Here is a 113120-nt window from a genome sequence, read left to right as displayed (position 1 = left end):
CCGGAACGGTCGCGCAGCTCAGGCTGCGTGGCCGCCGGGCGTTTCCCGTCGGCGTTTTTCGCAAGGGTGTGCTGTAGCAGGATGGTAACCGCGGATCGCGCAGCAACCGGTTCCCTCCGGGACACCTTGCCGCGCAGGACGCGCCAAGGTGTCGCAGCACCTATCCTTGAGAAGCCCGGCCAGGCGCGCGCAAGCTAGCCGGCCGCGCGGGAGCCGGATTCCCGCCTCGCCTTTTCGCTCCGTTTTCAGGTGCACTCCATGCAAGACAAGCAACAACAACTTTCCGCCGAGGAACTGATCGCCCTCGACGTCGGTGCCCGGGTTCCAGGCGGTGTCGCGGCGCACGTGATCGCCGCGATTGCCCTGGCCTGGTCGATGTTCCAGCTGTGGATCGCCTCGCCGCTGCCGTTCCTGCTGCGCTTCGGCGTGCTCAACGACACCGAGACGCGGGCGATTCACCTCGCCTTCGCGCTGCTGCTGGCGTTCCTCACCTTCCCGGCGTTGCGCCGTTCCCCGCGCGATCGCATTCCCCTGAGCGACATCTTCCTGGCGCTGGTTGCCGCGGCGAGCGCTGCCTATCTGTTCGTCTGTTACGAGCAGCTGGCGCAACGGCCGGGCAGCCTGACGACCATGGATCTGCTGGTCGCCTGCATCGGCATTCCGCTGCTGCTCGAGGCGACCCGGCGCGCCCTCGGTCCGCCGCTGGCGATCATCGCGCTGCTGTTTCTCGTCTACAGCCTCGCCGGGCCCTGGATGCCGGGCATGCTGGCGCACCGCGGGGTCAGCTTCACGGCGATGGCCAACCACCAGTGGATCACCACCGAGGGTGTGTTTGGCATCGCCCTCGGCGTTTCCACCAGCTTCGTCTTTCTCTTCGTACTGTTCGGCGCGCTGCTCGAACGGGCCGGCGCCGGGCACTATTTCATCCAGCTGGCCTTCAGCATGCTCGGGCACTTCCGCGGTGGCCCGGCTAAGGCTGCGGTGGTGGCGTCGGGGATGACCGGGCTGATCTCCGGTTCGTCGATCGCCAACGTAGTGACCACCGGCACCTTCACCATTCCGATGATGAAGCGCACCGGCTTTTCTGCCGAGAAGGCCGGCGCGGTTGAAGTCGCCTCCTCGGTAAATGGCCAGATCATGCCTCCGGTGATGGGGGCCGCGGCCTTCCTGATGGTCGAGTACGTAGGTCTGCCCTATGTCGAAATCATCAAGCACGCGTTCCTGCCGGCGGCGATTTCCTACATCGCATTGCTTTACATCGTTCATCTGGAATCGCTCAAGCTTGGCCTCAAGCCCATCGGCCGGCGCAAGCCGCACCCGTGGCTGCTGCGCCTGGCCGGTTTCTGCTTCGGCGCGGCGCTGATCAGTGGGCTGTCGCTGGCGGTCTATTACGGTCTCGGCTGGCTCAAGCCGGCCCTCGGCGAGTTCGCTCTGCCAGGCATCGCCGCGCTGCTGGCCGCCGTCTACCTGGGGTTGCTGAAGATTGCCGCGAGCAATCCGCCGTTGCCTGCGGAAGATCCCGATGCGCCGCTCACCGAGCTGCCGCATACCCGCAGCGTGCTGCTCTCGGGTCTGCATTTCCTGCTGCCGGTGGTGGTGCTGGTCTGGTGTCTGATGATCGAGCGCCTGTCGCCGGGGCTATCGGCCTTCTGGGGCTCGGTGATGCTGGTGCTGATCCTGGTGAGCCAGCGGCCGCTGCTTGGCTGGATGCGGGGTGATGGCGGAGCGACCCACGGCCGCTTCGTCGACGGTCTGATCGATCTGCGCGAGGGGCTTATCGCCGGCGCACGCAACATGATCGGCATCGGCATCGCCACGGCGGCGGCCGGAGTGATCGTCGGTGCGGTGTCGCAGACCGGGGTTGGCCTGGTGCTGGCCGACCTGGTCGAGTTCCTGTCGATGGGCAACCTGCTGCTGATGTTGCTGCTCACCGCGTTCTTCAGCCTGATTCTCGGCATGGGCCTGCCCACCACCGCCAACTACATCGTGGTCTCCAGCCTGCTGGCGCCGGTGATAGTGGCGCTGGGGCAGCAGAACGGCCTGATCGTGCCGCTGATCGCGGTGCATCTGTTCGTCTTCTACTTCGGCATCATGGCCGACGTCACGCCGCCGGTGGGCCTGGCGTCGTTCGCGGCGGCCGCGGTGTCCAAGGGCGATCCGATCAAGACCGGTGTAGCGGCGTTCTACTACAGCCTGCGCACGGCGGCGCTGCCGTTCCTGTTCATCTTCAACACCGACCTGCTGCTGATCGATGTCGATTTCTGGCACGGCCTGCTGATCTTCGTGGTGGCGACCCTGGCGATGCTGATCTTCGCCGCCGGTACCCAGGGTTACATGCTGGTGCGCAGCCGCTGGTACGAGAGCGTGCTGCTGTTGCTGATCGCCTTCAGCCTGTTCCGTCCGGGCTTCTGGATGGACCTGCTGCACGATCCCTATCAGGACGTTCCGCCGGCGCAGATGGCCCAGGCGCTGGAGACGGTGGAGGAAGACAGCCCGCTGCGCCTGCGTATTCGCGGTGAGGATGCCGTGGGCGACGCCCGCGAGTTCAGCGTGCTGTTGCCGGTGCCGGCGGCCGAAAGCGGCGCGGCGAAGCTGCAGGCACTCGGCCTGGAACTCTACGAGGAGGATGGCAAGGTGCTGATCGATAGCGTGGCGTTCGGCAGCCCGGCCGCGTCGGCAGGGCTGGAGTTCGACCAGGAGGTCCTGCTGGTACGCGCTCCTACCGACCGCTGGCCCAAGGAATGGATGTGGTTGCCGGCACTGGCGCTGTTCGCGCTGGTCTGGATGCTGCAACGTCGCCGACGCCACGCAACGCACTGACAGGCGCGAACCCCACGCCGCGCTGTCGCCCCACAGCGGTCCTTCTCCCTCCGGGAGAAGGTGCCGCGCAGCGGCGGATGAGGGATGGCAAGGCGTGCAGGGAGCCTGCATGGAGTCATACAGGGCGCTGCAAAAACCTCAGAAAAACCCGTCGCCGGACTTGGACGTGCTGTCGTCCTCGTCGAAGCTGTGCTCCAGGCGGATCTTCAGGCTCAGGTCGGTGCGCGAGTCGGCGAACTTGAGCGCCTGTTCCTGGGTGATGCGGCCGGCGACGAAGTGCTGGTAGAGGTGTTCGTCGAAGGTCTGTACGCCCTGTTCGATGGCGCGCCCCATGGATTCCTTGATCTCGTGCAGTTCGTCGCGTTTGATCAGGTCGCGCAGGTGCGGCGTGCCGAGCATCAGTTCGGCGGCCAGCACGCGGCGCTGGCTCTTGCCCGGTACCAGGCGCTGGGCAACGATCGCCACCAGGTTCAGTGACAGGTCATTGAGCACCTGCTTGCGCGCGTTCTCCGGGAAGAAGTGCACGATCCGCTCGATCGCCTGCACGCTGCTGGTGGCGTGCAGGGTGGCGATGCACAGGTGGCCGGTTTCGGAGTAGTGCATCGCGTGTTCCATGCCGTTCTTGTCGCGCACCTCGCCGAGCATGATCACGTCCGGCGCCTCGCGCAGCACGTTGCGCAGCGCGGCCTCGAAGCTGTGGGTATCCAGGCCGACCTCGCGCTGGTCGACCAGCGAGCGCTTGTGCTTGTGGATGAACTCGATCGGGTCTTCGATGCAGACGATATGGCCGCTGATGCTGCTGTTGCGGTGGTCGATCATCGCCGCCATGGTGCTCGACTTGCCCGAGCCCGCCGCGCCGACCACCAGGATCAGCCCGCGGTCGCGCAGGGAGAGCTTTTCCAGTGCCTTGGGCAGGCCCAGCTCGGCCAGGGTCGGCACCGTGCTGCGCACGTGGCGGGCGACCAGGGTCACCTCGCCGCGCTGCAGGTAGACATTCAGGCGAAAACGCCCGACGCCCTCCAGGCCGACGGCGAAATCCAGCTCCAGCTCGCGCTCGAACTGCTGGATCTGCTCCTCGCTCATCATCGGGTAGACCAGCAGCTTGACCGCCCCCGGCATCAGCTTGGGCGCCGGGAGCGGCTGGGTCAGGCCCTCCAGCTTGATGTGCGGTACCGCGCCGACGGTGAGGAACATGTCCGAGCCGCCCTTCTCGGCGAGCATGCTCAGCAGGTCGCGCAGATCGGGGGAGGCGGGGGTGGACTCTTCGGACATGGAACTGGACTCCTGGTAGAAACGATCGGGTCGCGCGCCGGTCCTGCAGCGGACCGGGGCCTGGCGCCATGCCCGACGACGGACGGCAGAGCGGACAGGGGCGTAAGCATCACCGCAAAATTCTCTGCCGTCCACGACCCGCAGCGCGCCAAGCTTGGGCACAATGCCGGTTCTGTACCACGCGAAGCCTGCGCATGCTCAGCCTCTATCACGCCAACGATCTGGAAAGCCTCGGCGAACTCGCCGCGCAGCTGCTCGCGCAGCCGCAGGGCGACCCGCTGGCGCCGGTGCAGGTGGTGGTGCCCAGCCAGGGCATGGGCCGCTGGTTGACCCTGGAGCTGGCGCGGCGCCAGGGCATCGTCATGCAGCTCGACGTGCAGCTGCCGGCCAGCTTCATCTGGCAACTGACGCGGCAGGTGCTTGGCGAGCTGCCGGAGCAGAGCGCGTTCAAGCCGCAGACCCTCGCCTGGCGCCTGTATGACTGGCTCTGCGAGCCCGACAACCTGGCCCGCGCGCCGCGCCTGGCGCATTACCTGGAGGGCAGTGACGAACGTCGGCGGCTGTCGCTGGCCGGACGCATCGCCGACGTCTTCGACCAGTACCTGCTGTTTCGCGACGACTGGCTGGAGGCCTGGGAGCGCGGTCAGCTGCTCGATCTGGGGCCGGACGAAGCCTGGCAGGCGCTGCTCTGGCAGATGCTCACCGTCGACGGCCACCCACACCGCGCGCGGCTGTTCGGCGATCTGCTGGCACGGCTGCAGAGCGGCGCCGCGCCCGCCGGGCTGCCGGAGCGCCTGGTGGTGTTCGGCATCAGCAGCCTGCCGCCGCATCATCTGCGCGTGCTGCAGGCGCTGGCGCGGCACTGCGAGGTGGTGCTGTTCGCACTCAATCCCTGCCGCGAAGCCTGGGGCGAGATTCGCGACCTGCGCGAGCTGGCGCGCGACAGCCGCGTGATGCCGGACGACTGGTACCTGGACGTCGGCCATCCGCTGCTGGCCAGCCTCGGCAAGCAGGGCCGCGACTTCTTCGACAGCCTGTTCGCCCTGGCCAGCGAGGAGGGCGCGCAGGAAATCGGGGTTTACGCCGCGGATGCCGACCTGCATGACGACAGCCTGCTGCACGCCATGCAGAACGACATCCTGCGGCTGCGCAGTCGCAGTGCCGAGGAGCGCCTGCGGTTGCGCGTGGACGATCGCTCGCTGGAGCTGCACGTCTGCCACTCGCCGCTGCGCGAGGTCGAGGTGCTACACGACCAGCTACTGGCGCGCTTTGCCGCCGACCCGAGCCTGACGCCGGATCAGGTGGTGGTGCTGACCCCCGACATCGAGCGTTACGCACCCTTCATCGAGGCGGTTTTCGGCGGGCGCGGCGGCGCCACGCGGGCGACGCGCATCCCCTACAGCCTGGCGGACCGCAGCCTGCGCACCGAGCTGCCGCTGATCGAGGCGTTCCTCGAGCTGCTGGCGCTGCCGGAAAGCCGCTTTGCCGCCGAGGAACTGCTCGGCCTGCTGGAGCGGCCGGCGCTGGCCCGGCGCGCCGGCATCGAGCAGGAAGACCTGCCGCTGCTGCGCGACTGGTTGCGCAGTGCCGGGGTGCGCTGGGGCCGTGATGACAACCATCGAGCGCGCCTGGGTTTGCCGCCGGAAGCCGCCTTCAGCTGGCGCCAGGGTCTCGACCGGCTGCTGCTCGGCTTTGCCGCCCCGCAGCAGCTGGCGGGCGACGCGCCGCCGCTGCTCGGTGACTGCTGGCCGCTGGATGCGCTGGAGGGTGCCCGCGCCCAGCTGCTAGGGCGCCTGGCCGGGTTCGTCGCCGCGCTCGGCCGCTGGGCTGATGAGCTGGACCGGCCGCGCCCGCTGGCGGACTGGGCCGACTGTCTGCAGCGGCTGATCGACGAGCTGTTCGACGAGGCCGAGGCCGGCGAGACCCTGTTGCTGCTGTCGCGCGCCTGCGCCGCCCTGCGCGAGCAGGCCGAGGCGGCGGACATCCGCCGGCCGTTGCCGATGCAGCTGGTGCGCCAGCAACTGGTCGCCGCACTGGAGCAGGGCAGCGGCGCCTCCGGCTTCCTCACCGGCGCGGTGACCTTCTGCACCATGGTGCCGATGCGCAGCCTGCCGTTTCGCTGGGTCTGCCTGCTCGGCCTGGACGACGGCGCGCTGCCGCGACGTACCCCGGCCGCCGGCTTCGACCTGATCGCCCGCCATCCACGACGGGGCGACCGCGCGCGACGCCTGGATGACCGCTACCTGCTGCTGGAAATCCTGCAGAGCGCGCGCGATGGCCTCTACCTCAGTCATGTCGGCCGAGACCCGCGTGACAACGCGGCGCTGCCGCCCTCGGTGCTGGTCAGTGAGATCCTCGACTGCATCGACCTGTGCGCAGAGGCCGAGCCTGCCGCGGACAATCCACAGGGGCTGGCGAGTCGCGCACGGACCTTCCTGCATCCGCTACAGCCCTTCGCCCCGGGCAACTTCGATCCGGCGCTGGGCGGCGGCTTCGCGGCCGGGTGGCAGCGCGCCGCGCAGACCCTCGCGCGGCCGCCGCTGGCGCCGCCGGCGCCCTTCGCCGATGCGCTGGAAGCGCTCGCGGACGACTGGCTGCAGATCGAGCCGAACCGCCTGCTGCAATGCTTCCGCCATCCGGCGCGGTTCCTCCTGGAGCAGCGCCTGGGCCTGCGCCTGCCGGCCAGCGAGCAGAGCCTGGCGGGCGACGAACCCTTCGCCCTGGAGCGCGAGGTGCAACAGCGCCTGCGCCAGCTGGCCCTGCAGGCGGTGGAGCGCGGCTGGAGCGAGGCCGAGGAACGCCGGGTGGCGGCATCCGCCGCGCTGCTGCCGGTCGGAGAGCTGGGCCAGGCCTACTGGGGCAGCCTGCGCGGACCGATCCGCGCCTTCGCCCCGCGGCTGTTCGCCGAGCGCCCGCAGCAGGCGCCGCAGCCGCTGCTGGTGGATGTACAACTGGCCGGCGTGCACCTGCATGGCTGGCTCGATGGCGTCACCGAGGCCGGCCTGTTCGGCTACCGCCTGCGTGATCTGGGCCCCTGGGAGCTGGCCGGTTTCTGGTTGCGTCATCTGTTACTGAACATCGCCGCGGGCGACGGCATTGCCCGCGACAGCCGGCTGCTGTCGCCGCGCAGCGAGTGGCGTCTGGGCCCGCTGGCCGATCCGCAGGCGCTCCTGGCGCCCTGGCTTGCGGCCTACCGCGAGGCGCTGCTGGCGCCGCTGCCGCTGTTCGCCCGCGCCAGTCACGGGTTTGCCTACAAATCACGTCACCCCGGGCGCAAGGAGCCGCTCGACGCGGCGCGCAGCGAGGCGCGAACCCACTGGCTGGGCAACGACTACCTCGCCGCGGAGGCACTCGATCCGTGGAACGCCCTGGCCTTCCGCGGCGTCGATCCGCTGGGCGAGCGCTTCGAGCAGCTGGCCGAGGCGCTCTATGGCCCGGCGCTGGATGCCCTGCAGGGTGACGCGGAGGACGACGCATGAGCCAGGCACCGCTGGATCTGCTCAACGATCCCTTCGCCGGGCGCACGCTGATCGAGGCCAGCGCCGGCACCGGCAAGACCTGGACGCTGACCGCGCTCTACGCCCGTCTGCTGCTCGAGCGCGGCCTGTCGGTGGGCCAGATTCTGGTGGTCACCTACACCACCGCCGCCACCGCCGAGCTGCGCGAGCGCATCCGCGCGCGCCTGGCCCAGCTGCTCGCGGTCTACGAGCACGGGCCGGGTGAGGACGCGCTGCTCAACGCACTGCAGACGCGCTATCCGCAGGCCGAGCATCGCCGCCGGCTGCTGCTGGCGGTGCATGGCTTCGACGAGGCGGCGATCTTCACCATCCACGGCTTCTGCCAGCGCGCCCTGCAGGATGCCGCCTTCGAGGCCGGCGGCGATTTCGATGCCGAGCTGACCCAGGACGACCGCGAGCTGCTCGACGCACTGCTCGCCGACCTCTGGCGCCAGCACCTGGCCGACGCCGATGCGGACTGGGCGGCCTTCCTGGTGCAGCACAAGATCACCCCGCAGAGCCTGCGCCAGCGGCTGCGCGGCCACCTCGGCAAACCCTACCTGCGCATCGAGCCTACGCCAGGGGCGGGGGTCGAACTGGCTCCGCTGCGGCACGCCTGGAACCACGCGCAGGCGCTCTGGCACAGCCGCGCCGAGGACTGGCTGGCGCAGCTGCGCAAGTGCGACGGGTTCAAGAGCAACATGTTCGATGCGACCAAGCTGGCGGCCTGGCAGGCCAGCCTGGATGCCTACTTCAGCGATCCGGCGGCGCTCTTCGCCGGCGGCGATGCGCTGACCCGGCTGTCACGCGAGGGCCTGGCGAAAGCCTGCAAGAAGGATCGCCAGGCGCCGCCCAGTCCGCTCGGCGATGCCCTGCAGGCGCTCTGCGAGGCGCTGGCAACGGCGCGCCCGCAGGCCGAGCGCAGGCTGATCGACCTGCAGGTCGAGCTGATCGCCCAGCTCAACCGCCAGTTGCCGCAGCGCAAGGCGGCGCAGCGTCTGCTGGCCTTCGACGATCTGCTCAACCGCTTGCGCGAGGGGCTCTACGGCGAAGGCGGCGACAGCCTGGCGGCGACCCTGCGTGCGCAATACCCAGTGGCGCTGATCGACGAGTTCCAGGACACCGACCCGATCCAGTACGACATCTTCCGGCGCATCTATCCGGCCGACGTGGCCGGCGCCGACCTGTGCTTCGTCGGCGACCCCAAGCAGGCCATCTACGCCTTCCGCGGCGCCGACCTGGCGACCTACCTGCGCGCCCGCGACGACAGCGCGCGGCAGTACAGCCTGGACACCAACCACCGCTCCACCGACGCGCTGATCGCCGCGCTCAACCAACTGTTCGACCGCCCGCGACCCTTCGCCGAGCCGGGGCTGGACTATCCGCCGGTGCTGCCCAGCCAGCGTCAGCGGGCGCCGCTGGTGTTGCCCGGTGAGGTCGCGCCGCTGGCGCTGGTGTGGCTGGACGACGAGGCGCTCGGCAAGGGCGAGGCGGGTGCCCTGGCCGCCACCGACAGCGCCCGGCGTATCGCCGCGCTGCTCGCCGCCAGCGCCCGTGGGGAGGCCTACTTCGACGAGCCGGCTGGCCGTGTCGCGCTGCGTGGCGGCGACATCGCGGTGCTGGTCGCCAGCCATCGCCAGGCCGCCGAGGTGGCTGCCGAGCTGAGTGCGCGCGGGGTGCCCAGCGTGCGCCGCGGCAAGGAAAGCGTCTGGCACAGCGAGGAGGCCGGCGAGCTGGAGGCGGTGCTGGCGGCCTACGCCGAACCAGGCCGCGAAGGCGTGTTGCGCTACGCGCTGATGACCCGGTTGCTTGGGCGCAGCGCCGCCGACCTGGCGCGCTGCCAGACCGATGCACTGGCCTGGGATGCCGAGCGCGAGGCGGCTGAGCGCTACCACCAGCTCTGGCAACAGCAGGGCTTCATGCGCGCCTTCCGCGCCTGGCTGGACGAGCAGCAGGTGGCCGAGCGCCTGCTGGCGCTGGAGGACGGCGAACGCCGCCTGACCAACCTGCTGCACCTGGCCGAGCTGCTGCAGGAAGAAAGCCAGCAGCGTCAGGGCCTGGAGGCGCTGCTCGCCTGGCTGGCGGCGCAGCGCGCCATCGACAACCACGGCGAGGGTGCGCTGCTGCGCCTGGAAAGCGATGCCGAACGGGTACAGATCGTCACCATCCATACCGCCAAGGGCCTGGAATACCCGCTGGTGTTCTGCCCCTACCTGTGGGACGGCCGCCTGCTGGGACGCAACGATGACAGCGCGACCTGCCACGACGAGGACGGCACGCCGCTGCTCGATCTCGGCGGCGACCGGCTCGCCGAGCATGTCGAGGCCGCCCGCCGCGAGAGCTTCGCCGAGAAGCTGCGGCTCACCTACGTGGCCCTCACCCGCGCGCGTGCCGGGCTCTGGCTGCACTGGGGACCGGTGGCCCTGTGCAAGCCGAAGAAGGATGGCAGCCTGGCCGACGAGGGCCTGCACAGCAGTGCCCTGGCCTGGCTGCTGCACGGTCGTGAGCTGCCCGGCGGCGATGCGCTCGGCGAGCTGGCCAGCCACCTGGCCGGCCTGGAACCGGCCGGGCTGCGCCAGGAACTGCAGCAACTGGTGAACGCCAGCGCCGGGCGCATCGCCCTGCTGCCCCTGACCGGCGAGGAGGCGGCCGCCAGCGGCGAGTCGCGCGCCGCCATGCCGGCGCCGTTGCGCAGCCTGGAGCGCGCGCTGAACAGCGCCTGGCGCATGGGCAGCTTTTCCGGCCTGGCCGCCGGCATGCACAAGGAGGCACCCGATCGCGACGAGCAGTTGCCGCTGGCCAGCGTCGACCCCGGCAGCGGCTTCTTCGCCTTCCCGCGCGGCGCCCGCGCCGGCACCTGCCTGCACGCCATCCTCGAGGACTGGGCGCGCGGCAAGGGCGCGCTGGCCGAGCTGGTGGCGCCGGCGCTGAGTGCCCACGGCATCGATGCTGAGACCTGGGCCGAGACCGCCCTGGCCCAGCTCGAACAGGTCATCCACGCCGACCTCGACGGCCAGGGCCTGAGCCTGGCCGCGCTTGCGCCCGGGCGGCGGCTGCCCGAACTGGGCTTCACCTTTCCGGTCGCCGGACTGGACGTGGAGCGGCTGCGCACGCTGCTGCTCGACCCGACGCATTGCCTGCCGCCGACGATGCGCAGCGCGGCCGAGCGACTGGAGTTCGACAGCCTCAAGGGCTTCATGAAGGGCTTCATCGACCTGACCTTCGAGCATGCCGGACGCTGGTACATCCTCGACTACAAGTCCAACTGGCTCGGACCGGACGCCAGCCACTACGGTGGCGAGCGGCTAGAGCAGGCCATCGCCGGCGAGCACTACTACCTGCAGTACCTGATCTACCTGGTGGCACTGCGGCGCTTCCTGCGTCTGCGTCTGCCAGGCTTCGTCGACAGTGCCCTGGGCGGCGCCTACTACCTGTTCCTGCGCGGCATGCCGAGCGCCGGGGTGTACTTCCAGCGACCGGCGGACAGCCTGCTCGATGCGCTTGATCAGCTGTTCGCGGAGGGCGGCCGATGAGTCTTGCCGATATCCCCCTCGGGTCGCTGGAGCGCGCGCTGCTCGACAGCCTGCAGCGCCTCGACCCGCAGGCATCACCAGCGGTGCTGGCCGGCGCCGCGCTGTGCAGCGAGGCACTGGCGCGCGGCGATGTCTGCCTGCCGCTGCGCGCCTGGGCCGGTAGTCAGCCCTGGTCGGGCAGTGCGCTGCGCCTGCCAGAGCTGGCGCAGTGGCGTACGCAACTGAACGAAAGTGCGCTGGTTGGCGCGCCCGGAGCCTTCGCCCCGCTGATCCTGGATGGCGAACGTCTCTATCTGGCGCGTTATCACGCCTACGAGGTGCGCCTGGCACAGCGTCTGCTGGCCCTGGCCGGGCAGCGTCCGGCGGTGGACGAGCAGCGCCTGGCAGACAGCCTGCAGCGGCTGTTCGCCTTCAACCAGCAGAGCCCGGACTGGCAGCGCCTGGCGGCGGCCCAGGCGGTACGCCGCCAGCTGGCGGTGATCTCCGGCGGCCCCGGCACCGGCAAGACCACCACCGTGGTGCGCCTGCTCGCCGCGCTGCTGGAGCAGGGCCGGCCGCTGGCCATCGGCCTGGCCGCGCCGACCGGCAAGGCCGCGGCGCGGATGGCCGAGGCGATCAGAAATGCCAAGGCGGCGCTGCCGGTGAGCGAGGAGATCAAGGCGGCGCTGCCGGAGACCGCGCGCACCCTGCATCGCCTGCTCGGGGCCAGCGGCGACAGCCCGCAGGTACGCCATGACGCGGCCCAGCCATTGCCGCTGGATGTGCTGGTGGTCGATGAAGCCTCGATGATTGACCTGGCACTGATGGCCAAGCTGGTCGAGGCACTGCCGCCTGGCGCGCGGCTGATCCTGCTCGGCGACAAGGATCAGCTCAGCGCCGTGGAAGCCGGCGCGGTGTTCGCCGAACTGTGCGAGGGCCGCGGCTTTGACGCAGGCTCCGTGGCCGAGCTGCAGCGCATCACCGGACAGCGCGTGCCGGTGCAGGCGCCGAGCTCGCGCCTCGGCGATGCCGTGGTGCTGCTCAGCCACAGCCATCGCTTCGCCGGCGACAGCGGTATCGGCGAACTGGCCCGGCGGATCAACGCCGGCGAGGCGCGCGGCACCCTGGCGCTGCTCGCCGAGGATCGCCCGGACCTGGCCTGGAATGCCCATCCGGCTCAGAACGGCCTGCTTGAACGGCTGGACAGCGGCTACGCCGGCTTTCTCGCGGCGGCGCGTGGCGGCGAACCGGCGCAGGCCTTCGCCGCCTTCAACAGCTTTCGCGTGCTTACCGCGCAGCGTGAAGGGGGCTGGGGCGTGGCCGGCATCAACGAGGCCTTCGAGGCGCGCATCCGCCGGCGCTTCAGCCTGGGCAACGCACGCTGGTATCCGGGGCGCGCGGTGATGGTGCGACAGAACGACTACGCCCTCGGCCTGTTCAACGGTGACATCGGCATCTGCCTGAACAGCGAGCACGGCCTGCGGGTGTTCTTCGAGAGCGAGGACGGCTACCGGCCCTTCGTGCCGGCGCGCCTGCCCAGCCACGACAGCGCCTTTGCCATGACCGTGCACAAGAGCCAGGGCTCTGAGTTCGAAGAGGTGCTGCTGGTACTGCCCGAGCAACCCAGCCCGCTGCTGACCCGCAGCCTGCTCTACACCGGCGTTACCCGAGCCAAGCGGCGCGTCGAGCTGTGGAGCCTGGCGCCGCGCCTGCAGGAGGCAGTCAGCACCCGTGCCGAGCGTGCCGCCGGGCTGGCCGAGCGGCTGGCGATCGCTGCGCCGGACCAGGGCGATCCACCGGGGCCGGCCGAGGCCAATGCCGCGGGTCAGTTCCAGTTGTTCTGAATCACTCATTTCTAAGGAGAGGGGAATCCATGTTGTGTGCCATCCGCCGGGCATTGTTGCCACTGGTGCTGCTATCCAGTCCTCTGCTGCACGCGGCAGGCAATATCCAGGTTCTCGAGGGTGTGCTGGGCAAGATGCCGATAGTGGTCGAGCTGCACCTGGAGAGCGAACGCGTCGAAGGTCGCTATTTCTACCGCAAGCACCTGCTGGACCTGCCGCTGGAGGGGACTGTTACAGCAGGCGGTATGCAGCTGCAGGAAGGCTACGAGCGCTTTGGCGAGCCGTTGCCGCAGCTGGCGCTGACGCCGACCGAGGAGGGCGGCTGGAAAGGGCAATGGCGCAGCCCGCAGGGGCGGGTGTTCGCCGTGCAGTTGGCACCCGTGCGCCTGGAGGCACTTCCGGCCGGGGCCGACGCGTTCTGGGTGGACCTGTACCAGCGCCAGCCCTACGAGTTCATCCGCCTGCTCGCCAGCGGCGAAAGGCAGACCCTGCGCGAAAGCGAGTTCATGGGTCGACGGCTGCAGTGGCGTCGCGACGAGGTCAGTGGCATCGAGCTGTTCGAACTGCTCGACGGCTACTCCCCGGCGCAGCTGGAACGAATCAACCTGCAGCTGCGCGAGCGCTTCTGGCAGGAGGTGATGGCCTTTCACCAGTGCCAGCTGGGTGGCAGCGGCATGGGCAGCGAGTTCGACCAGCACGCCACCCCGCACCTGTTTTCCGCCAAGGCGGTCAGCCTGAGCCTCTTCACCAGCTACTTCTGCGGCGGCGCGCACCCGGACTTCGGCGATGTGCCGCTGACCATCGAGGTCGACAGCGGCAACGAACTGACCCTGGAGGAAGTGCTCTGGATCGGCGACGGCAAGCCGTTCCGCTACGACTATCGCGACGACTCCGCGGCCCCCGAGCGCAACGACACCGACTTCTCGAACTACTCGCGTTATCGCCGCGAGCAGCTGGCGCCCTGGCTGGTCGAGCAGCTCACCCGGCTCTACCCGGAGCAGATGCAGCCGGTCGCGACGGATGACGACTGTGACTACAGCGACACCGAGATCTGGAAATATCCTTCCTGGTATCTGAGCGATCAGGGCCTCCATCTTGGCCCCAGCTTTGCCCGCGTGGCCCGCGCCTGCGAGTACCCGGAGTGGTCGGTGCTGCCCTACGAGGTCATCCGCCAGCAACCGGGGCGGGTAAAGCTGTAGGTTGGGCCACCAGGCCCAACGGGCGGTGTTTCGGAGACCTTCGCGGCTTGCGTATGGGCAGCCACGTTGGGCCTCGCGTCGCTCGGCGTAGGACTCAACGCATGAACGATCTGCGAATGGATTCATCTGGCTGAAAAGGACGCAACGAATGCGCTGGATACCCCTGCTGGCCCTCTCGGCACTGCCTGCCATGCCACTGCATGCAGCACCCACCTGCGACGTGTTCAGCGACCCGGAAGCCTGCCTGGGGCAACCGCTGAGCGCGCTGGACGACCGCTATTTCTCACCCTATTCGCATCCGACCGCGACTTCGATACACAGCACGGATCGCGACAACCCTGCACGTCAGTACGTCGAGGTGCGAGCCAAAGAGGAGTGCATCTACATGCTGTATTTCGCGCATACCACCTCGCAGTCAGCCCGTCCTTACGCTGAGTTCGAAGCCTTTCGCGAATCGGTGCGTGCCCGCTATCCGGCGCAAGAATGGTTGCAGAGAGAGCGTTACGACAACCTGAGCATCTACGACGCCCCCGATCGGCAGATCAGGCTGTCCAATCGCCATGTGGTGTTCTATTCCCGAGCCTGCCCCGGCATCGAGATTCCCGTCCCGCGCAAGTAGGTTGGGCCGCCGGGCCCAACGGGCGGTGTCTCGGATACCTGCGGGGCCAGGACATGGGCTTCGCGGTTGAGCCGCGCTTCGCTCGGCGCCCGAAGGCTGCCGAGCGGACTACCCAGGTCGTCCCCTCGGCTTGAGCCGGCTGTCACAGTTCGCCATCCAGCGCTCTCACCCGCAGCCGTTCACGTTCGTCGAAGCGGCGTGTCTGCAGTGCGTCGATGGCTTGTTGCAGGTCGCGCTCGGCGAGGCCGGCACTGCGCAAGCGGTTGCGCTCGGCGGTGTAGTCGCTCAGGCGTGCCTGCCACTGCGCCTGTTGCTGGTCCAGCTGCGCCAGCGCATCGGCCGCCTGGGCGCCAAGACTTTCCTCGCGCACTCGGCGGAGATCCTCGGCGCTGGCGCCCTCGGACTGCAGCTGCCGGGTGGTGGCGTATAGCTCGGCGTGGCTGGTGCTTTGCTGGCGTGCCTCGCGCAGCGCATCCGGCAATTGTCGATCGAGTGCGTCGAGGGCCTGCTGGCGTTGCTGCGGGTCCAGGTCGCTGCGGGTGATCTCCAGTCGCTGGATGGTGTAGCTGTCTTCGGCATACTGGCTGGCGAAGAACATTTCGACTTCCTCGGTACTGAAGTGGCTGCGGCGCATGGCGTCGAGCGCCGCGAGGCGCTGGCGCAACTGTACGGGTTCGAGCGTGCGCGGCATGCGCGGCAGGTCTTTCAGGGCAATGCGGTAGTCGATGTAGCGGCGCAGCAGGTCGCGCGCCTGGTCCAGGGCGACGCCATTGAGCTGCGCCGCCAGATCGCGATGGATACGTTGCAGCAGCCGCGCCAGGTCATCCTCTTCGCCGCCGGCAAGGTAGAAGTCGAACAGGTGCAGCAGGTCTTCCTGGAGGATGAGCTGGCCATCCTCGCTCATGCGTAGCAGCACCCCATGCTGGGCACCCTGTAGCGAAGCGGGCAGCGGGCCGGGATCGGGCAATGCCTTGATCGATGTGTCGCGCAGTTGGCGATTGAGTGCGCGTGACTGCTCGACCGAGCTGTCCACCGCGACGGGCGGCGCCACCGGCGCTGCGGGCGGCTCAGGCATGTCGAGTTGCTGATAGGTGAAGTAGGTGCTGGCGCCGATCAGGCAGAGGCCGCCGAGCAGCGCGACACCGAGGATTCGTTGCGACATCGAAGCTTCCTCGAAGGCGGGCACGCCCGCAGGCGTGCCCGGCGGGGGTCAGAGACCGGCGTTCTTGAGGCGATTGACGTGGTTGAGCATGACCGTCTTCGGGTTGGTCTCGAACAGCGATACCAGACCGAACAGGTGGTTGTTCACGTCGATATGGTTCATCCGGTAGTTGTCCTTGAGCACCTTGCCGAAGTGGCTGGAGCAGCGCCCGGTGACGCCGTCGTTGGGCTCGCTGAAGGACAGCGAGGTGGTGACGAACAGGGGGTCGGACAGGTCGAACAGGTTGGTCATCGGCGAGGTACCGCTCATCGAGTAGAGGCGGATCGGGTGACCGCCCAGCGTCACGCTTTGCGGGCCTTCGCCACAGGCGCTGGTGGGCAGGCCGGCAGGGAAGGTGGCGTTGTTGGCGGCCGCGCCCTGTTGATTGAACTCGGCGAGCATGGCCCTGACGTCGGAGCGGCTTTTGCGGTTGTCCGAGAGCAGGTTGACCATGTCGCCGGTGGCGTTGAGCAGCACATCCAGGGTGACCCCCTGGAGGCTGCCTTCCGGTGCGGTTTCGGTCACCTGATCAGCCAGTGGCGAACCCTTGTGTGGCGAGTGCAGGGTGGTTACCGAGGCGACCAGGTCCGGGCGGGTGTTCATTACGTAGCGTGCGGTCACGCCACCCTGGCTGTGGCCGATCAGGTTGAACTTGCTGACCTTGCCGCCGGAGGCGGCGCGGATCTGCTCGAGTTGGGCGATCAGGTCTTCGCCGCGCCGGGCGGAGCTGTCGAAGGCATTGATCTTGGGCACGTGGACGGTGGCGCCCTGCTTCTGCAGGGTGCTGGGCAGCTGGTACCAGTAGTCCACGGTGGCGATGCTGTCGAAGGCGAAGATGCCGGGGACCAGGACCACCGGATTGCGGGTCTGGGCCTGGGTGCCGGCGTGCGCGGAGAGCGCGCCGAAGGCGAGGGAGGCAGCAAGCGGGAGGAGTAGCTTTTTCATGAGGTATTCCTGTGTTCGTTGTTGTTGTGGCTTTCCGCACACAGCAGCGGAAGCGGCGGCCATGGAATCACCCGTGCGTCCGCCCAGCTTGTAAGAACTGCTGAAATCTCCGGGTGGTGGGGCGATTTTCGCGACCTGTGTCGCGTTCGCTCTTCTCGCCTGTGCATGCTTGTGCTAACCCTGCGAGCACAACAACAACGAGGCTCAATGCCCATGCACGACCAGGGTCTGCTGCTGCTCTACTTGTGGGACAAGCGCACCTTCTACCTCAGCCATTTCGACCAGCCGCTACAGCTCAGCCAGGCCGCCTGCATGCTGGTGATCGGGCTCGACGGACCCTTGAGGCTGCGCAATGGCGCGGGTGAAGCGCTCTGTCGATCCGCCCTCGCACCGGCTGGCGCGGCATTCGACGCCGACAGTTGCGGCTCGCGCATCGCCATGTGCTTTCTCGATGTGTTCGGTGCGGACTGGCGCCGGCTGCAGCCGCGCTTTGCTCGCCAGCTGGGCGAGCTGGCACTCGATCTGGACGACGAGGCGCAGTGGATCGAGCGTTTTTCCAGCCTGCGCGGCGAGGCGGCCGAGCCGGCACAGGTCTGGCAGTGGCTGGAGCTGCTGATCAATCCGCAGGGCCTGCCCTGGGAGGCGCCGCCCTGTGATCCACGGGTCATGCATGCGGTGGAGCTGATCAAGCGCGACGTGGCGCGCAATCCCTCCATCGAAAGCCTGGCCCGCCAGGTTGCGCTGTCGGTGCCGCGGCTGACGCAGCTGTTTCGCCAGCATGTCGGCATACCCATCCGCCGCTATCGGCAGTGGCACCGGCTGTTCGTCACCTCGGTTGGTGTTGCCCAGGGCCTGAGCCTGACCGATGCGGCGATCGCGGCAGGCTTCACCGACTCGGCCCATTTCAATCACACCTTCCGCACGATTCTCGGCATGACGCCGTCCAGCGTGCTGGCCCGCTCGCGGGGAGTGCGGCTGTTTGTCGAGCGGGCCTGAACGGGCGCCGACCCGCGCCGGCTACCAGCGATCGATCTGGTGGCGTACGCCCGAGGCCTCGATCACCGGCTCGTGGCCGTGCCAGTCGAGGCGGTGATCCATACCGCCAAGTTCGACCCGCGCCGGCCCGTTGAAGTGCAGGTCGAGCAGATGTTCGGCGCCGGCCACGCTGGCCACACTCGGTGGCTCGCCACCGCTCAGGGTGGCGCGGATCTGGTTGCTGCTACCGTCCACGCTCAGGCTGTCGGTACGTTCGACCCGGACCTGAATGTTGACGCCGTTGACCCGTAGCGAGTGCGCCTTGTCCAGGGTCACCTGCAGGTCCCAGCCCTGCACCAGAACGGCGCCGCACTGGCCGCTGAGGCGGATCTGGTTGTCGTTGCCGCCGATGCTGACGTCCTGGCCGGTGCAGGACAGGTTCTGCACCAGGCCCGAGCCATTCACCTCCAGCGAGGCGGCCTGAACGTTGACGACGGCCAGCGCGGCGAGCAGGCCGCTGTAGAGAAAGCTCTTGTGCATGGGGGATTTCCGATAGGTAGGTTCAGTTTTGGTCGCGCGTATGGTTCGCCGCGAGCAGCGCACGCACCTGCTCCAGTACCTGCGTCTGGTGCTGTTCGCTGAGCACGATACCGTCGCGGCTCTGTTTCAGCTCGCCTGCGGCAAAGCGTGCCTTGAACCAGTCCTTGATGAAATCAGGGGCATAGCCGCCGGTGCCGAAGCCCTCTCCAAAGGCGATCAGCGCCGGGTACGCATCCAGATAGTCTTCGCGCCGCTCGACGCGATGGTGACGCTGGTAGAGCCAGAACTGCAGGTCGTACAGCAGCCAGGACAGCGGGTCGGCGTGCAGGGCGAAGTAGCGTTTTTCTTCGAGAATCCGCAGGGCAATGGTGCGCAGCGCCTCGCCGATCTGCGGCAGCGGCGCGACGTTCTCCAGCAGCGGGGCCAGCGCCGCGGAGAAGCTGCCGCGGGTCACCCGCAGCAGGTCGTCCTGGTAGTCGTCCTCGGCGCTGTCGTAGACCTCGGGGTCGACCAGGCCGCGCACGAAGCTCTCGAAGTCCGCGGCGAGAAAGGTGATTCGGTAATCGCTTTCCTGGTCGACGTGGACCACCTGCGGCTCGCCCGACGGGCCACAGGCGCGGTAGTCCAGGGCGACCATGTCGTGGCCGGCCGACGGGCAGTCGCAGATGTACACGCCCAGGTCCGGGTAGCCCCATTCCTCGATCATGAAGCGGCTGCCCAGCTCGCCACCGAGCGAGTAGGTCTTGGCGCGGCCGATGCTGAGGAAGCTGGTGATGGCGGCGTGGTCCTCGGCCCAGGAAGTCGTTTCCGTGGTGGGGAAGCAGCTCAGGCGCGGGGTGCCGCCGTTGTGCCGGCGCATGAAGGCCAGATAGCTGGCGGGCAGGCGGTAGCCGAGCTCGGCTTCGAGTTCGGCGACCAGCTCATCGGTTGGCGGCAGGTCGGTGATGTTCTGGCGCGCGTACAGATCGTCGTCCCAGAAGGCCTGCAGATCGATGTCATCGGGAAAGCCGGGCATTGGGGGCGTCCTTGTCGTTGAAACGGTCAGGGGGATTGCAGTTGCTCACGCAGCCACTGCGCCAGGCGTTCGGCGCGGCGGTCGGTCTGCCGACCGGGTACCCAGAGGCTCAGGCGGGCGCGGGTTTCGACGAAGCCCCAGGGAGCCAGCAGACGGCCGCTGGCCAGATCATCGGCTACCAGTTGCTGCGGCGCGATGGCGATACCGAGGCCGGCCAGCGCGCCTTCGAGCAGGTAGTAGAGGTGTTCGAAGCTCTGGCCCAGCACCAGGGCGCCGGGGTCCAGGTCCTGGCTGCGCGCCCAGGCGGGCCAGGCTTGCGGACGTGATGCGGTGTGCAGCAGGGGCTCGGCGAGCAGCGCGCTGGCAGGTGCGTCGCGCAGGCTGGCGCAGCGGGGGTGATGCGGCGAGAGCACCGGACCGATGCGCTCGGCGGCCAGCTCGAAGACCTGCATGTCGGCGGGCCAGGGCGGTTCGGCGAACCATAGCGTGGCGTCCAGGCCGGGCTTGTGCGGGTCCGGCTCGCCCTCGCTGGCGGAGAGCTGCAGGCGCAGCTCGGGCAGCTCGCGGTTGAGGCGGTCCAGCCGCGGGATGAACCAGCGCGCCAGCAGGCTGCCCGGACAACCGAGCACGAAGGGCGCATCGTCGGCCTGGCGGCGCACCTCGGTGCAGGCCTGGCGCAGCCGTGCGAAGGCATCGGCACAGCCGTCACGCAGGCGCAGGCCGGCTTCGCTCAGACGCAGGCCGCGACCCTCCTTGATGAACAGGACCACGCCGAGCTGCTCTTCGAGGCTGCGGATCTGCCGACTCACCGCGCCATGGGTGACGTGCAGCTCGTCGGCCGCACGGCTCACGCTTTGCAGTCGCGCGGCGGCCTCGAAGGCATGCAGCGCGTTGAGCGACGGCAGCTCCTGGCGCATGACTCAGTCCGCCACTTCCGGCAGGAAGCTGACATCCATGCTGTAGCGCTTGGGCTTCTGCGGGTCGATCAGCACGCGGATCTGCTTCTGCTCGGCGACGAAGCGACTGGGGTCGAACCACAGGTTGTCGCTGCGGAACAGATGGACCTTGCCGGTCGCCGGGTTCTGCCACTGGGCGATGATCCGCCAGGGGTGCTGGCCATTGACGCTGTAGGAGGTGTTGCGCTGCACATCCACCGGGACGGCGAAGACCGCCTCGCCAGTCACCGCCAGATCCCGCGCACGGAAACCCGAGAGCAGCGGCGGCAGCACGAAGACCAGGCCGATCAGCAGGAACACCGACCCGATCCCGCCCAGCACCAGGCTGACGAACCAGTTCTCGGTGAAGCTGTCGAGACGGGCGCTGGCGGGCGAGGCGGCGGGGTAGAGGACGCGAACACGCTCGCCGACGTCGTAGGCGGGCGGGCTGCTGCAGACGCCGCCGCGGAACTGGACGGACTGGCCGTCCACCGTGGAAAACTCAATGGTCGGGCAGCCCTGCACGACATGTGCGACCCAGCCCTCAGCGGCCGTCAGGCTGTCCTGATGGCTCAGTCGATTGACTTGAACTGCAACGGCACCAGCCAGCAGCAATGCGCCTATACCGGGGAAAATCCATAGCCATCCCTGTTTCATAGCAATCTCCGCAATCAGGTAATCTGTTAGAAAAACTCACATGAATGGGCGCAATTATCGGTATTTGCCGGCGCCTGTCCAGTCGTAGACTGCGCGCATTGTCTGACCAACCCACGGATGCCTGCCATGCCTGGTTCACAGAACTCCTATCGCAACGGTCCCGACGCCAAGGGCCTGTTCGGTCACTTCGGCGGTCAGTACGTCGCCGAAACCCTGATGCCGCTGATCCACGATCTGGCCGCCGAGTACGAGAAGGCCAAGGCCGACCCGGAATTCATCAAGGAACTGGCCTATTTCCAGCGCGACTACGTCGGCCGGCCGAGCCCGCTGTATTTCGCCGAGCGCCTGACCGAGCATTGCGGCGGGGCGAAGATCTACCTCAAGCGCGAAGAGCTCAATCACACCGGCGCGCACAAGATCAACAACTGCATCGGCCAGATCCTGCTGGCCCGGCGCATGGGCAAGAAGCGCATCATCGCCGAGACCGGCGCCGGCATGCACGGCGTGGCCACCGCCACCGTGGCCGCGCGCTTCGGCATGGAGTGCGTGATCTTCATGGGCACCACCGACATCGATCGGCAGCAGGCCAACGTTTTCCGCATGAAGCTGCTCGGCGCCACCGTGATCCCGGTGGTCGCCGGCACCGGCACGCTCAAGGACGCGATGAACGAGGCGCTGCGCGACTGGGTCACCAACGTCCACAACACCTTCTATATGATCGGCACCGTGGCCGGCCCGCACCCGTATCCGGCGATGGTCCGCGACTTCCAGGCGGTGATCGGCAAGGAAACCCGCGAACAGATCCTTGAGAAGGAAGGCCGTCTGCCCGACAGCCTGGTGGCCTGCATCGGCGGCGGCTCCAACGCCATCGGCCTGTTCCATCCCTTCCTCGACGATGCCGGCGTGCAGATCGTCGGCGTCGAAGCCGCCGGCTACGGCATTGCTACCGGCAAGCACGCCGCCAGCCTGAATGGCGGCGAGCCGGGCGTGCTGCACGGCAACCGCACCTTCCTGCTGCAGGACGACGATGGCCAGATCATCGACGCCCATTCCATCTCCGCCGGCCTCGACTACCCCGGCATCGGCCCCGAGCACGCCTGGCTGCATGACGTCGGCCGCGTCGAATACACCTCGGTGACCGACGACGAGGCGCTGGCCGCCTTCCACCAGTGCTGCCGCCTGGAAGGCATCATCCCGGCGCTGGAAAGTGCCCATGCGCTGGCCGAAGTGTTCAAGCGCGCCCCGACCCTGCCCAAGGATCACCTGATGGTGGTCAACCTGTCCGGCCGTGGCGACAAGGACATGCAGACCGTGATGCACCACCTGGGCGATGCCCTGGCCCCTCAGGAGAACAAGGCATGAGCCGCCTGCAGACCCGTTTTGCCGAACTGAAGCAGCACAATCGTGCCGCCCTGGTGACCTTCATCACAGGCGGCGACCCGGACTACGCCACCAGCCTTGCGATCCTCAAGGGCCTGCCCGCCGCCGGCGCCGACGTGATCGAGCTGGGCATGCCCTTCACCGACCCGATGGCCGACGGCCCGGCGATCCAGCTGGCCAACATCCGCGCCCTGGCCGGCAAGCAGAACCTGGCCAAGACGCTGCAGATGGTGCGTGAGTTTCGCGAAGGTGACAGCGACACCCCGCTGGTGCTGATGGGCTACTTCAACCCCATCCACCACTACGGCGTGGCGCGCTTCATCGAGGACGCCAAGGCCGCCGGGGTCGACGGCCTGATCGTGGTCGACCTGCCGCCGGAGCACAACGAGGACCTTTGCACGCCGGCCCAGGCCGTCGGGCTCGACTTCATTCGCCTGACCACCCCGACCACCGATGACGCACGCCTGCCCACGGTACTTAACGGCAGCTCCGGCTTCGTCTACTACGTTTCCGTGGCCGGCGTGACCGGGGCGGGCTCGGCGACCCTGGAGCACGTCGAGGAAGCGGTAGCGCGCCTGCGTCGGCACACCGAGCTGCCGGTCTGCATCGGCTTCGGCATCCGCACCCCGGAACATGCCGCGACCATCGCCCGCCTGGCCGAAGGCGTGGTGGTGGGCTCGGCGCTGATCGATCAGATCGCCGATGCTCGCTCGCCCGAGCAGGCCGTCGAAGGCGTGCTCGGCCTCTGCCAGCGGCTGGCCGAAGGCGTGCGCAACGCCCGCGGCTGAAGCCAGCCCCGGCGGGTGCGGCGAGTCGTCTGGAGCTTGCCTCACCCGCCTTCGGCACCCTCTCCCGGCGGGAGAGGGAAAAGCGTGCGCGCTCGAAGCTCTGCTAGCCCACACCTCACCGTCGCCCCACAGCTGTCCTTCTCCCTGCGGGAGAAGGTGGTGCAAGGAGCAACCCGCAGCATCGTCCCACGGCTGTCCTTCTCCCTCCGGGAGAAGGTGGCGCGCAGCGCCGGATGAGGGATGGCTGGCGCTGCAGGGATCGGGCTGGCGAGTTTTGCAGGGAGCCCGGTGCGGCATGAATCAGACGTCGGGGGCGGCGAGTTGCCTGAGCCATCCCTCACCCGCCTTCGGCACGCTCTCCCGGCGGGAGAAGGAAAAGTGTGCACGCTCGAAGCTCTGCTCCCTCTCCCGGAAGGAGAGGGAAAAGCCGTTCAGCGGCTGCGTTCGTGCTCCAGGGCCCAGACCGCGGCTTCGACCCGCGAGCGCAGGCCGAGCTTGTGCAGCAGGTTCTTCACGTGGACCTTCACCGTGCCTTCGGTGATGCCGAGCTTGCGGCCGATCATCTTGTTGCTGTTGCCGCCGGCGATCATCTTCAGCACCTGGCGTTCGCGCTCGGTCAGCTCGACCTCCGGTGCTGCCGGCGCCACGCGCAGGGCTCGGGCGAGGACGCGGGCGAGGGTCGGGCTGATCACCAGGTCGCCTTCCAGCGCTTCGCGGATCTGCTGGATCAGCCGCTCCGGCTCCATGTCCTTGAGCAGGTAGCCGTCGGCACCCAGGCGCATGGCGTCGCGTACGTCCTCCTCGGCATCGGAAACGGTGAACAGCAGGATCTTCCCCTCATAGCCCTGCTGGCGCAGGCGCTTGAGGGTTTCCACGCCATTCAGGCTGGGCATGTTGTTGTCCAGCATGACCAGATCCGGCTGCAGCTCGGGCACCCGCAGCAGTGCCTCGGCACCATCGCCGGCCTCGCCGATGATGTCGAAGTCGCTTTCCAGCTCCAGCAGTTGGCGCAGGCCGCGGCGCATCATCGGGTGGTCGTCGACCAGGAAGATGCGGTGACAGGTGGTTTGGTTCATGACGCAAGTACCTCCGGGCGCCGGCCGAGGAAGCCCGGCTGGAATGTCAGGTGCACACGGGTGCCGTGGGGAATGCGGTTTTCCAGCAGCAGCTCGCCGTGCAGGCTGCGCGCGCGCTCCTGCATGATGGTCAGGCCGTGGTGCTGGCGCTGGTCGTAGTCGCCGGACAGGCCGCAACCGTCATCCTCGATCAGCAGTTCCAGCGCCTCGCCCTGCTGGCGCAGCTCGACCCGGACCTGGCTCGGTGCGGCATGCCGGGCGCAGTTGGAGAGCGCTTCGCGGGCGATCTGCAGCAGGTGGATCTGTTCGTTGGCGCTGAGGGTGAAGGCCAGCGGGCGCAATTGCAGCTGGATGTCGAACTGGCCGCGCTGGGCGAATTCGCGGGTGGTTTCCTGCAACGCCTGCTCCAGCCCGCCGTCCTGGATCTGCAGGCGGAAGGTGGTAAGCAGCTCGCGCAGCTGGCGATAGGCGCTGTTGAGCCCGTCGCGCAATTCCTCGGTGACCTGTTCCAGGCTGGCGACCGACTCGCCGCGACTGACCAGGGTCTGCAGCCGGCTGACCTGCAGCTTCATGTAGGAGAGTGCCTGTGCCAGCGAGTCGTGCAGTTCGCGAGCGATGATCGCGCGCTCCTCGAACAGCAGCAGGCGGTGCTCCTGCTCGCGCCGGCGCTCCAGCGACAGGGCAGTGCCGATCAGGTTGGCCAGCGCCTGGATCAGCTCGCTCTCCCAGGCCTGCGGCGGACGGCCGTCGGCGAAGCCGGCGCGCAGCTCGCCCAGCTCGCAGCCCTGGTTGACCACCGGGCAGGCCAGCAGATTCCTGCCTGTGTGCATCTCGCAGGTGGCGCAGTCCTTCGGCGAACAGATCTCGCGCAGGTCGCTACCGTGCAGGGCGATCAGCTGCTCGGCCGGCTCGCCGGGATTGCCATGCAGGCAGAGGCTCAGGCTCAGGCCCGGCAGGCGCTGCTGAAAGCTGTGCAGCAGCCGGTCGAGGGTATTGGCATCGGCAGCATCGGTGGCGACGCTGGAGCTGCTCTGGTAGAGCAGCTCCAGCGCTGCGTTGGCCTGTTCCAGATGGGCAGTCTTCTGCGCTACCCGGGTCTCCAGGGTGCGATGCGACTCCTCGATGGCCTCGGCCATGGCGTTGAAGCTCAGCGCCACCTGGCCCAGCTCGTCGTCGGAGCGAAAGCCGACCCGCGCGGCGAGATCGCCGGCGCGAAAGCGCTCGGTGGCCCCGACCAGCTCCTGCAGCGGGCTGAGCACGCTGCCCTGCAACTCGTACATGCCGATCAGCAGCACGATCACGGTGATGAACAGCGCCAGGCCCTGGATGGTCTGCTGCCAGCTCTGCTTGCTTTCGCTCTGCTTCTGCAGCAGCAGGACGAACTGGTCGAGCTGCTCGACGAAGTCATCGGCGTTGTTCTGGAACAGGCTCGCCTCGCCACTGGCCAGCGCCGGCTGCAACTCGGTGAACCAGCGCTGGTGCAGGTGCCGATAAGCCTGGTTGAGCGGCGAGTCGGGGTCTTTGTCCAGCACACGGGTCAGGTCGGTGCTCTGCAGGCGTTGCTGCAGGTTGTCGCCGAGCTGGCGAATGCTTTCGGCAGGCGCACCGGCTTCGAGCTTCCAGCTCAACCGATAGGTGGCCATGCGCAGGGAGCCGGCGGTATTGATCGCCGCCGCATCGTCCTCGCTGAGCCAGGCGATCAGTCCGGCGCTGACCGCGCTGCCCAGCGCCAGGGTGGCGATCAGGATCACCGCAAGGCCTGCCCGAGCCGGCAGGGAACCGCGCAACCACTGCCACATGCAGGCGCTACCTCGAAAGAGTTGGCGGGCTCGGCGTGCCGCACGGATCAGCCGAGAACTTATTCCAACTTACTGTTTATAAAGTGATTTTTTTTTGAATTCGGGGCTACCTCGAAGGGGGTAGCGGGGCAAATCATAGTCTTTTGCTCGGGTAAGCCGTCTTGACGCTGGTCAAGCGAAGCGGCGGTTGCGCTGCCTAGGGTGCGAGCCATGGACAACGGATCAGGAGTCCGCCATGGCTAGTCACAAACTGCAGCAAGGCCTGGTGCTCGGCATGAGCACCTTCGCATTCACCATGTGCTTCATGGTCTGGATGATGTTCGCCGTGCTCGGCGTACCGGTGAAGGAGTTGCTCGGCCTCAACGAGACCCAGTTCGGCCTGCTGGCCGCCACTCCGGTGCTGACCGGTTCGCTGATCCGCCTGCCGCTGGGCATGCTCACCGACAAGTTCGGCGGGCGCCTGGTGTTCTTCGTGCTGATGCTGGTCTGCGTATTGCCGATCTACCTGATCAGCGAAGCCACGGCCTACTGGCACTTCCTCGTGCTGGGCCTGTTCGTCGGCCTGGCCGGCGGCTCGTTCTCGGTCGGCATCGCCTATGTCGCCAAGTGGTTCGACAAGAGCAACCAGGGTTTCGCCATGGGCATCTTCGGCGCCGGCAACGCCGGTGCCGCGGTAACCAAGTTCGTCGCCCCGGCGATCATCGCTGCGGCCAGTTGGCAGATGGTGCCCAAGGTCTACTCGGCGATCATGTTCATCACCGCGTTGCTGTTCTGGTTCCTCACCAGCGAGAACCGGGCGCATCGGGTAGCCGCCAGCGTGACCTTCAGCGAGCAGCTCCAGGCGCTGAAGGACCCGGCGGTGTGGCGCTACTGCCAGTACTACTCGATCGTCTTCGGCGGCTACGTGGCGCTGTCGCTGTGGATGACCAAGTACTACGTGCAGGAGTACGGCTTCAACCTGCAGACCGCGGCGCTGCTGGCTGCGGCCTTCTCGCTGCCGGGCGGCGTGCTGCGCGCCATCGGTGGCTGGATGTCGGACAAGTGGGGCGCGCAGAGCGTGACCTGGTGGGTGATGTGGGTCAGCTGGGTGTGCCTGTTCCTGCTTTCCTATCCGCAGACCGACCTGACCATCCAGACCGTCGACGGGCCGAAGAGCTTCCAGATCGGCCTCAACGAATACGTCTTCACCGCGCTGATGTTCACCATCGGCATCGCCTGGGCCTTCGGCAAGGCCTCGGTGTTCAAGTACATCTCCGATGACTACCCGCAGAACATGGGCGTCATCTCCGGCATCGTCGGCCTGGCCGGCGGCCTCGGCGGCTTCGTCCTGCCGATCATGTTCGGCGCCCTGGTGGACCTCACCGGCGTGCGCTCCTCCTGTTTCATGCTGCTGTACGGCGTGGTCTGGGTCTCCCTGATCTGGATGTACTTCAGCGAAGTGCGCAAAACCCCGCTCATGGGCAGACAGGCCGCTTCCGGCCAGGCGTCTGCCGCATCCTCCGGAGAAAGATCATGACCGTGATATCGAAAGGTGCGGGCGGCTCGCCTGCGCGCAAGGGCCCGGTGATCCACGATTGGCACCCCGAGGACGCGCAGTTCTGGGCCACCGGCGGCCGCGCCATTGCCAACCGCAACCTGTGGATCTCGATCCCCGCACTGCTGCTGGCCTTCGCCGTGTGGATGGTCTGGAGCACGGTGATCGTGCGCCTGAACGCCATCGGCTTCGCCTTCAGCACCGACCAGCTGTTTTGGCTGGCGGCGCTGCCGGGGCTGTCCGGTGCCACCCTGCGGATCTTCTATTCGTTCATGGTGCCGGTGTTCGGTGGCCGCCGCTGGACCGCGATCAGCACCGCCTCGCTGCTGCTTCCGGCGCTGTGGATGGGTTTTGCCGTGCAGGACGCCAGCACGCCCTACAGCGTGTTCGTGATCATCGCCCTGCTCTGCGGCTTTGGCGGCGGCAACTTCGCCTCCTCGATGTCCAACATCAGCTTCTTCTATCCCAAGGCGCAGCAGGGCACCGCCCTGGGGCTGAACGCCGGCCTGGGTAACCTCGGCGTGTCGGTGATGCAGTTCAGCGTGCCGCTGGTGATCGGTCTGAGCCTGTTCGGCGCGGCCGGCGGCCAGCCACAGGAACTGGCCGGCGGTGGCCAACTGTGGCTGCAGAACGCCGGCTTCGTCTGGGTGCCGTTCATCGTCGTGGTGACCCTCGCGGCCTGGTTCGGCATGAATGACCTGTCCAGTGCGCGCGCCTCGTTCGCCGATCAGGCGGTGATCTTCAAGCGCAAGCACAACTGGCTGATGTGCTGGCTGTACCTGGCCACCTTCGGCTCCTTCATCGGCTTCGCCGCGGCCTTCCCGCTGCTGATCAAGACCGCCTTCCCCGAGGTCAACGCGCTCAGCTTCGCCTTCCTCGGCCCATTGGTCGGTGCGCTGATCCGCCCGGTCGGGGGCTGGATCAGCGACAAGCTCGGCGGTGCCCGCGTCACCCTGTGGAACTTCGTGCTGATGATCGCCGCGGTGTTCGGCGTGCTGCACTTCCTCCCGGCCGCAGGCGAGGCCGGCAACTTCTACGGCTTCCTGGCGATGTTCATGCTGCTGTTCGTCACCACCGGCATCGGCAACGGCTCCACCTTCCGCATGATCCCGGTGATCTTCCGCACCTTCCACGAGCGAGCCAGCGCCGGCCGCGGGGCCCAGGCGCAGGAGCAGGCGCTGCGTGCCGCCGGCAAGGAATCCGCCGCGGTGCTGGGCTTCAGCTCGGCCATCGGTGCCTTCGGGGCCTTCTTCATTCCCAAGTCCTTCGGCAGCTCCATCGCCCTCACCGGCGGCCCGGAGATGGCCCTGTACCTGTTCGTCGCCTACTACGCCAGCTGCATTGCGGTGACCTGGTGGTGGTACTCGCGCCAGGGTGCCGAGAGCCCCTGCTAGCACTGCCGCCAACCCATTAGAAAAGAGCGCCGGACCGCCATCCGGCGCTTGCCTGAGAGGAAAACCAAGATGAGCCATCTACTCGACCAGCTGCGCTTCTTCAACAGAAAGCAAGGCGAGTTCGCCGACGGTCACGGCGAGACCCGCAAGGAGTCCCGCGACTGGGAGAACGTCTACCGTTCGCGCTGGCAGTACGACAAGATCGTGCGCTCCACCCATGGGGTGAACTGCACCGGATCCTGCTCCTGGAAGATCTACGTGAAGAACGGTTTGATCACCTGGGAAACCCAGCAGACCGACTACCCGCGCACCCGCAACGACCTGCCCAACCACGAGCCGCGCGGCTGCCCGCGCGGCGCCAGCTACAGCTGGTACATCTACAGCGCCAACCGCCTCAAGTACCCCAAGGTACGCAAGCCGCTGCTCAAGCTGTGGCGTGATGCGCGCGCACGGATGAACCCGGTCGAGGCCTGGGCCAGCATCGTCGAGGATCCGGCCAAGGCCGAGTCCTACAAGAGCAAGCGCGGCATGGGCGGCTTCATCCGCTCCAGCTGGGACGAGGTCAACGAGATCATCGCCGCGGCCAACGTCTACACCGTCAAGCAGTACGGCCCGGACCGGGTGGTCGGCTTCTCGCCGATCCCGGCCATGTCGATGGTTTCCTACGCTGCCGGCAGCCGCTACCTGTCACTGATCGGCGGGGTCTGCCTGAGCTTCTACGACTGGTACTGCGACCTGCCGCCGGCTTCGCCGATGGTCTGGGGCGAGCAGACCGACGTGCCGGAATCGGCCGACTGGTACAACTCCAACTACATCATCGCCTGGGGCTCCAACGTCCCGCAGACCCGTACCCCGGATGCGCACTTCTTCACCGAGGTCCGCTACAAGGGCACCAAGACCGTCGCCATCACCCCGGACTACTCCGAGGTGGCCAAGCTCACCGACCTCTGGCTCAACCCCAAGCAGGGCACCGACGCGGCGCTGGCGCAGGCCTTCGCCCACGTCATCTTCAAGGAATTCCACCTCGAGCAGCCCAGCGAGTATTTCCGTGACTACGCCAAGCGCTACACCGACCTGCCGGTGCTGGTACGCCTCAACGAGAAGGACGGCAGCTACATCGCCGACCGCTTCCTGCGCGCCTCGGACCTCGCCGGCAACCTCGGCCAGGAGAACAACCCGGAGTGGAAGACCATCGCCCTGGACGGCACCACCGACCAGCTGGTCTCGCCGCAGGGCTCGATCGGCTATCGCTGGGGCGAGAAGGGCAAGTGGAACATCGAGGCCCGCGAAGGCCGCAACGGCGTCGACATCGATCTGCGCCTGTCGCTGATCGACGGCGGCGAAGTGGCCGAGGTGGCCTTCCCCTACTTCGGCGGCATTCTCCACGAGCACTTCACCCACGCCGAGGGTGACGACATCCAGCTGCGTCGCGTACCGGTGCGCAGCATCGCGCTGGCCGACGGCAGCGAGGTGAAGGTCGCCACCGTGTTCGACCTGATGGCCGCCAACCTCGGTATCGACCGTGGCCTGGGCGGCGGCAATGTCGCCAACAGCTACGACGACGCCAGCGTCCCCGGTACCCCGGCCTGGCAGGAAGTCATCACCGGCGTGGCGCGCGAGAAGGCGATCCAGATCGCCCGCGAATTCGCCGACAACGCCGACAAGACCCATGGCCGTTCCATGATCATCGTCGGTGCGGCGATGAACCACTGGTACCACATGGACATGAACTACCGTGGCCTGATCAACATGCTGATGTTGTGCGGCTGCGTCGGTCAGACCGGTGGCGGCTGGGCGCACTACGTCGGCCAGGAGAAGCTGCGGCCGCAGTGCGGCTGGCTGCCGCTGGCCTTCGGCCTGGACTGGCACCGTCCGCCACGCCAGATGAACGGCACCAGCTTCTTCTACAACCACAGCTCGCAGTGGCGCCACGAGAAGATGAGCATCCACGAAGTGCTCTCGCCGCTGGCCGACAAGTCGCAGTTCCCCGAGCACATGCTCGACTACAACATCCGCGCCGAGCGCGCCGGCTGGCTGCCGAGCGCACCGCAGCTGAACCGCAACCCGCTGCAGATCTGCCGCGACGCCGAAGCCGCCGGGATGTCGCCGGTCGACTACGTCACCCAGTCCCTGCAGGACGGCTCGCTGCGCTTTGCCTGCGAGCAGCCGGACAGCCCGGTGAACTTCCCGCGCAACATGTTCATCTGGCGTTCCAACCTGCTGGGCAGCTCGGGCAAGGGCCACGAGTACATGCTCAAGTACCTGCTGGGTACCCGTAACGGCGTGATGAACGAAGACCTCGGCAAGCGCGACGGCTTCAAGCCGGGCGAGGCCGAGTGGGTCGACGAGGGCGCCATCGGCAAGCTCGATCTGGTCACCACCCTGGACTTCCGCATGTCCAGTACCTGCGTGTATTCCGACATCGTCCTGCCGACCGCGACCTGGTACGAGAAGGACGACATGAACACCTCGGACATGCACCCCTTCATCCACCCGCTGTCGGCCGCCATCGACCCGGCCTGGGAAGCGCGTTCCGACTGGGAGATCTACAAGGGCATCGCCAAGGCTTTCTCGCAGATGAGTGAAGGCCACCTGGGTGTGGAGAAGGATCTGGTCACGGTGCCGCTGCTGCATGACAGCCCCGGCGAGCTGGCCCAGCCGTTCGGCGGTACCGACTGGAAGAGCGCCGGCGTCGCCCCGCAGCCGGGCAAGAACTGCCCGACCCTGTCGGTGGTCGAGCGCGACTACCCGAGCACCTACAAGAAGTTCACCTCGCTCGGTCCGCTGCTGGACAAGCTCGGCAACGGCGGCAAGGGCATCAACTGGAACACCCAGGATGAAGTCGATTTCCTCGGCGAGCTGAACTACACCGTGCGCGAGGAGGGCGTCAGCCAGGGCCGGCCGAAGATCGAGTCGGCCATCGATGCCGCCGAGGTGATCCTCTCGCTGGCCCCGGAAACCAACGGCCACGTCGCGGTGAAGGCCTGGGCGGCGCTGTCGGAGTTCACCGGCCTGGACCACAGCCACCTGGCACTGCCCAAGGAGCACGAGGCGATCCGCTTCCGTGACATCCAGGCGCAGCCGCGCAAGATCATCTCCAGCCCGACCTGGTCGGGCCTGGAAGACGAGCACGTGTCGTACAACGCCGGCTACACCAACGTCCACGAGTGCATCCCGTGGCGGACCATTACCGGTCGCCAGCAGTTCTTCCAGGACCACCCGTGGATGCAGGCCTTCGGCGAGCAGCTGATGAGCTACCGGCCGCCGATCAACACCCGCACCATCGACTACGTGAAAGGCAAGAAGAGCAACGGCAACCCCGAGATCGTCCTCAACTGGATCACCCCGCACCAGAAGTGGGGCATCCACAGCACCTACTCGGACAACCTGATCATGCTCACCCTGAGCCGCGGCGGGCCCATCGTCTGGATGTCGGAAATCGACGCCAAGCGGGCCGGCATCGAGGACAACGACTGGGTCGAGTGCTTCAACGCCAACGGCGCCCTGACCGCCCGCGCGGTGGTCAGCCAGCGGGTGATGGAAGGGATGATCATGATGTACCACGCCCAGGAACGCATCGTGAACGTGCCGGGCAGCGAAACCACCAAGACCCGCGGCGGCCACCACAACTCGGTGACCCGCGTGGTGCTCAAGCCCACCCACATGATCGGTGGCTACGCCCAGCAGGCCTACGGCTTCAACTACTACGGCACCGTCGGCTGTAACCGCGACGAGTTCGTCGTGGTGCGCAAGATGGACAAGGTCGACTGGCTCGATGGCACCGATGTCGGTGGCCTCGGCGGTGACGCCCTGCCGCAACCCCTGCCGCAAGATCTCTGAGGAGCATTGCCATGAAAATTCGTTCGCAAGTGGGCATGGTCCTCAACCTGGACAAGTGCATCGGTTGCCATACCTGCTCGATTACCTGCAAGAACGTCTGGACCAGCCGCGAAGGCATGGAATACGCCTGGTTCAACAACGTCGAGACCAAGCCCGGCATCGGCTATCCCAAGGAGTGGGAGAACCAGGACAAGTGGAAGGGCGGCTGGGTGCGCAACAAGGACGGCTCGATCAACCCGCGCATCGGCGGCAAGTTCCGGGTGTTGGCGAACATCTTCGCCAACCCGGACCTGCCGACCATCGACGACTACTACGAGCCGTTCGACTTCGACTACCAGAACCTGCACACCGCGCCGCTCGGCCAGCACCAGCCGGTGGCCCGGCCGCGCTCGCTGATCTCCGGCAAGCGCATGCAGAAGATCGAGTGGGGTCCGAACTGGGAAGAGATCCTCGGTACCGAGTTCGCCAAGCGGCGCAAGGACAAGAACTTCGACGCCGTGCAGGCCGACATCTACGGCGAGTACGAGAACACCTTCATGATGTACCTGCCGCGGCTGTGCGAGCATTGCCTCAATCCGGCGTGCGCGGCCTCCTGCCCGAGCGGTGCGATCTACAAGCGCGAGGAGGATGGCATCGTCCTGATCGACCAGGAGAAGTGCCGCGGCTGGCGCATGTGCATCAGCGGCTGTCCGTACAAGAAGATCTATTACAACTGGAAGAGCGGCAAATCCGAGAAGTGCATCTTCTGCTACCCGCGCATCGAGGCCGGCATGCCGACCGTCTGTGCCGAGACCTGCGTCGGGCGCATCCGCTACCTCGGCGTGCTGCTGTATGACGCCGACCGTATCCACGAGGTCGCCACCACCCCGGACGAGAAGGACCTCTACCAGAAGCAACTGGAGCTGTTCCTCGACCCGCACGATCCGGCGGTCATCAAGCAGGCGCTGAAGGACGGCGTGCCCATGTCGGTGATCGAGGCCGCGCAGAAGTCGCCGGTGTACAAGATGGCGGTGGACTGGCAGCTGGCGCTGCCGCTGCACCCGGAATACCGCACCCTGCCGATGGTCTGGTACGTGCCGCCGCTGTCGCCGATCCAGAACGCCGCGGCTGCCGGCAAGATCGGCATGGACGGCGTGCTGCCCGACGTCGACAGCTTGCGCATCCCCATGCGCTACCTGGCCAACCTGCTCACCGCCGGCGACGAGAAGCCGGTGCGCCATGCGCTCAAGCGCCTGCTGGCCATGCGTGCCTACAAGCGTGCCGAGCAGGTCGAGGGCAAGCAGGACCTGGCCGTGCTCGAGGAGGTCGGCCTGTCGGTTGCCCAGGTCGAGGACATGTACCGCTACCTGGCCATCGCCAACTACGAAGACCGCTACGTGATCCCCTCGGCGCACCGCGAAGAGGCCATGAGCGATGCCTTCGGCGAGCGTTCCGGTTGTGGCTTCAGTTTCGGCAGCGGCTGCGGTGGTTCTTCCGACGCCAACCTGTTCGGCGCGAAGAAGGCCAACCGCCGCGACATCATCCAGACCGTACAGATCTGGGAGGACTGAACATGCAGATTCTCAAGGTGATATCCCTGCTGCTCGACTACCCGAGCGCGGAGCTGCGCGAGGCCCACGCCGAGCTGGCCGCGGCCATCGCCGCCTCCCGCGAGATCAGCCCGCAGCAGCGCGGCGGCCTGCAGGCGCTGCTCGACGAGCTCTGCGCAGGCGAGCTGATGGACGCCCAGGAGCGCTACAGCGAGCTGTTCGACAAGGGTCGCTCGCTGTCGCTGCTGCTGTTCGAGCACGTCCACGGCGAGTCGCGTGACCGCGGCCAGGCGATGGTCGATCTGATGGCCCAGTACGAGGACGCCGGTTTTGCCATCGGCGTGCGCGAGCTGCCCGACTACATACCTCTGTACCTGGAGTACCTCGCCAGCCGCGAGGACCTCGAGGCGCGCGAAGGCCTGGCCGACGTGGCGCATCTGCTGGCGTTGCTGGCCGCGCGCCTGCAGGAGCGCGAGGCCCCGCAGGCGGCCTGCTTCGTCGCCCTGCTGCAGATCGCCGGGCAGCCGCTGGAGCAGATCGATGCGCTGCGCGCACAGGTCGCCGGCGAGCAGCGTGACGACTCGCTGGAGGCACTGGACAAGGTCTGGGAGGAGGAGCAGGTGAACTTCCTCCAGGCCGAGCAGCAGGACCGTTGTCCGTCGCTGCCCGGCGGCCCGGGCAAGGCCCGCGAGGAAAGCGCGGTACCGCTGCACTGGACCGATTTCAAGCATGCGGGAACGGCCGAGGCGCCGTTCCGGGAGGTGGGTAATGTCTAAGCTGAACTTCTTCCTGTTCGGGGTCTACCCGTACATCGCCCTGGCCATCTGCCTGATCGGCGCCTGGGCGCGCTTCGACCTGGCCCAGTACACGTGGAAGACCGGCTCCAGCCAGATGCTCTCGAACAAGGGCATGCGCCTGGCCAGCAACCTGTTCCACGTCGGCATCCTGTTCGTCCTCGCCGGCCACTTCGTCGGCCTGCTGACCCCGCACGCGGTCTACCACCACGTCATCAGCACCGAGAACAAGCAGCTGCTGGCGATGGTCTCCGGCGGCTTCTTCGGCCTGCTCTGCCTGATCGGGCTGCTGATGCTGATCCATCGCCGGCTGACCAATGCGCGCGTGCGCGCCAGCTCCAGCACCTCCGACATCCTGCTGCTGTTCGTGCTGCTGGCGCAGTTGCTGCTGGGGCTGGGCACCATCTTCGCCTCCACGGCGCACATGGACGGCTCGGTGATGGTGATGCTGGGCCACTGGGCGCAGCAGATCGTCACCCTGCAGCCGCAGGCCGCGGCCGAGTCGATCGCCCCGGTCGGCTTCATCTACAAGGCCCACGTGGCACTGGGCGTGACCCTGTTCGTGCTGTTCCCGTTCACCCGCCTGGTGCACGTGGTCAGCGCCCCGGTCTGGTACCTGGGCCGGCGCTACCAGATCGTCCGGCAGAAGGGCTGAGCCGGCTTGATCGCCGACAAGGGCAGGGCGTGGCGGCTGGGGTGCAATGACCCGGTCGCCGTGGCTGCCGGCAGCCTGGGTCGAAGACCCGGCGAACGGCCTTGCGCATTCCGCGCCGGCCAACCCGGCCCCTGACGGGGCGCGAACACGCAAAGCGGTGCCAAGGCGCCGCGAGGAGTACCCAGATGGCCTGTGGATGCGGTGGTAGCAATGGCGGCCATGGCGGCTGTGGTGGTGGCGAGCCGGCAGCGGCCAGCCTGGCCCAGGACGATGTGGCGGTGGTTGCCGCGGCGCTGGCCGAGGAAGTGCGCAGCGAACCGCTGCTGATTGCCAGCAGCGAGCAGGAATGGCCGCGGGTCAGGGTCAACGGCGTGGAAATTCCCGCCGAGGAGATCGGCCAGGAGCTGCAGTATCATCCGGCCGAAAGTCGCGAACAGGCGGTGTTCCTCGCTGCCCGTGCCCTGGTGATCCGCGAGCTGCTGCGCCAGCGCGTGGCCGAACTGCGCCTGCCGCTGCAGGTGCAGCCGGGCGAGAGCGAAGAGGAAGCCTCGATCCGCGTGCTGATCGAACACGAGGTCGACATGCCCGAGGCCGACGAGGAGGCCTGCCAGCGCTTCTACCAGCAGAATCGCGCACGCTTCGTCAGTGCGCCGCTGGTGGCGGCCAGGCACATCCTGCTGGAGTGTGCGCCGGATGACCTCGACGCCCGCCACAGCCAGCGCGAGCTGGCCGAACAGCTGCTCGCGCAGCTCGGCAGCGAGCCGTCGCGCTTCGCCGAGCTGGCGGCGCAGCACTCGGCCTGCCCGTCGAAGACCCAGGGCGGTGCCCTGGGTCAGATCAGCAAGGGGCAGACGGTGCCGGAGTTCGAGCGCCAGCTGCTGCGTCTGCCCGAAGGTCTGGCGGAAAAGCCCCTGGAGAGTCGCTATGGCTATCATCTGGTCTGGATCGACCAGCATATCGACGGCCGCGAGCTACCCTTCGAGTTCGTCCGCGACGACATTCGCGGCATGCTGCAGCAGGGTGTCTGGCAGAAGGGCGTGGCGCAGTACCTGCAGACGCTGATCGGTGCCGGCGTCATCGAGGGCATTCATCTGCAGGGTGCGGATTCGCCCCTGCTGCAATGAACCGCTGGATGACGGCCGCGTTGCCTGCCCCATAAGCAATGCGTATCAAAGTTGGGTCGAGGCCGGCATCGGAGTAGCCTGGCGGCGGCCAGGCAGAAACCGACAGAAGGTCGGTGGCGCAGAGCTTGGGCACGCGCAGCGAAGCCCGACAGCCGCCTGCCGCCCCCACGGCCAGCCTGGAAAGAACACGAGCACCACCGCACTACCCGTACCCTGGGCCGAAGACCACGCAGTATCGGCTCGGCTCGCCACCTGGAGGACCCATGAGCGACGTACTGCTCGACGGCTGCGGCCGCAGAATCGACTACCTCCGGCTGTCGGTCACCGACCGCTGCGACTTTCGCTGCGTCTACTGCATGGCCGAGAACATGACCTTCCTGCCGCGCGCCCAGGTACTCGGTCTGGAAGAGCTGTATCGCGTGGCGTCGATCTTCGTCGCCCAGGGTGCGAGGAAGATCCGCCTGACCGGCGGCGAGCCGCTGGTGCGCAAGGGCATCGTCGGGCTGTGCGAGAAGATCGCCGCGCTGCCGGGGCTGCGCGAACTGGTGATGACCACCAACGGTTCGCAACTGAACAAGCTGGCCGCACCGCTGGCGCGTGCCGGCGTGCGCCGTCTCAACATCAGCCTCGACAGTCTCGATCCGGCCCGTTTCCGCGCCATCACCCGCACCGGCCACCTGCATCAGGTGCTCGCCGGTATCGAGGCTGCGCGTGAGGCCGGCTTCGAGCGCATCAAGCTCAATGTCGTGGTGATGAAGGGCCGCAACGCCGACGAGGTCCCCGATCTGGTCGACTTCGCCATCGCCCGCGGCCTGGACATCAGCTTCATCGAGGAAATGCCGCTGGGCGAGGTCGGCCGCGAGCGTGGTGAGAGCTTCTGCTCCAGCGACGAGGTGCGCGCGCTGATCGCCGAGCGCCATGCGCTGATCGACAGCGCCGAACACAGCGGCGGCCCGGCGCGTTACGTGCGCCTGAAGGATCATCCGCAGACCCGCATCGGCTTCATCTCGCCGCACAGCCACAACTTCTGCGCCACCTGCAACCGCGTACGCCTGACGGTGGAAGGCCGCCTGCTGCTGTGTCTGGGCCACGAGAACTCCCTCGACCTGCGCGCTCTGCTGCGCCGCCACCCGACCAGCGACGCCCCGATCCTCGACGCCATCCACAATGCCCTGCAGCGCAAGCCGGCACGCCACGAGTTCTCCAGCAGCGGCGAGGTCCAGGTGCTGCGCTTCATGAACGCCAGCGGCGGCTGATCCACTCACTTCCCGGGCGTGCCTTCGGGTACGTTTCTTCGGCGTCGGCGGCTGGACGAGCTCTTCCGATGCTGCCGCCAGCCTAAGGGGTCAGCAGCATCTGTTCTGTGGTGCTGGCAATCTGCTCCGCCAGTTCCGGACTTTCCAGCGCGCGCGCCAGAGTTACTGCTCCGGCCAGGGTGGCCAGCGCGGCCAGCGCGGCGCTCTGGCTCCGGGGTGCGCCGGGGGACACGGGGCCTGCGGTGATGATCGCGGCGACTTCTTGCAAGTCGGCTTCGAAAGCCTCCCGCGTCGTTACATCGGCGCGCGCCACCTCAGGGGCGAGGCTTTGCAACGCGCAGCTCTCTTCCAGGCAGCAACAACGTTTGCTACCAAGATAGAAGCGCACGAACTCTGCCCACCAGCGCGGGCCGTGCTCGGCCTGGAACTGACTCACCCCTGCCTTGAGCTCTGCCATGCCAGCGGCCATCGCCTCTCGAAATGCCTCGGCCTTGGAGCCGAAGTGACTGTAGAACGCGCCGGAAGTAACGCCGGCTTCTTTTGCCAGGCCATCCACGCCTGCACCGCCGAAGCCACCCTTGCGAAAGCCGCGGCCGGCGGAGGCGAGAATGCGTTGGCGGGTCTGTTGCTTCTGCTCGGATCGTGACATCGCATGTCCCCACACTGTCGTTCGAACAAATACTACTTGATTGGATAACGATCGCTATGCCAATTTAAATAACGATCGTTATCTTAGCGGTCGTGCGGGAGCTGTTGCCTCGGCGCCAGCGCCAGCCCTGTGCACCCAACTGGAAGGAAAACTCCGATGCAGACCAAAGCGTTCGTCTACACCGAGCTGCAAAACTCCGTGCTCTTTGCTGATGTGCCCTGGGAGGCCTTGAACCGGACGTTGCTGCGACAACCCGGCCTTATCGACAAAACCTGGCTGTCCGGGACAGGAAGCCAGTCACTGGGCGGTTTTTACGCATTCGACAGCCTGGTCAATGCGCAACGCTTCGTTACTGGCTACTTTCCCAGCGAAGCGCGCGGTTTCAACCTCGCCCAGAGCAGCCGCATCTTCGACGCGGAAGTGGTGGCACAGGCAAGCAGAGACATGAACTCGGTGCATTTCGGTGGTCAGCTCGACATGCCACCCGGTGCCTTCGTCTACACCGAAGTGCAGCTGCATCTGCCTTTCGATCAGGTGCCCTGGCGAGAGATGAATCCGCTCCTCAAGCAGCAACCGGGCATCCTCGGCAAGACCTGGCTGAGTGGCATCAATACCCATACGCCGGGCGGGTTCTACGCCTTCGACACGGTGGAAAACGCAACGGCATTCGCGGTCGATTACTTTCCTACGGAGGCGGCCAATCTGAATGCTGCCTTCACCGCACGCGTTTTCGACGCGGGGCCGGTGGAACAAGCCAGCCGGCAGCTGCGCTCGCCGTTCTTCGCCTAGGTTCTCGTTGCGGCGGCTGATCCGGCCTGTCGCTGAGCCGCCAGCGGGTGGCTTCTTGTCCGATGGTTCCCCTGCTTCAGCGGGGGGGCCATCAACCTGCAGGGCCGCACACCCGATGCGCCGATGACCGGCAACTCGGGTAACGAGCCCGCACTTTCAACACCTCTGCCCGCTCGGGCATCCGTGAACAGCCCCGCCTGCTGCGATGGGCGCAATGGACGCTGGCGTCGCCGCATCGCGCTGGGCACAATCGCTGGCTCGAACAGCGCCACCAGGGACGGCCCATGCGCAGCAGATCGATTTGCCTGATTCTCCTTGTCTGTCTGGGAGCGTCCGCCCAAGCCGGTACGATCCACCGCTGGGTCGATGAAAACGGCCGGGTACACTTTGGCCAGACGCCGCCAGCAACTGCCGGCCTCGATGTGCAGACCACCGCGCCGCGTCAGCGACCGACCGTCGATCCGGTGTGTTGTACAGACGTCGGCCGGCTTGGCGGTGAAGTCGCCAATGCCTTCACCCGTGGCTACAAGCTGGTGGACGTACATCAGATGTTCCCGCCCAGCCGCCACCCGCAGATCGTCGAGATCGCCAACTTCGTTTCCGACAAATCGCGCCTCGGCTACCCGCCGCAGCGGATTGCCGGCATGACCGAAACGGCCTGCCTGAACGGCTCCCTGCTGGCCTGTCGTGGCGAGGCGGGGATCGACAGCGGTGCCCCCAACGGTCCGGCGACGGGCAAGGCGTCCTACGGCACCGGCTTTCATGTCAACGCGCGGCTGATAGTGACCAACAACCACGTGGTGGTTGGCTGCAGCCGGATCAGCATCGGTGAAGACGACATCCCGGTCGAGCTGCTGGCTCGCGACACCGGCCGCGACCTTGCCCTGCTGCGGGCCAGTCAGCCGGGTGCCGGGGTCGTCTCGCTACGGGGCGACGACCAGCTCGAACTGGGCGAGTCGCTGCTGGTGGCCGGCTATCCACTGCGGCACATTCTTGGCTCGCTGAACATCACTACCGGTAATGTCAGCGCGCTCAGCGGGGCGGCCGGCAATCAGGGCCTGTTTCAGATCAGCGCACCTATCCAGCCCGGCAGCAGCGGTGGACCGGTGCTGGATCGCTACGGTCAGCTGATCGGTGTGGTGGTCAGCAAGCTCAACGACAACTACGGTCTCGCCGCCAGTGGCTCGGTACCGCAGAACGTCAATTTCGCCATCCAGTTGCGCGAGCTGAAAGCCTTTCTTGGCCAACAGGGGGTCGATTACCAGCAAAGCAGGTTGAGCGATATCAGCGAGCACGCCGCCACCTCACGCGCGGCACAGGACTACACCGTGGCGATTCGCTGCCAGGGTTGACCGCCGCGGGGCGTTGTTCCCGTGCGGAGCATCGGAACGATCAAGGATCTAGCAGCCAGCTGCAGCGACAAGGAGGCGAGATGCACCCGGAGATGAAAGGCGCACTCGGAGCATTTCTCTACGCCGGCACCTATGTGCTGGCGCCCTTTCTGTTCATCGGCGGTGCCCTGATCGGAGCCGCCGGTGGTTACCTGATCTGTTTCTCGACGCTGCTGGCCATGAGCGCCGGCCACGTACTGGCCACGCAGAGCAGCGCACCCGTGACTCTCGTCGAGGGCGTTCTGGAGACGCTGTTCTGGTGCATGACCAGCACCGGCACCGTTCTGCTGGTTTTCTTCGCCGTAGTCCGGTCCTGGCTCGCGCTGGGGATCGCTGGCGCGGCGGCGGGGTTGGCCGTCTGGCTGTGGTTCGCAAGCTCTGCCCGAACCAGAGCGAGGATCCGGACGCTGACGTTCGTACGGTTCTAGAGTGACAGCAGCGAGGGCGTTCGCTGGCTTGCCGGGCCGTTGCTGCCAGCCAGGAATCAATTACTTGGAACAGAAGCTCGGAGTGCAGATGAGCGAAGAAGGTCTGGTCAAGGTGTGCGTGGAACTGCCCAATCACTGGGCAATCAACTCGGAGACTTTCTGGGCTTCGCCGTTGGGTGTCGATCTATACCGTCTGGAAAACGTCCCATTCTTTGCCTATGGCCTGAGCTATCTCGACATTGTCCGCGCCACGCGCGGAGCTGATGGGATTCTGCAGATTCAGGAAGTCGTTGAGCCCAGCGGACATCGAACTTATCGGGTCCGATTCGAAATTACCGAGCGTGAGCGGCAGGAAGATCTGCTGATGTTGTTGCGTCCCTTCGGAGCCTCCTTGGAGCGGGCTGACAGCCGCATTGTCGCTGTCGACCTTCCCCCGACAAGCGACCATCTTGGGGTATTCGATCAACTGGATGAGCTTGAGGCGGCAGGCTATCTGATCTTCGAAACCTGTCAGCCGCGCGTTGATGGCAGCTTCGATGATGCTCCAGACGAAGAAGAATCGCGGCCGCCAACTTCTGCTGATGGAGCAGGTGAATGATCACCCCTCTCGAGTTGGCACTACTGCTGGCTTGGCTGGTCGCTGTGCCATTGCTGAGCGTTTGGAGCGGATGGTTCGTTCTAGGCTTCCGTTGGCCTGCTTTGCGAGGTTTCTTCCGCGTCTGGAGGCTGTTGATGCATGCGGCTGTTTCAGCGGTCTTGGCGCTTTTGAGTGTCATCAAAGGGCCTGACCGCTGGGGCTCGCTGCTGGGGTTCCAGGACTGGCCATTTCCCTGGGCACCCTTTGCGATCCTGGCAGTGCTCGTGGCATTGGTACCCGTGTATTTCTTGCCCTATCTGGTCCGAGTCTGGCGCTCAAGAATGGGTTGAAAAGCCGTTCTCCGGGCATGGGGCAACCCGCTTGCCGCGCTTTCCCTTTGCTAAACACAAGGATGTTGCTGATGAAAAAGATGTTGCCGTTGCTGGCGCTGCTGTTGTGCGGTCCGGCCCTGGCTTTGTCGGACGGTGAGGTGGAGGCCCATTACCAGTCCTGCGTGGCACGGATGGACGCCGCGCCTGCCGAGGCGATCAGCTGTTTCGAGTCGCTCCACCAGCTCGACCAGCCATCGGTCAACAGCCTCTACTACCTGGGCAAGCTGTACCTGCGCACCCAGCAGCCTGGCCCGGCGGTGGTGGCGTTCGAACAGGCGCTGGCGCTGGACCCGACTGACCGCTGGGCGTTGCAGGCATTGCTGGATGCGCTGGATGCCGATGGTCAGCAGGAGCGCTCTCTGAAAGCTGCGCAGCGAGCGCAGCAGGCGTTTGCGGAGCATGCGGGCTTTGCCGCCTATCTGGTGCAGCGCTACCAGGGTCTGGACCAGCTGCAACAGGCGCACTCGATGCGTGAGCATCTGCTGGCACTGGTGGCCGCCGGCAAGACCGATGGGTTGGTCAGCGAGAACCTCTACCTGCGCCAGCGTGTGGCGGTCGGCGAGGTGGACGTGCATGGCCTGGAGTACTTCAAGCCGGCCGCCGGCAAGCCGCGCTACGTATTCATTGCGCAGTTCCCGGATGGCTCGGAACGTCGTTACCAGACCACCTACCGAGCGGGAATGGAGGACGCCGTGCGCAAGGCTCATGGCGCCGATGCACTGCCGTACTTCTTCGATGCTTTCGACAAGCGCCGCCAGTATCTGGTGAGTTTTCTGGCCCGTGAGCCGGTGTTCGAAGAGCTGCGTGACCTTGTGCTCAGTGATCTGCGTGGCGGCAAGGTTGGCGCTGGTTTTTCCTACTAGTGGACGGTGATCAGGGAATGATGGCGCTCGCACTGTTGGCCGGGCTCTGGCTCCCGCTCATCTGCAGCTATGGATACGGACGCTGGCGCAGGTTGGCGAGCCCGCTGAGCTTTGCTCTGTTTGCAGGTACTGCCAGCGTCGGGCTGCATCTGTTGCTGACGACCTCGACATTTCTTCTGGCCGAGGCTTTTCTGAATCCCGGAATGCTTCAGCTGTGTCTCCAGCCGCATGGGGCCTGCTTGGTATACGAAGCCCTGCATGAGTGGGCCGCGCTGGTGCTGTGGGTGCTGTTCGCCCTTGCTGGCCCGGTCGTGGTCGCGCGATACGTCTGGCGCAAGTAGGGCGCCTTAGTGGCGCATGAAGCCGCTTGAGCGTTTGCCTGCCGTTGAAGGAGTTCGAAATGTTCAAGCCGGTTCTGTTTCTGCTCGCCGCTGCGGGCGGCACTCTGGTAGCGATCTGGTTGGGCGTGATTGTGTTCTTCATCGCGAACATGCTGATCGGTTCCTTTTGCCGGGATGCCTGGTATTGCGCGCTGCAGCAGCCACTGTCGATGTTGGCGATTTTCCTCTGCATGTGTTCACCGCTCCTGGGGGCCGGCCTGGCAGGCGTGCTGATGGTGGCGAGTTCGCGCCCACCAAAGGCGCCGGCGCGACCGCATGACCCCGACCACCGCGACAGCTGAGCCACTGTTTCCGCTGCTTCCCCCCTTGAAGCCTGGGGACGATCAGGGCTTTGAGCGCGGCTTCTGCCCGGAAGGACCCGGTCGACGGCGGTCAGTCCCCGATCAAACCCTGCGGAGCCGTGGCCGTCCAAGTGCAGTCGATGAGGCGGAGATGGCTAGATGAATGAGTCCTTGCAGATGCTCTGGCGCCGTCTGGACGACGTCGGCCACGACGCCTGCCGGCTTTGGCTGAGCAAGGGGCGTGTGCGGCTGGAGGGCATGGCGGTGTTCATCGCTGACGGACAGGTCTGCCAGTTGCGCTATCGAGTCGACGCAGACGCCGCTTTTTGCGCACGACGAGCGAGCGTCGATGGCTGGCTGGGCGCGAAAGCGATCAAGCTGCGGGTGCATGTCGAGGATGGCTGCTGGACGCTGAACGGCGGCGCTCAACCGGCGCTGGATGGCTGCCTGGATCTGGACCTTGGTTTCACTCCCGCGACCAATCTGCTGCCGTTGCGCCGGCTGGCCCTGGCTGTGGGCGAGACGGCGCCAGCGCCGGCGGCCTATCTGGCTTTTCCCGCGCTGCGCCTGGAGTTGCTGCCACAACAGTATCGACGGGTCGCGCAGCGCGAATACGACTATGCGGCGCCGAGCGTCGGCTACCAGGGCATCCTGAAGGTCTCCGGGCAGGGCGTGGTGATCGACTATCCGGGTCTGTTCCGACTGGAGTCATGCGTTGGTCCGGTCGGACGCTGACCTTTCTGGGCGGCACGACGACTGTCCACTGCAGGGAACGCCAGCCCCGCTATGCTCTTTCCGAGCGCGTGCCGATAGGCAAATGCAATTTGCCGCTCCCTGCCCGAATAATGGCTAATCGCCATCTTGAAATTCGCTCTTCCGGAGAGCTGCATGGCGGATGAAGCCAGAGCCGATCGCATCAGGGTCGATATCGCCCAGTTGGCCATCGGCATGTATGTCGTCGAGTTGGACAGGCCGTGGACCGAAACCCCGTTTCTGTTCCAGGGCTTTCGCATCCGCATGCAGGAGGAGATCCGACTGCTCGGCGAGGTCTGCAGTTATGTCTGGGTGGATGCGCGCCGCTCGCTCGGTGTGCGCGAGCAACTGGCAGAGAACAGCGCGCGGGCCGAGCAGCTACAGCCACTGATCGCCAAGGTCGACTTCAATCGTGAGGCGGAGCAGGCCTCACCCGTCTGGCATGCCGCCCGGGACGAATCACTACGCATCCTGCAGGCGGTCAGGCTGGGTCAGGAGCTGGATGTCGGTGCGGTCAAGCGGGTGATCAAGGAGTGCGTCGAGAGCATCCTGCGCAACCCGGCAGCGATGCTCTGGCTGGCGCGGATCAAGAACAGCGACGACTACACCGCCGAGCACTCTCTGCGGGTGTCGATCCTGTCGATTGCGTTGGGGCGGGAGCTGGGGTTGCCCAGTTACCAACTCGAGCAGATCGGCGTCTGCGGCATGCTGCACGACGTCGGCAAGATCAAGGTGCCCAACGAGATCCTGAACAAGCCCGGCGCCCTGACGGCAGACGAGTTGCGGGTGATGCAGAGCCACGCCAGCGAAGGCCGCAAGCTGCTGATGAGCAACCAGCAGGTGACCGCCGCCACGGTGGACGTTGCCTACTCGCACCATGAGCGTCTGGACGGACGTGGCTATCCGCGGGGACTGGATGCCGGGCGAATACCTTACTTCGCCAAGCTGATCGCGGTAGCCGACGCCTACGACGCGATCAACAGCGACCGCATCTACAGCAAGGGTCGCTCCAGCCTGGAATCGCTGCGCATCCTGCTGGACTCGGTCAACAGCCACTTCGACGAGGACATCGTCGGCCACTTCATCCGCATGGTCGGCATCTATCCGCCCGGCGAGATCGCCGAGCTGAACAGCGGCGAGGTCGGCATCATCATCGGCTGCTCGCCGCAGAGCAAACTCAAGCCTCGCCTGCTCTGCGTGCTGGATGCGCAGAAGCAGCCCTGCAAGGAGTTCATCCTCGACCTGGCAGCGCTGCCACGCGACGCCGCCGGGCGTGCCTATCGCGTCCGCGAGGTGCATGGCAGCGGGGCCTTTGGTGTCGATATCGAGGCATACCGGCGCAAGGGACTGGTGATTCCGGCGCACCTGTAGCGCTGGTTGAAGATGGCCGGCCGGGTAGCGCTGCGGCCCTTCGTGGGTCCTCGCAGAGCTTTCTGACGACTACGCTGGCGCGCCCATGACCTCCGACTATGCTGCGTGACGCGCTTGCGTTCAGCCTCCGGCCGGGCTCGTCGCAGGCCCGCTGATCATGAACCTGCAAGCAAGGAAGACTGCCATGCCCCACCCCTTCGCCCTGAAAAACACGCATAGCGCCCCGGAACTGGCGATCGCCTTCGATCAGGGGTTCGATCCCGGCAACCCGCTCCTTCATATTCATGGCGCCTTGCTGGCGCTGTGCAATCCAGGGTTCGACAAGCCTCGCACGCGCGCCGCGATTCAAAAGCCGGTCCTCGATCTTTCCCTTCTGCAAGCCCGCTTCAGCAACATCGAACTGTTCTTTCGCAATGCCCTGGCCGAGGGGGCCATCAGCTTCCGACCGGATACGCCCATCCACGGCAATGACGAAGGACGCTATGAGGGTGGAAGCCAGCGTGACCGCATCGATCAGCGCGCCCGGCACTTCGAATTTGGCGCGGTCGGCGGTGGTATGCGGGTGGTCTTCGACGCCGATCTGGAAGAGATCTATATCAGTGCTCACTACAGCTACCCGGCGCGCCTGACTGCAGCGCCGGGCTCTGCGCAGGAGGATTGGCTGCTCACGACCAAAGCGCGTTTCTGTCGTGAATGCTGGGTGATGGCTGATCACTCGGCCGGCGTGACCCGGCAGCAGAGCGATGAGGCCGGGCGCTTGCGCGAGCTAAGCAGCGAGGCGAAGCAGAAGGGCCTGGGGCAGACGGCGGTCGATGGTGAGCGGCGGGCGAACCAGCTGGCCGACTCGTTGCACCTGCGGGCGGTGCGCAACCGGGCCTTCAATGCCTGGCTGTACGATCCGAAGTCGAACATGACGCCCGAATTGCGCAAGCAGATCTATGGACTTGGCAGCTGAGGCTCTCCGCGCCTGAGGGACTCCGGCATTCTGCCGGCGCTCCCAGGCAGGTTCGAGCCCGCGCGCTCTGCCGCCGGTTCTGCTTTAATCGCCTGCCTGATCTCCAGCAAGAGAACTCTCATGCGTTCATCTCTTTCAGGCGCTGCCCTTGTGCTGCTCGCACTGGTCGGCTGCGACCAGGCCGCAACCCCTCCCGCGGCCACGCCGAGCACCTCGCCGGCGGTCGTGCAGACGCAATCGCTCGACCTCGGCTCCTACACCAAGAACCAGACGGTGCTCGAACTCCAGCACTATCTGGTCCTGCCCAGCGACGATCCGCTGAAGTTGCGCGTGCTGTTCACCCCCGATGCTCTGTCCGATACCGAGCGCCAGCAGGTGCTGGAAAATCGCTCGTTCCCCGGCATGGCTCTGTTCCAGAAGGCCTCGCCTGAACCGGCGCGCTGGCAGTGGTATCCCTATGTGCTGGTCGAGGCGCACCTGGACAGGCCCGAAGTGAGCACCGAGAACGTCACCAGCTTCTACGTGATGGCCTACGGCATCGAGGAGCAGAATTTCACCGACAACATCAGTGCGCCGTCGCAGCCCGGCAACGGCTTCGAGCAGCTGGAGTATCGCGACGGTTTGTTGCGGATGCGCTTTGCCGGCAAGGCGGATTTCTCCGACAGCCGCGCGCACTGGGATATCCGGGTGAGCGAATAGCGCATTCCCCCGCACGTCCGTCCAACAACAAGAGCGCTCCTTGCGCCAGCACCGGAAGACTTTCATGCATCAGTTCTACGCCGCTCCGCATTCGCTCTACAGCGCCAAGGCGCGCTGCTACCTGCGCAAGCAGGGCATTGCCTATCGCGAGGTGATGCCGACCGACGCGCGTTTCGAGCAGCACATCGTGCCGCGCATCGGCCGCGGCATCATTCCGGTGCTGGAGACGGTCGACGGTCAGATCATCCAGGACACCGTCGACATCATCGATCACTTCGAGGCCCGGGGCGTGCGCTACCCGGCCTACCCGAGCGGGCCGCGTCAGCGCGTGCTGGCACTGCTGATCGAGTACTACGCCAGCCTGCCGATGCTGCGTCCGGCGATGCACTACCGCTGGAGCTTCTTCGCCCAGCAGGAGCGTTTCATCCGCGATGCCTTCGTCGCCGGTTCCGGCGCCCAGGCGGCGGAAAAGATCATGGGGCGGATGGCTTCCTACCTGCCGGCGCTGGGTGTCAGCGAGGCGACCATTCCGCTGATCGAAGCATCCCACGAGCGTCTGCTGGACATCCTCGAAGCGCACTTCGCCGAGCATCCCTACCTGTTCGGTGGACGGCCGTCGATCGGCGACTACGGCCTGATCGGCCCGCTGTTCGCTCACCTGGGTCGTGATCCGGTGCCCGAGCAGATCATGAAGCAGCGCGCGCCCAAGGTATTCCGCTGGGTCGAGCGGATGAACGCCGGTGATCTGGACAGTCCGGAGTTCCCCGCCGCGGGCGACGACTTCCTCGCCGACGACGCCATCCCTGCCACGCTTGAGCCGTTGCTGCGGCTCATTGCCGAGGAGGTCTTCCCCGAGCTGGACGACTGCCTGGCCTTCCTCGATCAGTGGGTCGAGCGCGAGCAGCCGCAGGATGGCGATCCGGTTGCGCGTGAAGCGCACCAGCGGCGTCTCGGCGGGGTGCAGACCCGTTTTCGCGGTGCGCCGGTGCAGGCTGGCGTGCAGCCCTACATGATCTATCTGCTGCGCCGCGTCGACCATTTCATCGCGGGACTGGATGCGCCGGGCCGCCAGGCCGTCGAGGACTACCTGCAGGCTTTCGGACTGGCGCGTCTGCGCGTGGGGTCGCGCGGCTACAGTGTCGGCCGGCGCAACAACATCGAGGTCTGGGAGATCAGCGGGCGTTAGACCGCGACCGTCGTGCCCGACGCCGATGGGCATCGCGCAGGCTCGAATGCCCCCGGCAACGACAACGGGACTCAGGGAGGAACCATGCGCAATCTGCTGATCATCCTGCTGGGGCTGGCGGTGTGCGGGCGCTACATGGATCTCGCTGCGCCCAGCCGGCTGCAGTCCGTGCTGCTGCCGCTGCTGTTCTGGCTTTTGGTGCTCGCCCTGGTGCTCTGGCTAGGTCGGCGACTGCGTGGTGGCGACGGTTCCGGTGGAAGCAGCTCCGATCATTTTGATGGCGACTGCGGAGACGGCGGCGGCTCGGACTGAATCCGCAGGGAAAAGGGTGGATGGCTTCGTCCATCCACCCTACGAAGGTCCGGCGCCGTAGGGTGGACAACGGCGCAGCCTTGTCCATCAAAGCGAGTTGCCAGAGTCAGCCGCGGTGCGACAGTCGTGCGCGGACAGAGACTTTTTCTCGTACTTGCGAGAGCTTCCAGCACGACGCGCTGTCCCGCCTGCCCACCAGAGAAATGCTGGACGCTTGCATCCTACGAAGACTGCAGCCGTAGGGTGGACAAGGGCACAGTCTTGTCCACCACAGCGTCCTTGCTGTCTGCGATCAAGCTCGGCATAGGCTTTTCCTTCCTTGCGCAGCAACTGCCACGTGCGCCATGCCCACCGCTCACCCGGCGCCGACGAACTGAATCACCGCGCCGCACGTCTACCGGACCTCACAACAAGAATCGATGGAGGCGTCCGAGATGACGGTAACCCGTGGGGTAAAGATATTGGCGCGCAGCGGCTACGCTGCGCGCGGCATGGTCTATCTGATCATCGGCTTCTTCGCCTTTGCCGCTGCGTTGGGTAGCGGCGACACGGTGGACAGCAAGGGCGCGCTGCAGAAGGTGCTGGAACACCCGTTCGGTGCCGTGCTGCTCTGGCTGCTGGCGATCGGCCTTTTTGCCCATGTGGCCTGGCGCTTCACCCAGGGCATCGGCGACACCGACCGGCATGGCACCGACGCCAAGGCACTGCTGATCCGCGCCGGGTTGATCGGCAGTGCGTTGGTCAACCTGGCGCTGGCGCTGTTCACCCTCAGCCTGCTCGGCGCCGGCCTGGAGAGCTTTTCCGGCGGTGGTGGCGGGGGCGACAAGCCGGACGTGCTGGCGCGCCTGCTCGGCCATGAAGCTTCTCGCTGGCTGATCTACGTGGTGGCGCTTATTCCGCTCGGTGCCGGCATCGCTCACCTGATCAAGGCCTGGCATGTGCGCTATGAGCGCTACTTCGAATGCGACGAGCATGTGATGCAGGTGGTCCGGCCGATTTCGCGCATCGGACTGGTCGCGCGCGGGATCGTTTTCCTGATCATTGCTACGTTGCTGCTGATTGGCGGCAATCGCTATGAAGTCAGTGATCCACCCGGTCTCAAGGAAGCGTTGGAAGCCCTGCAGGGCTGGCCGTTGGGCAGTTGGCTGTTGATGGCGATCGGCCTTGGGCTGCTGGCGTTCGCGCTGTACAGCTTCGCCCAGGCGCTATGGCGGCGTATCGACCTGCAGGAGGTCCTGGACTGATGGGCTGCCGGCGTATTGCGGAACCGTCGCCGCGCTTGCGGCCTCTGACACTGGCAGGCCCGGTGCATTCGCGCCGCTAGCCACCTACGGGAGGAACGATCATGGAACTTACCAACAAGGATCTCGGCACTCTGTTCGAACAGCTCGGACTGCCGGGCGACCCGGCCAGCATCGATGCCTTCATCGCCAGCCATCATCCGTTGCCCGACGGCGTCAAGGTCTCGGAAGCGCCGTTCTGGAACGAGGCGCAGGGGCGCTTTCTCAAGGAAGAACTGCTGGAGGATGCCGACTGGGCGCCGATCGTCGATGAGCTCAATGTGCGCCTGCACGCCAACAAGGACGATTGAGCCAGGACGGCTGTCGGGCACGCCAGCGCCGTCTCGACTAGCCGCAGCCGTCAGGCGCGGCGGCGCCGCTCAGAGGATTCGTTGCGGCCTGCTGCGCTGCGCTGGCCAGCAAACGCTCGCGTTCGTCACGCAGAAAGTCGCGCAGCCTGGTCAGTTCCAGTAGACGCTGTTCCACGTCAGCCAGCTTGTCACCCAGCATTGCAGCGCCGCGCGCGCAGTCGAGAAGCCGGCTGCGCCGCGCCTGCAGCAACGCACGGATCTCGGTCAGGGTGAAGCTCATCGCCTGCGCCTGGCGGATGAACCCCAGCTCCTCGAGTGTTTGGTTGTCGTATTCGCGGTAGTTGTTGCCGGGCTGCCGTCGTGCGGTGATCAGGCCGATGCGCTCGTAGTAGCGCAGTGTGTCGCGGCTGGTTCCGCTGCGGGCTTGCAGTTCGCCAATGCGCATGCGCATGCCTCTTGACCCTGGAGTAGGCTCCACAGTTTAGCCTTCGCGCTCCCCGATGCATCAGGAGCGTGCGCATGAAACAGACCTGCCTGGTTACTGGCGCTACCGGCTTCATTGGCCGTCATCTGCTGGCCAGCCTGACCCGAGAGGGTCATCCGGTCCTCGCCCTGCTGCGCCAGCCGCAGCAACTGCCAACCCTGCAGACACAGGTGACAGCCCTCGGTGGGGCGGGTGAGCGGGTCTCGGCGCTGGTTGGCGATCTCGGGGTTGCCGGGCTCGGCCTGAGCGCCGTCGACCGCGCCCGGGCGCAGGCGGTGGCGGCGGTGTTCCACCTGGGCGCGCACTTCGCCTGGCGTCTGCCGCTGCAGCAGGCGCGTACCGTCAACGTGGAGGGTGCTTTGCAGGTAGCGGACCTCGCGGCAGCGGCCGATGCGCGACTGCTGATGGTCGGCGGCTTCATGCTGCACAACCCTGCGCACTTGCAGCGTCTGGGGGTGAACCTGCCGCAGCCGGCCAGCAGCGACTGGCCCCGGGTCTACCGGCGCAGTGGCGGCTACGAGGGCAGCAAGATCGAAGCACACTTCACCGTACAGCGACGCATGCGCGAGCTACAGGGGCGGTTGACCTGCGTGCACCCGGCAACGCTCTGCGGGCACAGCCACAGCGGCCATCTGCTACCGGGCCAGCCGCTGGCCGGGCTGATCGACAACCTGGCCCATGGCCGCCTCAGCGCCATCCCCGGTAGTCCGCAGCATTGGCTGCCCCTGGTGTGCGTGGACTTCCTCGCCGAGTTGCTGCGCCTGGCGGCCTTCGATCCGGCGCTGGAGGGCGGCGAGCTGTTGGCACTGGACGATCGCACGCCGAATCTGGCCGGGCTGGTCGCATGGCTGGCGCAGGCACTGCAGACCAGCGCGCCGCGCCGACATCTGCCGATCGGCCTGCTGCACACGCTGCTGAAGCTGCCTGGCTTGCCGACGTTGCTGCACACCGAGCCCGAGTCGCTGGACTTCATCCAGACCCAGCGCTTCGACACCCAGGACACCCAGGCCTTTGCCGCCCGACACGGGCTGGCCTGGCCGGACCTGGAGAGCGCGGTCCGGGCCAGCGCACGCTATCTGTTTCCCCACCGTGCCCTAGGCATGTGACAGACAGGTGCCAGCAACCCTATCGACCAATCCATCCCTCATCCGGCGTGGCGCGCTACCTTCTCCGAGAGGGAAAAGGAAAGCTTGCGGGGCTTTGGGCATGCACGCTTTTCCCTCTCCCGCAGGGAGAAGGACAGCTGTGTGACGATACCGCGGCGAGGGGTTCAGCAGCGCGGGCTGAAGTACAGCTGGTCTCCCCGTGACAGATCGGCGAGCAGCTGGTCGCGGACCACTTCGGCTTCGACCAGCTCGTCCTGGCCTTCCACTTCCAGAGTGATGCGCACCAGTGCGCCGAGCGGGCGGATGTCGCGCACCCGGCCGCTGTGTCGGCCGCCGCCGGCTTCACGGCTGAGGGCGATCTCGTGCGGACGGAACAGCACCTCGCCTTCATCCACGCGCAGCCGGTTGGCGTCGCCGAGGAAGTGATAGACGAAGTCGCTGGCCGGGTTCTCGTAGACCTCGCTGGGTGAGCCGATCTGCTCGATCACGCCCTTGTTCATCACCACGATGCGGTCGGCGACCTCCATCGCCTCTTCCTGGTCGTGGGTAACGAACACGCTGGTCAGGTGCACCTCGTCATGCAATCGCGCCAGCCAGCGGCGCAGCTCCTTGCGCACCTTGGCATCCAGCGCACCGAAGGGTTCGTCGAGCAGCAGGACCTTGGGCTGCACCGCCAGCGCGCGGGCCAGGGCAATGCGCTGGCGCTGGCCGCCGGAGAGCTGCTCCGGGTAGCGGTCGGCGAGCCAGTCGAGCTGGACCATGCCGAGCAGCTCGTGCACGCGCCGGTCGATTTCCGCCTCGCTCGGGCGCTGGCCCTGGGGCTTCATGCGCAGGCCGAAGGCGACGTTGTCGAACACCGTCATGTGGCGGAACAGCGCGTAGTGCTGGAACACGAAACCGACGTTGCGATCACGCACGTCGCGCCGCGAGACGTCTTCGCCATGGAAGACGATGTTGCCGCTGTCCGGGGTCTCCAGCCCGGCGATGATCCGCAGCAGGGTGGTCTTGCCGCAGCCGGACGGGCCGAGCAGCGCCACCAGCTCGCCGCTGTTGATGTGCAGGTTGATCTGATCGAGCGCCTTGAACGCGTTGAAGCGCTTGCTGACGTTGGAAATTTCGATGCTCATTCATTCTTCCTCGGCCGTGTGGCGCAGGCGGTTGATGCGTGACTCGCTCCACTGCTTGAGCAGCAGGATGATCAGCGCCAGGCCCAGCAGCAGGCTGGCGACGCTGAAGGCGGCGACGTGGTTGTATTCGTTGTAGAGAATCTCGACGTGCAGCGGCAGGGTGTTGGTGTAGCCACGGATATGCCCGGAGACCACCGACACCGCGCCGAACTCGCCCATCGCCCGCGCGGTACAGAGCACCACGCCATAGATCAGCCCCCATTTGATGTTCGGCAAGGTGACGTGCCAGAACATCTGCCAGCCGCTGGCGCCGAGCAGGCGCGCGGCCTCCTCTTCCTGGCTGCCCTGTTCCTGCATCAGCGGGATCAGCTCGCGGGCGACGAAGGGCACGGTGACGAAAATGGTCGCCAGCACGATCCCCGGCAGGGCGAAGATGATCTGGATGTCGTACTTCTCCAGCACCTCGCCGAAGAAGCCCTGGGCGCCGAACAGCAGCACATAGATCAGGCCGGCGATCACCGGCGAGACCGAGAACGGCAGGTCGATCAGGGTCACCAGGATGCTCTTGCCGCGGAATTCGTACTTGCTCACGCACCAGGCGGCGGCCACGCCGAACACCAGGTTGAGCGGCACCGAAATGCCCACCGCGAGCAGGGTCAGCTTGAGCGCGGAAATCGCATCGGCCTCGAGCAGGGCGCTGAAGAAGGTGCCCAGACCCAGCTTGAGCGCCTCGCTCAGCACCACCAGCAGCGGCAGCAGCAGGAACAGCGCAAAGGCCAGGTAGGCGCCAAGGATCAGCAGGATCCGGCCGGCCGGGCTGCCCCGGCGGGCAGCACTGATGTCACCGGCAGTCAATGTGGTACTGGTCATGCCCGGCTCCTCATGGCGTCTGGATGCGGCGCTGCAGCAGGTTGATCAGCAGCAGCAGGATGAAGGACACCACCAGCATCAGCACGCCGATGGCGGTGGCGCCGTGATAGTCGTACTGGTCGAGCTTGACCATGATCAGCAGCGGCAGGATCTCGGTTTTCATCGGCATGTTGCCGGCGATGAAGATCACCGAGCCGTACTCGCCGACGCCGCGGGCGAAAGCCAGGGCAAAGCCGGTCAGCCAGGCGGGCAGCAGGGCCGGCAGCAGGACGTGGCGGACCACCTGAAAGGGCTTGGCGCCCAGGCAGGCCGCCGCCTCCTCGACTTCACGCGGGATGTCCGCCAGCACCGGCTGGATGGTCCGCACGACGAAGGGCAGGGTGACGAAGGTCAGCGCCAGGGTGATCCCCAACGGCGTGTAGGCGATCTTGAAACCGAGCCAGGCGGCGATCTGGCCGACCATGCCGTTGGGCGCGTAGAGCGCGGTCAGGGCGATGCCGGCCACTGCGGTGGGTAGGGCGAAGGGCAAATCGATCATGGCATCGATCACCTTGCGGCCTGGGAAGCTGTAGCGCACCAGCGCCCAGGCCAGCAGGGTGCCGATCAGGCCGTTGATGAGGGCGGCGACGAAGGCGGTGCCGAAGCTGAGCTTCAGCGCGGCAACCACGCGCGGCGCGGAAATGATCGTCCAGAACTCGGCCCAGGTGAGCTGAGCGGCGTGGACGAACATGGCACCCAGGGGAATCAGCACCAACAGGCTGAGGTACACCAGGGTGTAGCCCAGCGTCAGCCCGAAGCCGGGTATGACGGGGGAAGTACGGCGAGACATGCAAGCTCCTTGGGTAGGGCGGGTGGCCCCCGCCACGTGCAGCGGCGATTCGAATGCAGGGGGCTGAGTGGCGCCGTTTGGTGGGCGTCGCTTTCCACGTCCACCACGCGAACCCCGGTGGGGCCGGTGGTGGATCGATGGAGCGTGATCCACCCTACGGGCGCGGGCTCATTCGCCCAGGTAGATCTGGTCGAAGATCCCCCCATCGTTGAAGAACTTCGGCTGGGCGGTTTTCCAGCCGGCGAAGTCCTTGTCGATGGTCACCAGCTTCAGCTGCGGGAACTGTTTGGCGAACTCGGCGGCGACTTCCTGGTTGCGCGGGCGATAGAAATGCTTGGCGGCGATGCGCTGGCCTTCATCGCTGTACAGGTAGTTCAGGTAGGCGTTGGCCAGTTCGCGGGTGCCCTTGCGCTCGACATTCTTGTCGACCACCGCCACCGGCGGCTCGGCGAGGATCGACAGGCTCGGCGCTACGATTTCAAAGTTGTCGCCACCTTCTTCCTTGAGCGCCAGGAAGGCTTCGTTCTCCCAGGCCAGCAGGACGTCGCCGATGCCGTTGTTGACGAAGGTGATGGTCGAGCCGCGTGCGCCGGTATCCAGTACCGGGACGTTCTTGTAGAGCTTCTCGACGAATTCCTGCGCTTTCTCTTCGCTGCCGTATTTCTGCTGCGCATAGGCCCAGGCGGCGAGGAAGTTCCAGCGTGCGCCGCCGCTGGTTTTCGGGTTGGGGGTGATGACTTCCACGCCCGGCTTGACCAGGTCGTCCCAGTCCTTGATGCCCTCGGGGTTGCCCTTGCGTACCAGGAACACGATGGTCGAGGTATAGGGGGTGCTCGATTCCGGCAGGCGGCTCTGCCAGTCCTCGGGGATCAGTTTGCCGAGCTTGTGCAGCTCGTCGATATCGCCGGCCAGGGCCAGGGTCACCACATCGGCGCGCAGACCGTCGATCACCGCACGGGCCTGCTTGCCCGAACCGCCATGGGATTGCTGGATGGTCACAGGCTGGTTGCCGGCCGCCTGCCAGTGCTTGTTGAAGGCCGCGTTGAACTCGCTGTAGAGCTCGCGCGTCGGGTCGTAGGAAACGTTGAGCAGGGTCTGGGCAGCGGCGCTGCCGACGTAGAGGGTCGACGCCAGAGCGGCGGCGAGGAAACGCGAAAGGGACATCGGAATACTCCTGAATAGTGTGAAAGACGGCTGTTGCCGCGCTTGCCCGGCGCACTCCCGGAAAGGGGTCGGCGCTGGTCGATGCTGTTCACACCCTCTGGAGGTCCAGTCGGGGTCTCGAATTACTGGGTCTTGCCGGTGCTGCCGTGGAGGCGGAATTTTTCCTTGCGCTCGATCTGCACCACCTGGCCGTTGTGCACGGTGATCTCCACCGCGCCAAAGCGCAGGCCGGCCAGGGCGTTCTGCACCTCGCGCAGGATGCTGGCGTCATCCTCGGCTGACACGGGTTTCAAAGGGATGGACATGGGTTGCTCCTCGCAATGTCAGCGGTTCGCTGGGTGACGTGGAGCGGATCCTAGGCGTGCCGAATTATTCTGAAAAATAATGTTTAGCTCTTTTGAAAGATCAAAAAGAAATAACAAAACGAAAGACGATGCCTTCGTCGATCTCTTTCTAAAGAGCATAAGCAAATTCGTTTTTATTCTTTTTTGTTTGTAACATTTCGCCCCTAGACTGCGCCGTCTTCCTTGGTCAAATCGGGAGCGCGTCGCCATGACCCAGACCGCCATTCATTACCTGATCGTCCCCGGCTGGCAGAACTCGCCCGCCGATCATTGGCAGAGCCACTGGCAGCAGTGCCTGCCGAATGCCCGGCGGGTAGAGCAGGACGACTGGTTCATGCCGCAACCGCAGGCCTGGGTGCAGCGCCTGGACGAAGCGGTGCGCGCTGCGCCCGGTACTCTGGTGCTGATCGCCCACAGCCTGGGTTGCGTGACGCTGGCCCGCTGGGCAGCGCAGGCCGATGCGCAGACGCTGGCGCGGATCGGCGGTGCACTGCTGGTGGCCCCGGCCGATGTCGAGCGGTCGAACTGCCCGCCGCCATTGCGCGGCTTTGCTCCCATCGCCAGCGAAGCCCTGCCGTTCCCGAGCCTGCTGGTCGGTTCGGACAATGACCCCGCGGCCTCCGCGCAGCGCGCATTGCAGTTGGCGCGGGACTGGGGCAGCGAGGCGGTGCTGCTGACCGGTGCCGGGCATATCAATCGGCAGTCCGGGTTCGATCGCTGGGAGCAGGGCTTCGCCTACCTCTATCGCTTGCAGCGGCGGATCGAGCAGGCGGGACGATTGCGCGCATGATTACGCATGAGCAGCGACCCTACTGACCTCAATTTGTCAGGCGAGCGGCGGCAGGGTGGAAGTCCACCCTGCGACCCCCCTCGTGGGGCCGGTGGTGGATCGGTGAAGCGTGATCCACCCTACGGCGGCAGTCGCCAGCGCCCCGGCCGCGATTGGTTTGGCGAGCGGCGGTAGGGTGGACGTCGCGTTCCACGTCCACCCTGCGATCCCTAGTGTCGAGGGCGGATCGACGCTTCCGACCGAGAGTTACCGATTGCGCGCGGTGCGGAGAGGGCGATGAAGTTTTTTGTTTTCATATTCAAAAAAGAACTAAAAGAATAACTATTAATTCCTTTAACGATTAAGCGGGGTTTCGTAGATTTGCCCCGCAAGCCGATAGCGGACCGCCGCACCGGGCCTTGAACAATGGCCTCGTGCGCGTGAGCGTTGCCTGAATCAGGCAGGTTCCCGACGCGGCCGTCACTGCTGTCCGCATCGGAGCACATCCATGAAAGCACTTTCCGTCAGCCTCGCGGTTGCAGCCGCGCTGGTTACCCAGCAGGCTTTTTCCGCCGGCTTTATCGAAGACAGCAACGCCACCCTGGGCCTGCGCAACTTCGTCTACCACAACGACATCGCCAACCGGGACGATGCGCCTTCCGCCCGCGAGTGGGGCCAGGGATTCCTGTTCAACTACAGCTCCGGTTATACCCGCGGCCCGGTGGGCTTCGGGCTTGATGCGGTCGCGCTGATCGGCGTCAAGCTGGACAGCGGCGGCGATGGCGGCAGCCCCACTGACAGCCGCACGCCGGGTGCGCTGTTCCCCCGCGAAAGCAACGGCGAGGCGGTGGACAACTACAGCAAGGGCGGCCTGACCGCCAAGCTGCGGTTTTCCAAGACCGAAGCGCGGCTGGGGATCCTGCAGCCCAAGCTGCCGGTGGTGACTTTCAATGACGGGCGGCTGCTACCGCAGACCTTCGACGGTGGTCAGATCACCTCCAACGAAATCGAAAACCTGACCCTTACCGCTGGCCAGCTGGAGAGCACCACCACCCGCAGCTCCACTGACAGCATCGGCCTGCGCATCGCTGGCGCAGCAGCGGCCAATGGCATCCAGGCGGACTCCAACACCTTCTACTTCGCCGGTGGCGACTACAAGATCGGCAAGGATCTGCTGGCCCAGTACTACTACGGCAACCTGGAGGACTTCTATCAACAGCACTTCCTCGGTCTGACCCATACCCTGGCCCTCGGCGACGGCTCGCTGAAATCCGACCTGCGTTACTTCGACAGCCGCTCCGATGGCAAGAATGCCAGCGCCGCCGGACGCGCCCAGGGCTATCGCAGCAGCGGCTACTGGAATGGTGCAGCGGCCAATCCGGATCGCTTCGAGGTCGACAACCAGACCTGGAGCGCGCTGTTCACCTACAGCCAGGCAGGCCACAGCCTGGGTGTCGGCTACCAGCAGCTCAGTGGCAGCAGCGCGTTCCCCTTCCTCAGTCAGGGTGACGGCGCCACCGCCTACCTGATCACCGACCGCCAGATCGGCAAATTCCTCAGCGCCGGCGAGCGTACCTGGCTGGCGGAGTATGGCTATGACTTCGCCAAGCTCGGCGTGCCGGGCCTGAAGGCCAGTGTTGCCTACCTCAAGGGCGACAACGTGAATCGCGCCGGCTCCGACGCTGAAGAGTGGGAACGTGACCTGCGCGTCGACTACACGGTGCAGAACGGCGCGCTCAAGGGGCTCGGACTGTCCTGGCGCAACGCCATCCTGCGCGGCGACGTTGCCGATGACGCCAAGGAGAACCGCCTGATCGCCAGCTACAGCATTGCGCTGCTTTGACGCCCAGCTTCCATCCCAGCACGCCGCACTGTCCCTCATCCGACGCTGCGCGCCACCTTTTCCCGGAGGGAGAAGGACTGCTGTGAGGCTGTCACACCCCTGTCCCCATCAGCGGCTATAGTGCGCCGCTGATCTACCACCGCGGAGCCTTCCTGCATGTCCGAGACCCCTGCACAGCCGCCATCGGCGGTCAGCCTGCGCCAGGCACTGGGCTTCTGGCTCAAGCTCGGGCTTATCAGCTTCGGTGGCCCCGCCGGGCAGATCGCGATCATGCACCAGGAGCTGGTGGAGAAACGCCGCTGGCTGTCCGAGCGGCGTTTTCTGCATGCGCTCAACTACTGCATGCTGCTGCCCGGCCCGGAGGCCCAGCAGCTGGCCACCTACCTGGGCTGGCTGTTGCATCGGACCTGGGGTGGAATCATCGCCGGCGCGCTCTTCGTGCTGCCGTCGCTGGCGTTGCTGATCGGTCTTTCCTGGGTTTACCTGGTCTACGGTGACGTGCCGCTGGTGGCGGGGATCTTCTACGGCATCAAGCCGGCGGTCACCGCGATCGTCGCCCAGGCGGCCTGGCGCATCGGCTCGCGGGCGCTGAAGAATGGCTGGCTGTGGAGCATCGCGCTGGCCTCGTTCGTCGCGCTGTTTGCCTTCAACCTGCCGTTCCCGCTGATCGTCCTGGGCGCGGCGCTGCTCGGTTACCTCGGCGGGCGCCTGCTACCGGAGCGCTTTGCCATCGGTGGTGGCCATGGCGGCGCACAGAAGTCCTACGGCCCTGCACTGATCGATGACCAAACCCCGCCGCCAGCACATGCGCGCTTCAGTAGCCTGCACCTGCTGAAGATCGTGCTGATCGGCGCATTGCTCTGGTGCCTGCCGATGGGCCTGCTGACCCTGCTTTTCGGCTGGGAAGGCCCGCTGACGCAGATGGCCTGGTTCTTCACCAAGGCTGCGCTGCTGACCTTTGGCGGCGCCTATGCGGTGCTGCCCTACGTTTATCAGGGCGCCATCGGCCACTACAGCTGGCTCACGCCGACGCAGATGATCGACGGCCTGGCGTTGGGCGAGACCACGCCGGGGCCGCTGATCATGGTGGTCGCCTTCGTCGCCTTCGTCGGCGCCTATCCGCTATCCATTCCCGGTATCGGTGACGGCTTCGTCGCCGGTGCGGTGGCGGCGAGCCTGGTCACCTGGTTCACCTTCCTGCCATCGTTCCTGTTCATCCTCGCCGGCGGCCCGCTGGTGGAGTCGAGCCACGGGCAGTTGAAGTTCACCGCACCGCTGACCGGCATCACTGCGGCGGTGGTCGGCGTGATCCTCAACCTGGCGCTGTTCTTCGGCTATCACGTGCTCTGGCCGGACGGCTTCGCCGGTCGCTTCGACTGGCCCTCGGCGCTGATCGCGCTGGCGGCCGCCGTGGCGCTGTTCGCGTTCAAGCGCGGGGTGATCGAGGTGATCGGCGCCTGCGCGCTGGTCGGGCTCGGGATCACCGTGCTGTTCTGATGGCCTTCGAGGCTTGACGCGGATCAATTTCATTCCTGGCGCATATAGCTACCTTGCACAATATCTTGTGTCGTTTGTATTGAGCGACACTACTTGTTGTGTCTGGAGGCGACATGGATGGGGTGATGAGGGCGCGCGGGCCGCGCCTGGTGCGCAAGCGCGACGGCAGCCAGGCGGCGTTCGAGCTGGACAAGATCCGCGAGGCGATTGCGGCCGCCGCGCGGGCCAGCGCAGAGTTCGACGAAGCCCATGCGCCGGCGTTGGCCGAAGCGGTGTTGGCGCGCCTTGTGGGCGAGGCCGAGCTAGGCATCGAGCAGATACAGGATGTGGTCGAGCGGGTGCTGATGGAGATCGGCTACTACGCCACCGCCCGCGCCTACATCGTCTACCGCGAACGCCGTGCGCGCCTGCGCCGTGAGCGGCAGAGCGTGGTCGAGGTCGCCGCCTCGATGAACGAGTACCTCAGCCAGGAAGACTGGCGGGTGCGCGCCAACGCCAACCAGGGCTACTCGCTTGGCGGGCTGATTCTCAATGTCGCCGGCAAGGTCACCGCCAACTACTGGCTGGACCAGGTCTACAGCCCGCAGATTGGTGAGGCCCATCGCGAAGGCGATCTGCACATCCATGACCTCGACATGCTCGCCGGCTACTGCGCCGGCTGGTCGTTGCGCACGCTGCTGACCGAGGGCTTCAACGGCATCCCCGGACGCGTCGAGGCCGGTCCGCCAAAGCACCTGTCGAGCGCCCTGGGGCAGATGGTCAACTTCCTCGGCACCCTGCAGAACGAGTGGGCCGGTGCCCAGGCGTTCAGTTCCTTCGATACCTACCTCGCGCCCTTTGTGCGCAAGGATGCGCTGAGCTTCGCCGAGGTGCGCCAGGCGATTCAGGAGTTCATCTACAACCTCAACGTGCCGTCACGCTGGGGCACCCAGACGCCCTTCACCAACCTGACCTTCGACTGGGTCTGCCCGGAAGACCTGCGCGAGCAGATCCCCTACATCGGTGGCGTCGAGATGCCCTTCGCCTACGGCGAGCTGCAGGCCGAGATGGCGCTGATCAACCGCGCCTACATCGAGGTGATGATGGCCGGCGACGGTCTCGGCCGGGTGTTCACCTTCCCGATCCCGACCTACAACATCACTCACGATTTTCCCTGGGACAGCGACAACGCCACCCGCCTGTTCGAGATGACCGCGCGCTACGGCCTGCCGTACTTCCAGAACTTCCTCAACTCGGACATGCAGCCCAACCAGGTGCGCTCGATGTGCTGCCGCCTGCAGCTCGACGTGCGCGAGCTGCTCAAGCGCGGCGGCGGACTGTTCGGTTCGGCGGAGCAGACAGGCTCGCTGGGTGTGGTGACCCTCAATTGCGCGCGTCTCGGGCATCTGTTCCGGGGCGACGAGGCCGGGCTGTACCGGCGCCTGGACCAGTTGCTGGAGCTGGCCTTCGAAAGCCTGGAGGTGAAGCGCAAGGTCATCCAGCAGCACATGGATGCCGGTCTCTACCCGTACACCAGGAGATACCTGGGCACCCTGCGCAACCACTTCTCCACCATCGGCGTGAACGGTCTGCACGAGATGCTGCGCAACTTCACCAGCGACTGCGAAGGCACGCACAGCGACGCTGGCCGCGGCATGGCGCTGCGCCTGCTCGATCACGTGCGAGCGCGGCTGGTCGAGTTCCAGGAGCACAGCGGCCATCTCTACAACCTCGAAGCCACCCCGGCAGAAGGCACCACCTACCGCTTCGCCCGGGAAGACCGCAAGCGTTTTCCCGACATCCTCCAGGCCGGCACGCCCGAGGCGCCGTACTACACCAATTCCTCGCAACTGCCGGTGGGCTTCACCGACGACCCGTTCGAGGCGCTGGAGCTGCAAGATGCGCTGCAGACCCGCTACACCGGCGGCACCGTGCTGCACCTGTACATGAGCGAGCGGATTTCCTCGGCCCAGGCCTGCAAGACCCTGGTGCGCAACGCCCTGAGCCGCTTCCGCCTGCCGTACCTGACGATCACGCCGACCTTCTCGATCTGCCCGGTCCACGGCTATCTGGATGGCGAGCACGAGTTCTGCCCGAAGTGCGACGAGGCGTTGCTGCACAAGCAGCGTGCCTGCTGCGCCTGAGCTTTTTTCCCGCAAGCCAAAGGAGCGACACCATGCAAGACAGCAAGACTCTTCCGCAGGAGCAGCGTCAGCGCTGCGAAGTCTGGACCCGGGTGATGGGTTATCACCGTCCGGTCAGCGCCTTCAACGTCGGCAAACAGTCCGAGCACCGCGAGCGTCTGCACTTCCGCGAGCGGAGCTGAGGGCGATGGCAGCGGCGCTGCGGGTCGGCGGCATGGTGCCGCTGACCACCCTCGACTATCCGGGGCGGCTGGCCTGCGTGCTGTTCTGTCAGGGTTGTGCCTGGCGTTGCCGCTACTGCCACAACCCGCAACTGATCAGCTCGCGTGGCGAGCAGGCGCTTGGCTGGCGCGAGCTGCGTGCCTTTCTCGAACGCCGTCGTGGCTTGCTCGAGGCGGTGGTTTTCAGCGGTGGCGAGCCGACCCTGCAGCCGGCGCTGGCGGACGCCATGCGCGAGGTGCGCGAACTGGGTTTTGCCGTCGGCCTGCACAGCGCCGGGATCAAGCCCGCTGCACTGGCCCGGGTACTGCCGCTGGCCGACTGGGTCGGCTTCGACGTCAAGGCGCTGGCCGAGGATGCGCCGGCGCTGACCGGCGTGGCCAACAGCGGTCGGGCCAACTGGCGCAGTCTGCAGCACCTGCTGGACAGCGGCGTCGAGCACGAGGTGCGCACCACGGTGCATTGGCAGCTGCTCGATCCGCCGCGGCTGCTGCATCTGGGCGAGCGCCTGGCGACAGCCGGCGTGAAGCGCTTCGCGGTGCAGCTGGTGCGGCCCCAGCGGATGCTCGATGCGCAGTTGCAGATCCCGGTCCAGCCGGCCGGGCTGAACGCGTTGTGGCAGGCACTGGATCAGCGCTTCGACAGCTTCGTGCTGCGCGGCTGAAGGGTCAGGGCGCCGGGCAGGCGGGTGGTTCGCTGCAACTGCCCGCGAGGGGCGCGGTTGATTTTGGCGCCTGCAGGCGGCTGTCTTGCGGCGCCAGCTTGCGTGCGCAGGCAAAGGCAGCGCCGGCCTCTGGCCCGCAGCCGCGCTCGGCGAGCAGGTGAGCAAAGTTGTTCCAGGCCGCAGGCAGCGGCGGCTGCCCCTGGGTCGCACGGCGCAGCGAGGTTTCGGCAGCGTCGATTCGGCCGGCGGCGTACTGGCTGTTGCCGAGGGCGAACCAGGCCAGCGGATCGTTCGGCCAGCGTTCGCTGGCGCTGCGATAGGCGCGGGCCGCTGTCTCCGTCTGACCGGTCTGCTCCAGGTCGCTGGCCGCCTGCAGCCAGCGACTAACCTCGACTTCGGCCGGCATTCGCTCCGGCGGCAGGGTGAGGATCGCCCAGCGCCCGCCGCGGGCCCAGGTGGCATCGAAATTGGTCAGGCTCAGGCGCTGGCGCCTCTCGGTGCCGGAGCGCAGCAGCACGGACTTGTCGGCGCGGTCATAGCCGACCACCACCGCGTAGTGCCACTGCGGCCACCAGTCGAATCCGAGGTTCTGCAATACCAGCACCGGATTGCCGGCGGCCACCTCGCCGAGCAGGCTTTCCAGCGTTGGCTGCAGCGGGTAGGCCAGCATGCCCTGCCTGCGCGCCGCGGCCACCAGTTCGACCTGCAGGCTGCCTTCGCGACCGGGCAGGAACACTCGCGGTGTCAGTGCTTGCGGCGACACCTCCACGCCGCGCTGACCCAGCACGGTGGCCAGCGCGGCAGGGCCGCACTGATAGTCCTCCTGAGGATGAAAGGGCGTTTCGCTCAGCTCGACCTGGGCAGGGAGATGGTCGAGCTGCAGCGGCTGGATCGGCGCCCGCGCGCAGGCGCCAACCAGCAGTACCGCGAAGAGTAGGGTGAGGCTCTTCAGTTGATGCATTTGACGAAGCTGAAGATGTCCGTGGCGCAGAGCATGTCGGTGACGATGAAAATTACCAGGAACAGCACGATCACACCGGCTGCGCTGGCACCGGCAGGTGCTTCGGCCAGTTGCTGGTTGAACTGCGCAAGTTCGGCCGGGGTGAGGCTGTTGATGCGCTCCTCGACCTGACTGCGATCAACACCGAGCGCGGCGAGGCGCTCCTGCACCTCTTCTTCATCGAGCATCTTGCGCAGCTCGACCCGGTCGACCTTCTGGCGTTGCTCGGCCACCACTTCGGCGGTACCGAGCATCGCCGCCTGCGCCACCGGAACATGGGCAAAGGCGAAGAAGTGAAATGCGGCGAGCACGCTCGCCAGATAGCGGTTCAAGGCTCTCTTGGACATGGCGGTAATCTCCAGGGTGTGTCTGGATGGAGTCAGGCAACTCGCTTGAAGTTCCACCCGTCGCAACGGCTGCCACAGCGGCCCGTCCGATACTGTCGATCTCATACAAGCCACGAACAAGAAAGGAGCTGGCGATGAACAGCAGCTATTCCACAAACCCGCCAACGCGGGCGGAAGTCGACGCCCTCGACGGCCCCTTGCTGATCGAGTTCGGTGCGCCCTGGTGCGGCCACTGCCAGGCCGCGCAGCCACTGCTCGAGGAAGCCCTGGCGGGCCGCCCGCGCATACGTCACCTGAAGATCGAAGACGGCGCCGGCCGCCCGCTGGGCCGCTCGTTCCGCGTCAAACTCTGGCCGACCCTGATCTTCCTGCGCGGCGGCCACGAAGTCGCACGGCTGGTAAGGCCAGGGGATGTTCAAGCGATCAGCCTTGCGCTGGCGCAGATTGATCCGGAGTAGTTTGGGCGCAAGGCCTGGGTGATCTGCCGTTCAATCGTTGGGCCTCGCTGCGCTCGGCGCCAACCTACGAAAACGGCTACTGCTGCGCGGACAGGGATGCTGCGCGCGAAAAGTGTCGGGCGACTGTGCGCCAGCAGGCTGGACTTGTCTTCTGTCGTCCCTGGGATAATTGAAAATAAATCCGTCCCGTTTGGTCCCTGGTTTCTACTTGGAAGTGAGTTAAAAGAGGAAGGATGAAAAAGAGCAGATTCTTTTCAATGAGTTGTTTTGGTAAAGGCTTTTTTGGTGCCCTTGTTGTGTTGGCCGTCGCAGCATTTTTAGTCCCGCAGTATGCTGACTACGCCGCATCCGCTGAAACTTCGGCATGGATGGCACAAGTAGTCTCAGTTCAAGATCATGTTGCTGCAAACGCAGAGCGAAATGACTCTCTCGTCAACTCAGGACTAGACGCAAAACAGCCAAATTTTTCTACTCGTGCCCCTACCTATTTTGAGGTTACGAAAGACGGCACGATCTTTATCCAGGGCGGGCGTGAAGGTCAGTTAATCGTTTTAGTACCAGCGCTGAAGGAGGGTAAGGTCTCCTGGCGTTGTATCGGAGGCTCTCGGAACGCTACGACCAGATGCAATCGAAATAATTAAAAATGAAAGACAGGCAGATTTATCTGCGGACGGCGGTGAGGTAATGGAAAGTAAATTAGCGCTCTTTGGCGCTTCACACATTTTTGCGCAGCGGAGCCATTTTGTCTTTGCTGTTGTTTGAAGGGGTTTTAGGGTGACACCAAGGTTCTGGCATTATGTCAGTGTAAAAGTCGAGCCGTACAAGAAACGGTTGTTAGCTGGCGCTCTGGTTGGCTTTATCTTCGGTCTAATATTGTTTGTGGTTGGGCTGCTGTTGGCGGATTACAACAAATGGCACTTTCTGTTGCTGTGGTCATCCGTTAGTTTGTTATTCTGGTGTTTCGGCTTGCTATTGGTAAACTCGCTCTATCGAACGTTGCCGACCAGGTCCGGTAGGGGTTTATCTCGGATTCAGTATTACTGGGAGTTAGTCATGGGTTGGTACGGGGCCATATTCCTTACGGGATGGTTCTTGATCCTCACTCTAATTACCATGGTCGCTCCATTTGTTATCTTTCTTGCGCCGCTTTCGGCCTGTTGTGGTTAGCCAGTATGGCCTGGTTTTTTAGGGAGGGAATATCATGTCAAGGCACAGAATGTTCAAGTTTGTACGAGAGTCGGTAGATGCGGTGCCCGGCCTCGAAAAGTGGACGCTCAAACAGTTGGTTAACCCCGCGGATCCTGAGTCAACGCGAATATCTTCAATAAAAGTTGCAATGGCCTGGGAGACGTTCGGGGAATTCTGGCTGGAAAATACCGTCCTGGCGATAAGTCAGGAGCATCGATTTGGTCAGCCGCCGCGGCCCGTATGCTTCTCGTTGCCGCAGGACGGGGTATTCGGTGACTCGATCATCTACAGTATCAAGAATGGAAAGATGGCTATTTTGGCGGGGGAGATAGGTAGCCCGGAGGGTCGAATGTATCAATTGCCCTCTCCCGCCGGGGCTTCTCAGGCGGTTGCCGAGTGGATTGAGGGTTTGTCTGAAAACACCTGTTGGGACGCCTAGTTATTTGCATCTGTGCCTGTAGGACGGAAAGTCAAAAGGCGCAGAATTTTCGCAAGAAGCATTTACCGGGGCGTAGCGTCGTAGGGTGGACAACGCCTTTCTTGTCCACCGTTGTTCACGCATTGAAAGGCGGATAACCGCGGCAGATTGGCATGTCCGCAGCCTGCTCCCTCACCACCCCCAGAACTGCAACCACCATCCCGTCAGCACCAGCCCCACGCACAGTCCCAGCCCGCTCAGCGCCGGCAGGCGCTGCACGACGTTGAGCGAGCGGCAGGCGCGCCAACCCAGGTACAGGCACCAGAGTGCGGCGCCGGCGAGCAGGGCGATGCGCGCCGGGGTTACCCAGAGCAGTTGCAGGCCCTCGTAGCGCAGCAGTTTTACCGTGGTGGCGGAGAGTCCTAGGAACAGACCGGTACCGCCCAGCGGCACCAGGCACAGCGCCAACTGGCGGAAGAACGCCTGGCCCTGCCCGGCCAGGGCGCTCGCGCCGCGCAGCAGCAGGTGCAGGACGCCGCCGAGCAGCAGACAGGCGCCGAGGATGTACAGGCAGATCACCGCGCCATCGAGCCAGGTGAAGGCGTCGTTGAGCTGCGGGTAGTGGGTCAGCAGCCACCAGGGCGCGTCGGCCTCAAGGGGCCAGAAGATGTCGCGCTCCACCAGCGATTCGGCGAGGGTCTGCTTGAGGGCGATGAACCAGGGGCTGACCGTCCACTGGAAGGCGCCCATGGCCAGGCCGATCACCCCGTAGAGCAGCAGGCGAACCGGCCAGGCGTTGGTCTCCTCGCGACCGTACTCGATGATTTCTTCATTGCAGGATCGGGCGATCAGTCGCACCGCATCGCGCTGGCCGCTGCAGCGACCGCAGGCGTGGCAGTCGGACGCGCCGTGCAGGCGGCGGATGTCCAGCAGCGGGGCGCAATTGGGCGTTGGCAGATGCGGTGGCGGGTTTTCCAGCCAGCGCGCCTCGTCGGTGCGAAAGTGCACTGGCGCCAGCTTGGCGAGCAGGGCGAAGACGCCGCTGACCGGGCACAGGTAGCGGCACCAGATGCGTTTGCCGCGGCCATAGAGAAAGCCCACCAGCATGGCCGCGACCGTCGAGCCACCGAGGATCAGCAGTGCCGCCTGGGCGTAGTCGTAGACGCTGATCAGCTGGCCGTAGAGGGTAGTGAGGATGAAGGCCAGCGTCGGCCAGCCGCCCCAGCGCAGCCAGCGCGGAACGCCGCGCCCCAGCCCGCGTTCGCTGGCCCATTCGCTGAGCGCACCTTCCGGGCAGAGGGTGCCGCACCAGAGGCGGCCGAAGAACAGCATCGACAGCAGCACGAACGGCCACCAGATGCCCCAGAAGACGAACTGGGCGAACAGCGTCAGGTTGTCGAGCATGCGCGCTTCGCCATCCGGCAGCGGCAACAGCGCCGGTATCACCAGCAGCACGGCGTAGAAGATGACTACTGCCCACTGCAGGTTGCGGATCAGCCGGGCGTGACGGCGCATGCCATCGCCGAGACTGGCCAGCGTTGCGTTGATGCGCATCATGCGTGTGCCTGAGCCAGCGCGAGCCCCCTGCGCGGGCGACGCAGCAGCCGCCAGGCCAGGCTCCAGTAAAGCGCCATGCCGGTCACTGCGAAGGCAGATGGCATGGCGCGGTAGCCGGTCAGGCTGGCGATCAGCATGCCGGCGCGGGAACCATCGTCGAGTAGCGCCGAGCTGTCCCAGAGCGCATCGCCGAGCAGGCCGTAGGCGTAATCGGACAGCTCCAGGGCCATCAGCTGGCCACTGGCGCGATCCATCGCGGCCATCAGCATGGCGCTGCCGAGCAGGAGCAGCAGCACCTCGCTGACGCGGAAGAACAGCTGCCAGCCGAGGACCCGGCTGCCGCGCTGCAGCAGATGAAAGCACAGCAGGCCCAGCCCGAGACCGGACAAGGCGCCGAGGATCAGGTCGCTGGGGTCGCCGCGGGCGCCGATGCCGTAGAGAAAGATCACCGTCTCGCTGCCTTCGCGGGCGATGGCCAACGCGGCCAGCAGCATCAATCCGAGGTAGCGGCCCTCGCGCAGCGCAGCGCCGGCCTGGTCTTCCAGCTCGCCGCGCAGGCTGCGGCCGTGCCTGGCCATCCACGCCAGCATGTGCAGGATCAGCAGGGCTGCGCAGAGCGTCATGCCGGCCTGGAACCACTCGCCGGCGCTGCCGTTGAGCCAGTCACCGGCAAGCAGCATCACCGCGCCGAGCGCCGCTGCAGCCGTCAGGCCGAGTGCCACGCCCGCCCACAGATGGCGCAGCGCCAGGCGATTGTCCGGCTGCCGCTGCAGCCAGGCGTAGAGGATGCCGACCACCAGCAGCGCCTCGATGCTCTCGCGCCAGACGATGAACAGGGCTTGGCCCATGGCGATAACTCCTCGGCAGCAGTGCCGCCGACATATCAGCGAGCGATGATCTTGCCCTCGGGGAGGTCCATGCGGAACTCGTCGAAGAACGGATAGCGACCGGGTTTGAGGGGGTGGACGACGACGAAGGACTGCGCGCCGGGGGAGAGCACCTTCTCCACCCGCAGAGGGGTGCTCTCGAACTCGATCGGGCCCTGACCGACGTTCCTGACGATGATCTTGAAGCGCTGGCCGGCGGGCACCTCCAGACGCGCCGGCGTGAACACCCCGTCGCTGACGTCGATCTGGTAGGTGGGCAGGCCACCGGCCTGGGCGGTGCCGACCAGGCCCAGCACCATCAGCCAGGGTAAGGATTTGCGCATGCAACGATGCTCCTGTGGCAGCACGGTAGCGGTGGGTGGCGACGCGATGAAGGCGCCGCCGCGTGGGTGGTCAGTAACCGCCCTTCTTGCCGATGCCGGCGAAGGTGAATTCGTAATGCAGCTCGCAGCGTTCGAACCAGGGCTGCACGCCGGTCTCCTTGTCGATGTGGCGTCCGAAGGCATGCGCGCCGTGGCCGGCATGATCGGCGACACCACCCGGCGGTGTGATGACGTAGGTCAGTTGGTACTTGCCCGCCCCCATCAGCTTGATGTTGTCGCCGTAGTGCGGGCCGTCGTTGGCGACCATGGCGTGGAACACGCCTTCCTGCACCTGTTCGCTGCCGACCTTCTGCAGCCGGTAGCTGACGTTCAGGTAGGGCACGAAGCTGCCTTCCTGGAAGCCCTGCGGATTGTTCTCCAGCGCGCTTATGTCGGCTTCCATGTGCACGTCGGAATCGGCGGCGGCACGCATCAGGCCGGGTGGGTCCATCACGATCGGCTGCAGGTAGACCGCGCCAACTTCCAGGCCGCCGCATTGTTGTGGCTGGCCAATGGGATATTCCCGCGCCTGGGCAAGGTTGCTGTAGAGCAGGGGCAGGGTGAGCAGGCCGGCAAGGGTGGCAAGACGCATGGGGGGCAGACTCCGCAGGAAAATGAATGTGGAGTGAGCATGCGTCTAGCTGAATCAGATGCTAATGATTCTCGTCAATAAAAGGGAAAATAGTGCTCCAACTGGCGATGCGTCACGCTGATCGATGTTCGGCCGGGCGACGGAGCCGCAACACGCAGGTAATATGCGCCCCTTGATTGCCATGCCGAACGCGTGGTGCGGACGCGACACACTGCGTCTCTGAAAAATATTGCACTCGATCTGACGTCGTTGGAATCAAGCGTCTTTCCGCTTGTTTCGTCTTCTCAGACCTTCGCTCGCTACCTTTTTCAGAGGCTTCCAGGTCGCCGATAACGAGGAGACATGATGGTGAGGTGGTACCAGGAAGATCCGCTGACGGCCTTTCAGGCCAAGGAAGAGGCGCAGAAGCTGGCCTTCGCCCCTATCGCCTTCCAGGCCGCACTGAGCCTGCGTGACCTCGGCATTCTCGCGGTGCTCGACGCCGCCGGTGACGAGGGCCTCGAAGCCGGGCTGATCGCCGAGCGCAGCGGCGTGTCCGAGTACGGCGTCAAGGTGCTGTTGGACATGGGCCTGAGCGCGCGCATCGTCACCCAGACCGGCGCCCGCTTCTACCTCGCCCGCCTCGGCCACTTCCTGCTGCACGACGGCATGACCCAGGCCAACATGGATTTCACCAACGACGTCTGCTATCGCGGCATGATCCATCTCAGCGAAGCCATCCGCACCGGGCAGCCGTCCGGGCTGAAGGAGCTGGGCGACTGGCCGACCATCTACGAAGGCCTCTCGCGCCTGCCGCAGAAGGTTCGCGACAGCTGGTTCAAGTTCGACCACTACTACAGTGACCGCTCCTTTCCCGAGCTGCTGCGCCGGGTCTTCGCCGAGAAGCCGAAGACCCTGGTCGACATCGGCGGCAACACCGGCAAGTGGGCACTGCAGTGCATGGCCCACGACGCCGATGTGCAGGTAACCATCGTCGACCTGCCCGGCCAGCTCAACGTGGCGTTGGCCAACGCCCGCGACGCCGGCTACGCCGAGCGCATCCACGGGCACCCGCTGAACATTCTCGACGCTTCGCAGCCGCTGCCTACGGCGGGCGATGTCTGGTGGATGAGCCAGTTCCTCGACTGTTTCTCGCCGATGGAAATCCTCGGCATCCTGCGTCGGGTGCGCGCCGCCATGCCGGCCGAGGCAACCGTCTACATCCTCGAGATGTTCTGGGACGTGCAGCAGTTCGAGGCCGCGGCCTACAGCCTCAACGCCAGCTCGCTGTACTTCACCTGCCTGGCCAACGGCAACAGCCGCTTCTACCGTAGCGACGACTTCCTCGAGCTGGTCCGCGAGGCCGGTTTCGTGGTGGTGGAACAGGACAACGACATCGGCCTGGGTCACACCCTGCTCTGTCTCAAGGCCGGTTGAGTCGGCGGCGATGACCTGGGGTCATTGCCGCTCCTGCAGAAAGGCGCGCAGCGCGGTCAGCGGCATGGGCCTGGCGAAGTAGTAGCCCTGGAAGCTGTCGCAGCCGTTGTTGCGTAGAAAGGTCGACTGCGGTTCGGTCTCGACGCCTTCGGCGATCACCGACAGCTTGAGGTGGTGGGCCATGGAGATGATCCCCAGGGTGATGGCGGCATCGTTGCTGTCGCTGGTCACGTCCTGGATGAACGCGCGGTCGATCTTCACCTTGTCCAGCGGCAGGCGCTTCAGATAGCTGAGGCTGGAGAAGCCGGTGCCGAAGTCGTCGAGGGCTATCTCCACCCCCAGCTGCTTGAGCTGATGCAGAGTCTGGATCGCGCGCTCGGCATCGTGCAGCAGTACCGACTCGGTAATTTCCAGCTCCAGATAGCGGGCCGGCAGCTGGTGTTTTTCCAGCACCGCGCGGACCTGCTCGACGAAACCGGTGCGCTGGAACTGCATCGGCGAGATGTTCACCGCGATGGTGAAGCCGCCCATGCCCTGATCGGCCAGCTGGCGCGTCTGGGCGCAGGCGCGGTCGAGCACCCAGGCGCTCAGCGGGATGATCTGCCCGGTATTCTCCGCCACCGAAATGAACTCCGCCGGCGAGACGAAGCCGCGCTCGGCATGGTTCCAGCGCAGTAGCGCCTCCATGCCGATCATGCGACCGCTGTTCGCGTCGATCTGCGGCTGGTAGTAGAGCTCGAAGTCCTGGTGGTCGATGGCTTTCTGCAGATCGTTGCGCAGGCTCACCAGATCGCTGACGCGCTGGTTCAGATCCGAGGTGTACCACTGGTAGTTGTTGCGACCGACTTCCTTGGCCTTGTACATCGCCAGATCGGCCTGCTGGATCAGTTGCATGGGCTGATCCAGCACGCCGTCACTGAGGGTGATGCCGATGCTGGCGGTAACGTGCAGCTCGACCTCCTGGATGCTGAAGGGACGACTGATCGCCTCGATCAGGCGCTCCGCCACCTGCAGCACGTCTTCCTCGCGGGCGAGATCGGGCAGCAGGATGATGAATTCGTCACCGCCCATGCGCGCCACGGTGTCGCCGGGGCGCACTTCCTCCAGCATGCGCCGGGCGGTTTCGGCCAGCAGGTGGTCGCCAAAGGCGTGGCCGAAGGAGTCGTTGATCGGCTTGAAACCGTCCAGATCGATGAACAGCACCGCCAGCATGCGCTGGTAGCGGCGCGCGATCTGGCAGCCCTGGGTCAGGCGGTCTTCGAGCAGCGCGCGGTTGGGCAGGCCGGTCAGCAGATCGTGACTGGCGTTGTGGCTCAGCTCGTTCTCGTAGCGTTTCTGCTCGCTGATGTCGTTCTGGATGCCGACGAAGTGGGTCAGATCGCCGCTGTCGTCGAAGACTGGCGAGATGAACAGATCGTTCCAGAACAGACTGCCGTCCTTGCGATAGTTGCGCAGCACGGCGCGCACGTCGCGCCGGGCAGCGAGACCCTGGCGGATCTCCTCGACCTGCAGACTGTCTCGCTCATCTCCCTGGAGGAAGCGGCAGTTGCGGCCCATGGCCTCCGGGCTCGAGTAGCCGGTGATGCGTTCGAAGGCCGGATTGACGTAGATGATCGGGTGGTCCGGTTGGCGCGCATCGGCAATCACCACGCCGTTGTTGCTCGACTCCAGGCTGCGCTTGAGCAGGCGTAGCTGGGTCAGCGAGGCCTTGCGCTCGGTGATGTCGCGCAGCGACAGCAGGTTGACCGGTTCGCCTTCCCACTCGGTATGCGAGCGATGGATTTCCACATCACGCAGACGGTCCGGCAGCGTCCACTCGAACAGCTCCTGGTTATCCGCAGGCAGGCTGAAGTGCTGCGGCATCTGCCCGCTGCTCTCGAACAGCTGGCGCGCCGCCGGGTTGGCGTAGCGCAGGCCGCCGTCGTGATCGACCACCAGCAGGGGATCGCGCGTGTCATCGAGCAGCTTGCGGAACATCTCCTCGCGGTGCTGCAGCGCTGCTTCCGCCCGCTTGCGCTCGCTGATATCGCGGAAGTAGACGGCCAGACCTTCCTCGGACGGATAGGCGTGGATCTCGAACCAGCGCTGCATTGGCGGGAAGTAGGTTTCGAAGTGCTGTGGTTGCTGCTGATCCATCGCCAGCCGGTAGCGCTCGCCGATCTCGCTACTCTCCAGCTCGGCGAACAGTGACCAGATGTCCTGACCCAACAGCTCTTCGCGGGTATAGCCAAGCTGCAGCGACGCTTCGTGGTTGGCGTAATCGAAGTGCCAGTTGCGGTCCAGGGTATAGAAGGCGTCGGTGATGCTCTCCAGCGTGGTGGTCAGGCGATCCGCCAGGGCCTGCAGCTCGCTCTGCGCCTGGCGCCACTCGCCGATGTCCTGGATGGCGCCGATCACGCGCTGTATCACGCCCTGCTCGTTGCGCACCGCCTGGCCAATGGCGCGGACGTCCATGCGTCGCTTGTCGATGGTGCGAATCTGCAGATATATGTCGAAGCTCTCGCCGCTGGTGATGCAGTGGTCGATCGCGGCTACCAGCCCGCGGTCGATCAAGCTGGTGTCGAGCTGGATTTCCTGGGCAAGGCCGAAGCGCGCCGCATCCGGATAGCCCATCAGCTCTGCCAGTTCCGCCGACCACAGCAGCTTGCGCTGCGGCAGCTCCAACGACCAGCCGCCGAGCCTGGCGAGCTTGCCGGTCAGGCTCATCAACAGGCTGTTCTGTTGCACGCGCTCGTCGGCCAGGCGCTGTTCGGTGACATCGCGGGCGCCGCAGTAGATCAGCCGCTGCTCATCCATCACCGCGGTGATGTTCAGCCAGCGCTCGTTGCCGCCGGCATCCAGCGCGCGCAGTAGCAGGTCGCGCACCAGCTCGCCGGAGAGCATCAGCTCGATGGCCTCCTCGAGCTTGTGGCGGTCGTCGACGTGGATCAGCTCCCGGTAGGGTTTGCCGAGCAGCACTTCCTGCGGGTAGAGCAGCACCTGGGTGAATGCCGGGTTCACCTGCACGAAATTGCCGTGCAGATTGACCATGCAGAACAGCTCCAGCGACAGGTTGAAGAACTGGTCGCGCTCGCGCAGTGCCTGGAGCATGCGCTGGCGTTCGGTGATGTCCTTGCCGATGCCGAAGACGCCGACGATCTGCCCGTCAACCTTGATCGGGAGGGTGGTGATGTCCACCACCCTGGCCTCGCCGGAGCGATCCTGGATGCCCACCTCGTAGCGCTGTTCCTCGCCGCGCAGCGCGGCGTCGAAATATTTGGCGACCCTGTTGTGGTCGGCCTTGTCGAGCAGCTTGCGCCAGTGCTGACCGATGAAGCGTTTCTCGTCCAGCCCGGTGGTGGTGAGTACCGCCGGGTTGACGCTCTGAAAGCGCCCTTCGAGATCGATGGAAAAAACCATATCGGGGTTGTTGCTGAACAGCGAGCTGAAACGCTGGCGGCTTTCGTCCAGCTGCTGGCGGTCCAGATGGCGCTCGATGGCGATCCCGGCCAGATAGGCGGCGTCCGCCATCAGACGTAATTGTTCCTCGCTGGGTGATCCCGGCTCGCGCTCGTAGACGGCGAAGGTGCCTAGCACGCGAGCGTCATTGGATATCAGCGGTTGGGACCAACAAGCGCGAAGCTGATGTTCGAGGGCCAACTCGCGATAGCCTTCCCAAAGCGGGTCGGTTTCGATGTTCTCGGTCACCACCAGCGTCCGCCGCTGAGCGGCAGTGCCGCAGCAGCCGGCCATCGGGCCGATCTTCGTGCCAATGATCGCCGCGTTGTAGCTGGATGGCAGGCTGGGCGCCGCGCCTTCGCTGAAGTGCGTGCCATCGGCGTCCAGCAGCAGCACCGAGCAGAGCGCGCCGGGGTCGAGTTCTTCGAGCATCAGGCAGAGAAAGGTCAGGGTTTCCTGCAGTGGCGCGTCGGTCGAGATCATTTCCAGCGCCCGGCGCTGCAGTTCGTAGCGTCGCTCCTGCTGGACCAGCTCGGTAATGTCGCGCGCGACCGCGAACAGGGTGCTGTCCTGTGCCGACCAGTCTGCCGACCAGAGCACCTCGACGAGACGCCCGTCGCGCCGCTGGACGCGATTGCGGAACAGCCGGGTCGGCTGCCCGGCAACGACTGCGGCGGCTGCCAGGCGCGTCGCTTCGCGGTCATCGGGATGGACCAGCTCCTCGTGTCGGCGGCCGATGAGCTCGGCCTGGGTGTAACCGAAGACGCGCTCGCAGGCACGGTTCACCTGGGTAAAACGGCCCTCGCCATCAAACGAGCAGAGCACATCCAGCGAGTACTCCATGATTCGCTGGTTCTGCGCCTGTACCTGCTCCTGGCGGGCCAGGCTTTCCTCCAGGCTGCGGGCGCGTTGCACCGCGATCCAGCCCAGGCGCTGACTGATCACCAGGAAAAAGCTGCAGACCAGGCCGAACAGCAGAACCAGGGTCGGCAGCAGGCTGGTTAACGCGAGGTGATCGATCTGGCGCAGATGGCTGTGAAGCTGCCACTGGCTGTCGCCACCGATAAGCAGATCGCGCTGTTCGATGGGCGGCAGCGCTAGGGCGCGCTCGTCGAACGTGGATATGGGCCGGTCGTGCTCGTTCACTTCGACGGAAATGCTGTCGATGCGCGAGTCCAGAGTCGCCAGCAGGGAGGTCGGGTCGATGCTCGCCACCAGCAGCCAATCACTGGTTTCAGGCACTTGCAGCGGTAGCGCGATCACGCCGCGCGTGCCGCCCTGCGGGCCATGGCGCAGCGGCGAGAGGCTGGCCGTGCCGGCTGATCGCTGCTGCGCATGCAACCAGGTCATCCCATCGGCATCGGCGCTGAAGTCGACGAGAAAGGCCTGTTCTTCGCCGGCCAGGCTTTCCAGCCAGTGCGCCTTCAGGTTCTGATCGAGTACCGCGATGGCCTTGAGCCCTTCGATATCGTGCAGGTAGCTGCGGCTTTCCTGGTGCCATAGCGCGGGGACGGGTAGCTGCCCGATTGCCTGCCAGCGGTCGCCCATGCGCTGCAGCAGTGCCAGGCGATCCTCCAGGCCCAGGCGCAATTGCTGCTCCGCGCGGTCGAGTGCGGCTGCGCTTTCCTGCAGCCGGTCGTTGATCTGCTGCTGGCTGGCGAGGAACCAGGCGAGCATCGTCAGCAGTACCGCCACCAGGCCGATGGTCAGGCTCACACGGTCAAGCAGGCGCTTCGGTTGCGGCGGCAGCTGACCGACCAGCATGACGCCAACGCCGGTGAGTACCAGCAGCAGGCTGGCCACCGCGTTGGTATCGGGTTTGAAGCCCACGCGAAAGGCCTCTGCTGGCAGGAGCCAGGAGAGGCTTTGCGAAACCACGGCCAGCAGGATCAGCAGGCTTCCAATCAGGCGAGCAGCCACCTGGGCTGCAGTATGTTGCGAGCGAGCCAGCAGCAGCCCGACCAGCAGCAGCAGAAATGCTCCGGCCATGGTGCTGCGCACCCGCAGGAAGTTGCTGATCAGAGACACGCCCTGGTCTGCCCCGCCGGCGATCAGGTTGTGGCCGAGCGTGTAGACACACAGGGCCGCAAGCAGTGCGGCACTGCCCCATAACAGCCCCCGCGCATCGCGCGCGGCGGACAGCAAAAGCAGTCCGCTGAGCACTGCCAGCAGCGCGCCATCGGGCAGCACCAGCAAGGTGTGCACGCTGGGGTTGGCGGTGCCCAGGTAGGCCAGTACCACACTTGCACCCATCACCATCAGAGCGAAGGACAGCGTGTGCAGGTAGGCCTGGAAAATGATGTGGCGACTCTTCAATCCACTACTCCCGAGTTGCTGCGGCCCAGAGGATAGCTTCCTAATCCCTGGCTCATGCATTGGTCGGTCGGCAAGTTGCTGTTGTTGTACCCGCATCATGGCCTGTAGGCGCTGGTGGGCTTAAGGGTAGAACACGCGAACGGGCAACCGTGCGGGAGGGCGGTGAGCAGATGCATTGGAAATGGATGACGCGGTGGGGTGAGCGAGGTTGCTGACGTCGGTGGGCATCGCACGTCGCCTGCCCCGCGACCCCGTGCGCGGGAAAGCCGACAGGGGAACGTGGCGTGATCAGGCGTCCCGGTTCAAGCGTCGCTGATTCTGCAGGTGCCAGCGCCTGAGCTTGCGCTCCCGGCGAATGTCGGTCCATTGGCCCTGGGCCCAGTCTCGGGCTCGGAGATAGTTTCTGGGCGTCATGGATAATTCGAAATCGTCCCAGCAAAGCCATTGGGAGAGTTTGTAGCGACCACGGCGGGTGACAAATATCAGTTCCTCGGAAGAAATCTGGACATCCACGACGTCATCCCACGAGAAGCTCACGCTCTTGAATGGAGAGAGCAAGACGCTGTGCAGGGTTATACCTGTATCGCTGAGCTGTACTCGTCGATCTCGTGGCGAGATGGCCAGATAACTCGCGGCGACGAGGAATAAGAGAGTGGTGGTCACTTGAGTACGGAGGTTGGCCTTGAATGAGTCGTCAAAGAACCCATACGCACCGAGCATGACGACGAAGCATCCTCCAAGGACTACGACACAGAGCGAGAGCGGTATCTTGTAGCTGAAGTTCATCCGTTGCCCGCCATCATTTTGCATTCCGCCGTAGCGACCGAGCGCGCATTCTAGATCTTCGACTGAGGATCTGACTGAGCAGCATTAGACAGGCTGCAGCTGTTGCGCTGCGTATGCGCCGGAGGCTGAGGTTCTGCGCTGATTGAGCGCTGCAGAAACGACAGAGCCCGCACTGGGCGGGCTCTGTTCTGCTGCCTTCCTCTACGAGAGGGGAGGAAGCTCGATCTGGCGCATCCGGCGGGATTCGAACCCACGACCCCTGCCTTCGGAGGGCAGTACTCTATCCAGCTGAGCTACGGATGCGTTGCGGGGCGCAATCATACGCATCCGCCGCGCGGGCGTCCAATTCGGGCGCGCATGGGTTCCGAGGACGCTTCGGGGTGCCTGCGCGTAAATTTTCTTGAACGGGCTATTGCCCTTTATCGAACACGACCCTAGCATCGGCCGGGATTTCACCTCGCCGCGTTCGGGCGTCATCGACGTCCTCCTGCTGTCCATGTACAGACCCACGGCCGTCCGCGCCGCGTCTGGCCGTGTCTGCAGGCGTTTTTCGACCGGCCGGTCAGCATTCACCCCCATTTCTTCCGGCGCCCTGCTGCCGGCTCCCAGGAGACTGCCATGCAACTCAAAGACAGCCAGCTGTTCCGCCAACAGGCCTTCATCGCCGGTGAATGGTGCGATGCCGATGGTGGCAAGACGCTCGCCGTGAACAACCCGGCGACCGGCGAGACCATCGGCACTGTGCCCCGCATGGGCGCCGCCGAGACCCGTCGCGCCATCGAAGCGGCCGACAAGGCCCTGCCGGCGTGGCGCGCACTGACTGCCAAGGAGCGCTCCGCCAAGCTGCGCCGCTGGTTCGAACTGATGATGGAGAATCAGGACGACCTGGGCCGTCTGATGACCATGGAGCAGGGCAAGCCGCTGGCCGAGGCCAAGGGCGAGATTGCCTACGCCGCCTCCTTCATCGAGTGGTTTGCCGAGGAAGCCAAGCGCATCTACGGCGACACCATTCCTGGCCATCAGCCGGACAAGCGCCTGATCGTCATCAAGCAGCCGATCGGTGTCACCGCCGCCATCACGCCTTGGAACTTCCCCGCTGCGATGATTACCCGCAAGGCCGGCCCGGCACTGGCCGCCGGCTGCACCATGGTGATCAAGCCGGCGTCGCAAACGCCCTATTCGGCACTGGCGCTGATGGTTCTGGCTGAGCGCGCCGGCATTCCCAAGGGCGTGCTCAGCGTGGTCACCGGCAGCGCCGGTGAAGTCGGCGGCGAGCTGACCAGCAACCCGATCGTGCGCAAGCTGTCCTTCACCGGCTCGACCGAGATTGGCCGCCAGCTGATGGCCGAATGTGCCCACGACATCAAGAAGGTCTCCCTTGAGCTGGGTGGCAACGCACCCTTCATCGTCTTCGACGACGCCGACCTGGATGCCGCCGTCGAAGGCGCCATGGCCTCCAAGTACCGCAATGCCGGGCAGACCTGCGTCTGCGCCAACCGTCTGTACGTGCAGGACGGCGTCTACGAGGCCTTCGCCGAGAAGCTCAAGGCGGCGGTGGCCAAGCTGAAGATCGGCAACGGTCTGGAAGAGGGCATCACCACCGGTCCGCTGATCGACGAGAAGGCCGTGGCCAAGGTTCGCGAGCACATCGAGGATGCCGTTTCCAAGGGCGCTCGCGTGGTTCAGGGCGGCAACGGTCTGGGCGGCAGCTTCTTCGAGCCGACCATCCTGCTCGACGTACCGAAGAACGCTGCAGTGGCCAAGGAAGAGACCTTCGGCCCGCTGGCGCCGCTGTTCCGCTTCAAGGACGAGGCCGAGGTGATCGCCATGTCCAACGACACCGAGTTCGGTCTGGCTTCCTACTTCTATGCACGCGATCTGGGCCGGGTGTTCCGCGTCGCCGAGGCGCTGGAGTACGGCATGGTCGGCGTCAACACCGGGCTGATCTCCACCGAGGTCGCGCCCTTTGGCGGAGTCAAGGCATCCGGCCTGGGCCGCGAGGGTTCCAAGTACGGCATCGAGGACTACCTCGAGATCAAGTACCTCTGCCTTAGTGTGTGAATGACGTCGACCTCCGGGTCGTCGGCCATACGGCGTTGGCGACGGATTTCAGATGCTCACGTACTCCAGTACGCTGCGCTCTGAAATCCGTCGCCGCCTTGTCTGGCCTTAGCCCCGAAGGTCTTGCGGCGGGGGTGGCTGGAAAGTCGAAGCGCTCGGTTTACCGCAATCGTTGAGCAGACAATGAGGGTCCATGGCATGAGCAAGAGCAACGAATCGCTGATGCTGCGGCGTCAGGCCGCGGTGGCGCGGGGTGTCAGCCAGATCCATCCGATTTTCGTCGAGCGCGCGCACAACGCGACCGTGGTCGATGTCGAGGGACGCGAGTACATCGACTTCGCCGGCGGTATCGCGGTGCTCAACACCGGCCACCTGCATCCGAGGGTAATCGAGGCGGTGCAGCAGCAGCTGCAACGTTTCACCCATACCTGTTTCCAGGTGCTGGCCTACGAGCCCTACGTCGAGGTTTGCGAGCAGATCAACGCACGGGTTCCGGGCGAGTTCGCCAAGAAGACCCTGCTGGTGTCGACCGGCTCCGAGGCGGTGGAGAACGCGGTGAAGATTGCCCGCGCCGCCACCGGGCGTGCCGGCGTGATCGCCTTCACCGGCGGCTACCACGGCCGCACCATGATGACCCTGTCGCTCACCGGCAAGAAGAATCCCTATGCCGCCGGCATGGGCCTGATGCCTGCCGGCGTCTACCGCGCGCGCTTCCCCGACGCCCTGCACGGCGTCAGCGAGGACGAGGCCATCGCCAGCATCGAGCGCATCTTCAAGAACGACGCCGAACCGCGCGACATAGCTGCCATCGTCATCGAGCCGGTGCAGGGTGAGGGTGGTTTCCTGGTTGCCTCGCCGGCGTTCATGGGGCGGCTGCGCGCTCTCTGCGACCGCAATGGCATCCTGCTGATCGCCGACGAGGTGCAGACCGGCGCTGGGCGTACCGGCAGCTTCTTCGCGATGGAGCAGATGGGCGTGGCGGCTGATCTGACCACCTTCGCCAAGTCGATCGCCGGGGGTTTCCCGCTGGCCGGCGTCTGCGGCCGTGCCGAGCTGATGGACAGCATCGGGCCTGGCGGCCTGGGCGGCACCTACGCCGGCAACCCGCTGGCCTGCGCCGCGGCGCTGGCGGTGATGCAGGTGTTCGACGAGGAAGACCTGCTGGCGCGCAGTCGCGCACTGGGCGAGCGACTGATGGGCGGGCTGCGCGAGATCGCCGCGCGGCATTCGTCGGTGGCCGAGGTGCGCGGCCTGGGTGCCATGGTCGCGCTGGAGCTGTGCGAGCAGGGCGACCCGCTGCGTCCCGCCGCCGGCCTGGTGACGCGGATCGTCGAGCGCGCACGGGACAAGGGCCTGATCCTGCTGTCCTGCGGCACCTACGCCAACGTATTGCGCGTCCTGGTGCCGCTGACCGTGCCCGACGAGCAGCTCGAGCGAGGCATGGCGCTGCTTGCCGAGTGTTTCGACGAGCTGGCCTAGGCCGGCCCGCACGGAGTATCGAGTGGGCCACGGTTCTTCCCTCGCCTTCGGCAGAGGGTGCCGAAGGCGGGTGCGGGATGCTTCGGCGTGCAGGGTCTTTCCATCCGTAGGGTGGATGACGCCTTGTTCATCCACCGGCGATTGTCTGGTGGATGGGTAAAGCGCCATCCGCTCTGCGGTCGAGGCCAGCCGACGTGCAGCCGCGGCCTCCCACCGGCGCTGCGCGCCACCTTCTCGCGGCGGGAGAAGGACAGCTGTGGGGCGATGGCGCGGGGTGGTTGTCGGGCAGGGCCTAGATGGCTGCCAGCCGGCTCAGGCTGGTGCGTACCTGGTCGAGACCTTCTTCCAGCAGCTTGTCGTCAATGCAGCCGAAGCCGAACAGCAGGCCGCCGCGCGGCTGCGGCTGGCTGTAGAACGGACGCAGGTCCAGCAGACCCACGCCGCCCTGGCGCAACTCATGTGCCAGGGCGTCTTCATCGATCGCCAGCCGCAGCCGCGCGGCGAGGTGGATGCCGGCCAGCGGCACTATCGGTTCCAGCCAGGGGCTCAGGTCGCTGTGCAGGCGTTGCAGCAGACGCTCGCGCCGCCATCCATAGACCCGCTGCATGCGCCGGGTATGGCGGGCAAAGCCGCCGCTGACCAGGAAGTGCGTCAGCGCACGCTGCTGCAGGCTGCAGCTGTGGCGGTCGCTCAGGTGCTTGGCGTGGATGAGCGCCGGCTGCAGACCGGGTGGCATCAGCAGGTAGCCCAGGCGCAGCTCGGGGAACAGGGTCTTGGAAAAGGTCCCCAGGTAGGCGACCAGGCCGTGACGATCCAGGTTCTGCAGCGACTCCAACGGTCGTCCTTCGAAGCGGTATTCGCCGTCGTAATCGTCTTCGATGATCAGCGCGCTGCGGGAGCCTGCCCATTCCAGCAGGGCCAGACGCCGACCCAGGCTCATTGGCATGCCCAGCGGGAACTGATGCGATGGCGTCACGTAGACGATGCGGGCATCGTCGGGCAACTGCTCGACCAGCAGGCCTTCCTCGTCGACGGGCACCCCGACAACCCTGGCGCCGGCCGCGAGGAAGATCTGTCGCGCCGGCGGGTAGCCGGGCTCCTCCATCGCCACGCACATCCCGGGTTCCAGCATCACCCGGGCAAGCAGGTCGAGTCCCTGCTGTGCGCCCTGGGTGATCAGCAGATCTTCCCAGGCACAGCTCACCGCGCGACTTATTGCCAGGTAACGGGCGATGGCCTGGCGCAGCGGCGGGTGGCCGGCGTCCTCGTCATAGAAACCGGGCGTTCGCCCCAGCTCGCGCAGTGCCTGCTGCAGGCAGCCGCGCCATTCCGGGAAGGGGAACAGCTGCTTGTCGGTGGTGCCGCCATGGAAGTTGTAGCGACTGGCTCGTTGCCGCAGTGGCGTGTGCGCGTCGGTGAGCGCCTGGCGCAGCCGAGTTGGCTGCAGCGCGCTTGCCGACTGCATGGGCGCGCGGGCCGCCGTGCGCTGGATGCCCTGGCTGACGAAGGTGCCGCTGCCGGCACGGCCATGGAAGAAGCCTTCGGCGCAGAGTTGCTCGTAGGCTTCGCTCACCGTCTTGCGTGACACCTGCAGGCGCTGGGCGAGAAAGCGCGTCGGCGGCAGCCGATCGCCGCCGGCCAGGCGTCCGCTCAGCACCGCCTCGCGCAACTGACGGTAGAGCTGATTCGCCAATGGCAGACGCGGATCCAGATCAAGATGCAGATCCATCGGAATTGGCCTCCTCAAATTTCGGCGAATTGGCTATTTGGCCACGCCGCAGCCGGGCCTAGTCTGAACGCCTGACTCGCAAGGGGCGAGTCCCACAGGAGCTATCCCGATGCGCCTCAACTGGATCAAGACCTCGTCCGACGCCTACAAGGCCATGCTTGGCCTGGAGACGGTGCTGGAGCAATCCGGCATCGAACTGCCGCTGCTGGAGCTGGTGCGGCTGCGCGCCTCGCAGATCAACGGCTGCGCCTATTGCGTGAACATGCATGCCAGCGACGCGCGCCGCGGCGGGGAGAGCGAGAAGCGCCTGCAGACGCTCTGCGTGTGGCGTGACACCGGGCATTTCAGCCCGCGCGAACGCGCCGCGCTGGCCTGGACCGAAAGCCTCACCCGGCTTTCCAGCGGGCATCCCGACACGGCGCAATACCAGGCGCTGGGCGAGCACTTCAGCGAGGCGGAGATCGTCAGCCTGACGCTGGCGATCGCCACCATCAACGCCTGGAATCGCTTCGGCGTGGGCTTCGACCTTCAGCCGGAGTGAGGCCCTGTCAGGCCAGGGCCTCGCGCACGAAGTCCAGGCGGTCCTGGCCGAAGAACAGCTCATCACCGACGAACATGCTCGGTGCGCCGAACACGCCGCGGCGCACGGCTTCTTCGGTGGTGGCCTTGAGCGCGTCCTTGACGTCCTGCTGCGCGGTCAGGGCGAGTATCGCCTGGGGCTCGAAACCGGCCTTGGCCAGCGCCTGCCCGACCACCACCGGATTACTCAGGTCCAATCCTTCAACCCAGATTGCGTTGTAGATCGCAGTCACCAGTGCCTCGAAGCGCTCCGGCATGTACAGCTGAACGCCGGTGGCAGCGCGCATCAGCGTCAGGGTATTGATCGGAAAATTGGGGTTGAAGTTGAGCGGCACGCCATAGCGGCGGGCGAAGCGGGAAAAATCCCTGGAGGTGTAGGCGCCCTTGGCTGGAATTGTCACCGGCGAGGCATTGCCGGTGGCCTGGAAGACGCCGCCGAGCAGCATGGGCCGGTACACCAGGGTGGCGTCATGCGCCGCGCACAGCTGTGGCAGCTGGGTCCAGGCCAGGTAGCTGGCGGGGCTGCCGAAGTCGAAGAAGAACTCAACGGTCTTGCTCATAGGGATTCACTCTGCAGGTCGGGGTGTGGGTGGCTTACCAGCGTTCCATCCAAGGGCGCAGGTCGAGTTCGAAGGTCCAGGCATCGCGCGGCTGGCTGTGCAGGTACCAGTAGTTGTCGGCAATGTGCTCGGGATCGAGGATGCCGTCCTGATCCTTCTGTGCATAGCGCTCGGGGAAGTTGTCGCGGATGAATGCGGTGTCGATGGCGCCGTCGACCACGACGTGGGCGACGTGCACGTTCAGCGGCCCCAGCTCCCGCGCCATGCTCTGCGCCAGCGCGCGAATCGCATGCTTGGCGCCGGCGAAGGCGGCGAAGTGGGCGGCGCCGCGCAGGCCGGCGGTGGCGCCGGTGAAGAGGATGCTGCCGCGCTTGCGCGCAACCATGCGCCTGGCCACCGCCTGGCTGGTGAGAAAGCCGGCGAAGCAGGCCATCTCCCAGATCTTGAAGTACTTGCGCGCGGTTTCCTCGAGGATGCTGCAGGGCACGTTGGCGCCGATGTTGAAGACGAAGGCCTCGATCGGGCCGATTTCATTCTCGATCTGCTCGATGAGCGCGCTCACTTCTTCTTCCTTGCGCGCGTCCACGCCGAAGGCATGCGCCTCGCCACCTTCGGCGCGAATGCGCTCCACCAGCGGTTGCAGCTTGTCCAGGCTGCGCCGGACCACGCAGGCGACGTAACCCTCACGGGCGAAGCGGCGGGCTATCGCGCCGCCGGTGGCATCGCCTGCGCCTATCACCAGTGCCACCTTTCTGCGGTCTGTCTGCATGGTATTCGCCTTTAATTAACGATCGTTAAGTAAACGAACGTTATGCTATGGTTCGGACATCGTCAAGCAAGCAGCGTGAGTGGAGATCGAATGCGTTACTCGGCGGATCACAAGGCGCAAACCCGCGAGAAACTGCTCTGCAGCAGCGGTGCCATCGCCAAGCGCGGGGGCTTCTCCGCCACCGGTGTCGACGGCCTGATGAAGGCCATCGGCCTGAGCGGCGGCGCGTTCTACAGTCACTTTCCGTCCAAGGGCGAGCTGTTTTCCGCGATCGTCGAGCGTGAGCTCAGCCAGAGCCTGGAACGCCTGGGCGAGTCGGTCGAAGCGCAAATGTCCCGCGCCCGGTTGCAGCGCTGCCTGGACATCTACCTGAGCATGGCCCACGTCGAACACCCGGACAGCGGCTGTGCGCTGCCTACCCTGGGGGCGGAGATCGCGCGGGCCGAACTGCCGGTGCGCGAACAGGCCGAGCACTGGATCAGCCGCCTGCAGCAGGCCTGGGCTTCGGCGCTGGGCGATGAGCAGCAGGCCTGGGCAATCCTCTGCCAGTGCGTTGGCGCGCTGCTGGTAGCGCGCATGCTGGCCACGCCGCAGATACAGCAGCAGGTGCTGGAGGCGAGCAGACAACTGGTGACTGAGCTGGTGGCGGCAGAGCGCGACTAGCAGGGTGGGAGGGCGCCATAGCCGCCGTGTTGGCGCGGCGGATATGGCAGGTAGCCGATGGGCCGGGTGCTCCCGAGGGAAGCGCGCCCTGTCGGGGGAAAGCCCCCGACTCCAACATGCAGCGCCTGTCTGCCCGTCCTTGTGGGAATGGCGGAAGGCGCTGCGGGGCGATCAGGTGGCGACGGCGGGACTGTCCTTGGGCGCCCACTGTTCGAGGTCGTCCAGGCTCTTGCGATAGTGCTTGAGCCCCATGCTCAGGACGATGGCCGCACCGAGCAGCGCAATGCCGGTGACGATGCAGATCGAATAGCGCAGCATCTCGTCGGCGCGGAAGCCGTACTGGGTGACCATCGCCACCGCGGTCGGGCCGATGCCCATGCCGATCAGCGTGATCACGAACAGATAGATCGCCGATGCCTGCCCGCGCATCTGGTTGGGCATTATTTCCTGGATCGCCGCGGCGGCGACGCCGAAGGGCATGGCGACGAAGAACACCTTGACGGTCATGAGCGCGATGACGGCTGTGCTGTTATCGACCAGATAGACGCCGTTGAGAAAAAAGCCGATGACCGCGGAGAGAATGCCGACGCGCATGCCGGCGTCGCGACGGCCGCGCTTCTGCAGCCAGTCGGCAATGCGGCCGCCAAGCAGGATGCCCAGCGCGCCTGAGCCACAGACCATGCCGCCATAGATCAGGCCGATCTCCGCACGCTCCCAGCCGAACGTGCGCGCGAAATACTCTGGAATCCAGGCCGAACCGCCGTAGGAGGCGAAGGACAGCAGGGCGAAGCCGACGTTGTGGCACATCACCGACTTGCGGTTGGCCCTGATATAGCTGGCTACCTGGCCGAGCGGCACGGCCACGCCGGCGCCTTTGCCCTGGCGGGTAGGCTCCTTGATCAGCATGAGGATGGGCACGAAGATCACGCCGGCGGCGCCGAGGACCAGGAAGATCAGCTGCCAGGGGCGGGTTTCGCCGAGCAGCGGCAGGTCGACGTTGCCCTTGGACTGCGCCCAGGCGGCGACGGTGCCGCCGATCATCAGCGCCAGGCCCGAGCCGAGATAGATGCCCATCGAATAGACGCTGATGGCGGTGGCGCGCAGCCGCGGCGGAAAGCTGTCGGCCAGCAGGGAATAGGCCGACGGCGACAATGCCGCTTCACCGGCCCCCACGCCGATGCGGAAGGTGAGGAACGTCCAGAAGGTCTTGGCGGTACCGCACAGGGCGGTCATCAGACTCCAGACCAGCACGCCTGCGGCGATCAGCCCGCGCCGGCTTTTGCTATCCGCAACGCGCCCCAGCGGGATGCCACAGATGGTGTAGAAGAGCGCGAAGGACAGGCCCATCAGCAGGCTCATCTGCGTATCGGAGATCTGCAGATCGGCGCGGATCGGCCCCACGAGCAGGGTGAGGATCTGTCGGTCGACGAAGGACAGGACGTACGCGAGCATCAGAATGGCGACTGTCAGCCAGGCGCGGGTGCTCGAGGGGTAGCCGTTGTTGTTGTGCATTGACGGGCTCCAGTGACTCGTTCGAACGGCCGGCAGGGCGCGGCCAAGCGCCTTTTATACGGGAAACCGAGTTTCGTTATGCAGAATTTTTGTTGTTATTTGTTGCCTTTGATGGCCATCTGTTCCGCTCTGCGAAACGTGTTTCGGATGAAACGGCTGTCTCGCTCGTGCAGCCTAGGCGAGATGCCCAGCCGCGCCAGGGGCCTTGCGCCTCTGGCGTGCGGCTGGCAAGTGAGCGCGAAGTGAGGCGGGCCAGGCGCGGCGCGCGGGGCGCCGCTGGAGGTAGTGGCCGTGCCTGAGTGGGTGCAGCAGGGGCTTAGACGCCCAGGCTTTCGATGTCCCGGGCGAGCATTTCCAGCTGGTGCGCCAGGGAATTCTTCAGCGTGTCTTCGGACAGCTGGAAGGACGGCGCGCCGCAGGTCAGCACCATGATGCTGCCGTCCTGCAGATGCAGCGCCACGCCAGCGGCGTTGACGTTGCGATCCCAGTCGCCGAGCGACAGGCAGAAGCCATGGCTGCGGAATTCGGCGAAGGAGGCTTCCAGCGAGGTGCGCATGCTCGGCCAGTCGTCCTTGCCCATCTTGTCCGCCAGCGCCGCCAGCAGGTGCTCGCGCTCCTTCTCCGGCGTGGCGGCCAGGTAGGCGCGGCCGGCGGCGGTGGTCGCCAGCGGCAGGCGTACGCCGGCATCCATGCGCAGTGAGGTCAGGTCAGTCGGTCGGCAGTTCTCGACGTAGATCATCGACAGCCGATCGCGGCAGGTCAGGCCGACCGTGGTGTTGGTGCGACGGGCAAATTCGTCCATGTACGGCTTGGCCAGCTGGCGCACGCGCAGGTTCGACACATAGGCGTAGCCGAGGGCCAGCACACCCGAGTCCAGCTGGTACTTCTCCAGCTGCTGGGAGTAGCTGAGATAGCCGAGCTTGGTCAGGGTGTAGGTCATGCGCGAGACCGTCGGCTTGGGCAGCCCGGTGATGCGCGCGATGTCCTGATTGCCCATGACCACGGTGCCGTGGGTGAAGGCACGCAGCACATCGAGGCCGCGGGCCAGGGCTTCGACGAACTTGCGGTCTTTCTGCGGGCTGGTCTCTTCGTCGTCTTCGATCATGGGTTCTCGGTTCATCGGCTAAATATAAGTGGCTCCCTGACCAGGCGCGCCCGCGCCCAGCGCGCGATGGCCAACGGCCACTCGGCTGGCAATTGGGGGCGAACGATAGCAGATCGACCTGCTCCGGGCAGCTGCGGGCGCAGACCGATGGACGATTGCGCCACGAAAATCTATCGCATACCATCGGATTTCGACACTAAATTTCGCACAGCAGAATAATAAATCGATTTTGGAGGTTTTTGGATGTCTTCCACCGCCACTGGTTATGTCGCTGCGCAACTGGCTGCGAACCCCCTGCACAACGTCTACGACCTGTTGGCCCAGGCCGCTGCAGCCCATCCGGACTGGCGTGCCTTCACCTGTGGCGACACCTCCTTCAGTAACGCCGAGTTCCTCGCCCGGGTCGACGCCTTCGCCAGCTACCTCACCCATCACAGCGGTCTGCAGCGCGGTGACCGCATCGCCGTGATGATGCCCAACGGCCTGCAGTATCCGGTGGTGACCTACGCCATCTTCAAGGCCGGCCTGATCCAGGTGAACACCAACCCGCAGTACACCCGCGACGAGGCACTGCACCAGTTCCGCGACTCCGGCGCCAAGGCCCTGATCGTGCTGGATCGCCTGTTGCCGCTGGTGCGCAGCCTGCAGGCGGACACCGATATCGGTCTGCTGATCATCTCCAGCGCCGACGACTTCGAGAATCCGCAGTACGCCACCGAGGAGGTTGGGGCGATTCGCTTCATGCAGGCCCTGCGCCTGGGTGAGCAGAGCCCGCCGACCGAGGCGGTGCGGGGCATCGAGGACGTCTGTCTGCTGCAGTACACCGGCGGCACCACCGGCGTGGCCAAGGGGGCGATGATCTGCCACCGCAACCTGCTGGCCTGCGTGATCCAGTGCAGCGAGCTGTTTCTCCAGCCGGGGCGCATCGAGCCGGGCAAGGACACGCGCATCGCGCCGCTGCCGCTCTACCACATCATGGCGTTCGTCACGAACATGCTGCTGCCGGTGGGACTTGGCATCCACACCGTGTACATCCGCGATGCGCGCAACCTCGACGAGATGGTCGGCGCCATGCGCAAGCACGACTTCACCCTGATGAACGGCATCAACGCGCTGTTCGTCGGCCTGATGGCGCACCCGGATTTCGACAAGATCGACTTCTCTCGCGTGAAGTACGCCAACTCCGGCGGCGCACCGCTCAACAGCGCGGTCGAGCAGCGCTGGATCGAGCGCACCGGCTCGGTGATCCGCGAAGGCTTCGGCATGACCGAAACCAGCGCCGTGGTCTCCACCGGCACGCCCTGGACGCCACATGGCAAGGGCAGCGTCGGTGCGCCGACCATCGACACCGAGGTCCGCGCGGTACGCGAGGACGGCAGCGATGCCCCGACCGGCGAGCCGGGTGAGTTGTGGATACGTGGCCCGCAGGTGATGCTCGGCTACTGGGGGCGTCCTGAGGCCACCGCCGACACCCTCACGGCCGATGGCTGGCTGAAGACTGGTGACATCTGCACCATCGACGAGCAGGGGCTGATCCGCATCGTCGACCGCAAGAAGGACATGATCCTGGTCTCCGGCTTCAACGTCTTCCCCAACGAGGTGGAGGACGTGGTGGTGCGTTGCCCCGGCGTGCGTGAGTGCGTGGCGGTCGGCGTGCCGGACGAGAAAAAGGGCGAGGCGGTGAAGATCTTCGTCAGCCTGCTCGACCCCAAGGTCACCGAGGCACAACTGATCGCCCACTGCCGCGAGCACCTGACCGGGTACAAGATTCCCAGCTTCGTCGAGATTCGCGCCGAGCTGCCCAAGAGCAGCGTCGGCAAACTGCTGCGCCGCGAGCTGCGTGACGAAGCGCGCAAGGCGGCCCAGGCATGAGCCTGATCGGCGTCCATGACGCCGAGGGCTGGCGCGAACTGGTGCTCGACGACGGCAAGGTCAATGCGCTTTCGCAGGCCTTGCTGGATGAGCTCAATCAGCAGGTGCAGCGCGCTGCGCAGGATGGGCTGGGATTGCTGATCAGCGGCCGCGACGGCTGCTTCAGCGCCGGCTTCGACTTGCGCGTGATGCGCGTCGAAGGCGAGCAGAAGAAGCGCCTGCGTGCGGCGGGCGGGCTGCTCACACGGCAGTTGCTCAGCCATCCGGCGCCGGTGGTGATGGCCTGCAGCGGCCATGCCATGGCCAAGGGTGCCTTTTTGCTGCTGTGCGCCGACTGGCGTGTCGGCAGCCTGGGCGACTTCCGCATCTGCCTGAACGAGACGGCGATCGGCATGCCCATGCCCGAGCCGGCGCTGACGTTGGCCCGCGAGCGGCTGGCGCCGACCTGGCTCAGCCGCGCGGTGCTCCAGGCTGAACCCTTCGACCCGCGTCAGGCCCTGGCAGCGGGTTTCTTCGATCAGCTCAGTGCTCCTGATGCGCTGCTGGACAATGCCCGTACGGCCATGGCCCGCCTGGCTGCGCTGGATCGTCCCGCCTACGCGGAAACCCGCCGCCGGTTGAACCGCGATCTGCTCGGACGGCTGGAGTAATACCGGCATAGACCCATACCGCTCCACCGCTATCCTTCTCCCCCAGTAGAAGGTGGCGCGCAGCGCCGGATGAGGGATGCCGCGACTGCACGCCGACTGGCCTTGGCCGTAGGGTGGATGGCGCTTTACCCATCCACCAGACAATCTCCGCTGGATGAGCAAGGCGTCATCCACCCTACGGATGGAAAGGCCCTGCACGCCGAGGCATCCCTCACCCGCCTTCGGCACCCTCTGCCGAAGGAGAGGGAAAAGCGAAGCCCTGCCAGCCCCCACACCGAGCCGTCGCTCCCGCAGCTGTCCTTCTCCCTCCGGGAGAAGGTGGCGCGCAGCGCCGGATGAGGGATGGCTGGCGTTGCAGGGAATCCGTCGGGTTGGTTGCAAGCGGCGAAGGCCGCCCCTGACGCCGCTCAGCGCAATGCCGCATGCGGTCCGCTGAGGTAGTCGAGCAGGCGATACAGCGGCATCCCCGGCGAGCGGCAGTGGTCGCTGCCTTCGCGAATGCTCGCGGCGTCCTGCACCGCGCCGGCCATGCGCAGGTCCTCGCCGGCATGCACCAGCAGTGCCTCGACGCTCTCCGGGGTGCTTTCCAGATGGCACTGCAGCGCCACGGCGCGCTCCTCCCAGACAAAGCCCTGCCAGCGGCAGACGGCGCTGCCGTACAGCGCTATCGCATCCTGCGGCAGGCCGAACGCCTGGGCGTGCCAATGCAGTGCCATAAGCCGCTGCGGCAGCATCCGGCCGAGCGGCGAGTGGCGTGAGTCGGCGTATTTCTCCAGCGGCCACCAGCCGATCTCCGACTGGCCCATGGCGGCCACGCGCGCGCCGAGGGCATCGGCGAGCAGCTGGCCGCCCAGGCAGATGCCGAGCACCCGCTTGCCAGCGGCGAGGGCGTTGCGCAGCAGGCGCTTTTCCGCGCCGAGCCAGGGATGCAGGTGTTCTTCGTCGATGTTCATCGGGCCGCCGAGGAGGATCAGCAGGTCGAAGTCATCGAGTTGCGGTAGCGCATCCCCGGCATACAGGTGGTGGGTACGCGCCGGCAGGTTGCGCAGCGCCAGCCAGTCGGCGATGCGTGCCGGGCCCTCGAAGGCGACGTGCTGGAGGATGGCGATACGTTTCATATGCCGGTCTCCGGCTGAGGTCGAGGCTGGCGCGCGCGGGCGAAGGCACGGTCGAGGCGGCGCAGCATCTCGTCGACATTGGCGTGGCTTACCGTCAGCGCGGGTGAGAAGCGCAGGCAGTCGGGCTGTGGTGCGTTGATCAGCAGGCGCTCTGCCAATGCCGCCTGGACCAGGCTCGAGCCTTCCTGGCCAATCAGCGGCAGGCCGATCAGCAGGCCGTGGCCGCGTAGCGGACCGTGCCCATGGCGGCGGGCGAGACGGGCCAGGCCGTCGCGCAGATGCACGCCGATTTCGCGCACATGCTCGAGAAAGCCCGGCTCCAGTACCGTGCGCAGCACCGCAAGTCCCGCCGTGGTCATCAGCGCGTTGCCATGGTAGGTGCCGCCCTGCTCGCCGGGCTCCAGACAGCAGGCATTGCCGCGCGCCAGCACGGCCGCCAGCGGCACGCCACCACCGAGGCCCTTGCCCAGGGTGAGGATATCGGCGCGGATGCCGTAGAGGTCTTCGGCCAGCAGCGCGCCGCAGCGCCCGACGCCGGTCTGCACCTCGTCGAGGATCAGCAGCAGGCCGCGCTCGCGGCACAGGCGCGCGGCGCCCTGCAGGTACTCCAGGGTTGCCGGGATCACCCCGGCTTCACCCTGCACCGGTTCGAGCATGACCGCTACCGTCTGCTCGTCGATGCTGGCGGCGAGCGCGTCGAGGTCGTTGAACGGCACCTTGGCAAAGCCGGGCAGCTTGGGTTCGAACATGTCCTGGAAAGACGGTTTGCCGGAGACCGACATGGCTGCCAGGGTGCGCCCGTGGAAGCTGTGTGCGGCGCTGACGATACGGTGCGCGCCGCCGCGGTGGACCTGGCCCCACTTGCGCGCCAGCTTGATCGCCGCCTCGTTGGCTTCGGCCCCGGAGCTGACGAAGTAGGCCTGGTCGCTATCGGTCACCTGGCACAGCCTGGAGGCGAGCTTGAGCATGCCGCGGTTGTAGTAGGCCGGGCCGGGGTTGATCAGCGCTTCGGCCTGTCGCTTGAGCGCCTCGACCAGCACCACCGGGCTGTGGCCCAGGCTGTTCACCGCCCAGCCCTGGGTGAAGTCGAGGTAGGCCTCGCCCAGGCGGTCCCAGAGCCAGGAGCCCTGGCCGCGTACGAAGATCTGCGGCGGGCGTTGCACGGTGGGCATCAGGCGCAGATGGTCGAGTGGCTCACGCATGGCCGATCTCCCGGACTGCCGCGTCCGCTTGCAGTGGTAGGGGGGCGGGGCGCCCCTGCAGCCGACCGCTCCAGTCTTCTACCTGGTCGCTGGCCAGGCGCGCGGCGGCGGCCTGTCGCCAGCGCTCGCTGAGTGCCGCGCAGGCGACCAGCTGATGCAGGCCGGCTCGCTCCAGCGGGAAGTGAAAGAAGCTGCGGATCGCGCGGGCCACGCTGAGCCCCGGGTAGCTGCGCTGAACCAGTTCGAGCGGGTCGTCGCTGCTGACCGCGCCTTCGCGCAGGACCCGGTAGAACCAGCCGCAGCGGCCGCTGTTCTGCACTATCAGCGGCAACTCGGCGAGATCCTTGTGCTGGCCGAGGCGATAGCACGGCGAACGGGGCTGGCTGACCTGCAGCAGCGCTCCGCCCCAGCGGAAGATGTCGCCGATGCATACCTGGCTTTCCAGCAGGCCGAGGCTGCTGAGATTTTCGCCGAACCCCGGCGCCTGCCAGGCGCGCTGCGGGTAGCGCCGGCGCCAGGTCGGATAGTGCTCGCGCGGATAGTGGTGCAGCGCGCGCTCCGGGCCGCCGTGAAAGCGCGTATCGGCCTGTTCATCCTCGGCCAGGCCCTCGCGATGCAGCCAGATTCGCCCACTGACCGCCTGCTTGTTGATCGCCGAGCGCAGGCCCGGCAGGATAACTTCCGCTTTGCCTATGAATACGCCGTCCACCCTTACCGCTCTCATGACTCCCTCGTGCAGATTGGCTCAACAATGTGGCTAGCCTAGGCGGGCGGAGGGGCTGCTCTCCATTTCGATTTTCCAGCATCTCTTATAAGTAGAACTTATGGATTTTCGCCAGCTTCGCTATTTCGTCGCGGTATTCGAAGAGGGTCATGTCGGGCGCGCGGCGGAGCGTCTGAGCATTTCCCAGCCGGCCCTGTCGCAGCAGATTCGCCAGCTCGAACAGGACCTCGACGTCAGCCTGTTTCAGCGCGGTGGGCGGCGGCTGTTGCCGACGCTCGCGGCGCAGACGCTGTATGGCCACGCATTGCCGTTGCTCGACGGCCTGGAGCGTGCGCGCGAAGCGCTGCGCGGATTTCGCGGCCAGGTGCCGCGCAGCCTGGCCATCGGCGTGTTGCAGACGGTGAATGCCAGCCTGGTGCCGCTGCTGCTGGAGCGCTTGCGGGTGGCGCAGCCGCAGTTGGTGGTGCAGCTCTACGAACTGTCCGGCATCGACATCGAACGTCGCCTGCTGACCGGCACCCTGGATGTCGGCATCGGCTTCCTGCCGCCGCGCCAGCCCGGCCTGCACGCGCTGCCGCTGTATGAAGACGAACTGCAGCTGGTGATGGCGGCGGACCACCCGCTGCGCGAGTTTCGCAAGGTGTCGCTGGCGCAGGCGGCAGCCCTGCCGCTGCTGATGCTCGGCGAGGAGTTTCGCGTGCGGCAGATCTGGCAGGAACAGCTCGCGGCCATCGGTCGCCGGCCGCAGGTCCAGGCCGAGATGAACCAGATGGGGGCGATCCTCGACAGCCTGCCGAACACCGGCCTGGTGACCGTGCTGCCTGGCCGCGCACGGCAGATGACTGGCGCTCGTGAGCTGCTCTGGAAGCCGATCAGCGAGCCGCGGGTACCGCTGCAGGTAGGGCTGGTCTACCGTGACGCACAGCGCCAGCAGGCGGTGCTCGATCTGCTGCGCTCCCTGCTCGAACCACTGGTGACGGCCGTCTGAGCGCTGCTGTTCATGCCAGCAGCGGCAGCAACCCCAGCGGCAGCAGAGCGAGCAGGACAAAGCGGCCGTTCCAGCTGACGGCCACGCGCCAGGGCGACAGCTGCGCATAGCGCGCCAGCAGCAGCGCCGAGGCACCATAGGGCGACAGCAGCATCGCCAGCGAGAAGCCGCCGAGCAGTGCCACCGCCGGGCCCAGCGGGTCGACGCCCTGAGCTGCCAGCTGGGCGAGCAGGCCGGCGCACAGGCTCAGCGAGATGATCGGGGCCAGCCCTACCAGCGCCACCAGCACGATGGCCAGCATGCCCAGCAGACCAAACAGCAGCGGCAGCCAGAAGGAACCGCCGAACCCGCCGAGCAGGTGCTCCACCGGGATCAGCAGGCTGACGGCGCCGCCGAGCACGGCGGAGCAGGCGAAGATGAACACCTCGTTGCGCATCCCCAGCAGGTTGTCGCTGATCTCGTCGTGGGTCTCGCCAACCGAGCGGGTCTGCCAGCCGAGGAACAGCGCCACCGCAACGGGCACCAGGATCATCGCCGCCTGGGTCGCCGACAGCCAGCTGCCGGTGGCCAGTGCCACTATCCCGCCGATGCCGAGCAGGCTGCCGAGCAGCAGGCCGCGGAAGGAGCCGCTGGCGGAGGGTTCCACGGACAGGTCGTCGGGCTGGCGGCACAGCCGCTGCAAACGCCGGTTTTCCAGCTGCCAGCCGATCAGCAGCAGGATGCCGGCGGCGATGGCACCGAACGGCAGCAACATCGCCCAGCTCAACCCGGGCAGCTCGCGGGTGAGGATCGCCACGCCGACGCTGGTCGGTGCCAGCAGCGGTACCAGGGCATAGCCGCGCAGGGCGCTGACCATCACGCCGCGCATGCCTTCGCGGCGCCGCTCACCCTCGATGCCGCGCTGGCGCAGGTAGCTTTCCAGCGAGCCGCAGACCAGGTTGAGCATGCCGAAGGAGAGGATCGAACTGATCGCAAAGCAGCTCGACAGGTAGCCCGGGTAGAGCCAGGCACGCGGCCCGGCCAGCAGCAGGCGGTGGATCTCGCCGAGCTGCGGCAGGCGCCGGACCAGGCACTGCATCAGCCCCAGCGCGCCGATGAAGGCGCCGTAGTAGGCGGCGCCACTGGCCAGGCGTGCGGCCTGTTCGAGATCGGGTTCGCCGATCAGCAGCCAGCTGCCGACGGCCGCCAGGGTGACCAGGCCGAGGTTGCGCGGATAGGGCATCAGCGAGCGCCAGTGCCAGGCAAAGAACAGCCCGAGCAGCACGCCACTGGTCACGCTCAGCACGGTCTGCCGACTGGCCAGCGCCGCCAGTTCCAGCAGCACCGCCAGAGGCAGCAGGCCGCGCAGCAATCCTGCGCAGAGCTTCATCGCCTCAGGGCAGCTCGCGACGCAACGCGCCGCGCTTGAATACACCTTCGCCAAAGGCCAGCAGGCGGTCGTCCTGATCGAGCAGGTCGCAGGTCGCCATGAAGATCTTGTGGCCCTTCGAGCGGCAGCGGGCCACCGCGCGGACCCGGCTGCCGGCCGTGGCTGGCGCGGAGAAATTGACGTTCATCGACAGGGTGATGGCGACCTGGCGCTCCTCGGGCGCCAGGCTATAAGTACCGCACAGGCCCATGGCCGCATCCATCAGCGTGGCCATGACGCCACCATGCATCTGGCTGGCGTTGTTCATGTGCCGCGGCAGCAGCTCCAGCGCCACCACCACCTCCTCGGCGGAATAGGTCTGCAGTTGCGCGCCGAGGTCCTGGAAGAACCCGGTGACTGTGCTTTGAATCTGGTCTTTGCTCTCGGCGGACATCGGCAGCTCCTGGCTGTCTGGCTTGGCAAGGGGTGGCAATTCGAGCATAGCGGAATGGCTTGCAGGAAAGATTGCTAGCTACTAATCTCGCTGTCAATTTATTGGAATGCAGTTCCGCTATGCGGAATAACTCATGCAAAGAGAGGTGAATGCATGTTTTCCCGGATCGGAGTCATCGGCGCGGGTGCCATGGGCCGCGGTATCGCGCTGCTGTTCGCCAGTGCCGGTCAGCAGGTGCAGCTGTTCGACACCCGCGGCGAGGCCATCGAGCAGGCGCTGGCGTTCAACCGTGACCTGCTGGCGCGCAACCTGGCCAAGGGCCGCATCAGCGCCGAGGAGCTGGAAGCGACCATGGCGCGCATGCAGCCGGCGCATACGCTGGCCGAACTGGCGGGCTGCGAGCTGCTGATCGAGGCGATCGTCGAGATCCTCGAGGTCAAGCAGAAGCTGTTCGTCGAACTGGAAGGCCTGGTCGCGGCCGATGCGGTGCTGGCGAGCAACACCTCGTCGCTGTCGGTCACCGCGATCGCCAGCGCCTGCAGCCGCCCCGAGCGGGTTGCCGGCTTCCACTTCTTCAACCCGGTCACGCTGATGAAGCTGGTCGAGGTGGTGCGCGGTGAGCGCACCGACGAAAGCGTGATCCGGCGCCTGGTGGCACTGGCTGAACACGCCGGGCATTTCCCGGCGGTGACGCCGGATACCCCCGGTTTTCTGGTCAACCACCTGGGCCGTGCCTACGCCACCGAGGCGCAGCGCATCCTCGCCGAGGGCATCGCCGAGCCGGCGCAGATCGACCGCATTCTGCGTGACGGTCCGGGCTTCCCCATGGGGCCCTTCGAGCTGGTCGACCTGACCGGCCTGGACATCTCCCATGCGGTGATGGAGTCGATCTTCCAGCAGTACTACTTCGACCCGCGTTACACCCCCTCGAACCTGGCGGCACAGCGCGTCGCCGCCGGCCTGCTCGGGCGCAAGAGCGGCCAGGGCTACTACCGCTACGAGGACGGCAAGCCGCTGCGCGACCCGGAGCCGAGCTGGCCGCCGGTGAGCGTGGAGCGGCCGTTCTGGCTCGACAGCCAGGACCCCGCCCTGCGTGCCCAAGTGAACCAGGTGCTGAACGCTGCTGGCCACACGCTAGAGCAGGGCGCCGCGCCAAGCGCCACTGCCATCTGCCTGATCACGCCGCTGGGCGAGGACGCGAGCAGCGCGGTCGCCCGCCTGGGTCTGCCGGCCGAGCGGACCCTGGCGCTGGAGAGCTTCTGCAACTGGGACAAGCGCCGCGTGCTGATGAGTCAGCCGGCGCTCGATCCGTCTCTGCTGGCGCAGGCGCGCCAGGCGCTGGCCGCCGATGGCGTGCCGGTGGAGGTGATCAAGGACTCGCCCGGCTTCGTCAGCCAGCGGATCATCGCCAGCATCGTCAATCTGGGCTGCGAGCTGCTGCAGCGCGGGGTCACCGATCCGGCCACCCTGGACAAGGCCATCCCCATGGCCCTGGGCTACCCAATGGGCCCGCTGGCCTTCGGCGAGCACTACGGCGCGGCCAAGGTTTTCACCATCCTGCGCGGCATGCAGGACAGCTACGGCGGTGAGGCGCGCTATCGCCCCAGCCCCTGGCTGCGTCGCCGCGTGCAACTGAATCTGCCCCTGAACACTGTGGAGGCCCGCTGATGACTGCCTATATCTATGACGGCCTGCGCTCGCCCTTCGGCCGCCACGCCGGTGCGCTGGCCAGCGTACGCCCGGACGACCTGCTGGCGACGGTGATCCGCGCCCTGGTCGCGCGCAACCCCTTTGCCGGCGAGGACTACGAGGACGTGGTCGCCGGCTGTACCAACCAGGCCGGTGAGGACGCGCGCAACATTGCCCGCCACGCCGGCCTGCTCGCCGGTCTGCCGGTGGCGGTGCCCGGTGTCACGGTCAACCGCCTGTGCGGTTCGGGCCTGGCCGCCATCCTCGACGCCGCCCGCGCGGTCCGTGCCGGTGAAGGCGAACTGCTGATCGCCGCTGGCGCCGAGAGCATGAGTCGTGCGCCCTTCGTCATCGCCAAGAGCGAGAGCCCCTACAGCCGCGAGTTCCGCGCCTTCGACAGCACCATCGGCGCGCGCTTTCCGAATCCGCAGGTCGAGGCCGAGTTCGGCGCCGACACCATGCCGGAGACCGCCGACAACGTCGCCCGCGAGCTGGGCATCAGCCGCGAGCAGGCCGACGCCTACGCCGCGCGCAGCCAGGCGCTGTACGAGAAGGCCCGCGCCGAGGGCTTCTTCGCCGACGAGTTGCTGCCGATTGAAGTGGCCCAGGGCCGCAAGCAGCCGCCGAAGGTAGTCGCGGCCGACGAGCATCCGCGTGCCGACAGCAACCTGGAGGCCCTGACCCGGCTCAAGCCGCTGTTCGCCGACGGCGTGGTCACCGCCGGCAATGCCTCCGGGGTCAACGATGGCGCCGGTGCCCTGCTGATCGGCAGCAAGACTATCGGCGAGAAATATTCCATCAGGCCGCGCGCGCGCATCCTTGCCGGCGCGGTCGCCGGCGTCGAGCCGCGGCTGATGGGTCTGGGTCCCGTCCCGGCCAGTACCAAGGCCCTGCGCCGTGCCGGACTGACGCTCGCTGACATGGACGTCATCGAGATCAACGAAGCCTTCGCCGCCCAGGTGCTGGGCTGTGCCAAGGAGCTGGGCATCGCCTTCGACGACCCGCGACTGAACCCCAACGGCGGTGCCATCGCGGTAGGTCATCCGCTCGGCGCCTCGGGTGTGCGCCTGACACTCACCGCGTTGCGCCAGCTGGAGCGCACGGGTGGCCGCTACGCGCTGGTCAGCCTGTGCATCGGCCTCGGCCAGGGCGTTGCCTGCGTCATCGAGCGTCTCGACTGAGGCGAGCAAAAGCGCGCCCGGCCTCAAGCATCGCCGGGCGCGACCGATACAACGAGCGCATCACTGCACAAGCGCTGCGCTCGGTTCCGTTGCGCAATCGCCGCTCCAGGCGATCTGCATTTCCTGACAGTACCCGGTCGGCAAACTAGGCTAGGGACCTGTACGGTCGATTCGTCAGCGCGAGAACCCGGCCTGCGGTTTGACCAAGGTGCAATGGTCGAGCCTCGGCGCGCGGTGTCGAATCGGAAGTCCGCGGGACGCAGTCGCGCCCCTGGCACAGGAAAAGATAAGCATGCGCCCTGCCTACGCCCGTTTTCCGCTGGTCTGCCTGTTTCATGCCATCGGCCTGGCTGTGTTGATGCTGGTCTACCAGCGCGGCGGCATGCCGCTCTATCTGAGCATTCCGGCCTATCTCGTCGTCGCGCTCTGGCCGTGGTTCGGCCCCTGGCGACAGCCGGCCGAGGAACCGCAGCCAGAGCGCGAGCAGCCACTGAGTGACGGCCTCAGCCAGCAGCTCTCGCAAGCTACCTGCGACAACGCGCTGGCGGCGGCGCGGGTCGCCGGTCTGGTCGGGCAGCTGGCGCAAGGTCTGCGGGCCCAGGGTGGTGCTGCGAGTGAGGCGGGTGACGCGGCGCGGGCCATGGACCACACCGAGCAGCTCAGTGCAGAGCTGGCCCGCCAGACCCTGGAGGCCGCGGGGCAGATGCGCGAAGTCAGCCAGTCGGGACAGCAGGCTCTGCAGCAGGCGATTCAGCGCATGCATCAGCTCAGCGAACAGACCGGCGTCAGCCGCGGCATGCTCGATGAGCTGACGGCGCGTACCGAGCAGATTCAGCAGGTGGCCCAGTCGATCCAGTCGATCGCCAGTCAGACCAACCTGCTGGCGCTGAACGCCGCCATCGAGGCAGCGCGCGCGGGGGAGAGCGGTCGCGGCTTTGCGGTGGTCGCCGACGAGGTACGTACTCTGGCCTCGCGCACCAGCAGCGCCACCGAGGAGGTCGGTCAGCTGCTGGCGGATATCCGGCAGCAGAGCGGTGCGGTGGTCGCGCATATCCAGCAACAGGCGGATGAGCTGCTGCAGGCAGGCAGTCAGGTGGATGCTGCCGGCGAGCAATTGCGCGACATCACCGGCCTGGCCGAAGACGTCGCCCGCCAGGTTGGCGAGATCAACCAGGGCAGCGAAAGTGTGCATCTGCGCCTGGCCGAGCTGCTGCAGCGCTTCGCCACCCTGACCGACGACGTCGCCGACAGCGAGCAGCGCACCCGCCTGCTGGCCGAGGCCGCGGAGACCATGCTGACGCGGGCCGAGAGCGTCAGCGAACAGCTTGCCGAGGTAGGCCTGGCGGCCTATCACCAGCAGATCTACGACCTTGCCCGGCAAACGGCTGCGGCCATCCAGGCGCGCTTCGAGGCCGATATCGATGCCGGTCGTATCGGTCTCGACGAGCTGTTCGATCGAAACTATCAGCCCATCGCCGGGACTACGCCGACCAAGTATCGGACCCGTTTCGACAGCTACGCCGACCAGGTCCTGCCTGCGCTACAGGAGCCGGTGCTGCAGGCCGGCGCGCCTGTGGTGTTCGCCATCGCCTGCACCCCGGAGGGCTACGTGCCCACCCATAACAATGCCTTTGCCCACCCGCCGTGCGGTGATCCGGCGCAGGACCTGCTGCGCAGCCGCAGCAAGCGCCTGTTCAATGACCGGACCGGCGTGCGCTGCGGCAGCCATGAGAAGGCGTTGCTGCTGCAGACCTACATGCGCGACACCGGTGAGCTGATGCATGACCTCTCGGTGCCGATCCGGGTCAAGGGCCGCCACTGGGGCGGGCTGCGGATCGGTTACCGGCCGCAGGCGTAGACGGCTGTCGGTCAAGTGGCTGGCGACGGCCAACCGGGCGCCGCCGAGGCTCCAGCGGTCATTGGCGAGCATCGTTGGGGGCGTGCATGATCCACGGCGACGCATTCCTGAGGGCCCAACAATGAAGAACCTCGTAGATCACCTGGCGCAGTACGCCGCCTACCATCGCGACAAGCGCAATATCCTCAGCCACTTCATCGGCATCCCGCTGATCGTTCTCGCCGTGGCAGTGCTGCTGTCCCGCCCCGGTCTGGTACTGGGCGGCTTCTGGCTGTCACCGGCAGTGCTGGTGGCGCTGCTGGCCTGCGTCTTCTACCTGCGTCTGGACCTGCGCTTCGGCCTGTTGATGACCCTGTTGCTGGCGCTGTGCGTCTGGTGCGGGCAGTGGCTGGCGCAAGGGACGACGCTGGTGTGGCTGGCGGCCGGAATCGGGCTGTTCGTGATCGGTTGGATCATCCAGTTCGTCGGCCATTACTACGAGGGGCGCAAGCCGGCCTTCGTCGACGACATCATGGGGTTGGCGATCGGGCCGCTGTTCGTGGTTGCCGAGGCGGCCTTCCTGCTCGGTTTGCGCTCCGAGCTGCGCGCGGCGGTGGAAGAGCGCGCCGGGCCGACCCGGCGGCGGGAACTTGGCCAGGGGCGCTGAGCCCGCCGAATCGAGAAGGTCTCAGGCGTCGCGTTGCCAGAGTGCGTAGTGCACCTGGCCGGTCTTCTTCTCACGGTGCAGGCGCCAGTTCGCCGGCAGCCCCAGGCTCGACGGTGCTGTTTCGCTTTCGGTGTAGATCCACGCCCGCGGCGCCAGCCAGCCACGTTCCTCCAGCAGCGTGCAGGCGGGTGCCAGCAGGTTCTGATGGAACGGCGGGTCGAGGAACACCAGATCGAAGGGGCTCGGCTCCTGGTTCTGCAGATGGCGCAGCGCATCGGTCTGCAGTAGCTGACCGTTGCCGCAGCCGAGGGTGTCGAGATTGCGCCGCAGGCAGGCGACCGCCTCGGCATTGCTGTCGAGCGCCAGCGCCAGCGTGGCGCCGCGTGACAGCGCTTCCAGGTAGAGCGCGCCACTGCCGGTGAACGGATCCAGCACCCGTGCGCCTTCCACCTGGCCGGCCAGCCAGTTGAACAGCGTCTCGCGCACCCGGTCGGGAGTGGGCCGCAATCCAGGCCCCTCGACGAACTGCACCCGCCGCGAGCGCCATTCACCACCAATGATGCGCAGCTGGCTCAACGGCGGAACCGGCTTCTTGCCGCTTGGCCTGGCCATCAGTGCCGCGGTCCGCTGTCGACCGGTGGTGCGGGCTGGCTACCGGGCTCGGGCAGCGGCTTCTGCTCGACCGCCGGGCCGACAGTGACCACCACCAGTTGCTCGGCATCCAGATGGCGCTGCATCGCTTCGCGCACCTGCTTGGCGTCGAGTGCCTGGACCTGGGCGACGAAGTCTTCCAGCCAGTTCAACGGCAGGTCGTAGAAACCGATCGCGCCGAGCTGGCCGACGATGTCGGCGTTGCTCGCGGTGGACAGCGGGAAGCTGCCGCTCAGTTCGCGCTTGGCGTTGTCCAGTTCGGCCTGGGTCGGGCCATCGGCGAGAAAACCGCTCAGTACCGAACGCACCAGTTCCAGGGTCGCCTGGCTCTGATCGGCGCGGGTCTGCAGGCTGATCATGAACGGGCCGCGCGCCTGCATCGGACTGAAGCCGGAGTAAACGCCATAGCTCAGGCCGCGCTTCTCCCGAACTTCTTCCATCAGGCGGCTGCCGAAGCCGCCGCCACCAAGAATCTGATTGCCCAGGTAGAGCGCCGGGTAGTCCGGGTTGCGCCGCTCGACGCCGAGCTGGGCGAGCAGCAGGTGGGTCTGGTTGGAAGGAAATTCGATATGCGACGGGCCAGGCTCGGGCTGCTCGGGTGCGCCGATCTTCGCCAGCGCCGGTCCCGCGGGCAGCGCGGCGGAAACCTCGGCGGCGAGCGCTTCGGCCTGCTCGCGGCTGAGGTCGCCGACCAGCGCGATGACCAGATTGCCGGCGGCATAGGCGCGCTGATGAAACGCCCGCAATGCCGCCACATCGATCTGCCGCAGCGAGTCGGCGGTGCCGTCGCTGGGGCTGGCGTAGGGGTGGCTGCCATAGAGGCGCTGGAACAGCGCGTTGCTGCCGAGCTTGGCGGGGTTGCGCTTCTGCTGCTCGAGGCTGGCCAGCAGCTGGTTGCGGATGCGTTCGAGCGAGTCCTGCGGAAAGCTCGGCTGGCCGATCACCTGCTTGAACAGGGCGAGCGCGGGCTCGCGCTGTTCTGCCGCACTCAGGCTGCGCAGGCTGAGTACGGCCATGTCGCGGTAGGCACCATTGCCGAACTGTGCGCCGAGATCCTCGAAGCCCTCGGCAATGGCGGTCACGTCCTTGCCCGGTACGCCTTCGTTGAGCATGGCGTTGGTCAGCAACGCCAGCCCCGGCAGGTCGCCGTCCTGGCTGCTGCCGGCGGCGAAGGTCAGGCGCAGGTCGAACATCGGCAACTGCGGCGCGGCGACGAACAGCACGCGCGCGCCCTGTTCGGTCTGCCAGCTCTGGATGTCCAGGCTGCGATGCGCTGGCGGCTTGCCGTCCAGTTCGGCGAGGGTCGTCAGGCCCTTCTTGGCGGGCTGACTGGATTCGACCGGCTGCTCGTCGCCAGCGTCGGGCGGCGTCGAAAAACGCACGGTCGCCAGCAGGGCGCCGACCAGCAGCAGGACCATCAGGCCAAGCAGGCCGTAGCGGGGTGCCTTGGCTTCACTCATTGCGGGCCTCCTCGGGCAGCACATGGACGACGGTCAGGCGCTCGCGGGTGAAGAAGGTGCGTGCCGCCTGCTGGATGTCTTCAGGCGTCACCGCCTCGATGGCCGCCAGTTCCTCGTCGATCAGTCGCCAGGACAGACCGACCGATTCCAGCTTGCCGATGGCAGTGGCCTGGCCGGCGATGGAGTCGCGCTCGTAGACCAGGCCTGCGATCACCTGGGCGCGCACCCGCGCCAGCTCTGCTGCGCTCGGTGGTTGCTCCTTGAGTACCTGCAGCTCACCCCAGAGACCCGCTTCGGCCTCCTCCAGGGTGCGGCCCTTCTGCACGTTGGGAGTGGCGGAGAGGATGAACAGGCTGTCGCCGCGGGCGTGGCCCTCGTACCAGGCCGAGGCGCCGGAGACCAGTTCCTCGCCGCGCTCCAGGCGCGTCGCCAGACGGGCACTGTAGCCACCGTCGAGCAGGGCCGAGGCCAGGCGCAGAGCATGGATCTGCCGTGCCTCCCTGGCCGTGGCCAGGCTGGGAACGTTGAAACCCATCATCAGGCTCGGCAGCTGGGTCTTCAGATACAGGCGCAGGCGACGCTCGCCGGGCTCGCTCAGCTCCAGCGGCAACTTGGCACTAATCGTCTTTCCCGCTGCAATGCTGCCGAAGTGACGCTCGGCCAGCCCGCGAACCTCATCCGCGGTAACGTCGCCGACCACTACCAGCGTGGCGTTGTTCGGCGCATACCAGAGCTGATACCAGGCGCGCAGGTCCTCGATGGTCATGCGCTCCAGATCCTTCATCCAGCCGATGGTCGGGTTGCGATAGCCGCTGGCGGGATAGGCGAGCGCCTTGAAGCGTTCGTAGGCGAGCGAAGAGGGGCGGTCGTCGGTGCGCATGCGCCGCTCTTCCTTGATCACCTCGATCTCGCGGGTGAATTCGTCAGCTGGCAGGGTCAGGGCCGTCATGCGGTCGGCCTCGAGCTCGAAGGCCACCGCCAGGCGGTCGCGCGCCAGTACTTGGTAGTAGGCGGTGTAGTCGTCGCTGGTGAAGGCGTTTTCCTCCGCGCCCAGTTCCCGCAGGATGCGCGAGCCCTCGCCGGGATCGAGCTTGTCGGTGCCCTTGAACATCATGTGTTCCAAGGCGTGGGACAGGCCGGTACTGCCGGCAACCTCGTAGCTGGAACCGATGCGGTACCAGAGCTGGGATACCACCACGGGGGCGCGGTGGTCTTCGCGAACGATCACCTTCAGGCCGTTGTCGAGAGTGAACTCGTGGGTGGGTTGTGCTTCGCCGGCCAGTGCTGCGAGGGGCAGCAGCAGGGTGCCGAGCAGCATGCGGGTGGCTCGGTGGAGGATCGCTTGCATCGAATTCGGAACCTGTGTGGCAGAGCCCGCAACGGCTTAGCGCCGGCGAGCGGGGAGGTGCTAGGATACCCATCCGTTTTACTGGCGGCCACGCCTGTTGGCGCGGCGCCCCCTTGGGATAGTCGCTTGCATGTTTGGTTCCAACGACGACAAGAAGGCTCCGGCAGACCCCGGAGAAAAGAAGGGCCTGTTCGGCTGGATGCGCCGCAAGCCCCAGGAAGAAGCCGAAGCCGTCCCGGCACCATCCTCCGACACTAGCGAAGTTGCCAACTCCCTGCGCGCCGAATCAGCGCTCGTCGAGCCGGCAACGCTGGAGTCCGTCGAGGCGCCAATCGACCCGGCGCTGATCGTCGAGTCACTGCCACAGCCTGAACCAAAGCCGGAATCCGAGCCCGAGCTGGACCTCGAGCGGGATCTGGGCCTCGCGCTGGATCTTGACCTGCTACCTGAGGTGGAGCCGCAATCCCTGCCGCTGGCCAGGCCAACGCCTGCCGCGGAGCCCCTCGCCCCGGCCGTCAGCGAAGCCCCGAAGGCTGCAGCTGCGGTGCCGGTTGTCGAAGAGAAGGCCGGCTTCTTCGCTCGTCTGCGCCAGGGTCTGTCGAAAACCAGCGCCAGCCTGGGCGAGGGCATGGCCAGCCTGTTCCTCGGCCGCAAGGCCATCGATGACGAACTGCTGGAAGAAATCGAGACCCGTCTGCTGGTTGCCGATGTAGGCGTCGAAGCCACCGGCATCATCGTGCAGAACCTCACCCGGCGCGTGGCGCGCAAGGAGCTGGCGGACAGCGGTGCGCTGTATCGCGCTCTGCAGGAAGAGCTGGCTGCGCTGCTGCGCCCGGTCGAGCGACCGATGCTCATCGACGCCTCGGTCAAGCCCTACGTGATCCTGGTGGTCGGCGTGAACGGCGCCGGCAAGACCACCACCATCGGCAAACTGGCGGCGCGGCTGCAGCGCGAAGGCAAGAAGGTGATGCTCGCCGCCGGCGACACCTTCCGCGCCGCGGCGGTCGAGCAGCTGCAGGTCTGGGGCGAGCGCAACAACGTCGCGGTAATCGCCCAGCACACCGGCGCCGATTCCGCCTCGGTGATCTTCGATGCGGTGCAGGCAGCCAAGGCGCGTGGCATGGACGTGCTGATCGCCGATACCGCCGGCCGCCTGCACACCAAGGACAACCTGATGGAGGAGCTGAAGAAGGTCCGTCGGGTGATCGGCAAGCTGGACGAGAAGGCGCCGCATGAAGTGCTGCTGGTGCTGGATGCCGGCACCGGGCAGAACGCGATCAACCAGGCGCGGCAGTTCGACCAGGCGGTGCAGCTCACCGGCCTGGCGCTGACCAAGCTCGACGGTACCGCCAAGGGTGGGGTGATCTTCGCTCTGGCCAAGCAGTTCGGCCTGCCGATCCGCTATATCGGGGTCGGCGAAGGGATCGATGATCTGCGCGCATTCGAGGCCGATGCCTTCGTCAGCGCGCTGTTCGCCGAGCGGGAAGGCGCATGATTCGCTTCGATCAGGTCGGCAAGCGCTACGCCAACGGCCACGTCGGTCTGCACGAGCTGACCTTCCGCGTGCGGCAGGGCGAATTCCTCTTCGTCACCGGTCACTCCGGCGCCGGCAAGAGCACGCTGTTGCGCCTGCTGCTGGCGATGGAGCGACCGACTTCGGGTAAGCTGCTGCTCGCCGGGCAGGACCTGTCGACCATCTCCACCGCGCAGATTCCCTTCCTGCGCCGGCAGATCGGCGTGGTGTTCCAGAATCACCAGCTGCTGTTCGATCGCAGCGTGTTCGACAACGTCGCCCTGCCACTGCAGATCCTCGGTCTTGGCCGCGAGGAAATCGCCCGCCGCGTCGGCACCGCGCTGGAGCGCGTCAGCCTGCACGACAAGGCCGAACTGTTTCCGGCCGATCTGTCCACCGGGCAGCAGCAGCGCGTCGGCATCGCTCGCGCGGTGGTGCATCAACCGGCGCTGCTGCTGGCGGATGAGCCGACCGGTAACCTCGACCCGCGCCTGGCTGCGGAAATCATGGGCGTGTTCGAAGACATCAACCGCCTCGGCACCACCGTGCTGATCGCCAGCCACGACCTGGCGCTGATCGCCCGCATGCGTCATCGCATGCTCACCCTGCAACGCGGCCGTCTGATCGGCGACGGGGAGGCCGCATGAGCGCGACCCGCGTTCCGCCACCCAAACCCTCCGAGCGCGTCGGTGCCACGCGCAAGGCCGAGAACGGCCGGATCAACGACGAGCCGGATTTCCAGACGCTGCTGCGCGCCTGGCTGGAAAGCCATCGCGCCAGCCTGATCGACAGCCTGCGGCGGCTGGCGCGCCAGCCGATCGGCAGCTTCTTTACCTGCCTTGTGATGGCCATCGCGTTGAGTCTGCCGATGGGGCTGGCGCTGTTGCTGGACAGTGTCGAGCGCCTCGGCGGCTCCTGGCAGCGCGCGGCGCAGGTCTCCGTGTATCTGGATCTGAAAGCCAGCGAACAGCGTGGCGAGGCGCTGCGCGACGAGATCGCGGCGATGGAGGATGTCGCCGAGGCTCAGTGGATCAGCCGCGAGCAGGCGCTGGAGGAATTCCAGCAACTGTCCGGGCTGGGCGACGCCTTGCGCGAGCTACCGGAGAATCCGCTGCCTGGGGTGGTACTGGTCACGCCGAGGGAAATCGACAAGGCGCGCCTGGAAGCGCTGCGCCTGCGCCTGGCCGAGTTGCCCGACGTCAACCAGGCGCAGCTCGACCTGCTCTGGGTGGAGCGGCTGAGCGCGATCCTCAAACTCGGCGAGCGTTTCGTCTTCGGCCTCACCCTGCTGCTGGTGCTGGCGCTGCTGCTGGTGATCGGCAATACCATCCGCCTGCATATCGAGAACCGCCGTACCGAAATCGAGGTCATCAAGCTGGTGGGGGGCACGGATGGCTATGTACGTCGGCCCTTCCTTTATATGGGCGCGCTCTACGGACTTGGCGCCGGCCTGCTGGCCTGGGCCGTTCTGGCCTACGGTCTGAACTGGCTGGATCAGGCAGTGGTACGTCTGGCCGGTCTCTATGGCAGTGATTTCGCTCTGCTCGGCGTGCCGCTGGCCGATGGGCTGTCGCTGGTGCTGGGGGCGGTGTTGCTCGGCTACATCGGCGCCTGGCTGGCGGTCGCCCGTCACCTGCGCGAGTTGGCGCCGCGCTAGCGCGACCGGGTTGCCGGGCGCGCGCTTCTGCTGTAGTTTCAGTGCCCTGCGGCGTTCTCCCGGTAGTATCGGTGTCGCCTGAAATATGCTTTGACGGCAGGGTCTTAGGGAACTTATCCACAGGCAGGCCGTCTGAGTTCGCAGTCAAGACTGCACAAGCTACGTGAGTCGGAGGTTTGCATGACCACTTCCCTGCAACCTGTACATGCCCTGGTTCCCGGCGCCAACCTGGAAGCCTATGTGCATGCGGTAAACAGCATTCCCCTGCTGACGGCCGAGCAGGAGCGCGAGCTGGGCGAAAATCTCTTCTATCGCCAGGATCTCGAAGCTGCTCGCCAGATGGTGCTCGCGCACCTGCGTTTCGTTGTCCACATCGCCCGCAGCTATTCCGGCTACGGGCTGGCCCAGGCCGACCTGATCCAGGAAGGCAACGTCGGCCTGATGAAGGCCGTCAAGCGCTTCAACCCAGAAATGGGCGTGCGCCTGGTGTCCTTTGCCGTGCACTGGATTCGCGCCGAGATCCACGAGTTCATCCTGCGCAACTGGCGCATCGTCAAGGTCGCCACGACCAAGGCGCAGCGCAAGCTGTTCTTCAATCTGCGCAGCCAGAAGAAGCGCCTGGCCTGGCTGAACAATGACGAGGTCAAGGCGGTGGCCGCGAGCCTCGGCGTCGAACCGCATGAAGTGCGCGAGATGGAAAGCCGCCTGACCGGTCAGGACATGGCCTTCGATCCGGCCACCGAAGCCGACGATGACAGCGCCTATCAGTCGCCCGCGAACTATCTGGAAGACCATCGCTACGATCCGGCCCGGCAGCTGGAAGACTCCGACTGGAGCGACAGCGCCAACGCCAATCTGCACGAGGCCCTGGAGCGTCTCGATGAGCGGAGCCGCGATATCCTCTACCAGCGCTGGTTGGCCGAGGAGAAGGCGACCCTCCACGACCTGGCAGCCAAGTACAACGTCTCTGCCGAGCGTATCCGCCAGCTCGAAAAGAATGCGATGAACAAGCTCAAGGGTTCGATCTCGGCCTGAGCCAGATCACGCTCTTCCCCAAGCCGCATGCCTGTCATGCGGCTTTTTTCTATCCGGTATCTGCATGAACCTTCCCTCGCTGCGTGGCGTACGACTGCCGCTGTTCACCCTGTCCGCCCTGTTGTTCATCCTGCTTTTCTGGCTGCTGCAGCCGGCAGACGAGGTGCCGGAGCAGCCGATGCCGGACTGGGAGCGTCTGGATCAGGGCTTGCTGCAGCCGCTGGCGGCAGGAACGCTGGATCTGGCCCGTTTGCGCGAACAGGCACCGGGTGCCCTCTGGTTGCAGGCCCGGCTGGACGGCAGCCGCCTTCTGCACCGGGCCGAGCTGCGCACCGATGCGGCGGTCTGGCAGCTGCAGGCGGAGGTTGCGGTAGCCCCAGAGGTACTGGAGGCGTTGCGCAGCGAGCTGGGGTTGCAGAACACCGAACAGCGGCTGGAGAGCGCGCAGCTTGAGCGTTTTCAGCGTCAGCCGATCGAGAGTCTCTGGTTGCAGGCGGATCCCCAGCCAACGGCCTCGGCCTGGATCGCCAGTGCCGGCGAGCCGCGCCTGCGCTTGCAGATGCCGCCTGCGCAGGCCTGGGTCTATCCGCCTCGCGGCCTGACCGCGCACGTAGAGGACGGCCAGGTGACGCTCATTCAGCAGGTGCCGGCGCGCGCCATGCGCGGCAGCCGGCCTTAGGAAGGCTCCTTAGCGGAACCGCTCGCGCAGGGCTTCGGGCCACCACTGTGGCGGCTTCCAGCGCAGCTGGTTGAGGTAGTGGCTGCCGCCGAGCTGGCGGGTCTGCTGGCGAATCCAGGCAGAACGTTGCAGGACGTAGGGGCTCGGCTGGCCCGCGCTCCAGTTGCGCGGGTTGGGTAGTACCGCGGCCAGTTGCGCCGACTGCTGGCTGGACAGATAGGCGGCGCCGACATTGAAATGGTGGCGCGCCGCCGCTTCCGCACCGAACACGCCGTCAGCCCATTCGACGCTGTTGAGATAGACCTCGAGAATCCGCTCCTTCGGCCAGAGCAGTTCGATCAGCAGGGTGAACCAGGCTTCCAGGCCCTTGCGTGGCCAGCTGCGACCGGACCACAGGAACAGGTTCTTCGCCACCTGCTGACTGAGGGTGCTGGCGCCGCGCAGCGAGCCGCCCTGCTGGTTGTGCTGCAGCGCGGCCTGGATGGCATCGACATCGAAGCCCCAATGCTCGGCGAAGCGCTGGTCCTCGGCGGCGATCACCGCCATCTTCAGATCGTCTGGCAGCTCCTGCCAGGGTCGCCAGCTGCGTTGCAGGTCGATGGGCTCGCCTGAAGTCCAGGATTCGATCTTGCGTTCGAGCATCAGCGCAGTGCCGGGTGGCGGGACCCAGCGCAGTACCAGTACCAGCAGGACGCTGGCGAGAATCAGCCAGAGCAGCAACTTGATCAGACGACGGAGCAGGGTTCGCAGCATGGCGCTTGGCCCGGACGGATGAGCGGGCCATTATAGCCGCCCGTTTCGCTGCGTCTGGGAGCTCGTCGATGGTCCGTCTGTTGGTATTCTGCGCCGCCCTGTTCGGTTTCACCGGTGTTGCTCTGGGGGCCTTCGCGGCGCACGGCCTCAAGGCGCGGCTGGCGGCGGAGCAACTGGCCACCCTGCAGACCGCCGTGCACTACCAGATGCTGCATGCCCTGGCGCTGCTGGCCGTGGCGCTGCTGGCGCTGTACCGGCCGCAGCCCCTGCTGCACTGGGCCGGCGGTTTCTTTCTGCTCGGTGTGCTGCTGTTCTCCGGCAGTCTGTACCTGATGGTCCTGGCCGGCTGGAAGCTGGGCGTCGTCACGCCTGTCGGAGGAGTCAGTTTTCTGCTCGGGTGGGGCTGTCTGGCATTTTCGGCGTTGAAGCTGGCTCGATAGAGGTACGGACGGTAGCTGTCGACCAGTTCACACGGCTTGGTGATCGCCGCCAAGCCAGCTAGAATGCCGGCCCCATTGCAGGTGACGGTCTGGTCATGCTTATCCGGTTGAACGGCGAACCCTACGAGCTTGCGGAGCCCGCCTCGGTGGCGGATCTGCTTGAGCGGATGGACCTGGTCGGCCGTCGCGTGGCCGTCGAGCTGAACCTGGAGATCGTCCCGCGCAGCAGCCACGCCAGTACCTTCCTGCAAGAGGGAGATCGGGTCGAAGTGGTTCATGCCATCGGTGGCGGCTAGCCACGAGGAGGTTCCATGCAGCAGCTACCCAGCGACAAGCCTTTCGTCCTCGCGGGCAAGACCTACCAGTCGCGCCTGCTGATCGGCACCGGCAAGTACCGTGATCTGGAAGAAACGCGCCAGGCCATCGAGGCATCCGGCGCCGAGATCGTCACCGTTGCCGTGCGCCGCACCAACATCGGCCAGAATCCGGGCGAGCCGAATCTGCTCGACGTGATTCCGCCGGATCGCTACACCATCCTGCCGAACACCGCCGGCTGCTTCGACGCTGCCGAAGCTGTGCGTACCTGCCGCCTGGCGCGTGAGCTGCTGGACGGCCACAAGCTGGTCAAGCTGGAAGTGCTGGCCGACCAGAAGACCCTGTTTCCCAACGTCATCGAGACGCTGAAGGCCGCTGAAGTCCTGATCAAGGACGGCTTCGACGTGATGGTCTACACCAGCGATGATCCGATCATCGCG

The 113120-nt window shown here is 66.1% G+C and carries 101 protein-coding genes and 1 tRNA gene (1 of these 102 only partly in view); 63 read left to right on the top strand and 39 right to left on the bottom strand.

Features of this window, described 5'->3' with window-relative positions:
• Nucleotides 1-258 precede the first annotated feature (258 nt).
• Nucleotides 259-2820 (top strand): TRAP transporter permease, encoded by a 2562-nt coding sequence (locus DBO85_RS09970; protein WP_108107113.1) that lies wholly within the window; start codon nt 259-261, stop codon nt 2818-2820.
• Nucleotides 2821-2958: 138 nt separating this feature from the next.
• Here the strand turns inward: DBO85_RS09970 and DBO85_RS09965 are convergent, their stop codons facing one another.
• Nucleotides 2959-4092 (bottom strand): PilT/PilU family type 4a pilus ATPase, encoded by a 1134-nt coding sequence (locus DBO85_RS09965; protein ID WP_108107112.1) that lies wholly within the window; start codon nt 4090-4092, stop codon nt 2959-2961.
• A 194-nt stretch (nt 4093-4286) separates the two neighbouring features.
• Here DBO85_RS09965 and recC point away from each other — a divergent pair, with 194 nt between their 5' ends.
• The 5 genes from recC to DBO85_RS09940 all read left to right on the top strand — a co-directional run bounded on the left by recC (nt 4287) and on the right by DBO85_RS09940 (nt 14763).
• Nucleotides 4287-7571, top strand: a complete 3285-nt coding sequence (gene recC / locus DBO85_RS09960; RefSeq protein ID WP_108107111.1) for an exodeoxyribonuclease V subunit gamma — start codon at nt 4287-4289, stop codon at nt 7569-7571.
• A complete protein-coding gene (gene recB / locus DBO85_RS09955; RefSeq protein WP_108107110.1) occupies nt 7568-11122 on the top strand; it encodes an exodeoxyribonuclease V subunit beta in 3555 nt (1184 codons plus the stop codon). Before recC ends, recB begins: the two co-directional genes overlap by 4 nt.
• The gene (gene recD / locus DBO85_RS09950; RefSeq protein WP_108107109.1) at nt 11119-12945 is read left to right on the top strand and encodes an exodeoxyribonuclease V subunit alpha; all 1827 of its coding nucleotides are present in this window, start codon (nt 11119-11121) and stop codon (nt 12943-12945) included. The genes recB and recD overlap by 4 nt, the downstream gene beginning before the upstream one ends.
• Before the next feature lie 29 nt (nt 12946-12974).
• A complete protein-coding gene (locus tag DBO85_RS09945) occupies nt 12975-14144 on the top strand; it encodes a hypothetical protein (protein WP_108107108.1) in 1170 nt (389 codons plus the stop codon).
• Nucleotides 14145-14292: 148 nt separating this feature from the next.
• Nucleotides 14293-14763, top strand: coding sequence for a hypothetical protein (locus DBO85_RS09940; protein WP_108107107.1), 471 nt, complete (start codon nt 14293-14295; stop codon nt 14761-14763).
• Between the two features lie 142 nt (nt 14764-14905).
• Here DBO85_RS09940 and DBO85_RS09935 read toward each other — a convergent pair whose 3' ends face one another.
• Nucleotides 14906-15925, bottom strand: coding sequence for a lipase secretion chaperone (locus DBO85_RS09935; RefSeq protein WP_108107106.1), 1020 nt, complete (start codon nt 15923-15925; stop codon nt 14906-14908).
• Nucleotides 15926-15973: 48 nt separating this feature from the next.
• Nucleotides 15974-16909, bottom strand: coding sequence for a lipase family alpha/beta hydrolase (locus DBO85_RS09930; RefSeq protein WP_108107105.1), 936 nt, complete (start codon nt 16907-16909; stop codon nt 15974-15976).
• 207 nt (nt 16910-17116) lie between these two features.
• On the opposite strand from DBO85_RS09930, the gene DBO85_RS09925 reads away from it, so the two are divergent.
• Nucleotides 17117-17905 carry an AraC family transcriptional regulator gene (locus DBO85_RS09925; RefSeq protein WP_158268890.1) on the top strand — a complete coding sequence of 263 codons (789 nt, stop codon included), beginning with the start codon at nt 17117-17119 and terminating at the stop codon, nt 17903-17905.
• Nucleotides 17906-17926: 21 nt separating this feature from the next.
• Here the strand turns inward: DBO85_RS09925 and DBO85_RS09920 are convergent, their stop codons facing one another.
• The 4 genes from DBO85_RS09920 to DBO85_RS09905 are packed head-to-tail and all read right to left on the bottom strand — an operon-like array spanning nt 17927 to nt 21031.
• Complete coding sequence (locus DBO85_RS09920; protein ID WP_108107103.1) at nt 17927-18424, bottom strand: DUF3060 domain-containing protein; 498 nt, start codon at nt 18422-18424, stop codon at nt 17927-17929.
• A 22-nt stretch (nt 18425-18446) separates the two neighbouring features.
• Nucleotides 18447-19439, bottom strand: coding sequence for an SMI1/KNR4 family protein (locus DBO85_RS09915; RefSeq protein WP_108107102.1), 993 nt, complete (start codon nt 19437-19439; stop codon nt 18447-18449).
• Between the two features lie 26 nt (nt 19440-19465).
• Nucleotides 19466-20356 (bottom strand): LysR family transcriptional regulator, encoded by an 891-nt coding sequence (locus DBO85_RS09910; protein WP_108107101.1) that lies wholly within the window; start codon nt 20354-20356, stop codon nt 19466-19468.
• Nucleotides 20357-20359: 3 nt separating this feature from the next.
• On the bottom strand, nt 20360-21031 hold the full coding sequence (locus DBO85_RS09905; RefSeq protein WP_108107100.1) for a DUF3592 domain-containing protein: 672 nt from the start codon (nt 21029-21031) through the stop codon (nt 20360-20362).
• A gap of 126 nt (nt 21032-21157) precedes the next feature.
• Here DBO85_RS09905 and trpB point away from each other — a divergent pair, with 126 nt between their 5' ends.
• Together trpB and trpA are read left to right on the top strand one after the other, a co-directional pair.
• Nucleotides 21158-22393, top strand: coding sequence for a tryptophan synthase subunit beta (gene trpB / locus DBO85_RS09900; protein WP_108107099.1), 1236 nt, complete (start codon nt 21158-21160; stop codon nt 22391-22393).
• Nucleotides 22390-23199 carry a tryptophan synthase subunit alpha gene (trpA, locus tag DBO85_RS09895; RefSeq protein WP_108107098.1) on the top strand — a complete coding sequence of 270 codons (810 nt, stop codon included), beginning with the start codon at nt 22390-22392 and terminating at the stop codon, nt 23197-23199. Before trpB ends, trpA begins: the two co-directional genes overlap by 4 nt.
• Before the next feature lie 431 nt (nt 23200-23630).
• Here the strand turns inward: trpA and narL are convergent, their stop codons facing one another.
• Complete coding sequence (narL, locus tag DBO85_RS09890) at nt 23631-24275, bottom strand: two-component system response regulator NarL (protein WP_108107097.1); 645 nt, start codon at nt 24273-24275, stop codon at nt 23631-23633.
• A complete protein-coding gene (locus DBO85_RS09885) occupies nt 24272-26074 on the bottom strand; it encodes a histidine kinase (RefSeq protein WP_108107096.1) in 1803 nt (600 codons plus the stop codon). The genes narL and DBO85_RS09885 overlap by 4 nt, the downstream gene beginning before the upstream one ends.
• Before the next feature lie 235 nt (nt 26075-26309).
• On the opposite strand from DBO85_RS09885, the gene DBO85_RS09880 reads away from it, so the two are divergent.
• The 8 genes from DBO85_RS09880 (at nt 26310) to moaA (ending at nt 38200) form a co-directional block, all read left to right on the top strand.
• Nucleotides 26310-27590, top strand: coding sequence for an MFS transporter (locus DBO85_RS09880; protein WP_108107095.1), 1281 nt, complete (start codon nt 26310-26312; stop codon nt 27588-27590).
• Nucleotides 27587-29002 carry a NarK family nitrate/nitrite MFS transporter gene (locus DBO85_RS09875; protein WP_108107094.1) on the top strand — a complete coding sequence of 472 codons (1416 nt, stop codon included), beginning with the start codon at nt 27587-27589 and terminating at the stop codon, nt 29000-29002. The genes DBO85_RS09880 and DBO85_RS09875 overlap by 4 nt, the downstream gene beginning before the upstream one ends.
• A 69-nt stretch (nt 29003-29071) precedes the next feature.
• The gene (locus DBO85_RS09870; protein WP_108107093.1) at nt 29072-32842 is read left to right on the top strand and encodes a nitrate reductase subunit alpha; all 3771 of its coding nucleotides are present in this window, start codon (nt 29072-29074) and stop codon (nt 32840-32842) included.
• Between the two features lie 11 nt (nt 32843-32853).
• Nucleotides 32854-34392: a nitrate reductase subunit beta gene (gene narH / locus DBO85_RS09865; protein ID WP_108107092.1), complete on the top strand. Its 1539-nt coding sequence runs from the start codon at nt 32854-32856 to the stop codon at nt 34390-34392.
• Between the two features lie 2 nt (nt 34393-34394).
• The gene (narJ, locus tag DBO85_RS09860; protein WP_108107091.1) at nt 34395-35147 is read left to right on the top strand and encodes a nitrate reductase molybdenum cofactor assembly chaperone; all 753 of its coding nucleotides are present in this window, start codon (nt 34395-34397) and stop codon (nt 35145-35147) included.
• Nucleotides 35140-35820, top strand: coding sequence for a respiratory nitrate reductase subunit gamma (narI, locus tag DBO85_RS09855; RefSeq protein ID WP_108107090.1), 681 nt, complete (start codon nt 35140-35142; stop codon nt 35818-35820). Before narJ ends, narI begins: the two co-directional genes overlap by 8 nt.
• Nucleotides 35821-36005: 185 nt before the next feature.
• On the top strand, nt 36006-36944 hold the full coding sequence (locus DBO85_RS09850; protein WP_108107089.1) for a peptidylprolyl isomerase: 939 nt from the start codon (nt 36006-36008) through the stop codon (nt 36942-36944).
• 263 nt (nt 36945-37207) lie between these two features.
• Nucleotides 37208-38200, top strand: coding sequence for a GTP 3',8-cyclase MoaA (gene moaA / locus DBO85_RS09845; RefSeq protein ID WP_108107088.1), 993 nt, complete (start codon nt 37208-37210; stop codon nt 38198-38200).
• An 82-nt stretch (nt 38201-38282) separates the two neighbouring features.
• On the opposite strand, the gene DBO85_RS09840 is transcribed toward moaA, so the two are convergent.
• Complete coding sequence (locus DBO85_RS09840) at nt 38283-38849, bottom strand: TetR/AcrR family transcriptional regulator (protein ID WP_108107087.1); 567 nt, start codon at nt 38847-38849, stop codon at nt 38283-38285.
• Nucleotides 38850-39005: 156 nt separating this feature from the next.
• On the opposite strand from DBO85_RS09840, the gene DBO85_RS09835 reads away from it, so the two are divergent.
• From DBO85_RS09835 to DBO85_RS09760, 16 genes are all read left to right on the top strand, one after another.
• The gene (locus tag DBO85_RS09835; RefSeq protein ID WP_108107086.1) at nt 39006-39638 is read left to right on the top strand and encodes a hypothetical protein; all 633 of its coding nucleotides are present in this window, start codon (nt 39006-39008) and stop codon (nt 39636-39638) included.
• Nucleotides 39639-39922: 284 nt separating this feature from the next.
• A complete protein-coding gene (locus tag DBO85_RS09830) occupies nt 39923-40990 on the top strand; it encodes a trypsin-like peptidase domain-containing protein (RefSeq protein WP_108107085.1) in 1068 nt (355 codons plus the stop codon).
• A gap of 80 nt (nt 40991-41070) precedes the next feature.
• Nucleotides 41071-41457 (top strand): hypothetical protein, encoded by a 387-nt coding sequence (locus DBO85_RS09825; RefSeq protein WP_108107084.1) that lies wholly within the window; start codon nt 41071-41073, stop codon nt 41455-41457.
• A gap of 64 nt (nt 41458-41521) precedes the next feature.
• Nucleotides 41522-42055 carry a DUF4265 domain-containing protein gene (locus DBO85_RS09820; protein WP_199286995.1) on the top strand — a complete coding sequence of 178 codons (534 nt, stop codon included), beginning with the start codon at nt 41522-41524 and terminating at the stop codon, nt 42053-42055.
• Complete coding sequence (locus DBO85_RS09815) at nt 42052-42384, top strand: hypothetical protein (protein ID WP_108107083.1); 333 nt, start codon at nt 42052-42054, stop codon at nt 42382-42384. The genes DBO85_RS09820 and DBO85_RS09815 overlap by 4 nt, the downstream gene beginning before the upstream one ends.
• A 71-nt stretch (nt 42385-42455) precedes the next feature.
• A complete protein-coding gene (locus DBO85_RS09810; RefSeq protein ID WP_158268889.1) occupies nt 42456-43289 on the top strand; it encodes a tetratricopeptide repeat protein in 834 nt (277 codons plus the stop codon).
• A gap of 17 nt (nt 43290-43306) precedes the next feature.
• Entirely contained in the window at nt 43307-43630 is a 324-nt protein-coding gene (locus DBO85_RS09805) for a hypothetical protein (RefSeq protein ID WP_146168200.1), read from the top strand.
• A gap of 59 nt (nt 43631-43689) precedes the next feature.
• Nucleotides 43690-43971, top strand: a complete 282-nt coding sequence (locus DBO85_RS09800; protein WP_108107080.1) for a hypothetical protein — start codon at nt 43690-43692, stop codon at nt 43969-43971.
• A 159-nt stretch (nt 43972-44130) separates the two neighbouring features.
• Entirely contained in the window at nt 44131-44706 is a 576-nt protein-coding gene (locus DBO85_RS09795) for a putative glycolipid-binding domain-containing protein (protein ID WP_108107079.1), read from the top strand.
• A gap of 153 nt (nt 44707-44859) precedes the next feature.
• Nucleotides 44860-46095: an HD-GYP domain-containing protein gene (locus DBO85_RS09790; RefSeq protein WP_108107078.1), complete on the top strand. Its 1236-nt coding sequence runs from the start codon at nt 44860-44862 to the stop codon at nt 46093-46095.
• A 184-nt stretch (nt 46096-46279) separates the two neighbouring features.
• Nucleotides 46280-47050 carry a hypothetical protein gene (locus DBO85_RS09785; protein WP_108107077.1) on the top strand — a complete coding sequence of 257 codons (771 nt, stop codon included), beginning with the start codon at nt 46280-46282 and terminating at the stop codon, nt 47048-47050.
• Nucleotides 47051-47170: 120 nt separating this feature from the next.
• The gene (locus DBO85_RS09780) at nt 47171-47749 is read left to right on the top strand and encodes a hypothetical protein (RefSeq protein ID WP_146168199.1); all 579 of its coding nucleotides are present in this window, start codon (nt 47171-47173) and stop codon (nt 47747-47749) included.
• A 64-nt stretch (nt 47750-47813) separates the two neighbouring features.
• Entirely contained in the window at nt 47814-48935 is a 1122-nt protein-coding gene (locus DBO85_RS09775) for a glutathione S-transferase family protein (RefSeq protein WP_108107075.1), read from the top strand.
• A gap of 84 nt (nt 48936-49019) precedes the next feature.
• A complete protein-coding gene (locus DBO85_RS09770; protein ID WP_108107074.1) occupies nt 49020-49247 on the top strand; it encodes a hypothetical protein in 228 nt (75 codons plus the stop codon).
• A 434-nt stretch (nt 49248-49681) separates the two neighbouring features.
• Nucleotides 49682-50491, top strand: coding sequence for a DUF1206 domain-containing protein (locus tag DBO85_RS09765; protein ID WP_108107073.1), 810 nt, complete (start codon nt 49682-49684; stop codon nt 50489-50491).
• 101 nt (nt 50492-50592) lie between these two features.
• Nucleotides 50593-50838: a DUF2789 domain-containing protein gene (locus DBO85_RS09760; protein ID WP_108107072.1), complete on the top strand. Its 246-nt coding sequence runs from the start codon at nt 50593-50595 to the stop codon at nt 50836-50838.
• Nucleotides 50839-50875: 37 nt separating this feature from the next.
• Here the strand turns inward: DBO85_RS09760 and DBO85_RS09755 are convergent, their stop codons facing one another.
• The gene (locus DBO85_RS09755) at nt 50876-51283 is read right to left on the bottom strand and encodes a MerR family transcriptional regulator (RefSeq protein ID WP_108107071.1); all 408 of its coding nucleotides are present in this window, start codon (nt 51281-51283) and stop codon (nt 50876-50878) included.
• Nucleotides 51284-51357: 74 nt separating this feature from the next.
• Between DBO85_RS09755 and DBO85_RS09750 the strand changes: the two genes are divergently transcribed.
• Nucleotides 51358-52428 (top strand): SDR family oxidoreductase, encoded by a 1071-nt coding sequence (locus DBO85_RS09750; protein ID WP_108107070.1) that lies wholly within the window; start codon nt 51358-51360, stop codon nt 52426-52428.
• Nucleotides 52429-52592: 164 nt separating this feature from the next.
• Here the strand turns inward: DBO85_RS09750 and DBO85_RS09745 are convergent, their stop codons facing one another.
• The 5 genes from DBO85_RS09745 to oscA form a co-directional block, all read right to left on the bottom strand.
• The gene (locus DBO85_RS09745) at nt 52593-53555 is read right to left on the bottom strand and encodes a sulfate/molybdate ABC transporter ATP-binding protein (RefSeq protein ID WP_108107069.1); all 963 of its coding nucleotides are present in this window, start codon (nt 53553-53555) and stop codon (nt 52593-52595) included.
• Entirely contained in the window at nt 53556-54425 is an 870-nt protein-coding gene (cysW, locus tag DBO85_RS09740; protein WP_108107068.1) for a sulfate ABC transporter permease subunit CysW, read from the bottom strand.
• A 10-nt stretch (nt 54426-54435) separates the two neighbouring features.
• Nucleotides 54436-55254 carry a sulfate ABC transporter permease subunit CysT gene (gene cysT, locus DBO85_RS09735; RefSeq protein WP_108107067.1) on the bottom strand — a complete coding sequence of 273 codons (819 nt, stop codon included), beginning with the start codon at nt 55252-55254 and terminating at the stop codon, nt 54436-54438.
• Nucleotides 55255-55422: 168 nt separating this feature from the next.
• Nucleotides 55423-56418 (bottom strand): sulfate ABC transporter substrate-binding protein, encoded by a 996-nt coding sequence (locus DBO85_RS09730; RefSeq protein WP_108107066.1) that lies wholly within the window; start codon nt 56416-56418, stop codon nt 55423-55425.
• 122 nt (nt 56419-56540) lie between these two features.
• Complete coding sequence (oscA, locus tag DBO85_RS09725) at nt 56541-56723, bottom strand: sulfur starvation response protein OscA (RefSeq protein ID WP_108107065.1); 183 nt, start codon at nt 56721-56723, stop codon at nt 56541-56543.
• 247 nt (nt 56724-56970) lie between these two features.
• On the opposite strand from oscA, the gene DBO85_RS09720 reads away from it, so the two are divergent.
• From DBO85_RS09720 to DBO85_RS09695, 6 genes are all read left to right on the top strand, one after another.
• Nucleotides 56971-57552 carry an RBBP9/YdeN family alpha/beta hydrolase gene (locus tag DBO85_RS09720; RefSeq protein WP_108107064.1) on the top strand — a complete coding sequence of 194 codons (582 nt, stop codon included), beginning with the start codon at nt 56971-56973 and terminating at the stop codon, nt 57550-57552.
• A gap of 487 nt (nt 57553-58039) precedes the next feature.
• The gene (locus DBO85_RS09715; protein WP_108107063.1) at nt 58040-59374 is read left to right on the top strand and encodes an OprD family porin; all 1335 of its coding nucleotides are present in this window, start codon (nt 58040-58042) and stop codon (nt 59372-59374) included.
• A 156-nt stretch (nt 59375-59530) separates the two neighbouring features.
• On the top strand, nt 59531-60871 hold the full coding sequence (gene chrA / locus DBO85_RS09710) for a chromate efflux transporter (RefSeq protein ID WP_108107062.1): 1341 nt from the start codon (nt 59531-59533) through the stop codon (nt 60869-60871).
• Nucleotides 60872-60984: 113 nt separating this feature from the next.
• Entirely contained in the window at nt 60985-62994 is a 2010-nt protein-coding gene (locus DBO85_RS09705) for a ribonucleoside triphosphate reductase (RefSeq protein WP_108107061.1), read from the top strand.
• 32 nt (nt 62995-63026) lie between these two features.
• The gene (nrdD, locus tag DBO85_RS09700) at nt 63027-63176 is read left to right on the top strand and encodes an anaerobic ribonucleoside-triphosphate reductase (protein ID WP_108107060.1); all 150 of its coding nucleotides are present in this window, start codon (nt 63027-63029) and stop codon (nt 63174-63176) included.
• A 5-nt stretch (nt 63177-63181) separates the two neighbouring features.
• Nucleotides 63182-63877: an anaerobic ribonucleoside-triphosphate reductase activating protein gene (locus DBO85_RS09695; protein ID WP_108107059.1), complete on the top strand. Its 696-nt coding sequence runs from the start codon at nt 63182-63184 to the stop codon at nt 63875-63877.
• A 4-nt stretch (nt 63878-63881) separates the two neighbouring features.
• Here DBO85_RS09695 and DBO85_RS09690 read toward each other — a convergent pair whose 3' ends face one another.
• The gene (locus DBO85_RS09690; RefSeq protein ID WP_108107058.1) at nt 63882-64838 is read right to left on the bottom strand and encodes a PA2778 family cysteine peptidase; all 957 of its coding nucleotides are present in this window, start codon (nt 64836-64838) and stop codon (nt 63882-63884) included.
• Nucleotides 64826-65224, bottom strand: a complete 399-nt coding sequence (locus DBO85_RS09685; protein WP_108107057.1) for a PA2779 family protein — start codon at nt 65222-65224, stop codon at nt 64826-64828. The genes DBO85_RS09690 and DBO85_RS09685 overlap by 13 nt, the downstream gene beginning before the upstream one ends.
• A gap of 134 nt (nt 65225-65358) precedes the next feature.
• Between DBO85_RS09685 and DBO85_RS09680 the strand changes: the two genes are divergently transcribed.
• The 3 genes from DBO85_RS09680 to DBO85_RS09670 all read left to right on the top strand — a co-directional run bounded on the left by DBO85_RS09680 (nt 65359) and on the right by DBO85_RS09670 (nt 67309).
• Complete coding sequence (locus DBO85_RS09680) at nt 65359-65682, top strand: thioredoxin family protein (RefSeq protein ID WP_108107056.1); 324 nt, start codon at nt 65359-65361, stop codon at nt 65680-65682.
• Nucleotides 65683-65915: 233 nt separating this feature from the next.
• A complete protein-coding gene (locus tag DBO85_RS19125) occupies nt 65916-66323 on the top strand; it encodes a hypothetical protein (RefSeq protein WP_146168198.1) in 408 nt (135 codons plus the stop codon).
• Between the two features lie 575 nt (nt 66324-66898).
• Nucleotides 66899-67309, top strand: coding sequence for a hypothetical protein (locus DBO85_RS09670; RefSeq protein ID WP_146168197.1), 411 nt, complete (start codon nt 66899-66901; stop codon nt 67307-67309).
• Nucleotides 67310-67480: 171 nt separating this feature from the next.
• On the opposite strand, the gene DBO85_RS09665 is transcribed toward DBO85_RS09670, so the two are convergent.
• The 4 genes from DBO85_RS09665 to DBO85_RS09650 form a co-directional block, all read right to left on the bottom strand.
• The gene (locus tag DBO85_RS09665; protein ID WP_407681460.1) at nt 67481-68845 is read right to left on the bottom strand and encodes a 4Fe-4S binding protein; all 1365 of its coding nucleotides are present in this window, start codon (nt 68843-68845) and stop codon (nt 67481-67483) included.
• On the bottom strand, nt 68842-69693 hold the full coding sequence (locus DBO85_RS09660; protein WP_108107053.1) for an FTR1 family iron permease: 852 nt from the start codon (nt 69691-69693) through the stop codon (nt 68842-68844). The genes DBO85_RS09665 and DBO85_RS09660 overlap by 4 nt, the downstream gene beginning before the upstream one ends.
• Before the next feature lie 35 nt (nt 69694-69728).
• Nucleotides 69729-70055, bottom strand: coding sequence for a cupredoxin domain-containing protein (locus DBO85_RS09655; RefSeq protein WP_108107052.1), 327 nt, complete (start codon nt 70053-70055; stop codon nt 69729-69731).
• 70 nt (nt 70056-70125) lie between these two features.
• A complete protein-coding gene (locus DBO85_RS09650) occupies nt 70126-70686 on the bottom strand; it encodes an iron transporter (RefSeq protein ID WP_108107051.1) in 561 nt (186 codons plus the stop codon).
• Nucleotides 70687-71028: 342 nt separating this feature from the next.
• Between DBO85_RS09650 and DBO85_RS09645 the strand changes: the two genes are divergently transcribed.
• Nucleotides 71029-72102 carry a methyltransferase gene (locus tag DBO85_RS09645; RefSeq protein WP_233356587.1) on the top strand — a complete coding sequence of 358 codons (1074 nt, stop codon included), beginning with the start codon at nt 71029-71031 and terminating at the stop codon, nt 72100-72102.
• A gap of 21 nt (nt 72103-72123) precedes the next feature.
• Here the strand turns inward: DBO85_RS09645 and DBO85_RS09640 are convergent, their stop codons facing one another.
• The 3 genes from DBO85_RS09640 to DBO85_RS09630 form a co-directional block, all read right to left on the bottom strand.
• Nucleotides 72124-77856 (bottom strand): PAS domain S-box protein, encoded by a 5733-nt coding sequence (locus DBO85_RS09640; protein ID WP_158268888.1) that lies wholly within the window; start codon nt 77854-77856, stop codon nt 72124-72126.
• A gap of 288 nt (nt 77857-78144) precedes the next feature.
• The gene (locus DBO85_RS09635) at nt 78145-78642 is read right to left on the bottom strand and encodes a hypothetical protein (RefSeq protein ID WP_108107049.1); all 498 of its coding nucleotides are present in this window, start codon (nt 78640-78642) and stop codon (nt 78145-78147) included.
• Nucleotides 78643-78868: 226 nt separating this feature from the next.
• Nucleotides 78869-78945, bottom strand: a tRNA-Arg gene (locus DBO85_RS09630).
• A gap of 315 nt (nt 78946-79260) precedes the next feature.
• Here DBO85_RS09630 and gabD point away from each other — a divergent pair.
• Together gabD and gabT are read left to right on the top strand one after the other, a co-directional pair.
• Nucleotides 79261-80703, top strand: a complete 1443-nt coding sequence (gene gabD, locus DBO85_RS09625; protein ID WP_108107048.1) for an NADP-dependent succinate-semialdehyde dehydrogenase — start codon at nt 79261-79263, stop codon at nt 80701-80703.
• A 198-nt stretch (nt 80704-80901) separates the two neighbouring features.
• Entirely contained in the window at nt 80902-82182 is a 1281-nt protein-coding gene (gene gabT, locus DBO85_RS09620; RefSeq protein ID WP_108107047.1) for a 4-aminobutyrate--2-oxoglutarate transaminase, read from the top strand.
• 292 nt (nt 82183-82474) lie between these two features.
• Here the strand turns inward: gabT and pdxR are convergent, their stop codons facing one another.
• Nucleotides 82475-83911 carry a MocR-like pyridoxine biosynthesis transcription factor PdxR gene (gene pdxR, locus DBO85_RS09615; protein ID WP_108107046.1) on the bottom strand — a complete coding sequence of 479 codons (1437 nt, stop codon included), beginning with the start codon at nt 83909-83911 and terminating at the stop codon, nt 82475-82477.
• A gap of 109 nt (nt 83912-84020) precedes the next feature.
• Between pdxR and DBO85_RS09610 the strand changes: the two genes are divergently transcribed.
• Nucleotides 84021-84452: a carboxymuconolactone decarboxylase family protein gene (locus tag DBO85_RS09610; RefSeq protein ID WP_108107045.1), complete on the top strand. Its 432-nt coding sequence runs from the start codon at nt 84021-84023 to the stop codon at nt 84450-84452.
• Nucleotides 84453-84459: 7 nt separating this feature from the next.
• Here DBO85_RS09610 and DBO85_RS09605 read toward each other — a convergent pair whose 3' ends face one another.
• Both DBO85_RS09605 and DBO85_RS09600 read right to left on the bottom strand, forming a co-directional pair.
• Nucleotides 84460-85050 carry a 2-hydroxychromene-2-carboxylate isomerase gene (locus DBO85_RS09605; protein ID WP_108107044.1) on the bottom strand — a complete coding sequence of 197 codons (591 nt, stop codon included), beginning with the start codon at nt 85048-85050 and terminating at the stop codon, nt 84460-84462.
• A 34-nt stretch (nt 85051-85084) separates the two neighbouring features.
• Nucleotides 85085-85819 (bottom strand): SDR family oxidoreductase, encoded by a 735-nt coding sequence (locus tag DBO85_RS09600; RefSeq protein WP_108107043.1) that lies wholly within the window; start codon nt 85817-85819, stop codon nt 85085-85087.
• A 90-nt stretch (nt 85820-85909) separates the two neighbouring features.
• Here DBO85_RS09600 and DBO85_RS09595 point away from each other — a divergent pair, with 90 nt between their 5' ends.
• Nucleotides 85910-86482: a TetR/AcrR family transcriptional regulator gene (locus DBO85_RS09595; RefSeq protein WP_108107042.1), complete on the top strand. Its 573-nt coding sequence runs from the start codon at nt 85910-85912 to the stop codon at nt 86480-86482.
• Nucleotides 86483-86653: 171 nt separating this feature from the next.
• Here the strand turns inward: DBO85_RS09595 and DBO85_RS09590 are convergent, their stop codons facing one another.
• Both DBO85_RS09590 and DBO85_RS09585 read right to left on the bottom strand, forming a co-directional pair.
• Nucleotides 86654-87994 (bottom strand): spinster family MFS transporter, encoded by a 1341-nt coding sequence (locus DBO85_RS09590; RefSeq protein ID WP_108107041.1) that lies wholly within the window; start codon nt 87992-87994, stop codon nt 86654-86656.
• A 316-nt stretch (nt 87995-88310) separates the two neighbouring features.
• The gene (locus tag DBO85_RS09585; protein WP_108107040.1) at nt 88311-89099 is read right to left on the bottom strand and encodes an IclR family transcriptional regulator; all 789 of its coding nucleotides are present in this window, start codon (nt 89097-89099) and stop codon (nt 88311-88313) included.
• Nucleotides 89100-89342: 243 nt separating this feature from the next.
• On the opposite strand from DBO85_RS09585, the gene DBO85_RS09580 reads away from it, so the two are divergent.
• A complete protein-coding gene (locus DBO85_RS09580) occupies nt 89343-90971 on the top strand; it encodes a long-chain-fatty-acid--CoA ligase (RefSeq protein WP_108107039.1) in 1629 nt (542 codons plus the stop codon).
• Nucleotides 90968-91621: a crotonase/enoyl-CoA hydratase family protein gene (locus tag DBO85_RS09575; protein WP_108107038.1), complete on the top strand. Its 654-nt coding sequence runs from the start codon at nt 90968-90970 to the stop codon at nt 91619-91621. The genes DBO85_RS09580 and DBO85_RS09575 overlap by 4 nt, the downstream gene beginning before the upstream one ends.
• 407 nt (nt 91622-92028) lie before the next feature.
• On the opposite strand, the gene DBO85_RS09565 is transcribed toward DBO85_RS09575, so the two are convergent.
• From DBO85_RS09565 to DBO85_RS09555, 3 genes are read right to left on the bottom strand one after another with little or no spacing between them, the layout of a single operon-like run.
• Entirely contained in the window at nt 92029-92739 is a 711-nt protein-coding gene (locus tag DBO85_RS09565; RefSeq protein WP_108107036.1) for a type 1 glutamine amidotransferase, read from the bottom strand.
• The gene (locus DBO85_RS09560; RefSeq protein WP_108107035.1) at nt 92736-93941 is read right to left on the bottom strand and encodes an aminotransferase class III-fold pyridoxal phosphate-dependent enzyme; all 1206 of its coding nucleotides are present in this window, start codon (nt 93939-93941) and stop codon (nt 92736-92738) included. Before DBO85_RS09560 ends, DBO85_RS09565 begins: the two co-directional genes overlap by 4 nt.
• Nucleotides 93934-94665: an MOSC domain-containing protein gene (locus tag DBO85_RS09555; RefSeq protein WP_108107034.1), complete on the bottom strand. Its 732-nt coding sequence runs from the start codon at nt 94663-94665 to the stop codon at nt 93934-93936. The genes DBO85_RS09560 and DBO85_RS09555 overlap by 8 nt, the downstream gene beginning before the upstream one ends.
• A gap of 100 nt (nt 94666-94765) precedes the next feature.
• Between DBO85_RS09555 and DBO85_RS09550 the strand changes: the two genes are divergently transcribed.
• Nucleotides 94766-95653 (top strand): LysR family transcriptional regulator, encoded by an 888-nt coding sequence (locus DBO85_RS09550; protein WP_108107033.1) that lies wholly within the window; start codon nt 94766-94768, stop codon nt 95651-95653.
• Between the two features lie 10 nt (nt 95654-95663).
• On the opposite strand, the gene DBO85_RS09545 is transcribed toward DBO85_RS09550, so the two are convergent.
• Both DBO85_RS09545 and DBO85_RS09540 read right to left on the bottom strand, forming a co-directional pair.
• Entirely contained in the window at nt 95664-97001 is a 1338-nt protein-coding gene (locus DBO85_RS09545) for a hypothetical protein (protein WP_108107298.1), read from the bottom strand.
• Between the two features lie 25 nt (nt 97002-97026).
• Nucleotides 97027-97455 (bottom strand): PaaI family thioesterase, encoded by a 429-nt coding sequence (locus DBO85_RS09540; protein ID WP_108107032.1) that lies wholly within the window; start codon nt 97453-97455, stop codon nt 97027-97029.
• Nucleotides 97456-97608: 153 nt separating this feature from the next.
• On the opposite strand from DBO85_RS09540, the gene DBO85_RS09535 reads away from it, so the two are divergent.
• The 4 genes from DBO85_RS09535 (at nt 97609) to DBO85_RS09520 (ending at nt 102829) form a co-directional block, all read left to right on the top strand.
• The gene (locus DBO85_RS09535; RefSeq protein ID WP_108107031.1) at nt 97609-99123 is read left to right on the top strand and encodes a 3-hydroxyacyl-CoA dehydrogenase; all 1515 of its coding nucleotides are present in this window, start codon (nt 97609-97611) and stop codon (nt 99121-99123) included.
• On the top strand, nt 99120-100325 hold the full coding sequence (locus DBO85_RS09530; protein ID WP_199286996.1) for a 3-oxoadipyl-CoA thiolase: 1206 nt from the start codon (nt 99120-99122) through the stop codon (nt 100323-100325). Before DBO85_RS09535 ends, DBO85_RS09530 begins: the two co-directional genes overlap by 4 nt.
• 292 nt (nt 100326-100617) lie before the next feature.
• Nucleotides 100618-102183 (top strand): methyl-accepting chemotaxis protein, encoded by a 1566-nt coding sequence (locus tag DBO85_RS09525; protein WP_177429758.1) that lies wholly within the window; start codon nt 100618-100620, stop codon nt 102181-102183.
• A gap of 121 nt (nt 102184-102304) precedes the next feature.
• Nucleotides 102305-102829 (top strand): Mpo1 family 2-hydroxy fatty acid dioxygenase, encoded by a 525-nt coding sequence (locus DBO85_RS09520; protein ID WP_108107029.1) that lies wholly within the window; start codon nt 102305-102307, stop codon nt 102827-102829.
• Nucleotides 102830-102850: 21 nt separating this feature from the next.
• Here the strand turns inward: DBO85_RS09520 and rsmD are convergent, their stop codons facing one another.
• The 3 genes from rsmD to DBO85_RS09505 are packed head-to-tail and all read right to left on the bottom strand — an operon-like array spanning nt 102851 to nt 106288.
• Entirely contained in the window at nt 102851-103441 is a 591-nt protein-coding gene (gene rsmD, locus DBO85_RS09515) for a 16S rRNA (guanine(966)-N(2))-methyltransferase RsmD (protein ID WP_108107028.1), read from the bottom strand.
• Nucleotides 103441-104940, bottom strand: a complete 1500-nt coding sequence (locus DBO85_RS09510; RefSeq protein ID WP_108107027.1) for a M16 family metallopeptidase — start codon at nt 104938-104940, stop codon at nt 103441-103443. Before DBO85_RS09510 ends, rsmD begins: the two co-directional genes overlap by 1 nt.
• Nucleotides 104933-106288, bottom strand: coding sequence for a M16 family metallopeptidase (locus DBO85_RS09505; protein ID WP_108107026.1), 1356 nt, complete (start codon nt 106286-106288; stop codon nt 104933-104935). Before DBO85_RS09505 ends, DBO85_RS09510 begins: the two co-directional genes overlap by 8 nt.
• A gap of 130 nt (nt 106289-106418) precedes the next feature.
• On the opposite strand from DBO85_RS09505, the gene ftsY reads away from it, so the two are divergent.
• From ftsY to DBO85_RS09480, 5 genes are all read left to right on the top strand, one after another.
• Nucleotides 106419-107783: a signal recognition particle-docking protein FtsY gene (gene ftsY, locus DBO85_RS09500; protein ID WP_108107025.1), complete on the top strand. Its 1365-nt coding sequence runs from the start codon at nt 106419-106421 to the stop codon at nt 107781-107783.
• On the top strand, nt 107780-108448 hold the full coding sequence (gene ftsE / locus DBO85_RS09495) for a cell division ATP-binding protein FtsE (protein ID WP_108107024.1): 669 nt from the start codon (nt 107780-107782) through the stop codon (nt 108446-108448). Before ftsY ends, ftsE begins: the two co-directional genes overlap by 4 nt.
• Nucleotides 108445-109458, top strand: coding sequence for a permease-like cell division protein FtsX (ftsX, locus tag DBO85_RS09490; RefSeq protein ID WP_108107023.1), 1014 nt, complete (start codon nt 108445-108447; stop codon nt 109456-109458). The genes ftsE and ftsX overlap by 4 nt, the downstream gene beginning before the upstream one ends.
• A gap of 180 nt (nt 109459-109638) precedes the next feature.
• Nucleotides 109639-110493, top strand: a complete 855-nt coding sequence (gene rpoH, locus DBO85_RS09485) for an RNA polymerase sigma factor RpoH (RefSeq protein WP_108107022.1) — start codon at nt 109639-109641, stop codon at nt 110491-110493.
• Nucleotides 110494-110557: 64 nt separating this feature from the next.
• The gene (locus tag DBO85_RS09480) at nt 110558-111172 is read left to right on the top strand and encodes a hypothetical protein (RefSeq protein ID WP_108107021.1); all 615 of its coding nucleotides are present in this window, start codon (nt 110558-110560) and stop codon (nt 111170-111172) included.
• Nucleotides 111173-111181: 9 nt separating this feature from the next.
• Here DBO85_RS09480 and mtgA read toward each other — a convergent pair whose 3' ends face one another.
• Nucleotides 111182-111925, bottom strand: a complete 744-nt coding sequence (mtgA, locus tag DBO85_RS09475) for a monofunctional biosynthetic peptidoglycan transglycosylase (RefSeq protein WP_108107020.1) — start codon at nt 111923-111925, stop codon at nt 111182-111184.
• A 68-nt stretch (nt 111926-111993) separates the two neighbouring features.
• Here mtgA and DBO85_RS09470 point away from each other — a divergent pair, with 68 nt between their 5' ends.
• The 3 genes from DBO85_RS09470 to DBO85_RS09460 all read left to right on the top strand — a co-directional run.
• Nucleotides 111994-112365 (top strand): DUF423 domain-containing protein, encoded by a 372-nt coding sequence (locus DBO85_RS09470; protein ID WP_108107019.1) that lies wholly within the window; start codon nt 111994-111996, stop codon nt 112363-112365.
• A 95-nt stretch (nt 112366-112460) separates the two neighbouring features.
• Entirely contained in the window at nt 112461-112661 is a 201-nt protein-coding gene (gene thiS / locus DBO85_RS09465; protein WP_108107018.1) for a sulfur carrier protein ThiS, read from the top strand.
• Nucleotides 112662-112676: 15 nt separating this feature from the next.
• Nucleotides 112677-113120 carry the 5' portion of a thiazole synthase gene (locus tag DBO85_RS09460; protein WP_108107017.1) on the top strand. The gene runs 351 nt beyond the window's last position, so the window shows 444 of its 795 coding nt (coding positions 1-444); it begins with the start codon at nt 112677-112679; its stop codon lies off the right edge, out of view.

Origin of the sequence: Pseudomonas mangrovi, assembly GCF_003052585.1 — a bacterium.
Lineage (GTDB): Bacteria > Pseudomonadota > Gammaproteobacteria > Pseudomonadales > Pseudomonadaceae > Aquipseudomonas > Aquipseudomonas mangrovi.
Note: the sequence above shows the minus strand (reverse complement) of the source record. Positions and strands in the feature narration are given on the sequence as shown.

Coding starts and splice junctions, on each gene's coding strand:
- DBO85_RS09970 (WP_108107113.1), top strand. CDS start 259: ATGCAAGACAAGCAACAACAACTTTCCGCCGAGGAACTGATCGCCCTC.
- DBO85_RS09965 (WP_108107112.1), bottom strand. CDS start 4,092: ATGTCCGAAGAGTCCACCCCCGCCTCCCCCGATCTGCGCGACCTGCTG.
- recC (WP_108107111.1), top strand. CDS start 4,287: ATGCTCAGCCTCTATCACGCCAACGATCTGGAAAGCCTCGGCGAACTC.
- recB (WP_108107110.1), top strand. CDS start 7,568: ATGAGCCAGGCACCGCTGGATCTGCTCAACGATCCCTTCGCCGGGCGC.
- recD (WP_108107109.1), top strand. CDS start 11,119: ATGAGTCTTGCCGATATCCCCCTCGGGTCGCTGGAGCGCGCGCTGCTC.
- DBO85_RS09945 (WP_108107108.1), top strand. CDS start 12,975: ATGTTGTGTGCCATCCGCCGGGCATTGTTGCCACTGGTGCTGCTATCC.
- DBO85_RS09940 (WP_108107107.1), top strand. CDS start 14,293: ATGCGCTGGATACCCCTGCTGGCCCTCTCGGCACTGCCTGCCATGCCA.
- DBO85_RS09935 (WP_108107106.1), bottom strand. CDS start 15,925: ATGTCGCAACGAATCCTCGGTGTCGCGCTGCTCGGCGGCCTCTGCCTG.
- DBO85_RS09930 (WP_108107105.1), bottom strand. CDS start 16,909: ATGAAAAAGCTACTCCTCCCGCTTGCTGCCTCCCTCGCCTTCGGCGCG.
- DBO85_RS09925 (WP_158268890.1), top strand. CDS start 17,117: ATGCCCATGCACGACCAGGGTCTGCTGCTGCTCTACTTGTGGGACAAG.
- DBO85_RS09920 (WP_108107103.1), bottom strand. CDS start 18,424: ATGCACAAGAGCTTTCTCTACAGCGGCCTGCTCGCCGCGCTGGCCGTC.
- DBO85_RS09915 (WP_108107102.1), bottom strand. CDS start 19,439: ATGCCCGGCTTTCCCGATGACATCGATCTGCAGGCCTTCTGGGACGAC.
- DBO85_RS09910 (WP_108107101.1), bottom strand. CDS start 20,356: ATGCGCCAGGAGCTGCCGTCGCTCAACGCGCTGCATGCCTTCGAGGCC.
- DBO85_RS09905 (WP_108107100.1), bottom strand. CDS start 21,031: ATGAAACAGGGATGGCTATGGATTTTCCCCGGTATAGGCGCATTGCTG.
- trpB (WP_108107099.1), top strand. CDS start 21,158: ATGCCTGGTTCACAGAACTCCTATCGCAACGGTCCCGACGCCAAGGGC.
- trpA (WP_108107098.1), top strand. CDS start 22,390: ATGAGCCGCCTGCAGACCCGTTTTGCCGAACTGAAGCAGCACAATCGT.
- narL (WP_108107097.1), bottom strand. CDS start 24,275: ATGAACCAAACCACCTGTCACCGCATCTTCCTGGTCGACGACCACCCG.
- DBO85_RS09885 (WP_108107096.1), bottom strand. CDS start 26,074: ATGTGGCAGTGGTTGCGCGGTTCCCTGCCGGCTCGGGCAGGCCTTGCG.
- DBO85_RS09880 (WP_108107095.1), top strand. CDS start 26,310: ATGGCTAGTCACAAACTGCAGCAAGGCCTGGTGCTCGGCATGAGCACC.
- DBO85_RS09875 (WP_108107094.1), top strand. CDS start 27,587: ATGACCGTGATATCGAAAGGTGCGGGCGGCTCGCCTGCGCGCAAGGGC.
- DBO85_RS09870 (WP_108107093.1), top strand. CDS start 29,072: ATGAGCCATCTACTCGACCAGCTGCGCTTCTTCAACAGAAAGCAAGGC.
- narH (WP_108107092.1), top strand. CDS start 32,854: ATGAAAATTCGTTCGCAAGTGGGCATGGTCCTCAACCTGGACAAGTGC.
- narJ (WP_108107091.1), top strand. CDS start 34,395: ATGCAGATTCTCAAGGTGATATCCCTGCTGCTCGACTACCCGAGCGCG.
- narI (WP_108107090.1), top strand. CDS start 35,140: ATGTCTAAGCTGAACTTCTTCCTGTTCGGGGTCTACCCGTACATCGCC.
- DBO85_RS09850 (WP_108107089.1), top strand. CDS start 36,006: ATGGCCTGTGGATGCGGTGGTAGCAATGGCGGCCATGGCGGCTGTGGT.
- moaA (WP_108107088.1), top strand. CDS start 37,208: ATGAGCGACGTACTGCTCGACGGCTGCGGCCGCAGAATCGACTACCTC.
- DBO85_RS09840 (WP_108107087.1), bottom strand. CDS start 38,849: ATGTCACGATCCGAGCAGAAGCAACAGACCCGCCAACGCATTCTCGCC.
- DBO85_RS09835 (WP_108107086.1), top strand. CDS start 39,006: ATGCAGACCAAAGCGTTCGTCTACACCGAGCTGCAAAACTCCGTGCTC.
- DBO85_RS09830 (WP_108107085.1), top strand. CDS start 39,923: ATGCGCAGCAGATCGATTTGCCTGATTCTCCTTGTCTGTCTGGGAGCG.
- DBO85_RS09825 (WP_108107084.1), top strand. CDS start 41,071: ATGCACCCGGAGATGAAAGGCGCACTCGGAGCATTTCTCTACGCCGGC.
- DBO85_RS09815 (WP_108107083.1), top strand. CDS start 42,052: ATGATCACCCCTCTCGAGTTGGCACTACTGCTGGCTTGGCTGGTCGCT.
- DBO85_RS09810 (WP_158268889.1), top strand. CDS start 42,456: ATGAAAAAGATGTTGCCGTTGCTGGCGCTGCTGTTGTGCGGTCCGGCC.
- DBO85_RS09805 (WP_146168200.1), top strand. CDS start 43,307: ATGATGGCGCTCGCACTGTTGGCCGGGCTCTGGCTCCCGCTCATCTGC.
- DBO85_RS09800 (WP_108107080.1), top strand. CDS start 43,690: ATGTTCAAGCCGGTTCTGTTTCTGCTCGCCGCTGCGGGCGGCACTCTG.
- DBO85_RS09795 (WP_108107079.1), top strand. CDS start 44,131: ATGAATGAGTCCTTGCAGATGCTCTGGCGCCGTCTGGACGACGTCGGC.
- DBO85_RS09790 (WP_108107078.1), top strand. CDS start 44,860: ATGGCGGATGAAGCCAGAGCCGATCGCATCAGGGTCGATATCGCCCAG.
- DBO85_RS09785 (WP_108107077.1), top strand. CDS start 46,280: ATGCCCCACCCCTTCGCCCTGAAAAACACGCATAGCGCCCCGGAACTG.
- DBO85_RS09780 (WP_146168199.1), top strand. CDS start 47,171: ATGCGTTCATCTCTTTCAGGCGCTGCCCTTGTGCTGCTCGCACTGGTC.
- DBO85_RS09775 (WP_108107075.1), top strand. CDS start 47,814: ATGCATCAGTTCTACGCCGCTCCGCATTCGCTCTACAGCGCCAAGGCG.
- DBO85_RS09770 (WP_108107074.1), top strand. CDS start 49,020: ATGCGCAATCTGCTGATCATCCTGCTGGGGCTGGCGGTGTGCGGGCGC.
- DBO85_RS09765 (WP_108107073.1), top strand. CDS start 49,682: ATGACGGTAACCCGTGGGGTAAAGATATTGGCGCGCAGCGGCTACGCT.
- DBO85_RS09760 (WP_108107072.1), top strand. CDS start 50,593: ATGGAACTTACCAACAAGGATCTCGGCACTCTGTTCGAACAGCTCGGA.
- DBO85_RS09755 (WP_108107071.1), bottom strand. CDS start 51,283: ATGCGCATTGGCGAACTGCAAGCCCGCAGCGGAACCAGCCGCGACACA.
- DBO85_RS09750 (WP_108107070.1), top strand. CDS start 51,358: ATGAAACAGACCTGCCTGGTTACTGGCGCTACCGGCTTCATTGGCCGT.
- DBO85_RS09745 (WP_108107069.1), bottom strand. CDS start 53,555: ATGAGCATCGAAATTTCCAACGTCAGCAAGCGCTTCAACGCGTTCAAG.
- cysW (WP_108107068.1), bottom strand. CDS start 54,425: ATGACCAGTACCACATTGACTGCCGGTGACATCAGTGCTGCCCGCCGG.
- cysT (WP_108107067.1), bottom strand. CDS start 55,254: ATGTCTCGCCGTACTTCCCCCGTCATACCCGGCTTCGGGCTGACGCTG.
- DBO85_RS09730 (WP_108107066.1), bottom strand. CDS start 56,418: ATGTCCCTTTCGCGTTTCCTCGCCGCCGCTCTGGCGTCGACCCTCTAC.
- oscA (WP_108107065.1), bottom strand. CDS start 56,723: ATGTCCATCCCTTTGAAACCCGTGTCAGCCGAGGATGACGCCAGCATC.
- DBO85_RS09720 (WP_108107064.1), top strand. CDS start 56,971: ATGACCCAGACCGCCATTCATTACCTGATCGTCCCCGGCTGGCAGAAC.
- DBO85_RS09715 (WP_108107063.1), top strand. CDS start 58,040: ATGAAAGCACTTTCCGTCAGCCTCGCGGTTGCAGCCGCGCTGGTTACC.
- chrA (WP_108107062.1), top strand. CDS start 59,531: ATGTCCGAGACCCCTGCACAGCCGCCATCGGCGGTCAGCCTGCGCCAG.
- DBO85_RS09705 (WP_108107061.1), top strand. CDS start 60,985: ATGGATGGGGTGATGAGGGCGCGCGGGCCGCGCCTGGTGCGCAAGCGC.
- nrdD (WP_108107060.1), top strand. CDS start 63,027: ATGCAAGACAGCAAGACTCTTCCGCAGGAGCAGCGTCAGCGCTGCGAA.
- DBO85_RS09695 (WP_108107059.1), top strand. CDS start 63,182: ATGGCAGCGGCGCTGCGGGTCGGCGGCATGGTGCCGCTGACCACCCTC.
- DBO85_RS09690 (WP_108107058.1), bottom strand. CDS start 64,838: ATGCATCAACTGAAGAGCCTCACCCTACTCTTCGCGGTACTGCTGGTT.
- DBO85_RS09685 (WP_108107057.1), bottom strand. CDS start 65,224: ATGTCCAAGAGAGCCTTGAACCGCTATCTGGCGAGCGTGCTCGCCGCA.
- DBO85_RS09680 (WP_108107056.1), top strand. CDS start 65,359: ATGAACAGCAGCTATTCCACAAACCCGCCAACGCGGGCGGAAGTCGAC.
- DBO85_RS19125 (WP_146168198.1), top strand. CDS start 65,916: ATGAAAAAGAGCAGATTCTTTTCAATGAGTTGTTTTGGTAAAGGCTTT.
- DBO85_RS09670 (WP_146168197.1), top strand. CDS start 66,899: ATGTTCAAGTTTGTACGAGAGTCGGTAGATGCGGTGCCCGGCCTCGAA.
- DBO85_RS09665 (WP_407681460.1), bottom strand. CDS start 68,845: ATGATGCGCATCAACGCAACGCTGGCCAGTCTCGGCGATGGCATGCGC.
- DBO85_RS09660 (WP_108107053.1), bottom strand. CDS start 69,693: ATGGGCCAAGCCCTGTTCATCGTCTGGCGCGAGAGCATCGAGGCGCTG.
- DBO85_RS09655 (WP_108107052.1), bottom strand. CDS start 70,055: ATGCGCAAATCCTTACCCTGGCTGATGGTGCTGGGCCTGGTCGGCACC.
- DBO85_RS09650 (WP_108107051.1), bottom strand. CDS start 70,686: ATGCGTCTTGCCACCCTTGCCGGCCTGCTCACCCTGCCCCTGCTCTAC.
- DBO85_RS09645 (WP_233356587.1), top strand. CDS start 71,029: ATGATGGTGAGGTGGTACCAGGAAGATCCGCTGACGGCCTTTCAGGCC.
- DBO85_RS09635 (WP_108107049.1), bottom strand. CDS start 78,642: ATGAACTTCAGCTACAAGATACCGCTCTCGCTCTGTGTCGTAGTCCTT.
- gabD (WP_108107048.1), top strand. CDS start 79,261: ATGCAACTCAAAGACAGCCAGCTGTTCCGCCAACAGGCCTTCATCGCC.
- gabT (WP_108107047.1), top strand. CDS start 80,902: ATGAGCAAGAGCAACGAATCGCTGATGCTGCGGCGTCAGGCCGCGGTG.
- pdxR (WP_108107046.1), bottom strand. CDS start 83,911: ATGGATCTGCATCTTGATCTGGATCCGCGTCTGCCATTGGCGAATCAG.
- DBO85_RS09610 (WP_108107045.1), top strand. CDS start 84,021: ATGCGCCTCAACTGGATCAAGACCTCGTCCGACGCCTACAAGGCCATG.
- DBO85_RS09605 (WP_108107044.1), bottom strand. CDS start 85,050: ATGAGCAAGACCGTTGAGTTCTTCTTCGACTTCGGCAGCCCCGCCAGC.
- DBO85_RS09600 (WP_108107043.1), bottom strand. CDS start 85,819: ATGCAGACAGACCGCAGAAAGGTGGCACTGGTGATAGGCGCAGGCGAT.
- DBO85_RS09595 (WP_108107042.1), top strand. CDS start 85,910: ATGCGTTACTCGGCGGATCACAAGGCGCAAACCCGCGAGAAACTGCTC.
- DBO85_RS09590 (WP_108107041.1), bottom strand. CDS start 87,994: ATGCACAACAACAACGGCTACCCCTCGAGCACCCGCGCCTGGCTGACA.
- DBO85_RS09585 (WP_108107040.1), bottom strand. CDS start 89,099: ATGATCGAAGACGACGAAGAGACCAGCCCGCAGAAAGACCGCAAGTTC.
- DBO85_RS09580 (WP_108107039.1), top strand. CDS start 89,343: ATGTCTTCCACCGCCACTGGTTATGTCGCTGCGCAACTGGCTGCGAAC.
- DBO85_RS09575 (WP_108107038.1), top strand. CDS start 90,968: ATGAGCCTGATCGGCGTCCATGACGCCGAGGGCTGGCGCGAACTGGTG.
- DBO85_RS09565 (WP_108107036.1), bottom strand. CDS start 92,739: ATGAAACGTATCGCCATCCTCCAGCACGTCGCCTTCGAGGGCCCGGCA.
- DBO85_RS09560 (WP_108107035.1), bottom strand. CDS start 93,941: ATGCGTGAGCCACTCGACCATCTGCGCCTGATGCCCACCGTGCAACGC.
- DBO85_RS09555 (WP_108107034.1), bottom strand. CDS start 94,665: ATGAGAGCGGTAAGGGTGGACGGCGTATTCATAGGCAAAGCGGAAGTT.
- DBO85_RS09550 (WP_108107033.1), top strand. CDS start 94,766: ATGGATTTTCGCCAGCTTCGCTATTTCGTCGCGGTATTCGAAGAGGGT.
- DBO85_RS09540 (WP_108107032.1), bottom strand. CDS start 97,455: ATGTCCGCCGAGAGCAAAGACCAGATTCAAAGCACAGTCACCGGGTTC.
- DBO85_RS09535 (WP_108107031.1), top strand. CDS start 97,609: ATGTTTTCCCGGATCGGAGTCATCGGCGCGGGTGCCATGGGCCGCGGT.
- DBO85_RS09525 (WP_177429758.1), top strand. CDS start 100,618: ATGCGCCCTGCCTACGCCCGTTTTCCGCTGGTCTGCCTGTTTCATGCC.
- DBO85_RS09520 (WP_108107029.1), top strand. CDS start 102,305: ATGAAGAACCTCGTAGATCACCTGGCGCAGTACGCCGCCTACCATCGC.
- rsmD (WP_108107028.1), bottom strand. CDS start 103,441: ATGGCCAGGCCAAGCGGCAAGAAGCCGGTTCCGCCGTTGAGCCAGCTG.
- DBO85_RS09510 (WP_108107027.1), bottom strand. CDS start 104,940: ATGAGTGAAGCCAAGGCACCCCGCTACGGCCTGCTTGGCCTGATGGTC.
- DBO85_RS09505 (WP_108107026.1), bottom strand. CDS start 106,288: ATGCAAGCGATCCTCCACCGAGCCACCCGCATGCTGCTCGGCACCCTG.
- ftsY (WP_108107025.1), top strand. CDS start 106,419: ATGTTTGGTTCCAACGACGACAAGAAGGCTCCGGCAGACCCCGGAGAA.
- ftsE (WP_108107024.1), top strand. CDS start 107,780: ATGATTCGCTTCGATCAGGTCGGCAAGCGCTACGCCAACGGCCACGTC.
- ftsX (WP_108107023.1), top strand. CDS start 108,445: ATGAGCGCGACCCGCGTTCCGCCACCCAAACCCTCCGAGCGCGTCGGT.
- rpoH (WP_108107022.1), top strand. CDS start 109,639: ATGACCACTTCCCTGCAACCTGTACATGCCCTGGTTCCCGGCGCCAAC.
- DBO85_RS09480 (WP_108107021.1), top strand. CDS start 110,558: ATGAACCTTCCCTCGCTGCGTGGCGTACGACTGCCGCTGTTCACCCTG.
- mtgA (WP_108107020.1), bottom strand. CDS start 111,925: ATGCTGCGAACCCTGCTCCGTCGTCTGATCAAGTTGCTGCTCTGGCTG.
- DBO85_RS09470 (WP_108107019.1), top strand. CDS start 111,994: ATGGTCCGTCTGTTGGTATTCTGCGCCGCCCTGTTCGGTTTCACCGGT.
- thiS (WP_108107018.1), top strand. CDS start 112,461: ATGCTTATCCGGTTGAACGGCGAACCCTACGAGCTTGCGGAGCCCGCC.